105 protein-coding genes and 1 pseudogene (2 of these 106 cut by a window edge) are annotated in these 112,930 nt (G+C 71.6%); 77 read left to right on the forward strand and 29 right to left on the reverse strand.

Going from position 1 to position 112,930, the window contains the following annotated elements; all coding sequences use genetic code 11:
* Positions 1 to 936: the 5' portion of a cysteine desulfurase-like protein gene (locus ACLJN9_RS25480; RefSeq protein WP_410814116.1), read on the reverse strand. It extends 282 nt beyond the left edge of the window; the window shows 936 of its 1,218 coding nt (coding positions 1-936); it begins with the start codon at positions 934 to 936; its stop codon lies beyond the left edge, outside the window.
* Between the two features lie 97 nt (positions 937 to 1,033).
* Here ACLJN9_RS25480 and ACLJN9_RS25485 point away from each other — a divergent pair, with 97 nt between their 5' ends.
* The 7 genes and pseudogenes from ACLJN9_RS25485 to ACLJN9_RS25515 all read left to right on the forward strand — a co-directional run bounded on the left by ACLJN9_RS25485 (position 1,034) and on the right by ACLJN9_RS25515 (position 5,511).
* Positions 1,034 to 1,399, forward strand: coding sequence for a hypothetical protein (locus ACLJN9_RS25485; RefSeq protein WP_410814117.1), 366 nt, complete (start codon positions 1,034 to 1,036; stop codon positions 1,397 to 1,399).
* A 59-nt stretch (positions 1,400 to 1,458) separates the two neighbouring features.
* Positions 1,459 to 2,280 carry a DUF1206 domain-containing protein gene (locus tag ACLJN9_RS25490; RefSeq protein ID WP_410814118.1) on the forward strand — a complete coding sequence of 274 codons (822 nt, stop codon included), beginning with the start codon at positions 1,459 to 1,461 and terminating at the stop codon, positions 2,278 to 2,280.
* An 82-nt stretch (positions 2,281 to 2,362) separates the two neighbouring features.
* On the forward strand, positions 2,363 to 3,559 hold the full coding sequence (locus ACLJN9_RS25495; protein ID WP_410814119.1) for a mechanosensitive ion channel family protein: 1,197 nt from the start codon (positions 2,363 to 2,365) through the stop codon (positions 3,557 to 3,559).
* Positions 3,560 to 3,875: 316 nt separating this feature from the next.
* Positions 3,876 to 4,310 (forward strand): phage holin family protein, encoded by a 435-nt coding sequence (locus ACLJN9_RS25500; RefSeq protein ID WP_410814120.1) that lies wholly within the window; start codon positions 3,876 to 3,878, stop codon positions 4,308 to 4,310.
* A pseudogene (locus ACLJN9_RS25505) lies at positions 4,307 to 4,498 on the forward strand (DUF3618 domain-containing protein); the annotation flags it as partial. The gene ACLJN9_RS25500 and the pseudogene ACLJN9_RS25505, both read left to right, overlap by 4 nt.
* Positions 4,499 to 4,743: 245 nt before the next feature.
* A complete protein-coding gene (locus ACLJN9_RS25510) occupies positions 4,744 to 5,016 on the forward strand; it encodes a DUF4235 domain-containing protein (RefSeq protein ID WP_410814121.1) in 273 nt (90 codons plus the stop codon).
* A 291-nt stretch (positions 5,017 to 5,307) separates the two neighbouring features.
* Positions 5,308 to 5,511: a cold-shock protein gene (locus tag ACLJN9_RS25515; protein WP_067306996.1), complete on the forward strand. Its 204-nt coding sequence runs from the start codon at positions 5,308 to 5,310 to the stop codon at positions 5,509 to 5,511.
* A 147-nt stretch (positions 5,512 to 5,658) separates the two neighbouring features.
* Here the strand turns inward: ACLJN9_RS25515 and ACLJN9_RS25520 are convergent, their stop codons facing one another.
* Positions 5,659 to 5,853, reverse strand: a complete 195-nt coding sequence (locus ACLJN9_RS25520) for a hypothetical protein (protein ID WP_410814122.1) — start codon at positions 5,851 to 5,853, stop codon at positions 5,659 to 5,661.
* Between the two features lie 94 nt (positions 5,854 to 5,947).
* A complete protein-coding gene (locus ACLJN9_RS25525; protein ID WP_410814123.1) occupies positions 5,948 to 6,931 on the reverse strand; it encodes an aldo/keto reductase in 984 nt (327 codons plus the stop codon).
* Between the two features lie 83 nt (positions 6,932 to 7,014).
* On the opposite strand from ACLJN9_RS25525, the gene ACLJN9_RS25530 reads away from it, so the two are divergent.
* On the forward strand, positions 7,015 to 7,809 hold the full coding sequence (locus ACLJN9_RS25530; protein WP_410814124.1) for a trans-aconitate 2-methyltransferase: 795 nt from the start codon (positions 7,015 to 7,017) through the stop codon (positions 7,807 to 7,809).
* Entirely contained in the window at positions 7,806 to 8,831 is a 1,026-nt protein-coding gene (locus ACLJN9_RS25535) for an adenosine deaminase (RefSeq protein WP_410814125.1), read from the forward strand. The genes ACLJN9_RS25530 and ACLJN9_RS25535 overlap by 4 nt, the downstream gene beginning before the upstream one ends.
* Positions 8,832 to 9,047: 216 nt before the next feature.
* Here the strand turns inward: ACLJN9_RS25535 and ACLJN9_RS25540 are convergent, their stop codons facing one another.
* Together ACLJN9_RS25540 and ACLJN9_RS25545 are read right to left on the reverse strand one after the other, a co-directional pair.
* Positions 9,048 to 10,448 carry an ATP-binding protein gene (locus ACLJN9_RS25540; RefSeq protein ID WP_410814126.1) on the reverse strand — a complete coding sequence of 467 codons (1,401 nt, stop codon included), beginning with the start codon at positions 10,446 to 10,448 and terminating at the stop codon, positions 9,048 to 9,050.
* A gap of 29 nt (positions 10,449 to 10,477) precedes the next feature.
* A complete protein-coding gene (locus ACLJN9_RS25545) occupies positions 10,478 to 11,167 on the reverse strand; it encodes a response regulator transcription factor (protein ID WP_088990407.1) in 690 nt (229 codons plus the stop codon).
* 73 nt (positions 11,168 to 11,240) lie between these two features.
* Here ACLJN9_RS25545 and ACLJN9_RS25550 point away from each other — a divergent pair, with 73 nt between their 5' ends.
* Positions 11,241 to 12,161: an ADP-ribosylglycohydrolase family protein gene (locus ACLJN9_RS25550; RefSeq protein WP_410814127.1), complete on the forward strand. Its 921-nt coding sequence runs from the start codon at positions 11,241 to 11,243 to the stop codon at positions 12,159 to 12,161.
* Between the two features lie 241 nt (positions 12,162 to 12,402).
* Here the strand turns inward: ACLJN9_RS25550 and ACLJN9_RS25555 are convergent, their stop codons facing one another.
* On the reverse strand, positions 12,403 to 13,281 hold the full coding sequence (locus ACLJN9_RS25555; RefSeq protein WP_410814128.1) for a DUF1775 domain-containing protein: 879 nt from the start codon (positions 13,279 to 13,281) through the stop codon (positions 12,403 to 12,405).
* A 218-nt stretch (positions 13,282 to 13,499) separates the two neighbouring features.
* On the opposite strand from ACLJN9_RS25555, the gene thrS reads away from it, so the two are divergent.
* Together thrS and ACLJN9_RS25565 are read left to right on the forward strand one after the other, a co-directional pair.
* On the forward strand, positions 13,500 to 15,503 hold the full coding sequence (gene thrS / locus ACLJN9_RS25560; RefSeq protein ID WP_410814130.1) for a threonine--tRNA ligase: 2,004 nt from the start codon (positions 13,500 to 13,502) through the stop codon (positions 15,501 to 15,503).
* A gap of 100 nt (positions 15,504 to 15,603) precedes the next feature.
* Entirely contained in the window at positions 15,604 to 16,116 is a 513-nt protein-coding gene (locus ACLJN9_RS25565; protein ID WP_410814325.1) for an HIT family protein, read from the forward strand.
* A gap of 37 nt (positions 16,117 to 16,153) precedes the next feature.
* Here the strand turns inward: ACLJN9_RS25565 and ACLJN9_RS25570 are convergent, their stop codons facing one another.
* Complete coding sequence (locus ACLJN9_RS25570) at positions 16,154 to 16,636, reverse strand: hypothetical protein (RefSeq protein WP_410814132.1); 483 nt, start codon at positions 16,634 to 16,636, stop codon at positions 16,154 to 16,156.
* A gap of 98 nt (positions 16,637 to 16,734) precedes the next feature.
* Between ACLJN9_RS25570 and ACLJN9_RS25575 the strand changes: the two genes are divergently transcribed.
* Positions 16,735 to 17,793: an aldo/keto reductase gene (locus ACLJN9_RS25575; protein ID WP_410814133.1), complete on the forward strand. Its 1,059-nt coding sequence runs from the start codon at positions 16,735 to 16,737 to the stop codon at positions 17,791 to 17,793.
* A 38-nt stretch (positions 17,794 to 17,831) separates the two neighbouring features.
* Here the strand turns inward: ACLJN9_RS25575 and ACLJN9_RS25580 are convergent, their stop codons facing one another.
* Positions 17,832 to 19,988 carry an elongation factor G-like protein EF-G2 gene (locus ACLJN9_RS25580; protein ID WP_410814134.1) on the reverse strand — a complete coding sequence of 719 codons (2,157 nt, stop codon included), beginning with the start codon at positions 19,986 to 19,988 and terminating at the stop codon, positions 17,832 to 17,834.
* Positions 19,989 to 20,239: 251 nt separating this feature from the next.
* Here ACLJN9_RS25580 and pgsA point away from each other — a divergent pair, with 251 nt between their 5' ends.
* The 6 genes from pgsA to pdxT all read left to right on the forward strand — a co-directional run bounded on the left by pgsA (position 20,240) and on the right by pdxT (position 25,247).
* A complete protein-coding gene (pgsA, locus tag ACLJN9_RS25585) occupies positions 20,240 to 20,869 on the forward strand; it encodes a phosphatidylinositol phosphate synthase (RefSeq protein WP_410814136.1) in 630 nt (209 codons plus the stop codon).
* Between the two features lie 37 nt (positions 20,870 to 20,906).
* A complete protein-coding gene (locus ACLJN9_RS25590) occupies positions 20,907 to 21,836 on the forward strand; it encodes a phosphatidylinositol mannoside acyltransferase (protein WP_410814137.1) in 930 nt (309 codons plus the stop codon).
* 11 nt (positions 21,837 to 21,847) lie between these two features.
* On the forward strand, positions 21,848 to 23,008 hold the full coding sequence (locus ACLJN9_RS25595; RefSeq protein WP_410814138.1) for a glycosyltransferase family 4 protein: 1,161 nt from the start codon (positions 21,848 to 21,850) through the stop codon (positions 23,006 to 23,008).
* An 84-nt stretch (positions 23,009 to 23,092) separates the two neighbouring features.
* Complete coding sequence (locus ACLJN9_RS25600) at positions 23,093 to 23,596, forward strand: hypothetical protein (protein WP_410814139.1); 504 nt, start codon at positions 23,093 to 23,095, stop codon at positions 23,594 to 23,596.
* 137 nt (positions 23,597 to 23,733) lie between these two features.
* Positions 23,734 to 24,651 (forward strand): pyridoxal 5'-phosphate synthase lyase subunit PdxS, encoded by a 918-nt coding sequence (pdxS, locus tag ACLJN9_RS25605; RefSeq protein ID WP_410814140.1) that lies wholly within the window; start codon positions 23,734 to 23,736, stop codon positions 24,649 to 24,651.
* On the forward strand, positions 24,648 to 25,247 hold the full coding sequence (gene pdxT, locus ACLJN9_RS25610; protein ID WP_410814141.1) for a pyridoxal 5'-phosphate synthase glutaminase subunit PdxT: 600 nt from the start codon (positions 24,648 to 24,650) through the stop codon (positions 25,245 to 25,247). The genes pdxS and pdxT overlap by 4 nt, the downstream gene beginning before the upstream one ends.
* A gap of 12 nt (positions 25,248 to 25,259) precedes the next feature.
* Here pdxT and ACLJN9_RS25615 read toward each other — a convergent pair whose 3' ends face one another.
* Positions 25,260 to 25,820 carry an NADPH-dependent FMN reductase gene (locus ACLJN9_RS25615; protein ID WP_410814142.1) on the reverse strand — a complete coding sequence of 187 codons (561 nt, stop codon included), beginning with the start codon at positions 25,818 to 25,820 and terminating at the stop codon, positions 25,260 to 25,262.
* Positions 25,821 to 26,008: 188 nt separating this feature from the next.
* Between ACLJN9_RS25615 and ACLJN9_RS25620 the strand changes: the two genes are divergently transcribed.
* A complete protein-coding gene (locus ACLJN9_RS25620; RefSeq protein WP_410814143.1) occupies positions 26,009 to 26,485 on the forward strand; it encodes a MarR family winged helix-turn-helix transcriptional regulator in 477 nt (158 codons plus the stop codon).
* A 239-nt stretch (positions 26,486 to 26,724) separates the two neighbouring features.
* Positions 26,725 to 27,477 carry a YebC/PmpR family DNA-binding transcriptional regulator gene (locus ACLJN9_RS25625; protein WP_410814144.1) on the forward strand — a complete coding sequence of 251 codons (753 nt, stop codon included), beginning with the start codon at positions 26,725 to 26,727 and terminating at the stop codon, positions 27,475 to 27,477.
* Between the two features lie 38 nt (positions 27,478 to 27,515).
* Here the strand turns inward: ACLJN9_RS25625 and ACLJN9_RS25630 are convergent, their stop codons facing one another.
* Positions 27,516 to 27,746, reverse strand: coding sequence for a hypothetical protein (locus ACLJN9_RS25630; protein WP_410814145.1), 231 nt, complete (start codon positions 27,744 to 27,746; stop codon positions 27,516 to 27,518).
* Between the two features lie 504 nt (positions 27,747 to 28,250).
* Here ACLJN9_RS25630 and ACLJN9_RS25635 point away from each other — a divergent pair.
* From ACLJN9_RS25635 to ACLJN9_RS25650, 4 genes are all read left to right on the forward strand, one after another.
* Positions 28,251 to 29,129 carry a helix-turn-helix domain-containing protein gene (locus ACLJN9_RS25635; RefSeq protein WP_410814147.1) on the forward strand — a complete coding sequence of 293 codons (879 nt, stop codon included), beginning with the start codon at positions 28,251 to 28,253 and terminating at the stop codon, positions 29,127 to 29,129.
* Positions 29,122 to 29,313 carry a DUF397 domain-containing protein gene (locus ACLJN9_RS25640; protein ID WP_410814149.1) on the forward strand — a complete coding sequence of 64 codons (192 nt, stop codon included), beginning with the start codon at positions 29,122 to 29,124 and terminating at the stop codon, positions 29,311 to 29,313. The genes ACLJN9_RS25635 and ACLJN9_RS25640 overlap by 8 nt, the downstream gene beginning before the upstream one ends.
* A 24-nt stretch (positions 29,314 to 29,337) precedes the next feature.
* Positions 29,338 to 29,529 (forward strand): DUF397 domain-containing protein, encoded by a 192-nt coding sequence (locus ACLJN9_RS25645; RefSeq protein WP_410814151.1) that lies wholly within the window; start codon positions 29,338 to 29,340, stop codon positions 29,527 to 29,529.
* Between the two features lie 82 nt (positions 29,530 to 29,611).
* Complete coding sequence (locus tag ACLJN9_RS25650) at positions 29,612 to 30,235, forward strand: DUF402 domain-containing protein (protein ID WP_410814152.1); 624 nt, start codon at positions 29,612 to 29,614, stop codon at positions 30,233 to 30,235.
* Positions 30,236 to 30,266: 31 nt separating this feature from the next.
* Here ACLJN9_RS25650 and ACLJN9_RS25655 read toward each other — a convergent pair whose 3' ends face one another.
* The gene (locus ACLJN9_RS25655; RefSeq protein WP_410814153.1) at positions 30,267 to 31,286 is read right to left on the reverse strand and encodes a helix-turn-helix domain-containing protein; all 1,020 of its coding nucleotides are present in this window, start codon (positions 31,284 to 31,286) and stop codon (positions 30,267 to 30,269) included.
* Between the two features lie 244 nt (positions 31,287 to 31,530).
* Between ACLJN9_RS25655 and ACLJN9_RS25660 the strand changes: the two genes are divergently transcribed.
* The gene (locus ACLJN9_RS25660; protein ID WP_410814154.1) at positions 31,531 to 32,613 is read left to right on the forward strand and encodes a peptidoglycan-binding protein; all 1,083 of its coding nucleotides are present in this window, start codon (positions 31,531 to 31,533) and stop codon (positions 32,611 to 32,613) included.
* 151 nt (positions 32,614 to 32,764) lie between these two features.
* Here ACLJN9_RS25660 and ACLJN9_RS25665 read toward each other — a convergent pair whose 3' ends face one another.
* Both ACLJN9_RS25665 and ACLJN9_RS25670 read right to left on the reverse strand, forming a co-directional pair.
* Positions 32,765 to 33,706: a permease prefix domain 1-containing protein gene (locus tag ACLJN9_RS25665; RefSeq protein ID WP_410814155.1), complete on the reverse strand. Its 942-nt coding sequence runs from the start codon at positions 33,704 to 33,706 to the stop codon at positions 32,765 to 32,767.
* The gene (locus tag ACLJN9_RS25670) at positions 33,703 to 34,044 is read right to left on the reverse strand and encodes a PadR family transcriptional regulator (RefSeq protein WP_410814156.1); all 342 of its coding nucleotides are present in this window, start codon (positions 34,042 to 34,044) and stop codon (positions 33,703 to 33,705) included. Before ACLJN9_RS25670 ends, ACLJN9_RS25665 begins: the two co-directional genes overlap by 4 nt.
* A gap of 158 nt (positions 34,045 to 34,202) precedes the next feature.
* On the opposite strand from ACLJN9_RS25670, the gene ACLJN9_RS25675 reads away from it, so the two are divergent.
* The gene (locus tag ACLJN9_RS25675) at positions 34,203 to 35,345 is read left to right on the forward strand and encodes a low temperature requirement protein A (RefSeq protein ID WP_410814157.1); all 1,143 of its coding nucleotides are present in this window, start codon (positions 34,203 to 34,205) and stop codon (positions 35,343 to 35,345) included.
* Positions 35,346 to 35,352: 7 nt separating this feature from the next.
* Here the strand turns inward: ACLJN9_RS25675 and ACLJN9_RS25680 are convergent, their stop codons facing one another.
* Positions 35,353 to 35,973, reverse strand: a complete 621-nt coding sequence (locus tag ACLJN9_RS25680) for an L-threonylcarbamoyladenylate synthase (protein WP_410814158.1) — start codon at positions 35,971 to 35,973, stop codon at positions 35,353 to 35,355.
* 261 nt (positions 35,974 to 36,234) lie between these two features.
* Here ACLJN9_RS25680 and ACLJN9_RS25685 point away from each other — a divergent pair, with 261 nt between their 5' ends.
* A complete protein-coding gene (locus ACLJN9_RS25685; RefSeq protein WP_410814159.1) occupies positions 36,235 to 37,617 on the forward strand; it encodes a glycosyl hydrolase in 1,383 nt (460 codons plus the stop codon).
* Between the two features lie 193 nt (positions 37,618 to 37,810).
* Positions 37,811 to 41,344, forward strand: coding sequence for a DNA polymerase III subunit alpha (gene dnaE / locus ACLJN9_RS25690; RefSeq protein ID WP_410814160.1), 3,534 nt, complete (start codon positions 37,811 to 37,813; stop codon positions 41,342 to 41,344).
* Positions 41,345 to 41,367: 23 nt separating this feature from the next.
* On the opposite strand, the gene abc-f is transcribed toward dnaE, so the two are convergent.
* The 3 genes from abc-f to ACLJN9_RS25705 all read right to left on the reverse strand — a co-directional run bounded on the left by abc-f (position 41,368) and on the right by ACLJN9_RS25705 (position 45,550).
* Entirely contained in the window at positions 41,368 to 43,005 is a 1,638-nt protein-coding gene (abc-f, locus tag ACLJN9_RS25695) for a ribosomal protection-like ABC-F family protein (protein WP_410814161.1), read from the reverse strand.
* A 266-nt stretch (positions 43,006 to 43,271) separates the two neighbouring features.
* Positions 43,272 to 43,967: a response regulator gene (locus ACLJN9_RS25700; protein WP_410814162.1), complete on the reverse strand. Its 696-nt coding sequence runs from the start codon at positions 43,965 to 43,967 to the stop codon at positions 43,272 to 43,274.
* Positions 43,964 to 45,550: an ATP-binding protein gene (locus ACLJN9_RS25705; RefSeq protein ID WP_410814163.1), complete on the reverse strand. Its 1,587-nt coding sequence runs from the start codon at positions 45,548 to 45,550 to the stop codon at positions 43,964 to 43,966. The genes ACLJN9_RS25700 and ACLJN9_RS25705 overlap by 4 nt, the downstream gene beginning before the upstream one ends.
* Before the next feature lie 101 nt (positions 45,551 to 45,651).
* On the opposite strand from ACLJN9_RS25705, the gene ACLJN9_RS25710 reads away from it, so the two are divergent.
* The 7 genes from ACLJN9_RS25710 (at position 45,652) to ACLJN9_RS25740 (ending at position 53,108) form a co-directional block, all read left to right on the forward strand.
* A complete protein-coding gene (locus ACLJN9_RS25710) occupies positions 45,652 to 47,043 on the forward strand; it encodes a cation:dicarboxylate symporter family transporter (protein ID WP_410814164.1) in 1,392 nt (463 codons plus the stop codon).
* Positions 47,044 to 47,212: 169 nt separating this feature from the next.
* Positions 47,213 to 47,644, forward strand: a complete 432-nt coding sequence (locus ACLJN9_RS25715; RefSeq protein ID WP_410814165.1) for a DinB family protein — start codon at positions 47,213 to 47,215, stop codon at positions 47,642 to 47,644.
* A gap of 121 nt (positions 47,645 to 47,765) precedes the next feature.
* Positions 47,766 to 48,629 (forward strand): alpha/beta fold hydrolase, encoded by an 864-nt coding sequence (locus ACLJN9_RS25720; protein ID WP_410814166.1) that lies wholly within the window; start codon positions 47,766 to 47,768, stop codon positions 48,627 to 48,629.
* A gap of 145 nt (positions 48,630 to 48,774) precedes the next feature.
* Complete coding sequence (locus tag ACLJN9_RS25725; protein WP_410814168.1) at positions 48,775 to 49,191, forward strand: carboxymuconolactone decarboxylase family protein; 417 nt, start codon at positions 48,775 to 48,777, stop codon at positions 49,189 to 49,191.
* Between the two features lie 163 nt (positions 49,192 to 49,354).
* Positions 49,355 to 49,906 carry a phosphotransferase gene (locus tag ACLJN9_RS25730; RefSeq protein ID WP_410814169.1) on the forward strand — a complete coding sequence of 184 codons (552 nt, stop codon included), beginning with the start codon at positions 49,355 to 49,357 and terminating at the stop codon, positions 49,904 to 49,906.
* A gap of 123 nt (positions 49,907 to 50,029) precedes the next feature.
* Positions 50,030 to 50,833 carry an aminotransferase class IV family protein gene (locus ACLJN9_RS25735; RefSeq protein WP_410814170.1) on the forward strand — a complete coding sequence of 268 codons (804 nt, stop codon included), beginning with the start codon at positions 50,030 to 50,032 and terminating at the stop codon, positions 50,831 to 50,833.
* A 118-nt stretch (positions 50,834 to 50,951) separates the two neighbouring features.
* Positions 50,952 to 53,108 carry an FUSC family protein gene (locus tag ACLJN9_RS25740; RefSeq protein WP_410814172.1) on the forward strand — a complete coding sequence of 719 codons (2,157 nt, stop codon included), beginning with the start codon at positions 50,952 to 50,954 and terminating at the stop codon, positions 53,106 to 53,108.
* A 79-nt stretch (positions 53,109 to 53,187) separates the two neighbouring features.
* Here ACLJN9_RS25740 and ACLJN9_RS25745 read toward each other — a convergent pair whose 3' ends face one another.
* Positions 53,188 to 54,063 carry an alpha/beta fold hydrolase gene (locus ACLJN9_RS25745; RefSeq protein WP_410814174.1) on the reverse strand — a complete coding sequence of 292 codons (876 nt, stop codon included), beginning with the start codon at positions 54,061 to 54,063 and terminating at the stop codon, positions 53,188 to 53,190.
* 116 nt (positions 54,064 to 54,179) lie between these two features.
* On the opposite strand from ACLJN9_RS25745, the gene ACLJN9_RS25750 reads away from it, so the two are divergent.
* Complete coding sequence (locus ACLJN9_RS25750) at positions 54,180 to 55,217, forward strand: aminotransferase class V-fold PLP-dependent enzyme (protein ID WP_410814175.1); 1,038 nt, start codon at positions 54,180 to 54,182, stop codon at positions 55,215 to 55,217.
* A gap of 21 nt (positions 55,218 to 55,238) precedes the next feature.
* Here the strand turns inward: ACLJN9_RS25750 and ACLJN9_RS25755 are convergent, their stop codons facing one another.
* Complete coding sequence (locus tag ACLJN9_RS25755; protein WP_410814176.1) at positions 55,239 to 56,411, reverse strand: acyl-CoA dehydrogenase family protein; 1,173 nt, start codon at positions 56,409 to 56,411, stop codon at positions 55,239 to 55,241.
* A gap of 98 nt (positions 56,412 to 56,509) precedes the next feature.
* On the opposite strand from ACLJN9_RS25755, the gene ACLJN9_RS25760 reads away from it, so the two are divergent.
* The 3 genes from ACLJN9_RS25760 (at position 56,510) to ACLJN9_RS25770 (ending at position 59,975) form a co-directional block, all read left to right on the forward strand.
* Entirely contained in the window at positions 56,510 to 57,163 is a 654-nt protein-coding gene (locus ACLJN9_RS25760; protein ID WP_410814177.1) for a TetR/AcrR family transcriptional regulator C-terminal domain-containing protein, read from the forward strand.
* A gap of 80 nt (positions 57,164 to 57,243) precedes the next feature.
* A complete protein-coding gene (locus ACLJN9_RS25765; RefSeq protein ID WP_410814178.1) occupies positions 57,244 to 58,698 on the forward strand; it encodes an aldehyde dehydrogenase family protein in 1,455 nt (484 codons plus the stop codon).
* Positions 58,699 to 58,940: 242 nt separating this feature from the next.
* Positions 58,941 to 59,975 carry a zinc-binding dehydrogenase gene (locus tag ACLJN9_RS25770; protein ID WP_410814326.1) on the forward strand — a complete coding sequence of 345 codons (1,035 nt, stop codon included), beginning with the start codon at positions 58,941 to 58,943 and terminating at the stop codon, positions 59,973 to 59,975.
* A 293-nt stretch (positions 59,976 to 60,268) separates the two neighbouring features.
* Here ACLJN9_RS25770 and ACLJN9_RS25775 read toward each other — a convergent pair whose 3' ends face one another.
* Positions 60,269 to 61,126 carry an SPFH domain-containing protein gene (locus ACLJN9_RS25775; RefSeq protein ID WP_410814179.1) on the reverse strand — a complete coding sequence of 286 codons (858 nt, stop codon included), beginning with the start codon at positions 61,124 to 61,126 and terminating at the stop codon, positions 60,269 to 60,271.
* A 223-nt stretch (positions 61,127 to 61,349) separates the two neighbouring features.
* Between ACLJN9_RS25775 and ACLJN9_RS25780 the strand changes: the two genes are divergently transcribed.
* The 8 genes from ACLJN9_RS25780 to ACLJN9_RS25815 all read left to right on the forward strand — a co-directional run bounded on the left by ACLJN9_RS25780 (position 61,350) and on the right by ACLJN9_RS25815 (position 68,984).
* Entirely contained in the window at positions 61,350 to 62,111 is a 762-nt protein-coding gene (locus ACLJN9_RS25780) for an ABC transporter ATP-binding protein (RefSeq protein WP_410814180.1), read from the forward strand.
* On the forward strand, positions 62,098 to 62,790 hold the full coding sequence (locus ACLJN9_RS25785) for an ABC transporter ATP-binding protein (protein ID WP_410814181.1): 693 nt from the start codon (positions 62,098 to 62,100) through the stop codon (positions 62,788 to 62,790). The genes ACLJN9_RS25780 and ACLJN9_RS25785 overlap by 14 nt, the downstream gene beginning before the upstream one ends.
* A gap of 52 nt (positions 62,791 to 62,842) precedes the next feature.
* The gene (locus tag ACLJN9_RS25790) at positions 62,843 to 64,093 is read left to right on the forward strand and encodes an ABC transporter substrate-binding protein (protein ID WP_410814182.1); all 1,251 of its coding nucleotides are present in this window, start codon (positions 62,843 to 62,845) and stop codon (positions 64,091 to 64,093) included.
* Positions 64,090 to 64,971: a branched-chain amino acid ABC transporter permease gene (locus ACLJN9_RS25795; protein ID WP_410814183.1), complete on the forward strand. Its 882-nt coding sequence runs from the start codon at positions 64,090 to 64,092 to the stop codon at positions 64,969 to 64,971. Before ACLJN9_RS25790 ends, ACLJN9_RS25795 begins: the two co-directional genes overlap by 4 nt.
* The gene (locus ACLJN9_RS25800; RefSeq protein ID WP_410814184.1) at positions 64,968 to 65,981 is read left to right on the forward strand and encodes a branched-chain amino acid ABC transporter permease; all 1,014 of its coding nucleotides are present in this window, start codon (positions 64,968 to 64,970) and stop codon (positions 65,979 to 65,981) included. The genes ACLJN9_RS25795 and ACLJN9_RS25800 overlap by 4 nt, the downstream gene beginning before the upstream one ends.
* Before the next feature lie 91 nt (positions 65,982 to 66,072).
* Positions 66,073 to 66,675, forward strand: a complete 603-nt coding sequence (locus ACLJN9_RS25805) for a transcriptional regulator (protein WP_410814186.1) — start codon at positions 66,073 to 66,075, stop codon at positions 66,673 to 66,675.
* Between the two features lie 120 nt (positions 66,676 to 66,795).
* Positions 66,796 to 68,364 (forward strand): MFS transporter, encoded by a 1,569-nt coding sequence (locus ACLJN9_RS25810; RefSeq protein ID WP_410814188.1) that lies wholly within the window; start codon positions 66,796 to 66,798, stop codon positions 68,362 to 68,364.
* Between the two features lie 11 nt (positions 68,365 to 68,375).
* The gene (locus ACLJN9_RS25815; protein ID WP_410814190.1) at positions 68,376 to 68,984 is read left to right on the forward strand and encodes a TetR/AcrR family transcriptional regulator; all 609 of its coding nucleotides are present in this window, start codon (positions 68,376 to 68,378) and stop codon (positions 68,982 to 68,984) included.
* A 74-nt stretch (positions 68,985 to 69,058) separates the two neighbouring features.
* On the opposite strand, the gene ACLJN9_RS25820 is transcribed toward ACLJN9_RS25815, so the two are convergent.
* Complete coding sequence (locus tag ACLJN9_RS25820) at positions 69,059 to 71,005, reverse strand: helix-turn-helix domain-containing protein (RefSeq protein ID WP_410814191.1); 1,947 nt, start codon at positions 71,003 to 71,005, stop codon at positions 69,059 to 69,061.
* Positions 71,005 to 71,787, reverse strand: coding sequence for a 3-hydroxybutyrate dehydrogenase (locus tag ACLJN9_RS25825; RefSeq protein ID WP_410814193.1), 783 nt, complete (start codon positions 71,785 to 71,787; stop codon positions 71,005 to 71,007). The genes ACLJN9_RS25820 and ACLJN9_RS25825 overlap by 1 nt, the downstream gene beginning before the upstream one ends.
* Before the next feature lie 378 nt (positions 71,788 to 72,165).
* Here ACLJN9_RS25825 and ruvC point away from each other — a divergent pair, with 378 nt between their 5' ends.
* The 8 genes from ruvC to ACLJN9_RS25865 all read left to right on the forward strand — a co-directional run bounded on the left by ruvC (position 72,166) and on the right by ACLJN9_RS25865 (position 81,690).
* The gene (gene ruvC, locus ACLJN9_RS25830) at positions 72,166 to 72,693 is read left to right on the forward strand and encodes a crossover junction endodeoxyribonuclease RuvC (RefSeq protein WP_410814194.1); all 528 of its coding nucleotides are present in this window, start codon (positions 72,166 to 72,168) and stop codon (positions 72,691 to 72,693) included.
* A complete protein-coding gene (gene ruvA, locus ACLJN9_RS25835) occupies positions 72,690 to 73,292 on the forward strand; it encodes a Holliday junction branch migration protein RuvA (RefSeq protein ID WP_410814195.1) in 603 nt (200 codons plus the stop codon). The genes ruvC and ruvA overlap by 4 nt, the downstream gene beginning before the upstream one ends.
* Positions 73,289 to 74,353, forward strand: a complete 1,065-nt coding sequence (gene ruvB / locus ACLJN9_RS25840) for a Holliday junction branch migration DNA helicase RuvB (protein WP_410814196.1) — start codon at positions 73,289 to 73,291, stop codon at positions 74,351 to 74,353. Before ruvA ends, ruvB begins: the two co-directional genes overlap by 4 nt.
* Positions 74,354 to 74,475: 122 nt before the next feature.
* Complete coding sequence (gene yajC, locus ACLJN9_RS25845) at positions 74,476 to 74,832, forward strand: preprotein translocase subunit YajC (protein WP_410814197.1); 357 nt, start codon at positions 74,476 to 74,478, stop codon at positions 74,830 to 74,832.
* A gap of 279 nt (positions 74,833 to 75,111) precedes the next feature.
* Positions 75,112 to 77,058 carry a protein translocase subunit SecD gene (gene secD, locus ACLJN9_RS25850; protein WP_410814198.1) on the forward strand — a complete coding sequence of 649 codons (1,947 nt, stop codon included), beginning with the start codon at positions 75,112 to 75,114 and terminating at the stop codon, positions 77,056 to 77,058.
* A 1-nt stretch (position 77,059) separates the two neighbouring features.
* Positions 77,060 to 78,253, forward strand: a complete 1,194-nt coding sequence (gene secF / locus ACLJN9_RS25855) for a protein translocase subunit SecF (protein ID WP_410814200.1) — start codon at positions 77,060 to 77,062, stop codon at positions 78,251 to 78,253.
* Positions 78,254 to 78,426: 173 nt separating this feature from the next.
* Positions 78,427 to 78,993 carry an adenine phosphoribosyltransferase gene (locus ACLJN9_RS25860; RefSeq protein WP_410814201.1) on the forward strand — a complete coding sequence of 189 codons (567 nt, stop codon included), beginning with the start codon at positions 78,427 to 78,429 and terminating at the stop codon, positions 78,991 to 78,993.
* Between the two features lie 171 nt (positions 78,994 to 79,164).
* Positions 79,165 to 81,690, forward strand: a complete 2,526-nt coding sequence (locus ACLJN9_RS25865) for a RelA/SpoT family protein (protein ID WP_410814203.1) — start codon at positions 79,165 to 79,167, stop codon at positions 81,688 to 81,690.
* 54 nt (positions 81,691 to 81,744) lie between these two features.
* Here ACLJN9_RS25865 and ACLJN9_RS25870 read toward each other — a convergent pair whose 3' ends face one another.
* On the reverse strand, positions 81,745 to 82,581 hold the full coding sequence (locus ACLJN9_RS25870) for a peptidylprolyl isomerase (RefSeq protein ID WP_410814205.1): 837 nt from the start codon (positions 82,579 to 82,581) through the stop codon (positions 81,745 to 81,747).
* 63 nt (positions 82,582 to 82,644) lie between these two features.
* Positions 82,645 to 83,529, reverse strand: a complete 885-nt coding sequence (locus ACLJN9_RS25875) for a peptidylprolyl isomerase (protein ID WP_410814206.1) — start codon at positions 83,527 to 83,529, stop codon at positions 82,645 to 82,647.
* Between the two features lie 266 nt (positions 83,530 to 83,795).
* Here ACLJN9_RS25875 and ACLJN9_RS25880 point away from each other — a divergent pair, with 266 nt between their 5' ends.
* From ACLJN9_RS25880 to ACLJN9_RS25890, 3 genes are all read left to right on the forward strand, one after another.
* Positions 83,796 to 84,506, forward strand: coding sequence for an MBL fold metallo-hydrolase (locus ACLJN9_RS25880; RefSeq protein WP_410814207.1), 711 nt, complete (start codon positions 83,796 to 83,798; stop codon positions 84,504 to 84,506).
* 67 nt (positions 84,507 to 84,573) lie between these two features.
* Positions 84,574 to 85,902 (forward strand): histidine--tRNA ligase, encoded by a 1,329-nt coding sequence (gene hisS / locus ACLJN9_RS25885; RefSeq protein WP_410814208.1) that lies wholly within the window; start codon positions 84,574 to 84,576, stop codon positions 85,900 to 85,902.
* A gap of 77 nt (positions 85,903 to 85,979) precedes the next feature.
* Complete coding sequence (locus ACLJN9_RS25890) at positions 85,980 to 86,918, forward strand: acyl-ACP desaturase (protein ID WP_410814327.1); 939 nt, start codon at positions 85,980 to 85,982, stop codon at positions 86,916 to 86,918.
* A gap of 136 nt (positions 86,919 to 87,054) precedes the next feature.
* Here the strand turns inward: ACLJN9_RS25890 and ACLJN9_RS25895 are convergent, their stop codons facing one another.
* Positions 87,055 to 87,561 carry a PaaI family thioesterase gene (locus ACLJN9_RS25895; RefSeq protein ID WP_410814209.1) on the reverse strand — a complete coding sequence of 169 codons (507 nt, stop codon included), beginning with the start codon at positions 87,559 to 87,561 and terminating at the stop codon, positions 87,055 to 87,057.
* A 55-nt stretch (positions 87,562 to 87,616) separates the two neighbouring features.
* On the opposite strand from ACLJN9_RS25895, the gene ACLJN9_RS25900 reads away from it, so the two are divergent.
* Both ACLJN9_RS25900 and ACLJN9_RS25905 read left to right on the forward strand, forming a co-directional pair.
* Entirely contained in the window at positions 87,617 to 88,093 is a 477-nt protein-coding gene (locus ACLJN9_RS25900; RefSeq protein WP_410814210.1) for a winged helix-turn-helix transcriptional regulator, read from the forward strand.
* 323 nt (positions 88,094 to 88,416) lie between these two features.
* Positions 88,417 to 89,463, forward strand: a complete 1,047-nt coding sequence (locus ACLJN9_RS25905; protein ID WP_410814211.1) for a S1 family peptidase — start codon at positions 88,417 to 88,419, stop codon at positions 89,461 to 89,463.
* A 5-nt stretch (positions 89,464 to 89,468) separates the two neighbouring features.
* Here the strand turns inward: ACLJN9_RS25905 and ACLJN9_RS25910 are convergent, their stop codons facing one another.
* On the reverse strand, positions 89,469 to 90,140 hold the full coding sequence (locus ACLJN9_RS25910; protein WP_410814212.1) for a DUF998 domain-containing protein: 672 nt from the start codon (positions 90,138 to 90,140) through the stop codon (positions 89,469 to 89,471).
* A 71-nt stretch (positions 90,141 to 90,211) separates the two neighbouring features.
* On the reverse strand, positions 90,212 to 90,934 hold the full coding sequence (locus ACLJN9_RS25915; protein WP_410814213.1) for a DUF998 domain-containing protein: 723 nt from the start codon (positions 90,932 to 90,934) through the stop codon (positions 90,212 to 90,214).
* A gap of 212 nt (positions 90,935 to 91,146) precedes the next feature.
* Here ACLJN9_RS25915 and aspS point away from each other — a divergent pair, with 212 nt between their 5' ends.
* The 4 genes from aspS to ACLJN9_RS25935 all read left to right on the forward strand — a co-directional run bounded on the left by aspS (position 91,147) and on the right by ACLJN9_RS25935 (position 95,855).
* A complete protein-coding gene (aspS, locus tag ACLJN9_RS25920; RefSeq protein ID WP_410814214.1) occupies positions 91,147 to 92,952 on the forward strand; it encodes an aspartate--tRNA ligase in 1,806 nt (601 codons plus the stop codon).
* 126 nt (positions 92,953 to 93,078) lie between these two features.
* A complete protein-coding gene (locus ACLJN9_RS25925) occupies positions 93,079 to 93,894 on the forward strand; it encodes a sugar nucleotide-binding protein (protein WP_410814215.1) in 816 nt (271 codons plus the stop codon).
* A gap of 60 nt (positions 93,895 to 93,954) precedes the next feature.
* The gene (locus tag ACLJN9_RS25930) at positions 93,955 to 94,554 is read left to right on the forward strand and encodes a helix-turn-helix domain-containing protein (protein ID WP_410814216.1); all 600 of its coding nucleotides are present in this window, start codon (positions 93,955 to 93,957) and stop codon (positions 94,552 to 94,554) included.
* Positions 94,548 to 95,855 (forward strand): MFS transporter, encoded by a 1,308-nt coding sequence (locus ACLJN9_RS25935; RefSeq protein ID WP_410814217.1) that lies wholly within the window; start codon positions 94,548 to 94,550, stop codon positions 95,853 to 95,855. The genes ACLJN9_RS25930 and ACLJN9_RS25935 overlap by 7 nt, the downstream gene beginning before the upstream one ends.
* Positions 95,856 to 95,886: 31 nt before the next feature.
* Here ACLJN9_RS25935 and ACLJN9_RS25940 read toward each other — a convergent pair whose 3' ends face one another.
* Positions 95,887 to 96,627, reverse strand: coding sequence for a GNAT family N-acetyltransferase (locus ACLJN9_RS25940; protein WP_410814218.1), 741 nt, complete (start codon positions 96,625 to 96,627; stop codon positions 95,887 to 95,889).
* Between the two features lie 135 nt (positions 96,628 to 96,762).
* On the opposite strand from ACLJN9_RS25940, the gene ACLJN9_RS25945 reads away from it, so the two are divergent.
* From ACLJN9_RS25945 to mltG, 8 genes are all read left to right on the forward strand, one after another.
* Positions 96,763 to 96,984: a hypothetical protein gene (locus ACLJN9_RS25945; protein ID WP_410814219.1), complete on the forward strand. Its 222-nt coding sequence runs from the start codon at positions 96,763 to 96,765 to the stop codon at positions 96,982 to 96,984.
* A 75-nt stretch (positions 96,985 to 97,059) separates the two neighbouring features.
* Positions 97,060 to 98,586 carry a replication-associated recombination protein A gene (locus ACLJN9_RS25950; RefSeq protein WP_410814220.1) on the forward strand — a complete coding sequence of 509 codons (1,527 nt, stop codon included), beginning with the start codon at positions 97,060 to 97,062 and terminating at the stop codon, positions 98,584 to 98,586.
* Between the two features lie 2,396 nt (positions 98,587 to 100,982).
* A complete protein-coding gene (locus tag ACLJN9_RS25955) occupies positions 100,983 to 101,660 on the forward strand; it encodes a hypothetical protein (RefSeq protein ID WP_410814328.1) in 678 nt (225 codons plus the stop codon).
* A gap of 148 nt (positions 101,661 to 101,808) precedes the next feature.
* A complete protein-coding gene (locus ACLJN9_RS25960; RefSeq protein ID WP_410814221.1) occupies positions 101,809 to 102,273 on the forward strand; it encodes a DUF948 domain-containing protein in 465 nt (154 codons plus the stop codon).
* A 23-nt stretch (positions 102,274 to 102,296) separates the two neighbouring features.
* Positions 102,297 to 102,602 (forward strand): hypothetical protein, encoded by a 306-nt coding sequence (locus ACLJN9_RS25965; RefSeq protein ID WP_410814222.1) that lies wholly within the window; start codon positions 102,297 to 102,299, stop codon positions 102,600 to 102,602.
* Positions 102,599 to 105,277, forward strand: coding sequence for an alanine--tRNA ligase (alaS, locus tag ACLJN9_RS25970; RefSeq protein ID WP_410814223.1), 2,679 nt, complete (start codon positions 102,599 to 102,601; stop codon positions 105,275 to 105,277). The genes ACLJN9_RS25965 and alaS overlap by 4 nt, the downstream gene beginning before the upstream one ends.
* 70 nt (positions 105,278 to 105,347) lie before the next feature.
* Positions 105,348 to 105,806 carry a Holliday junction resolvase RuvX gene (ruvX, locus tag ACLJN9_RS25975; protein WP_410814224.1) on the forward strand — a complete coding sequence of 153 codons (459 nt, stop codon included), beginning with the start codon at positions 105,348 to 105,350 and terminating at the stop codon, positions 105,804 to 105,806.
* Entirely contained in the window at positions 105,806 to 107,002 is a 1,197-nt protein-coding gene (mltG, locus tag ACLJN9_RS25980) for an endolytic transglycosylase MltG (protein WP_410814225.1), read from the forward strand. The genes ruvX and mltG overlap by 1 nt, the downstream gene beginning before the upstream one ends.
* 108 nt (positions 107,003 to 107,110) lie before the next feature.
* On the opposite strand, the gene ACLJN9_RS25985 is transcribed toward mltG, so the two are convergent.
* Positions 107,111 to 107,602 carry a peptidoglycan-binding domain-containing protein gene (locus ACLJN9_RS25985; RefSeq protein ID WP_410814226.1) on the reverse strand — a complete coding sequence of 164 codons (492 nt, stop codon included), beginning with the start codon at positions 107,600 to 107,602 and terminating at the stop codon, positions 107,111 to 107,113.
* A gap of 214 nt (positions 107,603 to 107,816) precedes the next feature.
* On the opposite strand from ACLJN9_RS25985, the gene ACLJN9_RS25990 reads away from it, so the two are divergent.
* The 4 genes from ACLJN9_RS25990 to ACLJN9_RS26005 all read left to right on the forward strand — a co-directional run.
* Entirely contained in the window at positions 107,817 to 108,635 is an 819-nt protein-coding gene (locus tag ACLJN9_RS25990; RefSeq protein WP_410814227.1) for a shikimate dehydrogenase, read from the forward strand.
* 161 nt (positions 108,636 to 108,796) lie between these two features.
* Positions 108,797 to 110,506 carry a glycosyl hydrolase gene (locus ACLJN9_RS25995; RefSeq protein WP_410814228.1) on the forward strand — a complete coding sequence of 570 codons (1,710 nt, stop codon included), beginning with the start codon at positions 108,797 to 108,799 and terminating at the stop codon, positions 110,504 to 110,506.
* A gap of 221 nt (positions 110,507 to 110,727) precedes the next feature.
* Positions 110,728 to 111,561, forward strand: a complete 834-nt coding sequence (locus ACLJN9_RS26000) for a phosphatase PAP2 family protein (RefSeq protein ID WP_410814229.1) — start codon at positions 110,728 to 110,730, stop codon at positions 111,559 to 111,561.
* A 204-nt stretch (positions 111,562 to 111,765) separates the two neighbouring features.
* Positions 111,766 to 112,930, forward strand: the 5' portion of a protein-coding gene (locus tag ACLJN9_RS26005) for a hypothetical protein (RefSeq protein ID WP_410814329.1). The gene runs 776 nt beyond the window's last position; 1,165 of the gene's 1,941 nt are visible here — the first part of the coding sequence; it begins with the start codon at positions 111,766 to 111,768; the stop codon falls past the right edge of the window.

Genomic DNA, 112,930 nt, shown 5'->3' on the forward strand with positions numbered 1-112,930 from the left:
GGCCAGCCCGGCCAGCAGCCGGTCCAGTAGCGCCTCCTCGTGCGCCTGGGCGGCGGCCAGCCCGGCTCGCAACCGCGCGGGCCGGTCGCCGACCGCGTCCGGGTCCAGCCCGGCGAGGTGGTCCACGGCCGCGGCCACGCCGGCCAGCAGCGGGAAGCTCGGGGTGCCGTACTCGAACCGGTCGGGCACCGCGTCGGAGGACGGGATCAGCTTGGCCGGCCGCAGCTGCGCCCAGCGGGCCGGTTCGGCCACCATGGCCGCGAGGTGCGGCCCGGACCACTTGTACGCGCTGGTGACCAGCACGTCGGCGCCGAGCGAGGCCAGGTCGGTCGGGCCGTGCGGCACCGAGTGCACGCCGTCGACGCAGACCAGCGCGCCGACCGAGTGCGCGATCTTGGCGATCGCCGGCACGTCCGGCACGGTGCCGATGGCGTTGCTGCCGGCGGTCACCGCGACGAGCCGGGTGCGCTCGTTGACCAGCTCGGCGTACTGCCCGGCGGGCAGCTCGCCGGTGTGCCGGTCGACCTCGGCCCAGCGCACCGCCGCGCCGGCGGCCTCGGCCGCCTGCACCCACGGCCGCACATTGGCGTCATGGTCGAGCCGGGAGACCACCACCTCGTCGCCGGGGCGCCAGCCCGCGCCGAGCGTGCGCGCCAGGGTGTACGTCAGCGCGGTGGCGCTCGGGCCCAGCACCACCCCGGCCGGATCCGCGCCGAGCAGGTCTGCCACCGCCGACCGGGCTTCGGCCACCAGCTCCAACGACCGGCGACCCGGCGCAAAGGCCGCGCTGCGGTTGCCGACGGCGGTGCGCATGGAGTCGGTGACCGCGTCGATCACGCCGGCCGCGGTCTGGGTGCCCCCGGCGCCGTCGAAGTGGACGAAGCCCTCGGTCAGGGCGGGGTATGCGGCACGGGTGCGGGCGATGTCGAAGGGCATGTCCGGGACCCTAGCCGGTGCCCGCGCCAGCGGAGTCGGCCGGCGCGACGATCACCGTTGCGCCGGTGCCTCGCGGTCGTCTCGTACCCTTCGTGAGGTGACGAAACAACCCGCCACCATCTCATCGACCCCCATTCGCCGCACCGCCGGCCTTTTCGCCGGTCTGGCGCTCGGCCTCGCCGTGCTCGCCGGCTGCAGCTCGCAGGGCGCCTCCACGGACTGTGGGCTGGACGCCTGCACGGTCACCTTCGAGCGAGGTGTCGACGCGAGCGCCACCATCCTGGGTGTCGAGGCCAAGCTGGTCGGCGCGGAGGGTGACCAGGTGACCGTCGAGGTCGCCGGGGAGCAGTTGACGCTCACCACCGGACAGCAGGCCACCGAGGCCGGGGGCTTCGCGGTCACCGTGGACAGCGTCACCGACAAGCAGGTCAAGATCCGCGTGTCGCGTAACCCGGGCAGCTGACCTGGGCGGGCGGCGGTGGCTGACGTTTGGGGATCTCCGGAATCGGAGAAAGTGGCGCCATGCCACTCACCCGTAGCGCCGAAGCCACCGCCTCCCGTACGGCGGACAGCCGCTGGCTGGAACTCCTCGCCCGGGCCGGTTTCGTCGGCTACGGCATCGTGCACCTGCTCTTCGCCTGGCTGGCGTTGCAGATCGCGTTCGGGACGTCGACCGACGACGGCGACCAGTCCGGCGCGCTGCGGACCCTCTCCGCGCAGCCGCTGGGCAAGTTCCTGGTCATCGCCACCGCGGTGGGTCTGCTGGCCATGGCGATCTGGCAGGCGTTGGAGGCGGCGGTGGGGCACCGCGGCGAGCGGGGCAGGGATCGGGTCATGGAGCGGCTCGCCTCGGCCGGTCGGACCATCGTCTACCTCTACTTCGCCTGGACCGCGTTCAAGGTCTTCTCCGACGCCGGGTCCAAGAGCGCCGACCAGCAGGAGGCGTTGAGCGGCAAGCTGATGACCTCCACCGGTGGTCGTTGGCTGGTCGGACTGGCCGGGCTGGTGCTCGCCGCGATCGGAGTCGGCCTGGTGATCTACGGGATTCTCAAGAAGTTCGAGAAGCACCTCAAGACCGGCCAGATGAGTGCGAAGACCCGTACGCTGGCCCGCCGGCTGGGCGTCGCCGGGTACGCCGCCAAGGGCGTCGCGTACGGCATCTCCGGTCTGCTGATCATCGTGGCGGCCGTGAAGTACGACCCGGAGAAGGCCCGCGGTCTGGACGCCGCGCTGCGCACGCTGCGCGAGCAGTCCTACGGCACGATCCTGCTGACCCTGGTCGCCCTGGGCATCGCCGCCTTCGGCCTCTACTGCTTCCTCCAGTCCCGGTACCGCAAGGTCTGAACTCGCCGATCCGGGAGGCGTCGGGCACTATTGGGCTTTTGCCCGAAGCACCGTCACCCGCTCGGAGGGGAGCACCACACCCGTGCAGAGTTACCTCGGATCGGCCGTCGCCGCGCTCGTAGCGGCGGCGGCCGCCCTGTTCCTGGTCGAGGTCGTCCACCGGGTCACCCGGCGGCTCGGCCACCGGTCACTGCTGATGACCGAGCTGACCGACCACTCGCACCGCCCGTTCCAGGTGGCCGCCACCGTGCTCGCCGTGCAGTTCGCCGCCCGCTTCAGCACCACGTACGCCGCCGGTGAGAGCTGGCGTCGACTGCTGCTGCACCTGCTGCTGCTCGGTGTCATCGCCACCACGGCCTGGTTCGTCGCCTCTCTGCTGGTGGTCGTGGAGGACACCGCTCTGGCCCGGTTCCGGATCGACGTACCGGACAACCGCCACGCCCGGCGGGTGCGGACCCAGGTGGTGATGCTGCGCCGACTGACCATCGCGGTGATCGTCATCCTGAGTATCGGCGTGATGCTGATGACGTTCCCGAGTGTGCGGGGCATCGGCGCCGGGGTGCTGACCTCCGCCGGTGTGGTGGGTGTGGTCGCCGCGCTGGCCGCGCAGAGCCTGCTCGGCAACGTCTTCGCCGGCCTGCAGCTCGCCTTCAGCGACGCGGTCCGTCTCGACGACGTGGTGGTGGTGGAGGGGGAGTGGGGCCGGATCGAGGAGCTGACCCTCAGCTACGTGGTGGTGCAGATCTGGGACGACCGTCGGTTGATCCTGCCCACCTCCTACTTCACCAGCAAGCCGTTCCAGAACTGGACCCGGACCGAGGCGGCGGTGCTCGGCACCGCCGAGTTCGACGTGGACTGGGCGGTGCCGGTGCAGGCCATGCGGGAGGAGCTGCGCCGGCTGGTCGAGGGCACCGAGCTGTGGGACGGTCGGGTCTGCGTCCTGCAGCTGACCGACGCGACCGGCGGGACGGTCCGGGTGCGCGCGCTGGTCAGCGCCGCAGACGCGGGCAGCCTGTGGGACCTGCGTTGCCTGGTGCGCGAGCACCTGGTGGCCTGGATCCGGGACAACCGCCCCACCGCGATGCCCCGGGTGCGCACCGAGTTGGGCGACGCCAGCAGCAACCTGCCCTGGCAGTGGGTGCAGCCCCGCCGGCCGGCCCGCCGCCCGGCCGGCACCGAGGCCCCCGACGACGCGCGTGTCTTCGGCGGCAGCGACGACGGCGCCGCCCGCAGCGAGGCCTTCGTAGGCCCCGAAGAAATCTCCACCCCCCGCCCCTGAAACACCCCCACCCCACCCCCGCCGACCCTGTTGATCATGACGTTGGCGGCGCTCGCATCGCCGCGTCGCACCGCTGACGTCATGATCAACCAAGGGTTCGGTGTGTGTCCCGACGGGGTTGGGAGGGGGTGGGAGGTTTGGCCTGGCTTGGGTGGGGGATGTGCTGCCGGACGTCTCTCGGGCGATCGGGATGCCCGCCGCCGGTTTGGCGGCGCGGCAACCGGACAACTGGAACGGCTACCACGTCGGCGCGCTCTAGGATTGACGAGCGGCGACTCCGGGCAATAGAGCGCGGTGAGAAGGAGAGGAGGACAGCATGGCTGACGTGGCGAAAGCACGCACATCCCCGAACGGGAGCGAGCCCTCCACCGCCGAGTTGGTGCAGCGGGCCACCGAACAGGTCTCCCGCCTGGTGCGGGACGAGCTGGCTCTGGCCCGGGCGGAGTTGACCCAGAAGGGAAAGCACGCCGGCATCGGCATCGGCCTGTTCGGCGGCGGCGGGGCGATGGCCTTCTTCGGCCTGGGCGCGCTGGTCGCCGCGGCGATCCTGCTGCTCGACCTGGTGCTGCCCGCCTGGGCCGCCGCGCTGATCGTGGCGGCGGCGCTCTTCCTGGTGGCCGGCATCCTGGCGCTGGTGGGCAAGAAGCAGGTGAGCCGTGCGGTCCCGCCGGTTCCCGCGGCCACGGTTCGCAGCCTCCGGGCCGACGTGGACACTGTCACCGCTGCGGTGAAGGACAGGGGACGGGCATGACGGGCAACGGAACGGGTGACACGGAGGCACTCCGCGAGGAGATCCGTCGCACCCGTGTCGAGTTGGGCGAGACGGTGGAGGCGCTGGCCGCCAAGGCCGACGTCAAGGCGCGACTGAAGGAGTCGGCCGGGCAGGCGCGGGAACGGGTGCGCGAGCAGGCGGCGCAGACCGTGGCCCGGGTCCGCGGGCAGGCGGTGCGCGGTGCCGGGGTGGCGCGCGAGCAGGCGCAGGAGAAGGGCGAGCTCGTGCGCGCGCAGGCGCAGGAGAAGGGCAAGCTCGTGCGGGCGCAGGCGCAGGAGAAGGGCAAGCTCGTGCGCGCGCAGGCGCAGGAGAAAGGCGAGATGGTACGACGCAACCCGGTGCCGTGGGCGGCGATCGCCGCCGGTGCGGTGGCCACCGTGGTGGTGCTGATGATTGTGCGCGGGAGGCGTAGGTGAGCAAGAGCATCGGCAGGGTCGCGTACAAGCCGGTCGGGGTGCTGTTGGGTATCGCCGCCGGTACGGTCGCCGGCGCGATCTTCCGGCAGGTCTGGAAGGCCACCGCGGGTGATGGTGAGGCGCCCAACGCGACCGACGAGGATCGCGGTTGGGGCGAGATCCTGGCCGCCGCGGCGTTGCAGGGGGCCATCTTCGCGGTGGTCCGCGCCGCCGTCGACCGGGGCGGGGCGGTCAGCGTCCGCCGGATGACCGGCCAGTGGCCGGACTGACCGCGCTCAGCGACCTCGGGCCCCCTTTCCGCATCGACGGGTAGGGGGCCTTTCGCACGGCGCCGTCCGCCGGCCAGAGATCTCAGGCATCCGTCAGGTCACATGTCGGAGAAATTCGTCGGGTAGGTCGTGACAGACTTTTTGGGTACGTGATTTGCTGATCCACGCTGCTGCGAGATGGCGTGGGTTGAGAGAAGTCTCCTTCGTGGGGGGCCGCCTCAGGCGCCGCTGCTCGAAACGGCCAATCGGCCGTACGGCGTGCACGGCCACCAGTTTTAGAAGGAGAAACACATGGCGCAGGGAACCGTGAAGTGGTTCAACGCTGACAAGGGCTTCGGCTTCATCACCGTGGATGGCGGGGGTGCTGACGTGTTCGTCCACTTCTCGGCCATCCAGTCCAGCGGCTACCGGTCGCTGGAGGAGAACCAGCGGGTGGAGTTCGAGATCGCGCAGGGTCAGAAGGGCCCCCAGGCCGAGCAGGTCCGTCCCCTCTGAGTAATGTGGCCGGCCCCCGCCGGCCAGTGGGACGATCCGGCCAGGGGTCGTTGTGTGAGCCCCGCATCCCTCCCGGGATGCGGGGCCTTCACATTCCGGGGGCCGGTCGGGCCGGGACCCGGCCACTGTGGACCGGCCGGTCTCCGGTCACTGTCGACGGCGGGAGCGCAGGCCGAGCCAGAGCACCACCAGCCCGGCCAGGGCCACGAGTGGGCCGAGTACGGCCCACACCGTCTCGTCGGTCATGACGCTGCCGCCCACGTAGCCGAGACCCTGCACTGTCCACACCGCGCCGACCACGACCGCCAGCAGGCCGAGGGTGAGCGCAAGCCAACCCCTCATCGTGTCCCCTCTCCGCCCCCTCGGGCGGCGTGCCGCCCCGAGGCTCCAGCATCGCCGGCCGGGCGGCCCGATGCGAGCACCCCGGGCGCGCCGGTCACCACCGGTCGTGCACCTGCGGGCGGATCAGCTCGTCGTAGACCTCGCGTACGCCGGCCAGCTGCCCGGTCGACAGAGGCGACAGGTCGGCGGCGGCCGCGTTGCGCCGGGCCTGGTCGGCGTCACGGGCGCCCGGGATGACGACGGTGACGCCGGCCTGGTCGAGCACCCAGCGCAGCGCGAACTGCGCCATCGTGCGGTCGCTGTCGACCAGCGGCGCCAGCCGGCGCACGGCGGCGAGCCCGCGCTCGAAGTCGACCCCGGAGAACGTCTCGCCGACGTCGAACGCGGCGCCGTGCCGGTTGTAGTTGCGGTGGTCGTCGGCCGGGAACCGGGTGTGCTCGTCGTAGCGGCCGGAGAGCAGGCCGCTGGCCAGTGGCACCCGGGCGATGATGCCGACTCCGGCTGTCGCGGCGGCCGGCAGCACCCGCTCCAGCGGCTTGTGCCGTACGGCGTTCAGGATGATCTGGACGCTGGCCACCCCGGGCCGGGCGATCGCGGTGAGCGCCTGGTCGCAGGTCTCCACGCTGACCCCGTACCCGGCGATGGCCTTCTCGGCGACGAGGGTGTCCAGCGCGTCGAAGACCGCGTCGTCGGCGAAGACGGCGGTGGGCGGGCAGTGCAGCTGGACGAGGTCCAGTGTGTCCATCCCGAGGTTGGCCCGGGACCGGTCGGTCCACTGCCGGAAGTTGGCCAGGGTGTACGCCTCCGGCCGCTGCTCGACCCGGCGGCCCATCTTGGTGGCCACGGTCAGCCCGGCGTCGGGACGGGAGCGCAGGAAGCGGCCGATCAGCTGCTCGCTGCGGCCGTCGCCGTACACGTCGGCGGTGTCGAGGAAGGTGACCCCGGCGTCCACGGCGGTTCCCAGCACCGCCATCGCGTCGTCCTCGCTGACGGTGCCCCAGTCGGCGCCGAGCTGCCAGGCACCCAGGCCGACCACCCCGACGGTCCGGCCGAGCCGGTTGAAGCTGCGCTGTTCCATCCCCCGAGCCTAGTGATCGGGTTGCCGACCTGCCAGGCACGCCGTACGGTCAACAAGACGAACGTACGGTTTGGGAGGCGACCATGTGGGACCCGGCGACATACCTCCGCTACGGCGACGAGCGGTCCCGGCCGTTCCACGACCTGGTCGCCCGGATCCCGGCCGGGCGGCCCCGGACGGTGGTCGACCTCGGCTGCGGCCCCGGCCAGCTCACCGCCACCCTCGCCGAGCGCTGGCCGGCGAGCCGGGTGGTCGGCCTCGACTCCTCCCCGGAGATGATCGACCGGGCGGCCGCCCTGGACGCCCCGGTCGACTTCGCCGTCGCCGATGTGCGGGACTGGCACCCGACCGGCGACGAGGACGTGGTGGTGACCAACGCCGTGCTGCAGTGGGTCCCCGGTCACCAGGACCTGCTGCGACGCTGGGCCACCGCGCTACCCGCCGGATCCTGGCTCGCCATGCAGGTCCCCGGCAACTTCGACGCTCCCTCGCACCGGGCGCTGCGCGAGGTCGCCGACCGGCCGGCCTGGCGCGCCGACCTGGTCCCGCTGCTGCGTGCCGACCCGGTCGACGACCCGGCCGACTACGCGGCGCTGCTGACCGGTGCCGGCTGCGCGGTGGACGCCTGGGAGACTACCTACGTGCACCTGCTACCGGCTCGGCCCGCCGCCGACCACCCGGTGCTGGCCTGGATGGAGGGCACCGCGCTGCGCCCGGTCCGGGCGGCCCTGGACGCCTCCGGCTGGTCCGACTTCCGGGCCGAGCTGGGGGTACGCCTCGCCGCCGCCTATCCGCTGCGGCATGGTCAGGTGTACTTCCCGTTCCGCCGCGTCTTCGTCGTCGCCCACACCGGCGACCGTGCCGAGGAGAACCTGTGACCGACCTGTCCACCTTCATCGCCGGGCTGCCCAAGGTGGAGCTGCACGTGCACCACGTCGGCTCCGCCTCACCCCGGATCGTCGCCGAGCTGGCCGCCCGGCACGAGGGACGCACCCCGGTGCCGGCCGACCCGGCGGCCCTCGCCGACTACTTCGAGTTCCGCGACTTCGCGCACTTCATCGAGGTCTACCTGAGTGTGGTGGACCTCATCCGCGACCCGGAGGACGTCTGGATCCTCACCCACGAGGTGGCTCGGGAGCTGGCCCGCCAACAGGTCCGCTACGCGGAGCTGACCATCACCCCGTACTCGCACGTCCGCCGGGGCATCCCGGCGCCGGCGTTCTGCGAGGCAATCGAGGACGCCCGCAAGCGCGCCTCGGTCGACTTCGGCCTCGACCTGCGCTGGTGCTTCGACATCCCGGGCGAGGCGGGCCTGCCGGCGGCCGAGGAGACGCTGCGCATCGCGCTGGAGGAGCGTCCGGACGGGCTGGGCAGCTTCGGCCTGGGCGGCCCGGAGATCGGCGTACCCCGGCCGCAGTTCCGGCCCTACTTCGACCAGGCCCGGGCGGCGGGGCTGCGCTCGGTGCCGCACGCGGGAGAGACCACCGGCCCACAGACGATCTGGGACGCGCTCAACGAACTGGGCGCCGAGCGGATCGGGCACGGCATCTCCGCCGCACAGGACCCGGAGCTGCTCGCGTACCTGGCCGAGCGGCAGATCGGGATGGAGGTCTGCCCGACGTCGAACCTGCGCACCCGGGCGGTGGCCACCCTCGACGAGCACCCGCTGCCCCGGCTGGTCGAGGCCGGGCTCCTGGTCACCATCAACTCCGACGACCCGCCGATGTTCGGCACCACCCTCAACGACGAGTACGCGGTGGCGGCCCGGCTGCTCGACGCGGGCGCACCGGAGGTGGCAGGGCTGGCCCGCAACGCGGTGACGGCGTCCTTCCTCGACGCTGCCGGCAAGCAGCGGATCATCGCCGAGATCGACGCCCACCTCGCCGCCGCTGCCGGCTGAGCCGGTCGGGTAGCAGGGGCGCGCGGCGGGAGCACGGTGTGGGGGGACCTGGCTCCCGCCGCGCGCGCGGCTCCACCGGCCGTTGGGCGCACATGGGTGCGGCGGCCGGTGGAACTGGTGGGTGCGTGCTCTGATCCTGTCAGCCGGCGCCCGCCGGATCACGATCGTTAACCGCGATCTAAGGAAGACTTGCGCCGGCACACAGCCCTGGCCTGCTCAGTCGTCGGTGGGGCGCTGCCGGGGCCAGCGACGGCCCGTCTTCTGGTCCCGGCCGTCCCGGGCCATCCGGCCGACCAGGCCGAACCTGCTGACCTGTCGGGGCGTGGCCTCCGGGTCGGCGAGCAGCATCACCACACTCGCTCCGCCCAGCCGGGCGCGGTCGATGCTCACCGACCCGTTGGCCTGCAACGCCACCCGCTTGGCAATGTCCAGGCCCAGCCCCGTCGACCCCTGGTCGCTGGCACCCCGGCGCAGCGCCCGGTCCGGATTGGCGATGCCGGGGCCGGCGTCGTCGATCCGGATGGCCACATAGCCGTCCCGGCGGGACACGGCCACCTCGAACGCCGTGCCCTGCGGTGTGTACCGGAAGACGTTGCCGATGACCGCGTCCAGCGCGGCGGCCAACTCGGCGCGCGGCACCGGCGCCGGGATCCGCAACTGCGCGCCGTTCACCCGGTGCGGCCGGTTCTGGTCACCGGCGAGTGCCGCCCAGAACACCATCCGGTCCCGGACCACCTCGCTGACGTCACACATCGCCGGCCCGGCCTCGTGCGCCACCGCCTTGCGGGTGGTCTTGATCAGGACGTCGATCTCACCCTCCAGGGTGACGATCGCCTGGCGGATCCGCCGGATGCCGCGCAGCCGGTCCAGCTCAGCCGGGCTGAACGAACCCACGCTGGTGTCGTCGGACTCCAGCGCCTCCGCGTCGAGGCGCAGCACCGTCAGCGGGGTGCGCAGCCGGTGTGACAGGTCGGCCACCAACTCCCGCTCGTCGGTGCGGAAGGCGTCCAGGCGGTCGGCCATCCGGTTGAACGCGTGCCCGGCCTCGGCCAGCTCCCGTGGGCCGCTCGGCTCCACCCGGACACCCAGGTCGCCGTCGCCGATCGAGAGAGCGGCCTTGACCAGGCCCCGGGTCGAGTCCACCGCGCGCGCGGCGACCCGGTCGACCACCACCACCGCCGCACCGGCCATCGCCGCGCCGACCGCGAACAGCAGCAGCCAGGTGCCGCCGGCACCCTCACCCAGCGCCGAGTCGGGCACGAACACCTCGACCACGGCGGTCCGATCGCCGAGGACCACCGGGTCCAGTCGGATCAACCCGCCGTCGACGTCCGCGTTCAGCGAGCGCCGGTCGGCACGCGCGCGGTCCAGGTCGTCGTCGGTGGCGCGGCCGGCGGACTCGTCCAAGCCCAGCCCGTACACCACCGGCAGGGCGGGCGCGCCCTCGCCGCTGGCCGCCACGGCCCGCTCGATGACCGTCGGGTCGGTGCTGACCGCCAGCGCCCCGGTCACCAGCGCGCTGCGTCGGGCCGCGTCGGCGATCGACTCGTCCCGGGTCTGCTCGCGCAGGCTCAGCCCGAGCGGAATCAGGAAGGCGAGCGCGACGAGACTGCACATGCCGGCCGTGAGCAGGGCCAGCGCCGTCCTCAGTCCGGCGCCACCAGCCGGAACCCGACCCCCCGCACGGTGCGCAGGTAGCGGGGCTTCGCCGCGGACTCGCCCATCTTTCGGCGGAGCCAGTACAGGTGAACGTCGATGGTCTGATCCTCGCCGACCGATGGCTGCCGCCATACCTCCTCCAAGAGTTCCCGGCGGGACACTACCCGCCCGGGTCGTGCGGCGAGATACGCCAGCAGGTCGAATTCTTTGCGGGTGAGCGCCAGCGGCTCCCCGTCGAGCAGGGCACTGCGCTCGCCGACGTCCACCCGCAGCCCGCCGACGCTGTGCACCGCGGGCTGCACGGTCCGGCTGGCCCGCCCGGCCCGGCGCAGCACGGTCGTGATCCGGGCGTCCAGGTGCGCGCCAGTGAACGGCTTGACCATGTAGTCGTCGGCGCCGGCGCGCAGCAGCTTGACCACCGACTGCTCGTCGTCCCGGGCGGTGGCGATGATGATCGGTACGTCGGTGATGCCGCGCAACATCCGCAGCGCGTCCGAGCCGTCCAGGTCGGGCAGGCCGAGGTCCAGCACCACCAGGTCAGGTGTCTCCGCGGCGACCCGGCGCAGGGCGTCCAGCGCGGTGCCCACGGCATGCACGGCGTGCCCCCGGTCGGTGAGGGACCGCAGCATCGCGCCGCGTACGACGTGATCGTCTTCGACCAGGAGCACGGAGGCCACCCCAAGACCGTACTTGCCCTGGCAAGTCGACAGCGTTGCGACGTACCTGGTGAGCGGGCAAGCTGGTACGACGATGTCCTTCACTCTGTTCGCCGACGCCCGCCTGGCACTCGCCCGGGACAGCCTCGCCGGCCTCTCGACCGGCGACGCGCTCGGCGCACAGTACTTCGCGCCGGAGTCACAGCCGGCGGACCTCGCCGCGGGCTCCCTGCCACCCGGGCCGTGGGCGTGGACCGACGACACCGAGATGGCGTGCTCGGTCCTCGCCGAGTTGGCCGAGTCCGGCGGCATCGACCGGGACCGGCTGGCGCTGTCGTTCGCCGAGCGCTGCGCGCCGGGGCGGGGCTACGGCCCGGGCGCGATGCTGATCCTGCGGCTGATCCGGACCGGCACCCCGTGGCCGGTGGCGGCCGCGTCCGCGTTCGACGGCCAGGGTTCCTGCGGCAACGGCGCGGCGATGCGGGTCGGCCCGTTGGGCGCGTACTTCGCCGACTCGACCGCCCGCGCCGCCGCGCAGGCCCGCGCCTCGGCCGAGGTGACCCACGCGCATCCGGAGGGGACCACCGGTGCCGTCGCGGTGGCGGTAGCCGCCGCGCTGGCCGCTCGGGCCCGCCTCGACGGGCACCGACCGGCCCCGGAGCGGTTGCTCGCGGGGATCGCCGCCGCCATCGACCCGGGCACCGAGGTGCACCGCAGTGTGCAGCGAGCGGCCGGGCTGCTCGGGCGCCCGCTGCCCCGGGTGGTGGCGGAGCTCGGCAACGGCTCCCGGGTGACCGCCCAGGACACCGTCGGGTTCACGCTCTGGGTGGCCGCCACCCACCTGGACGACTACCCGGCGGCGATCCGGGTCTGCGTCCGGGCCGGCGGGGACGTGGACACCACCGCGGCCATCGTCGGCGCGGTGGTGGCGGCGCACACCGGCGTCGGCACACCCGGCGGGGTACCCGAGTCGTGGCTGGCCGCCCGCGAACCGCTGCCGACCTGGGCGTCCTGAGGGTCTCGGCCCTCGCCCCGAGCACCGCGTGCTCGCTGGACTGCGGAGGCCCGCACGGTTCTGCCGCCGCCTTTGCTCTGCTTCAACCCGCGCAACACTTCCGCGCCGTCGCTGTCGCCTCGGTTGAAGCAGAGCAAAGGGCCTGCATGCCACATGCCATGCCGCGCTGCGAGCGAGCCGCGGACAGGCCGACGTTCCGCTGCCGTTCGATGGGACGCGGTGTCCGGGGTGCGGCGGTGGGTCAGCCGGCGCGGACCGGGGTGCCGACCGAGGCGCCCTCCGCGTCACCGTGCTCGGGCGTGTCGTCCGCTTCGCCGGTGACGTCGGCCAGCGCCGCGCGTTCGGCCGGGTCGGGTCGGCGCCACCGGCTGACCAGCCAGCCGATCGCCGCGCCGCCGCCCAGCCCGGTCAGCAGCCCGGCGGCCAGCATCACATCCGTACCCCCCGACCCGCCGCCGCCTCCCGACCCGTCGCCAGCGCCGCTCGCATCGTCCGCCGAATCGACACCGGAGTCGGCGTCGATCGCCGGACCGGCTGCCGGACCGCCGTGCCCGCTGTGCCCTGCGGCGCCGGCCGCGCCCGCCGCCGCCGGCAGCAGGGTGAGCACCGGAGCCCGGTGTGACCCGCTGGCGTCCGCCCACCGGACCACCGTGCCGTCGGCGTACGTCTGGATCACCTCGAAGGTGAGCCGCTCGGCTTGCGGCAGCGGACCCATGGACAGCGCCAGCCGGGCCGGCCCGGGCTCGCTTCCGTCGACCCGGATCCAGGTCACCGCGGTTGTCGCCGTGCCCACCGCGCTGGAGTGGATACCGGTGACCGGTGTGTCCAGGGTGCGGGAGCTGATCCGAGGTGCCCAGCCGGTCACCGACATCGGGTAGACCTCGGCCACCGGCGCGTCGGCCGGCAGCCGGACCTCGATCTGGCGGGTCGTCGTGCCGGCCCGCTCCTCCGGCACGGTGAACTCCAGCCGCACCGCGTCGCCCTGCCGGGCCTGGGTCGGGGTGGTCGTCACGTCCGCCGCGCGTGCCGCGCCGGTCCAGCCGAACAGCAGCCCCGCGGCGGTCAGCGTGGTCGCCGCCGCGATCCGCCGTCGGCGGTCACCGCCGTGCGTGCTCGCCATCTCGTGCCCCCATCCGTGTCGACGCGACCGGCACCGGTTTCCGGCCACACCACCTAGTTCGGCTGGAAGCGGCGAAAGGTTCAACGCCGACCGCGTTGATCGCGGCTCCTCGTGCCGCGGCACGAAGAAGGTGCCCTTCCGTGGCTGGGGTGGGTGGACCGATAGCATCGGCAGGAGCCGAGCATCGGCGCCGTTTCGTACCACTTGGAGGAGTCACCGTGTCCGCACCCCGTACCCCCGCCGTGGCCGACCCTGTCGTCGTCGCCGCCGGGACGACGGCGGCCGACGCGGTGGCCGCGGCCGGACTGCCCGCGAACGGCCCCAAGGCGATCGTGGTGGTCCGTGACCCGGAGGGTCGGCTTCGTGACCTGGACTGGTCGCCGTCCGTCCAGACCGCCGTCGAGCCGGTCAGCCTGGACTCGCCCGACGGTCTCACCGTGCTGCGCCACTCCACCGCGCACGTGCTCGCCCAGGCCGTCCAGGACGTCTTTCCCGACGCCAAGCTGGGTATCGGCCCGCCGATCGAGAACGGCTTCTACTACGACTTCGACGTCGAGAAGCCGTTCCAGCCCGACGACCTCAGCAAGGTCGAGAAGCGGATGCAGGAGATCGTCAAGTCCGGGCAGCGGTTCCGCCGCCGCCGCTTCGGCAGCCTCGACGAGGCCCGCGCCGAGCTGGCCGACGAGCCGTTCAAGCTGGAGTTGATCGAGGTCAAGGGCGAGGGCCTGGACACCGACGAGGTGATGGAGGTCGGCGGCGGCGAGCTGACCATCTACGACAACCTCGACGCCAAGGAGGACAAGGTCTGCTGGTCGGACCTGTGCCGCGGCCCGCACCTGCCGAACACCCGGCTGATCGGCGCGTTCAAGCTGATGCGCTCGGCCGCCGCGTACTGGCGCGGGTCGGAGAAGAACCCCCAACTGCAGCGGGTGTACGGCACCGCGTGGCCGACCCGCGACGAGCTGAAGGCGTACCTGAAGCTGCTGGAGGAGGCCGCCCGGCGCGACCACCGCAAGCTCGGTGCGGACCTGGACCTGTTCAGCTTTCCCGACGAGATCGGCTCCGGCCTGGCGGTCTTCCACCCCAAGGGCGGCATCATCCGGCGGGAGATGGAGCACTACTCGCGGCGGCGGCACGAGGAGGCGGGGTACGAGTTCGTCAACACCCCGCACATCACCAAGGCGCAGCTGTTCCAGACCTCCGGGCACCTGCCCTACTACGCGGACACCATGTTCCCGCCCATGCAGCTGGAGGGTGCGGAGTACTACCTCAAGGCGATGAACTGCCCGATGCACAACCTGATCTTCGGGGCGCGCGGGCGGTCGTACCGGGAGCTGCCGCTGCGGTTCTTCGAGTTCGGCACCGTCTACCGGTACGAGAAGTCCGGCGTGGTGCACGGCCTCACCCGGGTTCGGGGGCTGACCCAGGACGACTCGCACATCTACTGCACCCGTGAGCAGATGGCCGGCGAGCTGTCCACGCTGCTCAGCTTCGTGCTGGACCTGCTGCGCGACTACGGGCTGGACGACTTCTACCTTGAGCTGTCCACCCGCGACGACTCACCCAAGTTCATCGGTGACGAAGCGGACTGGGCCGAGGCCACCGAGGCGCTGCGGACCGCCGCCGCGACCTCCGGGCTGGAGCTCGTTCCCGACCCGGGCGGCGCGGCGTTCTACGGGCCGAAGATCTCGGTGCAGGCGCGCGACGCCATCGGCCGGACCTGGCAGATGTCCACCATCCAGGTCGACTTCAACCAGCCGGAGCGGTTCGGGCTGGAGTACCAGGCCGCCGACGGCACCCGGCAGCGGCCCGTGATGATCCACCGTGCGCTGTTCGGCTCGATCGAGCGGTTCTTCGGCGTGCTCACCGAGCACTACGCGGGTGCGTTCCCGGCCTGGCTGGCTCCGGTGCAGGTGGTCGGCATCCCGATCCGCGAGGACCACACCGACTACCTGCACGGCTTCGTCGCGGCGCTGCGCGCCGAGGGCATCCGGGCGCAGGTGGACGCGGGTGACGACCGGATGCAGAAGAAGATCCGTACCGCCCAGCAGCAGAAGATCCCGTTCATGGTGATCGCCGGTGACGACGACGTGGCCGCCGGCACGGTCTCCTTCCGCTACCGCGACGGCTCCCAGCGCAATGGTGTGCCGATCGCCGAAGCGGTGACCCACGTCCTGGACGTGGTCAGCTCGCGGACCAACATCGGCCCGTCCGCCGCGTAGCGTGATGATCGCGCGCGGCCGGGCGGGGCGCGCGCGACCTTCCGCGGCTGAATAGGATCGGCTCGTGACAGGGGCGGAACGGCACACGGACATCGACGGCATGGCGGACGGCCTGGACCGGCTCTGGACACCGCATCGGATGACCTACATCTCCGGCGAGGACCGCCCGGCCGAGGGCTACGAGAAGCCCACCGGCTGCCCCTTCTGCCGGGCACCTGGGCTGCCGCCGCAGGAGAGCCTGGTGGTCGCCCGCGGTGAGCACGTGTTCGTGGTGCTCAACCTCTATCCCTACAACCCCGGGCACCTGCTGGTCTGCCCCTACCGGCACGTCGCCGACTACACCGACCTGGACGTGCCGGAGACCACCGAGCTGGCGTCGTACACCCAGACCGCGATGCGGGTGGTCCGCAAGGTGAGCAACGCGCACGGCTTCAACCTGGGCATGAACCAGGGCGGGGTGGCCGGCGCGGGGATCGCCGCCCACCTGCACCAGCACGTGGTGCCGCGTTGGGGCGGCGACGCGAACTTCATGCCGGTGATCGGCCGCACCAAGGTCCTGCCGCAGCTGCTCGGTGACACCCGCGACCTGCTCGCCCGCGCCTGGCCGTCCTGACCTGTCGCGCCGGCGCGCGGCCCGCGCGACGGTCCGGCTAGCCGGCGCGCAGCACGGCGGTCAGCTCCGGCCAGCTCTGCACCCGGTGTACGCCGGGCAGCAGAGCGGCGTGTGCGGCGACCTCGGCCGGGCGGGGCCGGAACAGGTAGCGGTGCGGCACCGAGTCGAGGTAGCCGAGCACCTCCAGCTTGTCGTCCACGAAGTGGGTCAGCCCGAGCTGCCGGGCGATCGGTGCCTTGGCCGGTCGGGTCCGGCAGAAGTGCACCCGCTCGACGGGGATGCCGGTGCGGGCCGGGAAGTCGTGGTGGGCCAGCCACTCCCGGGTCCGCCGCTCGATCGACTCGCCGCACTTGGAGACCAGGTGAACCTCGTCGAACGCCGGGCCGAGCGCCGCGAGCGCGTCGAACGCGCCATCCACGCTGGGCGTACGCAGGTAGCGCCGGCCGAAGAAGGACGTGTCGGCATCCTTGTCCGCCGGTTCGATGATCACGCCGCCGATGTCCACACCCAACCGCCGCATGCCGACGATCATGCCGCACCGCGGGGGCGGCCGCGCTGTGGCGTACCCGGCTCGGGAACTGCTACGCCCCGACCCCACCGAGGTGGCACGATCGGCCGATGGCAGTCACGACACGGACGTTGGGGCGCAGCGGCATCGAGGTCAGCGCTCTCGGCATGGGGTGCTGGGCGATCGGCGGCCCCTGGGCGGAGGGCACCCAGCCGCTGGGCTGGGGCGCGGTCGACGACGACGAGTCGGCGCGAGCGGTACGCCGCGCGCTCGACCTGGGAGTCACCCTCTTCGACACCGCCGACACCTACGGCGCCGGGCACGGCGAGCGGGTGCTCGGCCGGGCACTCGCCGGCCGCCGTGACGAGGCTGTGATCGCCACCAAGTGGGGCTACACCTTCGACGAGACCAGCCGGCAGGCGACCGGGGAGGACGCGTCGCCGGCGTACCTGCGGCGGGCGGTGACCGACTCGCTGCGTCGACTGGACACCGACCGGATCGACCTCTACCAACTGCACCTGGCCCACCTGCCGGTGCCCCGCGCCGAGGCGCTGATCGGCACCTGCGAGGCCCTGGTGACCGAGGGCCTCATCCGGGCGTACGGGTGGAGCACCGACCGCCCCGACCGAGCTGCCGCGCTCGGGCAGTCCGCCTCGGGCGCCACCGCCGTCCAGCACACCCTGTCGGTGCTGCGCGACGCCCCCGAGCTGCTCGCCGTCTGCGACAAGTACGACCTGGCCAGCGTCAACCGGGCACCGTTGGGGATGGGACTGCTCACCGGCAAGTACTCGGCCTCGTCGACACTGCCCCGCGACGACGTACGCGGGTTGACGCCGGGCTGGCTGGAGTGGTTCCGCGGCGGCCGACCGGCGCCGGAGTGGCTACGCAGGGTCGGGGCGGTCCGCGCCGCGCTGACCGCCGACGGGCGCACCCTGGCGCAGGGCGCGCTGGGCTGGATCTGGGCGCGCAGCGGGCGCACGATTCCGATCCCGGGCTGCCGGACCGTCGCGCAGGTCGAGGAGAACGCCGCCGCGCTGCACCAGGGGCCACTGCCCCCGGACCAGTTCGCCGAGGTGGAACGCCAGCTCGCCGCCCTGCGCACCGCCGCGCTGCGCGACGCCGACCGCCCCCACTGGGCCCGCGCCACCCATCCGAGCACCCACCCCTGACCCACCCCCCCGGCCGGGGGTGGGTCAGCGGCGGGAGGTTACCGGGTGTGTTCTTTGCGGGCCTGGTCGGCGAGGTGGCTGGGCATGGGGTCGTGGCGGACGAAGTCGCGGCGGAAGGTGCCGGCGCCGGCGGTCATCGAGCGCAGCTCGACGGCGTAGCGCAGCAGCTCGCTGGCCGGCACCTCCGCGTGGACCAGGGTTCGGCCCTCGGCGTCGGAGTCCGGCTCGGTGCCGAGCACCCGGCCGCGCCGGCCGGACAGGTCGCCCAGCACCGCGCCCACCGAGCCGTCCGGCACCCGGATGGTCACCTCGTCGATCGGCTCCAGCAGCGCCGGCTGGCCGCGCTCGGCGGCGTCGCGCAGCGCCAGGGCGCCGGCGGTCTGGAAGGCGGCGTCGGAGGAGTCGACGCTGTGCGACTTGCCGTCGACCAGGGTCACCCGCAGGTCAACCACCGGGTGACCGGCGACCAGGCCGCGTTCCAGTTGAGCGCGGACGCCCTTCTCCACGGACGGGATGTAGTTGTGCGGGACCGCGCCGCCGACCACCCGGTCCACGAACTCGAAGCCGCCGCCCCGGGGCAGCGGCTCCACCTCGATGTCGCAGACCGCGTACTGGCCGTGGCCGCCGGACTGCTTGACGTGCCGTCCGTGCCCCTTCGCCGGCACCGTCAGCGTCTCGCGCAGCGACACCTTGACCGGTTCGGTGTCCAGGTCCACGCCGCCGGCGCGCAACCGGTCCAGTACGACGTCCGCGTGCGCCTCACCCATGCACCAGAGCACCAGCTGGTGGGTCTCCGGGTTGCGCTCCAGCCGCAGCGTGGGATCGCCGGCGACCAACCGGGCCAGGTTGCGGGCCAGCGCGTCCTCGTCGGCGCGGCTGCGGGCGACGATCGCCACCGGCAGCAGTGGCTCCGGCATCTCCCACGGCGCGATCAGCAGCGGGTCCTCCTTGGCCGAGATGGTGTCGCCGGTCTCGGCGCTGCCCGACTTGGTGATCGCGCAGATGTCGCCGGCCACGCAGAGCGACACCTCACGCAGGGCGGCGCCCAGCGGGGTGTAGATGTGCCCGACCCGCTCGTCGGCGTCGTGGTCGGGGTGCCCGCGCTCGGCCATGCCGTGCCCGGAGACGTGCACGATCTGGTCGGGGCGCAGCGTGCCGGAGAAGACCCGGACCAGCGAGACCCGCCCGACGTGCCGGTCGACGGTGGTCTTGACCACCTCGGCGACCAGCGGGCCGTCCGGGTCGCAGGTCAGCGGCGGGCGCGGTGAACCGTCCACGCCGGTGACCGCCGGCAGGTCGTGTTCCGGTGGCGACGGGAACGCGGCGGTCAGCACCTCCAGCAGCGCGTCCAGCCCCACACCGGTCTCGGCGCAGACCGGCACCACCGGGTAGAAGTGACCCCGCGCGACGGCCTTCTCCAGGTCGTCGATGAGCACCTCGGTGCCGATCTCCTCGCCGTCGAGGTAGCGGTCCATGAGCGTCTCGTCCTCGCTCTCGGCGATGATCCCCTCGATCAGCTCGTTGCGGGACTCGTCGATGGCCGGCTGGTGCTCCGGGTCCGGCTCGCGGACGTCGGCGGGCAGCCCCGCTGTGTAGTCGAAGACCCGGCGGGTGATCAGACCGAGCAGGCCGACGGTGGAGACGCCGTCGTCGCCGAGCATCGGCAGGTAGAGCGGCAACACGTTGTCGCCGAAGACCCGCTGGCAGAGCGCGACGGCGTTGTCGATGTCGGCGCGGGGGTGGTCCAGTCGCGTCACCGCCACGGCCCGGGGCATGTCGACCGCCGCGCACTCCTCCCAGAGCGCCGCGGTGGCCGCGTCCATCCCGTCGACGGCGGAGACGACGAAGAGCGCCGCGTCGGCGGCCCGCAGCCCGGCGCGGAGCTCACCGACGAAGTCGGCGTACCCGGGGGTGTCCAGCAGGTTGACCTTGATGCCGTCGTGCAGGAGCGGAGCACAGGACAGGCTCACCGACCGCTGCTGGCGTACGGCCGCCGGGTCGTGATCGCCGACCGTGGTGCCGTCGGTCACGTTGCCGGCCCGGCTGATCGTGCCGGTCGCTGCGAGCAACGCCTCGACCAGGGTCGTCTTGCCCGCCCCGGAGTGCCCGACGAGCACCACGTTGCGAGCCGTGCCGGGTTCGGTCACCATCGGCGTGCCGCCGGTGGAACCCTTCTCCTGACTCTTCTGCGCCATGGGGCGCACCTCCCTCAGCCGGTGATTGGTGGCGACTGCCGCGCGAGGTGGAAGCGGCCCGGGGCGAGTGCGCGGCGATATCTTCCGGTGGTCTGCTGCACAGCGGAAACGGGACGGGCGGACGGGTGAGCTGGCTCACCTTCTGGCTCGATCTCACACCCATTGCCGGGTAGGCACAAGCTTCCCCCGGGCGGGTCGACGGGACCGGCCGTATCGCCGGAGCTGGGCGGACCGTTATCGTGGGGACCGCCATGGCGAAGATCTTCCAAGTGTCGGCCCGCGCGGGGATGACCCGCGTCGTCGAGCCGATCGCACGCGCACTGCTCCGCGCAGGCGTCACTCCCAATGCCGTCACCGTCGCGGGCACCGTCGGTGTGCTCGTCGGCGCGCTCGGCTTCGGTGCCCGCGGCCATCTGGTCGCCGGCGCGATCATCGTGACCGTGTTCGCGCTCACCGACCTGCTCGACGGGACGATGGCCCGGATGAGCGGCGGCTCCACCCGGTTCGGCGCGTTCCTCGACTCGAGCATGGACCGGGTCGCCGACAGCGCCGTCTTCGGCGCGGTCGCCTACTGGCTGGCCACCCAGAACGACCATTCCGGGGTGGCCGCCGCGCTGCTCTGCCTGGCCGCCGGCGGGCTCGTCTCCTATGTCAAGGCCCGCGCCGAGGGGCTGGGCATGACCGCCAACGTGGGCGTCGCCGAGCGCACCGAGCGGCTGCTGATCGTCGGAGTCGGCGGAATCCTCACCGGTCTCCACGTTGACCCGGCGCTGGAGATCTCGCTCTGGCTGCTCGCCGCCGTGTCGATCTTCACGGTGGGGCAGCGGGTGGCGCACGTCTACCGCCAGGCCCGACAGCTCCAGCCGGACGGCCAGAGATGAGATCGACCCGGCGCCGGACGACCGGCGGCGGGGCCCGGTGAACCTCACCGAGCTGGGCTACGTCGCGGGCTGGCGGGTGCTCCGCGCGCTGCCCCGGCCGCTGGTGGCCGCGGCCTTCCAGGCGGGCGCGGACCGCGCCCACCGCCGCGCCGGCGGGGGTACGGCTCGACTGCGCGCGAACCTGCGCCGGGTGGTCGGCCCGGAGCTGCCCGAGACCGAGCTGGACGACCTCGTCAAGCGCGGGCTGCGCTCCTACGCCCGCTACTGGATGGAGGCGTTCCGGCTGCCCACGCTGAGCCGGGCGCAGATCCTGGCCGGGTTCCGGCTCGACGGTGCCGAGATGCTCGCCGCCGACGTGGCCGCCGGCCGGGGCGCGGTGGTGGCGCTGCCGCACGCCGGCAACTGGGACGCCGCGGGCGCCTGGGTGGCGGCCACCGGCTGGCCGATCACCACGGTCGCCGAGCGGCTCCCGGAGGGCGTGTACGAGCGTTTCCTGGCCTTCCGGGAGGGTCTGGGGATGGAGATCCTGCCCACCCACGGCGGGCCGCGGCCGGCGTTCGACGTGCTGCTGGACCGGCTTCGCGCCGGCGCGGTGGTGCCGCTGCTGGCCGACCGGGACCTCTCCGCCCGTGGGGTGGAGGTCGACTTCTTCGGCGCCCGGACCCGGATGCCCGCCGGCCCGGCGCTGCTCGCGCTGCACACCGGGGCGCCGCTGTACGTGGCCTCGATGTGGTACGAACCGGACAGGGCGTGCGCTTCCCTCGCCGGCCCGTTGCCGGGGCCCGGGCCCGAGGCGGGACCACTGGACCAGCGGGTCCGGTCGCTGACCCAGCTGATCGCCGACGGTCTGGCGGCGGGTATCGCCCGGCATCCGGAAGACTGGCACATGTTGCAGCGGATGTGGCTGGACCAGCGGAGAACGGGTGGCGGCACCGCGTTGCCCCCGCCGGCCGCCGGTCAGGCCTGAGGGGGTGACGCATGCGGATCGGCATCGTCTGCCCGTACTCCTTTGACGTCCCCGGCGGCGTGCAGAACCACGTGATGGACCTCGCCGAGGCGCTGATCGCGCTCGGCCACCAGGTCAGCGTGCTCGCGCCGGCCGACGAGGATTCCCCGCTGCCGACGTACGTGGTGTCCGCCGGTCGTGCCGTCCCGCTGCCGTACAACGGCTCGGTGGCCCGGATCGCGTTCGGCCCGGTCTCCACCGCCCGGGTCCGGCGCTGGATCACAGGCGGTGACTTCGACGTGCTGCACGTGCACGAGCCGCTCACGCTGAGCCTGTCGCTGCTGGCGGTGCTGTCGGCCCGTGGCCCGGTGGTGGCGACCTTCCACACCGCGATGACCCGTTCGCGGGTGCTGGCCGCCGCGCAGGGGGTGCTCCAGATCGTGCTGGAGCGGATCACCGCCCGGATCGCGGTCAGCGCGCTGGCCCGCAAGGTGCAGGTCGAGCACATGGACGGCGGCGCGGTCGAGGTCCCCAACGGGGTGGCGGTGGCCAAGTTCGCCGACGCCGAGCCGTTGCCCGGCTGGCCGGGGGAGTGCACCCCGGGCACCGGCGGCACGCTGGGTTTCCTGGGCCGTTTCACCGAGCCCCGCAAGGGCTTCCCGGTGCTGCGTGACGCCTTCGTGGAGCTGGCCGCCACCCGCCCCGACCTGCGGCTGCTGGTCGCCGGACCGGGCGACCCCGACGACCTGTACGACCAGTTCCCGGCGGCGCTGCACGACCGGGTGACCTTCCTCGGTCTGGTGTCCGAGCCGGACAAGGCGCGGATGCTGCGCAGCGTGCACCTGTACGTGGCGCCGAACACCGGCGGCGAGTCGTTCGGCATGATCCTCACCGAGGCCCTGGCCGCGGGCACCACGGTGGTCGCCAGCGACCTGGACGCGTTCCGGCGGGTCCTCGACGGTGGCCGGGCCGGGCGTCTCTTTCCCACCGGCGACCCGGCGGCGCTGCGCGACGCGCTGGCCGGATTGCTGGACGATCCGGCCGGCCGGGCCGTGTTGAGCGCCTGCGGCGATCAGGTGGTGCGGAATTTCGACTGGCCGGTGGTTGCTCGCCGCGTTCTGGAGGTATACGCAGCGGCGATCGAGGCAACCGACGGGCGTGTCATCGACCAGGAATGGGTGGGGCTGGGCTGAGCCGGTGTGACGCAAGGTGCGGGCGCTGATCGGGTGACCGGTGCGGTCGTACCCGGACGGTGGAGAAACGGAGCAAGCACGACGATGCCGCACATGTGGTGGGTGGTGCCCGCGACCGTGGTCGTGGGGCTCGTCGCGGCGTACCTGATCTGGACCGCCGGCCGGGTCGAGCGGCTCCAGGTCCGCGCGGAGCTGGCGGCCCGGGCTCTCGACGCGCACCTGCTGCGTCGGGCGGCGGCCGCCGCCGTGCTGGCCGAGCAGCGGTTCGGCGTCGAGCTGTACGCGGCGGCCCGGATCGCCCTGGACGCCGGCCCCGACGAGCGGGAGGCGGCGGAGAACGACCTGACCCACCAGCTGCGCGGGCTGCGGCTCGACCCGGCCGATCCGGACTGCGGCGCGGTCGTCGCCGCCAGCCGGCGGCTCGCGCTGTCCCGTCAGGTGCACACCGATCTGGTACGCGACGCGCGATCGGCGCGCAGCCGGCCGCTGGTGCGTCTGTTGCGGATGGGGCGGGGTCACCAGTGGCCGCGCTACTTCGACATCGACGAGCCGACCCTGGTCGCGCCGGCGGACGTGCCCGCGAGCTGATCGACAGCTCCCCGGGGCCGGTGACGAGTGCCACTGTGCAGGCCACCGGGGGTCTGATTGGCTGTCGGTACGGCGTTCACCTCCACGTAGCATTTTTGCTGCCACCCCCCACAGCACGACCCGAGGAGCGTTGACCCGTGTCCGAAACCACCGCCCCGAACTCCGGTACCACCCCCGTCGTCGGCACCGCCCGCGTGAAGCGGGGCATGGCCGAGATGCTCAAGGGTGGCGTGATCATGGATGTGGTCAACGCCGAGCAGGCCAAGATCGCTGAGGATGCCGGCGCCGTCGCGGTGATGGCCCTGGAGCGGGTGCCCGCCGACATCCGCGCTCAGGGCGGGGTGTCCCGGATGAGCGACCCCGACATGATCGACGGGATCATCGAGGCGGTCTCCATCCCGGTGATGGCCAAGGCCCGCATCGGCCACTTCGTGGAGGCGCAGATCCTGCAGTCCCTCGGCGTGGACTACGTCGACGAGTCCGAGGTGCTGACCCCGGCCGACTACGCCAACCACATCGACAAGTGGGCCTTCACGGTCCCCTTCGTCTGTGGTGCGACCAACCTGGGTGAGGCGCTGCGCCGGATCACCGAGGGCGCCGCCATGATCCGCTCCAAGGGCGAGGCCGGCACCGGCGACGTCTCCAACGCCACCACCCACATGCGGAAGATCCGCCACGAGATCCGCCGGCTCTCCTCGCTGCCAACCGACGAGCTGTACGTCGCGGCCAAGGAGCTGCAGGCCCCGTACGAGCTGGTCAAGGAGGTCGCCGAGAGCGGGAAGCTGCCGGTGGTGCTGTTCACCGCCGGCGGGATCGCCACTCCGGCCGACGCCGCGATGATGATGCAGCTCGGCGCGGAGGGCGTCTTCGTCGGCTCTGGCATCTTCAAGGCCGGCAACCCGGCGCAGCGCGCCGCCGCGATCGTCAAGGCCACCACCTTCCACGACGACCCGGACGTGCTGGCCAAGGTGTCCCGGGGTCTCGGCGAGGCGATGGTCGGCATCAACGTCGACGAGATCCCGCAGCCGCACCGCCTGGCCGAGCGCGGCTGGTGAGCGTGATCGGTGTGCTCGCGCTGCAGGGGGACGTCCGCGAGCACATGGCGGCGCTTGCCGCCGCGGGCGCGGACGCCCGCCCGGTCCGCCGTCCGGCGGAGCTGGACGCGGTCGACGGGCTGGTCATCCCCGGGGGCGAGTCCACCACCATCAGCAAGCTGGCCGACATCTTCGGGATGCGCGAGCCGATCGACAAGCGGATCGCCGGCGGAATGCCGGTCTACGGGTCCTGTGCCGGCATGATCATGCTGGCCACCGAGGTGCTCGACGGCCGACCCGACCAGCAGGGTTTCGCCGGCATCGACATGACCGTCCGACGTAACGCCTTCGGGCGGCAGGTGGACTCCTTCGAGGCGCCCGTGGAGATCAGCGGTGTCCCGGGCGATCCCTTCCACGCGGTGTTCATCCGCGCGCCGTGGGTCGAGCGGGTCGGTGCCGGCGTCGAGGTCATCGGGCAGGTGACCGGTGGCCCGGCAGCCGACCGGATCGTGGCGGTCCGGCAGGGCAACCTGCTGGCCACCTCGTTCCACCCCGAGCTGACCGGTGACCTGCGGGTGCACGCGTACTTCGTGGAGCTGGTCCGGGCGGCCCGCTGACCCGGTGCCGGCTCAGCTGGTCGCCCGCAGCGTGCGCAGGGCACCGCCCCAGGCGACCAACTCGTCGAGCATCATCCGCAGCTTGTCCGGCTGCCGTCCGCTGGGCCGAACCTGTCCGTCGGTGATGTCCCTGCCCAGGGTGAGTGTCACCTGGCTCCGTACGTCGGCGAGTTTCAGCTCCCCGGCGATCAGCCGCAGGTGCTCCGTGGCGCGGCTGCCGCCGTCCACGCCGTAGCTGACGAACCCGGCGACTTTGTCGTTCCACTCCGCGTAGAGGTAGTCGATCGAGTTCTTCAGCACCCCGGTCGTGGAGTGGTTGTACTCGGGGGTGACGAAGATGTACCCGTCGTACGCGGCGACTGTCGCGGCCCACGCCTGGGTGTGGGGCTGTTCGTACCGGTCGAAGATCGGTGGCGTCGGCTCGTCGAAGTGCGGCAGCGGATGGTCGGCCAGGTCGACGATGTCGAACGAGGCGTCGACCCGATCGGCGGCGATCTTGCGTACCCAGTCGGCGACCAGGGGCGCGACGCGACCTGGCCGGGTGCTGCCGATGATGATGGCGATGCGGATCATGCTGACTCCCTCGTGGTCTGTCGGACGGGGACGTGGGCTGTCGGGCTGGCCGGCGTGGGGTCTCGGCTCCTGCTGCGGACGTGAATCCATCCCGCCTCCTCCGAGCGCATGTTGGTCAGACCAACATGTGCTCGGCGACGGTAGCAGCTCTACGTTGGTGTGGCCAACATGCGGTCTATGCTGGCCGCGTGGACGAGACTCCGATGCCTCCGGCGGGTACTCCCGTGCGGTTACGCAGCCTGCCGACCTGGCTGCTGAACCATCTCGCGATCGAGGCGACCCGGGTGGTCGGCGACCGGCTCGGCCACCCCAGCCTGCGGTCGGACTACGCCGTCCTGGCCACCCTGGAGGAGGGTGGCCCGGCCAGCCAGGCGACGCTGGGCCGCCGGCTCGGGAAGGATCGCAGTGACGTGGCGGGGATACTGGACCGGCTGGAGCGGGACGGGTTCGTGCTCCGGGCGCCCGATCCCGCCAACCGTCGCCGTAACGCGATCACCCTTACGCCGTCCGGTGCGCAGGAGTTGGCCCGGCTCCACGTCCAGATTGAGCAGGCGCAGGACGCTCTTCTGGCACCGCTGACCCCCGGCCAGCGCGCGGAGTTGACCACCCTGCTCCAGACGCTCACCGAGCACCACCGCGCGATCCGGCGGGCCGGCCAGGCATGACGGCTCGGACCGAGAGATTTCTCCCGGTTCGTGGGCATCCGATGGCCGTGCAGGGGCCGGGCGCAGTGCGGCGCGTGACATCCACCCGAGGGGCGTCGGTAGGATTGCGGAGATTCGGCAGGGCCATCTGCCCGCCACGGCTTCCACCAGAGCTGACCGGCACCTCCGCGTGCGCCGGCGGGAGCGGGGGCGTGTGCGGTGCGGTCGATGCAGACGGCGGGTAGCAACGGAGGTAGAAGATGTCCGGCCACTCAAAGTGGGCGACGACCAAGCACAAGAAGGCCGTCATCGACGCCAAGCGCGGCAAGATGTTCGCCAAGCTGATCAAGAATGTCGAGGTGGCCGCGCGGATCGGCGGCGGCGACCCCACCGGCAACCCGACGCTCTACGACGCCATCCAGAAGGCGAAGAAGAGTTCGGTGCCGAACGACAACATCGACCGCGCGGTCAAGCGCGGCTCCGGCCTGGAGGCCGGCGGCGCCGACTGGCAGACCATCATGTACGAGGGTTACGGCCCGAACGGCGTGGCCATGCTCATCGAGTGCCTCACGGACAACCGCAACCGGGCGGCGACCGAGGTGCGCACCGCGCTGACCCGCAACGGCGGCTCGCTCGCCGACGCCGGCTCGGTGTCGTACATGTTCACCCGCAAGGGCGTGGTGATCGTCCCCAAGACCGGCACCAGCGAGGACGACGTGATGTTGGCCGTCCTCGACGCCGGCGCCGAGGAGGTCAACGACCTCGGTGAGGCGTACGAGGTGGTCTCCGAGCCGACCGACCTGATCGCGGTCCGCACCGCTTTGCAGGACTCCGGCATCGAGTACGAGTCGGCCGAGTCCTCCCTCATCCCCAGCATGAACATCCCGCTGGACGAGGATGGCGCGCGCAAGATCTTCAAGCTGATCGACGTCCTGGAGGACTGCGACGACGTGCAGAACGTCTACGCGAACTTCGACGTCAGCGACGACGTGATGGCAGCCGTCGACGCCTGACGTGCATCGATCGGCAGGCCCGCAACGCTCCGGACACCTCACCCACCGCCGTGGGTGAGGTGTTCGTGTTTTACCTGTAGCCCGTTGAGCTGCACAAATATGGTCCGTCGGGTCACGGCGTCCATCTTCGGCCCGAGCTCGTAGCCATCGAGCCAGCACCACCCGTCGTAGGTGGGCCAGTCGAGAACCCTGATGACGCGGAAGAAGATCGGCCGCGTGAACTGGACGCTTGCGGCGCGCGTGACGTGCAGCAGGTCACCCGCCTTCACGGCCGTCTGTCTTCCTGTCCCGCCAGGCCCTCAGGTGATCGCACGCCTCCGTGAGCCGAGGGCACTCCCCGTCCGGCGAGCACTTGGAACAGACGTTGCGGTGGTGGAAGTCGACCACGTAGCCAGCCATGATCACGAGGAACGGCGGCTCGGGTCGAATCTGCTCACGCATCGTGCCGACCAGTGCGCTGGTTGCGGCGAAGCTTGGTCTCACGCTGTTGGGGAGGCTCGCTGGGGGCGTACGCACCTGTTCGGCCCGGGAAGCTCGTGCGCTCCACCACGTCGATCGGTTCGTCCGGTCGCTGAAACCACTTCCATCGGCACATCGGTCGCCTCCGAGATCATCGCGGCTACGGCATCTACCAGCCACAATCCGCGAGTCGACCACGATTCTGCAACGTCTCACTCAGAAATTGGCGCTGAGAGATTGACGCTGTGTCATCTGGCCGTGCAGGCTGTTCCAAATGAGACAGACGAACGCGCGGAGCGAGACTGGGAGGTCGGGTGAGTGAAGGTGGTTCGTCCGTCCCAAGGCGGCAACTCGGACGACTGCTGCGGCAGGCACGCGAGGAAGCAGGGATCAACTTGGAGGCTGCCGCCAAGGATCTTGAATGGTCCCGAGCCAAGATGTATCGGCTGGAAAGTGGCCAGACCTCGCTACGTACACATGATGTGGTGTTGATGTGCCAGCACTACGGCACGTCGGCCGAGTTGACGGAGGTGTTGTGCAGCCTCGCCAAGGAGAGCAAATCCCGCGGCTGGTGGCACGCCTACGGTGACGTGATCCCCGGCTGGTTCGAGTTGTACGTGGGACTGGAGGCCGCAGCCTCTCGTGTACGCCAATATGAACCGACCCTGATCCCTGGGCTGCTCCAGACCCCCGAGTACATGGCGGCGGTGTTCGAAACCAAGCCCGGTCGCACCGCGGACGAAGTGGCGCAGAAGGTCGCTCTGCGGATGGAGCGGCAGAAGCTGCTGGTGAGGCGCAGCCCGGTGGCCCCGCGCCTTGACGTCGTGATCGATGAAGCGGTGGTCCGAAGGCCCAGTGGTGACATCGAGGGCTGGCGGGCCCAGCTTGCTCATCTGGTGAACGCTGCGCAGGCTCCGAACGTCTCCGTTCGTGTCCTGCCACTGGGGATCGGGCCGCACCGAGCGTCCGTTGCCGGAGCCTTTGTGTTGCTTGATTTTCCGGCGGTCGGCACGCGGCCGGCAGAGCCCAGCACGGTCTACAGCGAGTCTCTGACGGGCAGCCTCTACCTGGACCGTCCGAGTGAGGTACAGACGTACTCTGAGGTCTGGCAAGCGCTCTGGGATCTTGCCCTGACCGAGCGTGCGTCGGAGGATCTGGTGAGCACGGTGATCAAGGAGACCTACGATGAGTGACGTGACTGGTGCCCTCTGGCGCAAGAGCACGCGTAGTGGCAATGAAGGCAACTGCGTAGAGGTTGCCGACAATCTTTCCGGGGTCGTGGGCGTCCGGGACAGCAAGGACGTCGAGGGGCCGGTACTCACCTTCACGCCGGCTGCCTGGTCGGCCTTCGTGACGCTCGCGACATCAGCCGAATAGCCCGTGAGGCCGCAGGGAGGCACCATGTTCGATCTGAGCGGCGCGGCCTGGCGCAAGAGCACCAGGAGCAGCGATTCAGGCAACTGCGTCGAGGTTGCCGACAACATCGTCGACGTCGTGGCCGTCCGGGACAGCAAGGACGCCGAGGGGCCGGCGCTCACCTTCACCCCGGCAGCGTGGTCGGCGTTTCTGGCGCTCGCACGATCAGGCGAATAGCCGGTAGGGCCTCGTTGCCTGCCCGAGGTGGCATCCGCGAGCCGGTAGGCTGCCCGGCGGCAAGCGAGGGGGTGTCGGGGCCGTGGGAGTAGAACACCGGTTCGCGTCGGGTGACGTGGTCGTCCGGCGTGAGGTTCTGCGTGACGAGGTCTGGTTCGGCTGCCCGACGATCTGCGTCGAGGACTCGCCCGACCTGCTGGCGCTCTACCTTCCGCCGGGGGCCGAGTTCGGCTTCCCCGAGGCCGGCACCTTCCCAAGTGGGCGGCACCCGTGGCAGACGGCCGGGCACCGCGTCTGGTCGGGGCACGGCAAGCTGATGCTGCAACGCCCCGGCGAGGCGCACTCGGTGGACGTGTTCTGGACCGGCCCGGAGCGCGACTTCGCCGGCTGGTACTTCAACCTCCAGGACCCGCTACGGCGTACCCCGGTGGGGGTGGACACCCTGGACCACGAGCTGGACCTGTGGTGGGGCGCGGACGCCGACCGGTACGTCTGGAAGGACGTGGAGATGTTCGCGCAGCGCCTCGTCGAGGGGCGCTACCCGGGCATGGCGGACGCGATCCGTGGCGAGGGTGACCGGATCGCCGCCCTGCTGGACGCGGGGGAGCGCTGGTGGGACCCGGCGTGGGCCTCCTGGCGGCCCGACCCGGCCTGGCCGGTGCCGCGGTTGCCGGCCGGCTGGGATGTGGTGCCGACCGCTCGCTGAGGACCGACGCCGACCGGGACCGGGTCGGCCGTCAGTCGTCGGGCAGCGCGTCGACCAGGAACACCTGATCCGCTGTGTCGGTGCACGGCTCGGCCAGCGCCTCGGCCAACACCTCGGTGTCATCGTCGCGGAGGCCGACGCACAGCTCGGTGTTGGCCGGGCGGATGCGGTAGGTGGTGGGCGCCGAGCCGGTCGGCTCGAAGCGGAACAGTTGAAGCGACCCGGGAACGAGGCAATTCGTCCACGGCTCGAGCAGGTGCCGGCCGGGCTCGTCCCTGCGGATGGTGAGACAGCCCGGTCCGTGCGCGGGATGGTTCCACTTGATGAGGTACAGACCGCCGGGCACCGGCTCGAGGTAGGTGTCCGGTGGTGTGGCCTGGGCGCAGGGGCGCTGGACCGCCACCTCGCTCTCGTACCGGCCGGTGCGGTCGCGCCCCTCGGTGAGACAGAGCTGCGGGGCACGGACGGGGCGGATCTGGCTCCGGCCGCCGCTCGGCGCGGTCGACGGGCTGGAGTCGCCTCTCGGCGTGGTCGAGCGGCTGCCCTCCGCTGAGGCGCGCTCTGCCGACGGTCGGCGCTCGCCGTCCGGTCGCAGAAACCAGGCACCCGCGCCGAGTGCGCCCAGCAGAACGCCGACGACGAGCAGCGCCAGCGGTCCGGGTCGCGGAAACCAACGAGGGCGGGTCCCGGCCGGGGGCAGCGGCTCCGGGGCCGTGGCCGGCGCGCCGACGCCGGCTGGCGGGTGGTCCGGCGCGGGCGACGTCGGGGCGAACGACCCGGCCGCGAGTCGATGTCGTGCCCGCAGCCACACCTCCACCTGATCCTCGGCGCCGCAGGCGCGGACGAACGCGGCCAGCACCTCGGGTCGCGGCAGGGTGGCCCGGCCGAGGACGTCGGCGGCGGTGCTGCGGGCCAGCACGTCGCCGGCTGAGGCCGCACGCTGCTCCAGTTGCCGGTAGGTGAGCCGGGACCGTTTCTTGAGCTGACGCAACAGATCGACGAACTCGATCGGATCGTTCGCGTCGTCCGGTCGTAGCTCCCCCGTGTGCATCGCCCGATTGTCCAGACCCGCATGGCCGTGGGGCAAGCCGGGCCCGCGCCGTCTGTCCGACATGGTCGGACAGAACCCGGACAAGGCCCGTTGAGCTGCCCGGACACGCCCGGGGGCGGGGCCTGGGCATTGTCCGCACCGACGTGCTTGTCTAGCGTCGTTTTCCACTGGCCGCGTCACTGACCGGTGTGGTGTCGGCGGGCACCGGACAGGCTCGGCCACATCGACGACACGGGGAGATTCGATGGATGGCGCTGTCCGGGATCAGGTGCCGCAGGCCGCCACGGCGGGGGAGTACGTGGCGCAGCTCCGGGTTGTACGGCGGTGTTCCGGCCTGACCTATCGGGAGGTCACCCGGCGGGCCTCGGCCGCCGGGCACTGGCTGCCGCCGAGCACCCTCGCCACGATGCTGGGCCGGACCACCCTGCCCCGCGAGCGGACCGTCGTGGCGCTGCTGGCCGCCTGCGGTACGCCGCCGGAGGAGATCGGGCAGTGGGTGGGGATGCGGCGCGACATCGAGGCGCGCGCCACCGAGCAGGAGCGCCGGCACGGCCCGGCGGCGCCCACCGACGAGGTGACCGATGACGGCCCGCACCCCGCCGACGACCCGCACACCCCTGATGACTCGCACCCCGCCGACGGCCCCGTTACGCGGGAGCGGCCACCGCCCCGGGTGCGTCGGGCGACCCGAGCGGTCCGTCGGCGGCTTCGGCTCGGAGCACTCGCGCTGCTCGTCGGGCTGTCGGTCGGGGCGTCCGGCGCGCTGCTGGCGGGCGATTCCGGCACGCAGAGCACACCGGACGGTCCGTCAGCCGACGGATGCCCGCTCGTCCTGCGGCAGGGCATGTACGGCCCGTGTGTGCTGAGCCTGCAGGAACGACTCGCGGCCGGCGGGTTGTACGTGCCGGTGGACGGCTGGTTCGGGCCGGACACCGCCAGCCGGGTGATGGCCTTCCAGGCGTTGGGCGGCCTACCGGCCAGCGGCGCCGTGGACGCCGACGTCCTCCACGGGTTGTCGGGCGAGCCGGTGGTGACCACCTGGCCGGAGGACCGGATCCGCAAGCAGCTGCGACTGGCCTTTCCGGAGGATCCGGCCGGGGCGACTCGGCTGGCGGGGTGCCTGTCGGGGCTGGACCCTTACCGGGTGGAGATCCGCGCGGACGGCTCGCGGCGCTGGGGGCTGTTCCAGTTCAGCGACATGGAGTTGGCGCGGCTGGATGTCGATCACCGGACCGCGCTGGATCCCGGCTGGAGCATCCGGGCGGCGCGGGGCGCCTGGTCGGCCACCCGGGACTTCGACAACTGGCACTGCGTGTCGTCTCCCTGACGTGCGCTTTCCGTCGTCATCCGTCCCGCTGTTCCACGGTCATCTGGGAAAGGTGCCACGGCGGCAGGCGGGGCGATCCGCGGTGGCCCTAGGCTCCGACGGGCGGAGGCCCGACGCGGGGTACGCGCCGGGCCGCCTCGTCGGGTGCTGGTCAGATCGTGCGACGTCGGGTCTTGCCGGCGGTGTCGATCAGCTCCCAGACCGCCACCACGACCGAACCCACCGCGACGACGAGCCCGAGGGTGTTGCGGTTGTCCGCGTCCGCCAGCCAGCTCAGTCGCTGTGCCAGGGCCGGGTTGAGCAGGCTGTCGGAGAGCGCCAACGACACCAGCGGCACCGTGAACGCCAGGTTGAGCAGCGCCTTCACACCGAACAGCGTCCAGGTCCACCGCCCGGTCCGGTACTTGACCACCTCGAACACCACGTTGCCCAGCAGTACCGCGATCAGCGCCGGCAGCCAGAACGACCACAGTGCCGGGTCGAGGATCGGGATGTTGTCGCCCTCCGTGGTGTGCACCCACGACTGGTAGTGCTGAAAGGGGAGGTAGCCGATGAGCAGCGCCAGCATGGCCACCGACGCGATGGTGTCGACGAGGGAGACGTGACGGTGCGCGGGAACGTCCGGCAGTTGCTCGACGGTCCAGTCGGGCAGCTGGGAGTGGGAGCGTTCGATGAGGACGAAGACCAGGGTCAGCCAGAAGGAGATCTGCACGGTCACGTGGAAGGCGACGACGACGCCCGTCCCGATGGCCCCGAAGCCCTTGCCGGTGGCCGCTTCGACGACCGCGACGATCGTGCCCACGAGCGCCGGGATGAAGCTGAGCAGCAGCTTCAGTAGCCGCAGCCAGACCAGGTAGTAGGTCGGGCCGAGGAGCTGCAGCCGGCGGTCGGCGTACCGGGCGGCCAGCAGGTCGGGGTCTCCCAGCTCGGTGAGCACCTCGCGTTCGGCGGCCGGGGTCTCCTGGCCGCCGCCGGTCCGTGCCTCGATCATGTCCTCGATCGAGGCACGCAGCTCGGAGGCGATCTCCTCCCGGCGCTGGGTGGGCACCGAGCGCAGGGTTGCGGCGAGGTAGCGGTCGGTCAAGGTGTTCATCGGTCCACTCCTTGGATCAGCCCGGTGATGGAGGTCTGCACGTCGGCGAGGTCGTTGAGGAGCCGGCTCAGCATCGACTCGCCCTCGTCGCTGGTCCGGTAGAACTTGCGCGGTCGGCTCTCCTCGGTGTTCCACTCGCTGGTCAGCAGCCCCTGGTCCTCCAGTCGGCGCAGCAGCGGATAGAGGGTGTTGGCGTCCACCGGAAAGCCGTGGTCGGTGAGCCGCTGCAGCAGTGCGTAGCCGTAGTCCGGCCGGCGGAGCGCGACCAGGCTGGCCACCACGACGGTGCCTCGACGCAACTCCTGTAGGTGCGTCCGTAGAACGTCCTCGCTAACCATGTGTCACACCATACTGTGTGCCACACAGTGTTGTCTAGACCGACACTATTGTGTCTGTCAGGGACCGGCTAAACGCGGCCGGCGGCGCGGCCTCGGATGTGAAGCTGTGACCATGGCGGGAAGTCGGTGACGCAGGAGCCGCGTGAACCGCTGACCGCATGTCCGGCGGCTCGCAGCGCGCCGATCTGCTGGAGCTGTTCTTCGACCTGGCCTTCATCGCCGGTCTGACCATGGCGTCGCAGAAGATGGCGACTCAGCAGACCTGGACCGGCATCGTCCAGGGGCTCCTTGCCCTGTCGACCCTGTGGGCGGTGTGGGTGACGACCACGCTGATCACCAACAGCTACAGCCCCCAGCGGCGGCCGATCCCGTACCTGATCCTGGTCAGTACGTTCGGCCTCATGCTGATGGCGGCCGCGCTGCCGACCGCGTTCGGCGACCACGGGCTGATCTTCGGCGGGACCTGGGTCGCGCTGTTCCTGGGGCGGGAGCTGGCGCTCATCCGGTCCCTGCGCGGCCGGCGGGAACAGGAGCGCTCCCTGCGCGCCCTGGCCTGGAACCTCTGTTCGGGGTCTCTCTGGGTGGTCGGCGGCCTGGTGTCCGACGCCGACTGGCGGCTGGCCCTCTGGCTGGGCGCGGTGGCGGCGGACTACACCGCGTACGGGTTCCGCTTCCCGATCCCCGGTCGGTCACCCCTGCCGCAGTACCAGGTGGCACCGGAGCACCTCGCCGAGCGGTACCAGCAGATCTACATCCTCAGCCTGGGTGAGCTCATCCTGGTCAGCGTGGTCAGTCTGAGCCGCGAGCCGTTCACCACGCACCGGATCGGCGCCTTCGGCACCGCGTTCCTGGTGGCCGTGGTGCTGTGGTGGAGCTACGCACGGGGAGCGGGTGCCAGCCTCCACGCCGCCATCGAGTCCTCGCCACACCGGGGCCGGCTGGTGCAGACCAACCCGTACGCCCACTGGCTCATGGTCGCCGGGGTGGTCGGCACGGCGGCCGGATTCGAACAGGTCATCTCACACCCGGGAACACCGCCGGGTGGCCCGATGACCGCGCTCATCCTGGGCGGAGCCGGGCTCTTCCTGTGTGGCCGGGCGGTGTTGGAACACGAGGTCTACCAGCGCGTGCCGATGTCGCACGTCATCGGGGTCGTCGCCGCGATCGCCCTGGGTCCAGTGGCGGCGCACCTGCCCGGTCTGGCGGTGAGCGCCGCCGCCGGCCTCGTGCTGCTGGGCGTCGCGGTCGCCGAGATCCTCCGGGCCCGGAGCCACCCGACCCGCAGCCCGGCGACGATCTGAGTGGGGGTCACTCGAAGCGGGAGAGGTCTCCCGCGCCCCGGCGCAGGATCTCCGGCTCCGGCCCGGACAGGTCGATCACCGTCGTCGGCTCCTTGCCGCAGTCGCCGGCGTCGAGCACCGCGTCGAGCTGGTGGTCGAGCCGTTCCTTGATCTCCCACCCCTGGGTCATCGGCTCCTCGTCGCCGGGCAGGGTCAGGGTGCTCGACACCAGGGGCTCGCCCAGCTCTGCCAGCAGCGCCTGGGTGACGGTGTGCCGGGGTACGCGGACGCCGACGGTGCGCTTGCGGGGGTGCAACATCCGGCGGGGCACCTCGCGGGTGGCCGGCAGGATGAACGTGTAGCTGCCCGGGGTGGACGCCTTCACCAGGCGGAAGACCGAGTTGCTGACCTGGACGAACTGGCCGAGCTGCGCGAAGTCCCGGCAGACCAGGGTGAAGTGGTGCCGATCGTCGAGGCGGCGGATCTGGCGGATCCGGTCCAGCCCGTCCCGGTCGCCCAGGTGGCAGCCGAGCGCGTAGCACGAGTCGGTCGGGTAGGCGACCAGGCCGCCGCCGCGGATCAGGTCGGCGACCTGGCGGATGACCCGGGGTTGCGGGTTCTCCGGATGGACGTCGTAGTACCTCGCCATCCTCCGAGCCTAGGCGCTGCCGGGCGCAGTGGTCGTCGCGGGCGGCACCTCGCACGTCCCGGCTGGCGGCGACCTCATTGCATCGATTCACATCGGTGATTGCGCTACCCGGTCCGGTCGGCCTAGCATCGCTTCGGGAGCAGGGCGCCGTACGCCAGCGGGACCACCGACGCGCACCGGGCGGGCGTCGATCGGCACCGCGTGGGCCGGTTCACCCGCCGGGCACCGCCACGGCGGCACTCCCACCCCGATGGAGATTCCATGCGATCATCCGTACGCCGGATGGCCCTCCTGGCCGCCGGCACCGCGACGGTACTCACCGCCGGTCTGCTCACCGCCGTCTCCGCCCAGGCCGCCGCCGGCTGCCGGGTCAGCTACCGGGTGACCAACCAGTGGCAGGGCGGCTTCGGCGCCGACCTGACCGTCACCAACCTCGGCGACGCGATCAACGGCTGGACCCTGACCTGGTCCTTCCCCGCCGGGCAGACCGTCACCCAGCTCTGGAACGGCACCCACACCCAGTCCGGCGCCCAGGTCCGCGTCACCAACGTCGGCTACAACGGGTCCATTGCCACCAACGCCAGCGTCGGTCTGGGCTTCAACGGCAGCTGGAACAACTCCAGCAACCCCGCTCCGGCCTCGTTCGCGCTCAACGGCACCACCTGCACCGGGGCGACGACGCCGACGTCACCGACGCCCAGGCCCACGCCGACGCCGACGCCGCCCGGCGGTAGCTGCACCGCCCAGCCGGTGGATCCGCAGGCCACCGCGCAGGCCCGGCGGCTGCTCTGCTACCTCTACAGCCAGTACGGCAACCACATCCTCTCGGGTCAGCAGGAGTCGACCTGGGTGGACGGGCCCGACTACGAGATGAACTACATCTACTCCCGCACCGGGAAGTACCCGGCGATCCGGGGGCTGGACATGGGTGACTCGCCGACCTTCGGCAGCCGCGCCGTCTCCTGGTGGAACGCCGGCGGCATCCCGATGGTGGGCTACCACATGGGCTCGCCCGCCCAGGGCCAGGACGGCTACGCCGGATCGCAGATGAACGCCAACATCAACGCGGCGCTCACCCCGGGCACCGCCGACCACACGCGGTTCCTCCAGCGGCTCGACGCCGCCGCGGCCCAACTCGCCCAGGCGCAGGCCGCCGGCGCGGCGGTGATCTGGCGGCCGTTCCACGAGGCCGGCGGCACCTGGTTCTGGTGGAGCAAGGAGGGCGGCAGCCAGTACGTCCGGCTGTGGCGTTTCGTGTTCGACTACTACACCAAGACGAAGGGGCTGCACAATCTCGTCTGGCTGCACCCGTTCAACGGCTCGCCCACCTCGTCGTTCTACCCGGGCAAGGCGTACGTCGACGTCGGCGGGGCGGACACCTACGCCGGTGACCACGGCCCGCTGACCTCGCTGTTCAACTCCACGCGCAGCATCGTCGGCGGCACCGTGCCGATCGCGCTGCACGAGAACGGGCGGATCCCCGACCCGGGCCAGCTCCAGTCGTCGGCCACCCGGTGGGTGCTGTTCAACACCTGGCACAGCACCTTCGTCTCCGACACGAGCGTCAACCCGGTGTCGACCTTCCAGCAGGTCTACGGCAGTTCCTACGTCGTGACCCGCGACGAGGTGCCCAACCTGCGCTGACCGACCGCGTCACCAGCGCCCCCCGGCGCGGCGCGTCCCGCCGTGGCGGGGGTCGCTGGCGTGTGCGGGACGAGACGTCCGACACCCGGTGCGAGGTCGGCCCGCGCGGCTCTCGCGGCCCCTGATCGAATCTCGGTAGGGTAGGCCGACCGACCTGAACCAACCCATGATTCGACCCGGGGGGGCGCTCTGCATGGGCGATTCGTTCGCGCATCTGCACGTGCACACCGAGTATTCGATGCTGGACGGGGCGGCCCGGCTCAAGGACCTGTTCGCCGAGGCCAACCGGCTCGGCATGTCGGCGGTGGCGATCACCGACCACGGCAACATGCACGGCGCGAACGACTTCTACAACCAGGCGATGGCCGCCGGGATCACGCCGATCCTGGGCGTCGAGGCGTACGTGGCGCCGGAGTCGCGCTATCACAAGGCCCGGGTCAAGTGGGGCCGGCCGGAGCAGAAGAGCGATGACATCTCCGGCAACGGCGCGATCACCCACAAGACCATGTGGGCGCGTAACGCGCAGGGCCTGAAGAACCTGTTCACCCTCAACTCGCGGGCCTCCATGGAGGGGCACTACGTCAAGTGGCCCCGGATGGACATGGAGCTGATCGCCGAGCACGCCGAGGGCATCATGGCCACCACCGGCTGCCCCTCCGGGGCGGTGCAGACCCGGCTTCGGCTGGGTCAGTTCGACGAGGCGCTCAAGGTCGCCGCCAGCTACCAGGACATCTTCGGTAGGGACAACTACTTCCTGGAAATCATGGACCACGGCCTGGACATCGAGAGCCGGGTCCGCGAGGGGCTCACCGAGATCGCCCGCAAGCTGGACATCCCGCCGGTGGTCACCAACGACTCGCACTACACCCACGAGGCGCAGGCCACCGCCCATGACGTGCTGCTCTGCGTGCAGACCGGCAGCAACATCGACGACCCCAACCGGTTCCGGTTCGAGGGCGGCGGCTACTTCGTCAAGAGCGCCGACCAGATGCGCGCGGTCGACTCCTCCGAGTTGTGGCAGGAGGGCTGCCGCAACACCCTGCTGGTCGCCGAGCGGGTCGACCCGACCGGGATGTTCGAGTTCCACAACCTGATGCCGCGCTTCCCGGTTCCGGAGGGGGAGACCGAGGAGTCCTGGTTCCGCAAGGAGACCTTCGTCGGCCTGGGCCGCCGCTACCCGAACGGCATCCCGGAGGGGCACGTCGTCCAGGCCGAGTACGAGCTGGGCGTCATCAACCAGATGGGCTTCCCGTCGTACTTCCTCGTGGTCGCCGACTTCATCCAGTGGGCCAAGAACCAGGGCATCGCGGTGGGTCCGGGTCGTGGTTCGGCCGCCGGCTCCCTCGTCGCGTACGCGTTGGGCATCACCGACCTGGACCCGATCCAGCACGGCCTGATCTTCGAGCGGTTCCTCAACCCCGAGCGGGTCTCGATGCCGGATGTCGACATCGACTTCGACGAGCGTCGGCGCGGTGAGGTGATCAAGTACGTCACCGACAAGTGGGGTGAGGACAAGGTTGCCCAGATCGCCACCTTCGGCACGATCAAGGCGAAGGCCGCGATCAAGGACTCGGCGCGGGTGCTCGGCTTCCCGTACGCGGTCGGCGACCGGATCACCAAGGCCATGCCGCCGGCCGTGATGGGCAAGGACATCCCGCTCACCGGCATCTTCGACGCGAAGCACCCGCGGTACTCCGAGGCTGGCGAGATCCGCGGCCTGTACGACTCCGACCCGGACGTCCGCAAGGTGATCGACACCGCCAAGGGCATCGAGGGGCTGATCCGGCAGACCGGTGTGCACGCCGCGGGCGTCATCATGTCCGCCGAGCCGATCATCGAGCACATCCCGCTGACCCGCCGGGACGCCGACGGGGCGATCATCACCCAGTTCGACTACCCGACGTGCGAGTCGCTCGGGCTGTTGAAGATGGACTTCCTCGGCCTGCGCAACCTGACGATCATCGACGACGCGGTCAAGAACATCGAGCTCAACCACGGCCTCAAGCTCGACCTGCTGGGGCTGTCGCTGGATGATCCGGCCGCGTACGAGCTGCTGGCCCGGGGTGACACCCTCGGTGTGTTCCAGCTCGACGGCGGGCCGATGCGGTCGCTGCTGCGGATGATGAAGCCGGACAACTTCGAGGACATCTCGGCCGTCCTGGCGCTGTACCGGCCCGGCCCGATGGGCGTCGACTCGCACACCAACTACGCGCTGCGCAAGAACGGCCTGCAGGAGATCACGCCGATCCACCCTGAGCTGGAGGAGCCGCTGCGGGAGATCCTGGCGCCGACCCACGGCCTGATCGTCTACCAGGAGCAGGTGCAGCGCGCCGCGCAGATCCTCGCCGGCTACACGCTCGGTCAGGCCGACCTGCTGCGCCGGGCGATGGGCAAGAAGAAGAAGGAGATCCTCGACAAGGAGTTCATCCCCTTCCGGGACGGCTGCCGCGAGCGCGGCTACTCCGACGGGGCGATCCAGGCGGTGTGGGACGTCCTGGTGCCGTTCGCCGGGTACGCCTTCAACAAGGCGCACTCCGCCGCGTACGGGCTGGTGTCCTACTGGACCGCGTACCTCAAGGCGCACTACCCGGCCGAATACATGGCGGGGCTGCTGACCAGCGTCGGCGACGACAAGGACAAGATGGCCCTCTATCTGTCCGAGTGTCGCCGGATGCGCATCCAGGTGCTTCCACCGGACGTGAACACCTCGGCCGGGCCGTTCACCCCGGTCGGCACGGACATCCGGTTCGGGCTGGCGGCGGTGCGCAACGTCGGCGCGAACGTGGTCGCCTCGATCATGCGCTGCCGCAAGGAGAAGGGCGACTACAGCGACTTCTACGACTTCCTGGCCAAGGTGGACGCGGTCGTCTGCAACAAGAAGACCGTCGAATCGCTGATCAAGGCCGGTGCCTTCGACTCGATGAAGCACAGCCGCAAGGCGTTGCTCGCCGTGCACGCCGACGCGATCGACGCGTACGCCGACGTCAAGCGCAAGGAGGCCGTCGGCCAGTACGACCTGTTCGGTGCCGGGTTCGGCGACGGCGACGTCGGGGGCAGCACGACGGTGATGCCGACCATCGGCGAGAGCGAGTGGGACAAGCGGGACAAGCTGGCCTTCGAGCGCGAGATGCTCGGCCTGTACGTCTCCGACCACCCCCTGTTCGGCCTGGAGCACATCCTCGGCGCGGCGGCCGACACCACCATCGCCGCGCTGGCCGAGGAGGGCGGGGTGCCCGACGGAGCGGTGGTCACCCTCGCCGGCATCCTCTCCGGCGTGCAGCGTCGGGTCACCAAGCAGGGCCGGGCCTGGGCCTCGGCCACCCTGGAGGACCTGGCCGGCGGTGTGGAGACGCTGTTCTTCCCCAACACCTACGAGGTGATCGGGCAGTACATCGCCGAGGACGCCATCGTGGTGGTCAAGGGTCGGGTGGACCGCCGCGACGACACCCCGCGGATCATGGCGATGGACATGTCCATGCCGGACGTCAGCACCAGCGCCACCAACAAGCCGGTCACCCTCACCATCCCGGTGCACCGGTGCACGCCACCGCTCGTGGAACGGCTCAAGGAGACCCTGGTGCTGCACCCCGGCGACACCGAGGTGCACATCAAGCTGCTCAACGGCGGGCGCACCACCACCCTGCGGCTGGGTCCGTTCCGGGTGGCGGCCACCACCGCGCTGATGGGCGACCTGAAGAGCGTCCTCGGCCCGGCCAACGTGAGCTGACCGGGCCGCGGGCGCCGCCGGGCTCAGCCCGGTTCGGGGGCCGTGATCTCCCGCAGTTGGCCGTCGGCCAACCGCAGCCACCGCTGCACGCCGATCTCGGCGAGGAACCGTTCGTCGTGGCTGACCACGACGAACGCGCCCTGGTACGCGGACAGCGCGCCCTCCAACTGCGCCACGCTGACCAGGTCCAGGTTGTTGGTCGGCTCGTCGAGCAGCAGCAGTTGCGGTGCCGGTTCGGCGCACAGCACACAGGCGAGGGTGGCACGTAGCCGCTCCCCGCCGGAGAGCACCCCGACCGGTAGGTTCACCCGGGCACCCCGGAACAGGAACCGGGCCAGCAGGTTCATCCGCCTCGCATCGGGCAGGCTCGGTGCGTACGCCGCGAAGTTCTCCGCCACCGTCCGGTCGAGGTCCAGCAGGTCCAGCCGCTGCGACAGGTACGCGATCCGGCCGTCGGCCCGACGGATCTCGCCGTCGGCCGGCTCGAGGTCACCGCCGATCAGACGCAGGAGGGTCGACTTGCCGGCACCGTTCGCGCCGGTGAGCGCGATCCGTTCCGGCCCTCGGATCACCAGGTCGGCGCCGTCGGAGGCGAACAGTTCCCGATCGTCGAAGCGGACCCGGAGCCCCTGGCCGGAGAGGACCGTGCGGCCGGCCGGGACGGTGGTGTCCGGCAGGTCCACGACGATCCGGTCCTCCTCGCGCAGCGCCCGACCGGCCTCGTCGAGCCGCGCCTTGGCCTGGCCGACCCGGTTGGAGTGCGTCTCCTGTGACCGGCCCGCCGACTCCTGTGCGCTGCGCTTGAGCCCGCCGGCCACGATCCGCGCCAGCCCCGCGTTTCCCAGGTTCCGGCTGGCGTTGCTGGCCCGCCGGTCAGCCCGTTCGCGGGCCTGCTGCATCTCCCGCTTCTCCCGCTTGACCTCCTGCTCGGCGTTGCGGATGTTGCTCTCGGCCACCTCCCGCGCCGCCTGCACCGCCTCGGTGTACGCGGTGAAGTTGCCGCCGTACCAGCGGATCTCGCCGCGGTCCAGCTCGGCGATGCGGTCCATGCGGTCGAGCAGTTCCCGGTCGTGGCTGACCAGCAGCAGGCAGCCGGACCATTCCGACAGCACGTCGTAGAGCTTGTGCCGGGCGTCGGAATCCAGGTTGTTGGTGGGCTCGTCGAGGAGCAGCACGTCGGGGCCCCGGAGCAGTTGAGCGGCCAGGCCGAGGGAGATCACCTGGCCGCCGCTGACCGTGTGCAGACGGCGGTCGAGCGACAGTTCGCCCAGGCCGAGCCGGTCCAGCTCGGCGCGGGTGCGCTCCTCGATGCCCCAGTCGTCGCCGATCGTGGCGAAGTGCTCCTCGGCGGCGTCGCCGGCTTCGATGGCGTGCAGAGCCGCGATCCGCTCGGCGACGCCCAGCACCTCGGCCACGGTCAGGTCACCAACCAACGGCAGCGTCTGCGGTAGGTAGCCGAGCACACCGTCGACGGTGACGCTGCCGCCGCTGGGGCGCAGCTGCCCGGCGATCAGCCGCAGCAGCGTGCTCTTGCCGGCGCCGTTGGGCGCGACCAGGCCGGTGCGGCCGCCCGGGACGGTGAAGGACAGACCCGTGAAGACCGGGGTGTCGTCCGGCCAGGAGAAGGACAGGTTCGAGCAGACGATGAACGCATCAGACATGCGAGTGACCTCAAGAGGGTGCGGTGGGCGCGCCGGAGCCGCCCGAAAGGGGAACGAGGACCGGTGGAAACGACGGCACGGCCACGGCGGCTACGCGGACCCGCGCGCCGATCGGTGGCCTGAGACATCCGGTATCACCCGGAGATGTCGTCGTCACCCGCCATGTCTGGTCTCCCTCGTCAACCGCTGACACCCAACGCCGCCGAGTCTAACAACGGATCTTCTCCCCGCCACCGGGTTCCCGGCGTCGGGGAGCTACGCGGCGCTCACCTCGGCCGGTACTCGACCTCGGGCCGGCCAGGGGTGCCGTAGCGGGAGCTGCGGACCACCCGGTCGATCGTGACCAGGTATTCCAGGTAGCGGCGGGCGGTCACCCGGGAGATGCCGGTCAGCCCACTCACCTCGGTCGCGGACAGCCCCGCCCGGGAGCCGGTCCCGTCGGCCAGCGCGGCGCGTACCCGGTTGAGGGTCTGCGCGTCGAGGCCCTTGGGCAGGCTGTGCCCGTCCGTGCCGCGCAGGGTGGCGAACATCCGGTCCACCTCGTGCTGGGCGGCGACCTCACCGTCGGCGAGCGCCTGGGCACGGTAGTCGGCGTACCGCTCCAGCTTGTCCCGGAACGCGGCGAACGTGAACGGTTTGAGCAGGTAGTGGGTCACCCCGAGGGAGACCGCGGTACGCACCACGGCAAGGTCCCGCGCCGAGGTCACGGCGAGCACGTCGACGCTGCTGCCGGCCGCCCGCAGCGCCCGGCAGACGTCCAGGCCGTGCAGGTCGGGCAGCCGAAAATCGAGGAGTACGAGGTCCACGTCGCCGCCGTCGTTGGCGCGCAACGCCGCCATCGCCGCCCGCGCGGTGTGCGCCACCCCGACCACCACGAAACCGGGAACCCGCCCGGTGTACGCGGCGTGCGCCTCGGCCAGCAGCGGCTCGTCCTCGACCACCAGCACCCGGATGTCGGTCACCGGCGTGCCCCGACGATCGGCAGTCGGATGGTGAACAGGCTGCCGCCGTCCGCCGAGCGACCCACCTCGGACCGGCCCCCGTGCCGGTGGACGACCTGCCCGATCAGGGCGAGGCCGAGCCCCCGCCCGGTGCTCTTGGTGGACCAGCCGCGCCGGAACGCGTCCGCCACCCGGTCCGGGGCCAGCCCGGGGCCGCTGTCGGCGACACGGACCACCAGTTCGTCGTCGACGGTGCCGAGGAACACCCGGACCCGGCGGGGCGCGGGCGTAGCGGCCACCGCCTCCAAGGCGTTGTCGACGAGGTTGCCGACGACGGTGAGCAGGTCGCCGGTCGGCAGGGGGCTGTCGTCGAGCCGGCAGTCCGGCTCGATCACCAGGTCCACGCCGCGCTCGCTGGCCTGCGCCGACTTGCCCAGCAGCAGTGCGGCCAACGCCGGCTCGGTCACGGCGCCGACCACCCGGTCGGTCAGCTGCTGCGCCAGTTCCAGGCCGCGGGTGCCGAGCCGGACGGCCTCGTCGGCGCGACCCAGCTCGACCAGCGTCAGGACGGTGTGCAGCCGGTTGGCCGACTCGTGGGTCTGCGCCTGTAACGCCTCGGTCAGGGCGCGGACGGAGTCCAGTTCACTGGCCAGGGTGCGCAACTCGGTCTGGTCGCGCAGCGTCAGCACGGTGCCGAGCACCGCACCTTCGAAGCGGGTGGTCCGCTGGTTGGCGACCAGCACCCGGTCGCCGGCGAGGATGGGCTCGTCGAGGGCGTCCCGTCCGGAGCCGAGCAGCTCGGCCACCGCGGGCGGCAGGTCGATCCCGGCCACCGGTTGGTCGACCACCGCCGCGTCCGGGCCGAGGCCCAGCAGCCGACGCCCCTCGTCGTTGACCAACGCCACCCGTCGGTCGCGGGTCAACACGACGAGGCCCTCGCGCACCGAGTGCAGGACCGCGTCGTAGTACTCGTACATCCGGGTCATCTGCGCCGGCCCGAGGCCGTGCGTCTGCCGACGCAGCCGTCGGCTGAGCAGCCAGGAGCCGCTCGCGGCGAGGGCGAGCGCCGGTGCGACGACACCCAGCAGCACCGGCAACTGGCCGAGCAGTTTGCGGTCGATCGCGCGGGTGGTGATACCCACCGACACCAGGCCGACCAGCCGCCGCTGGTCGTCGTACACCGGGACGACCGCGCGCACCGACTCGCCGAGCGTGCCGACGTTGGTGACGGTGAACGGACGCCCGGCCAGCGCGGGCCCGATCTCCCCGACGAACGGTTGGCCGATCAGCTCCCGGGTCGGGTGCGAGTAGCGGGTCCGGTCGGGGGCCATCACCACCACGAAGTCGGTGCCCGTGGCCCTCCGGGTCGACTCGGCGTACGGCTGCAGGGTGCTGGCCGGGTCGGCGGTCGTGAGGGCCGCGCGGACGTCCGGGGAGTTGGCCACGGTCTGCGCCACCGCGAGCACCTCCTCCTGGGCGGCCTGCCGGGAGTCGCTGCGGGCCAGCCAGACGGCGCCCGCCGCGCCGGCCAGCACGAGCAGCGTCACCACCACCGCCTGGAGGGCGAACAGTTGCCCCGCGATGCTCCACTGGCGTCGGGTCACCTCCACCACCTCCTCGTCGCGCCGGTGCCGTTCGTGACCTGCGCGGTGAACAGAATGACCGCAAGGCTGTCAACGGGTGAGACGCGCTTCACATTGTCGACATGGACACCACCGCATCCACCACCACACCGACACCGTCGGTCCGTCGGGACCGTACCCGTTACCTCTATCTGGCCGTCATCGTGGCCGTGCTCGCCGGCATCGTGGTCGGCCTCGTCGCCCCCGATTTCGGCAAGGAACTCAAGCCGATCGGCACCGGCTTCGTCAACCTGATCAAGATGATGATCAGCCCGGTCATCTTCTGCACCATCGTGCTGGGCGTCGGCTCCGTCCGGCAGGCCGCGAAGGTCGGCAAGGTCGGCGGCCTCGCACTGGGCTACTTCCTGACCATGTCGACCGTCGCGCTGGCGATCGGTCTGGTGGTCGGCAACCTCATCCACCCCGGCTCCGGCCTGGACCTGGGCCAGGACCTCGCGGGCGCGGGCAAGGCCGCAGCCGGCGGTGAGGCCGGCGGTACGGCGGAGTTCCTGCTCGGGATCATCCCGACCACACTGGTCTCCGCCCTCACCGAGGGGGAGGTGCTCCAGACGCTGCTGGTCGCGCTGTTGGTCGGCTTCGCCGTACAGGCCCTGGGCCGGCGCGGCGAACCGGTGCTGAGTGCCATCGGCGTTCTCCAACGGGTGGTCTTCAAGGTGCTCGCCATGATCATGTGGCTGGCGCCGCTGGGCGCGTTCGGGGCCATGGCCGCCGTGGTCGGCGCGACCGGTGTGGACGCGCTCAAGAGCCTCGCGCAGATCATGCTGGGCTTCTACGCCACCTGCCTGATCTTCGTACTGGTGATCCTCGGCGCGCTGCTCTGGTTCGTGGCCCGGATCTCGATCTTCTCGCTGCTGCGCTACCTGGGCCGGGAGTTCCTGCTGATCCTGTCGACGTCGTCGTCGGAGTCGGCACTGCCGCGGCTGATCGCGAAGATGGAGCACTTCGGCGTGAGCAAGCCGGTCGTCGGGATCACGGTGCCGACGGGGTACTCGTTCAACCTCGACGGTACGGCGATCTACCTGACCATGGCGTCGCTGTTCATCGCCGACGCGTTGGGAAAGCCGCTGTCCATCGGCGAGCAGGTGTCGCTGCTGCTCTTCATGATCATCGCCTCGAAGGGGGCGGCGGGTGTCACCGGTGCCGGGCTGGCGACGCTCGCGGGTGGACTGCAGTCGCACCGGCCGGACCTGGTCGACGGGGTCGGGCTGATCGTGGGCATCGACCGGTTCATGTCGGAGGCCCGGGCGTTGACGAACTTCGCCGGCAACGCGGTGGCGACCGTTCTGGTCGGGACCTGGACCGGGGAGTTCGACCGGGATCGGGCTGCCGAGGTGCTGCGCGGGGACGACCCGTTCGACGAGGCGACCATGCTGGACGAGCACGACGCCGACGAGGAGGTGGCGACCCGACGGCCGGCCGACGAGGCAACCACCACGGCCGGCATACCGGCCTGACGCCGCGGTCGCGCAACCCCGGGTCGCTCCGGCCGAGCGCCGGCGCGACCCGGGGATTGGGAGTGTGTTGCTCATGGGCGACCGGCCCTGAGATGGTGTTCAGATGTCCCCACTCCCGCCGACGCTCGCCGAAGACGTCATCGACCAGCCGGCCAGGATTCAGTTCGAGGTGTTTCTCGACGAGCATCGGCGTGCGCTCAATGCCTGCCTGGACGGGCTGACCGAGGAGCAGGCGCGTCGATCGTTGGTGCCCTCCCGGACCACGCTGCTCGGCCTGGTCAAGCACGCGACCTTCGTCGAGAAGGTGTGGTTCGACGAAGCCGTCACCTGCCGACCGCGCGCCGAGATCGGAATCCCCGCGACGCCCGACGAGTCGTTCATCCTCGATGAGGGCGACACCATCGCCACCGTGCAGCGAGGACACCGCGAGGCATGCGCGGCAGCGCGCACTGCCGCGTCATCGCTGGGTCTGGACGACGTGCTCCTCGGCAACCGGCGCGGCCCCCTCCCGCTGCGCTGGGTATACCTCCACATGGTGCGCGAACTCGCCCAGCACTGCGGGCACGCGGACATCCTGCGCGAGCAACTCCTGAGCGAATAGTTCGCGGTCGTCGTCCACGCCACCAGCGCGGCGTCCCAGCGACAGACGCTCAGTCGGATGTTGGTTGAAAGCCCCTCCGATAAAGGGGCGAACAATTCTATTTCTCGGGAAGGGTTCATCCGTGAGAGTCACGGCAACGGGAACGGCAGCGGAGTTCGAACCTATCGGAACCATCATGGCGGTGGAAGATTTCAAGATTCATGTCCGCATGGATGGACCGGACGAAGGCCCACCGATAGTTCTGGTTCATGGATTTCTCGGATCGATGCGATGGTTCGACAAACTCGTGCCCCTGCTCTCTGACGAATTCCGCGTGATTCGGGCGGATCTGCTGGGGCATGGCTTCTCGAGCAAGCCCGGCCACGGATACTCTCCGCAATCCCAAGCGCGGGTGCTTCGCGCCCTGTTGGTCGACCTCGATGTGGTCGATCCCGTCCTCGTTGGCCACTCCCTGGGCGCGGACGTAGCGGTGTCGCTGGTCGAACAGGGATTCGGGGTCTCGAAACTCGTCATCATCAACGAGGCACCGGACTACACCCTGGTCAACCGTCCCTTCGTCAGCAAGCTCCTTCGGCTGCCCGTTCTCGGGGAGGCCATTTTCCGAATGCTGCCGACGTCCGCGTACCGTCCGGTCCTTGCAAGCTTTCTCGCGCCGGGCCGCTCTCTGGCATCGACGTTTGACGACGTGACTCAGACGGTCGATGACGCGGACGGCGTGCCGTACGCCTGTTTCCGTGATTCGCAGGACGAGAAGGAGCGGTTCGTCGCAGACCAGCCCCTTGATCAACGACTGGCTGCCCTCGGGATCTCCACCCTGGTCATGTTCGGTGGGCAGGACCAGGTATGTCAGAGCGACGGCTCCTGCGCCCGTTACCGCAACGTTCCCGGAGTTACCGTAGAGATTCTTCCGGAGTCGGGCCACTCTCCGATGCTGGAGAACCCGACAGGCACGGCAGAAATCATACGGAAGTGCGTGGTCTCCTGAGGCCTGCCGATATGGCAGACGAGCGCGAGACGCGGTTGCGGTGGCGGCCCGGGGCGGATCAGCACCGTCCCGGGCCAGCCGCCGACGGTGTCGAGTGTGGCGAGGTTGCGCGCATGCGACCGGGGCGGCTGAGACAGTTGGCGTCATGACGACGAACGACGAGGCAGCTGCCGCACCAGACTCTCGGTACGCCGCCGCTCTGGACACCGCCGAGCAGATGTTGGGCTTCCGCCTGGAGCGGTTTCTCGGCGCCAGCCCCGGCGAGCCGGTCAACGGGGCTGACTTCAAGCGGATCGCGACGATGCACGCCTTCGGCGACGTGTGGCCGCGCGACGAGCACCTGGACACGAGGACGAGGGCCCTGGTGTCGGTGACCATCGCGGCGACACTCGGCGTCCTGGAACCGCTCCGAGGCCAGCTGCGCATCGCGCTCAACGTCGGGGCCACCAGGGAGGAGATCGCCGAGGTCTTCCTCCAGGTCGCGGTCTACGCCGGTGTGGCGCGCGCGTTCGAGGGCTACCAGGTCGCGACCCAGGTCTTCGCGGAGGGCTCGGAAGGTTAGCCGGGGTCATGGCGTACCTCGAGAAGTCGGGCTTTGCCGTGCCGAGAGTGTACGAGGCGAGCGGCCCGGATCTGGTGATGGAGCGGCTGGACGGACCGACGATGTTGCGGGCGCTGCTCGACGGGAGCCTGGCCCCACCGAGGCTGCCAGGCTCCTCGCCGCCGTGCACCACCGGTTGCCTGCCATACCGGCCAGGAACGGCAGCGCACCCGCAGCCCGGATCCTGCACATGGACCTGCATCCCGACAACGTCATCCTCGGTGCCCGGGGACCAGTCGGAATCGATTGGCGCAACGCCACCGAAGGGCCCGCCGATCTCGACGTGGCGATGACGGCGGTGATCCTGGCCCAGGTCGCCGTCGACGCTACGCACCCCCTGGCCGTACCCGCCCAGGCGATGCTGACCGCCTTCCCGGCCAGTGTCGGCGGCGATCCGATGTCCACACTGGAGCTGGCACGGTCGATACGCCGGGTTGATCCCGCGCTCACCGGCCTTGAGGTCGACCTCGTCGCCGACGCGGCGGCTTGCGTCGTCGCGACGGTCTCGGGCCTCACGCAGAGCCGTCGGCCGGGTAGGGCTCGCACGGGGACCGGTCGGCCGCTGACGGCGGGGGTGCTGGCCGCTACGGTCGTGGATGTCGACGTTTCCGACCGCGAGGAGCTACCGCATGCCTCCCTCTCCGTCCCGGCTCCTCTCCGAGGTTGCGACGGCTGAACGGCCCGCCGAGACCAGAGTGGTGATGCGGCGTGCGGTGGTGCTCGGTGGCAGCATCGCCGGCCTGATGGCGGCCCGGGGTCGTCGTGCCACAGCCTCGTCCGTCGACATCGACCAGCCGGCATGACGGCATCTCTCGTGCAGCGCAACGGGGAGGCGGTGACCGCCGAGGAGTTGACGCCCCTCGCCTTCGCCGGCTACGCCCACTTCACCGCCATGCAGGTGCGTGCCGGCACGGTCCGGGGCCTCGACCTGCATCTGGAGCGGCTGCGGGCCGCCTCGGTGGAGTTGTTCGGTCGGGCCGTGCCCGACGAGCGGGTGCGGTCGTATCTTCGGGCGGCGCTGCGGGCCGGTCCCGCGGACCTGTCGCTGACGGCCACGGTGTACTCGTCGGCCGGTGACCTCGTCGTGACCGGGGCCGACGTGGAGCCCGAGGTGCTGGTCCGCACCGGAGCGGCCACGTCCGGTCCGCGGGGCCCGCTGACACTGCAACCGGTCGAGTACGAACGATTCCTGCCCAGCATCAAGCACGTGGGCGAGGTGGCGAAGACGTACGCCCTCCGACAGGCGATCGGACAAGGCTTCGACGATGCCGCCTTTCTCGACCGCCAGGGTCGTCTCAGCGAGGCGTCGATCTGGAATCTGGCGTTCTGGGACGGCACCGCGGTCGTGTGGCCCGTGGCCGAGATGTTGGCCGGAACCACGATGGGCATCGTTCGCCGACAGCTCGTCCGCCTCGGCGTTGCCCAGCGCGACCAGGAGGTCACGATCGCCGATCTGCCGGCGATGGCTGGTTGTGCGGTCATGAACTCGTGGACACCGGGGGTGACGGTCCACCGGATCGGCTCGGTGTCCATGCCGGAAGCACCGTCCTTCCTGGCACTGCTGCACCGGGCCTACCAGGCCGATCCACCCAGCGCGCCCTGACCGGGAGCCCGACCCCGCCGATCGCGCGGGTTCGCCGCGGAAAGCCGCCGCGCGTCGGGTTGCCCGGTGGACAATGGTGGGCCGGGGAGGGTGCTGCGACGAACCCGGGGGACCAGGCGTGCTCGGAACCAGCCTGCTGGGCCGGCTCCGCCGCCGGGACCCTGGCGACGCCGTCCTGCGGCGCGCGGCCCGCCTGACACTCGTGGCGTCGACCGTCTTCTACGCTGGCCGCTACGGCGTGGGTGACCCGGTGCTCGCCACGTACGGCCTGTTCGGCACGGTCGCCGCCGGGGCGTTCGCGCAGCTGCCCGGCCCGGCCCGCGAGCGGTCGCGGATCCTGCTCGGTGCGCTGCCGGTCGGCTGGCTCCTGATCACCGCGGGCACGCTGCTCGCGGGAAGCACGGCGGCGGCGGCCGGCGGGATGCTCGTCATCGGGTTCGTCGTGGCGTTCGCCGGGGTCGGCAACCCGCGCCTGGTCGGGCTGGCCAGCGCGTTCCAGCTCTTCTACATCCTGGCCTGCTTTCCGCCGTACCAGCCGGGCACGCTGCCACAACGACTGGCCGGGGTGACGCTCGCCATCGTGTTGCTCGCCGTGGCCGAGCTGGTCCTCTGGCCCGACCCGGTGCCGGTCTCCTACCGGCACCGACTCGCCCACGCGGCGGACGGCGTCGCGGCGTTCCTCGACGACACGGCGGATGCGCTGACCAACCCGAACGGCGTGCACGTCGGTCTGTCCACGCGACGCGAGCAGGCGACCGACGCGGTCACCGCGCTCGCGCTGAGCCGGATCTCCCCGGCGGAGGCGCCGACCGCGGCCGACGCCCGGGACCGGGCACTACGGCTGTGCGCCGCGGCGTTGCGGGAGGTGCTCGCCGGGGCGGGCCGGTTGGCGGCGGAGGTCCCACCGGAGCCGAGCCAGGACCTAGCGGCGGCGCGACTGCTGCGCTCGTGCGCCGACACGACTCGTGCCGCCGGCGCAGGCCTGTCTCCGGGTGCGCCGCGGGTCGACCTCGATGCGCTGACCGACGCGATCAGACGGGCCGAGGTCGCGTACCCCGCTGGGCAGGACGGCCTTCACGACCCGCCGGACGTACCCCGGATGTGCCGGGACGCGACGGCGCTGGCCCTCGCCGACCAGATTCGGGTCCTCGCCGTCGGCAGCCGGGTGGCCAGCGGTCTGCGGCCCACCGCCGGGAACGCCTACTCGGGGCTGTTCGAGTACGCGCAGCACGGCCCATGGAGGCTGTACTGGTGGCAGTTCCGCGTCCACCTGGCACCCCGCTCCGCTCATCTGCAGAGCTCGCTGCGGCTGGCCGTGGCGCTGGCCGTCGCCCGGGTCGTCGCCGGGGCGCTGCACCTGACCCATGGGTTCTGGGTGCTCCTGGCCACCCTCACCGTCCTGCGCACCTCGGCCCCGGACACCCGCAGCGCGCTACGGCCCGCTGTGCTGGGCACGATCGCCGGTGCCGCCGTCAGCGCTCCGCTGATGCTCGTCATCAATGACCCGATCGTCTATGCCGTCGCGTTGCCGGTCGCCCTCATGATGGCCTTCGGCGTCGGCCGCCTGCTGGGTCCGGTCTGGCAGCAGGCGCTGTTCACCCTGCTGCTGACGATCGTCTTCGCCCAGCTCACCCCCGAAGGGTGGCGGCTCGCCGAGGCCCGCCTGGTCGACGTCGTGCTCGGTGCGGCGATCGGCGTGCTCGCGGGTCTGGCGATGTGGCCGCACGGCGCGAGTCGCGACCTGCGGCGCAACACCGCCCGCTACCTCGCGGCCAGCGGGAACGCGATCGAGCAGACCGTCCGTACGGTGCTCGACGGCGCTGCGCCCGAGCGTGGGTTCGACCGCGTCCGCCGCCGGACAGCCCTGGTCGACTCGTCCTACTGGCAGTACCACTCGGAGCGGCACGATCCGGTTCGCCAGCGGGTGGACTGGGAGGCCGTCCTCGACGCCGGGCACCACGTGATGCCCAGCGCCGAGTCGTTGCTGCGGCGAAACCCACCCGGCTGCCTCGCCGGCTGGCCCGCGGCGGCGGTGTTGCTGAGGAACTCAGCGGCCGAGCTGCGCTCGGCGTACGACGACCTCGCCGACCAGGTCGCCACCGGCCGGCCTGCCGGCCCGATGCCCGCCCCGACCGACTGCGTCGACGAACTCGACCGGATCCGCCCGCTGCTCGGCGAGGTCGACTCCCGATCCTCGATACGGCATCTGGTGGAGGTCGACCGGTGGCTCGCCGCTCTCGCCGACGGCCTCGCCCGAGCGCGCCCCACCTCCTGAGCCGCGTCGGCTCCATGCGCTGATGGATCGACCGTTCGGGTCAGGACCACTGAACGCCACCTGGTCGGCAGGTCGCGCGTTACCGCTTGTCGATCAACCGGTCGGCGGGATGCCCCATCAGATCGAGCATCGCGGCGGCGATCTCGCCGGCCGCGGCGTCGGGAAGAGCGGTGCCCACACCGTCGAGGACGAGCAACCGCGCCCCGGGGATCTCGGCGGCGAGCGCTTCGCCGTTGCCCACGGGGAAGAACCGGTCCGCGCGGCCGTGTACGACGAGCGTCGGTACGGCCAGATCGCCGAGCCGCTCGCGCCACCGCGGCGCACAGTCGAGCCGGGCGAACACCGTCCCGAGCTGGTTCGCCGCATGCACGGACGGGTGACTCGACGGCGTGCGATCCCAGATCCGCGCTGCCGTCGCCCGTGCCTGCTCCGGGTCGTCACCGAGCAGGACCGCACCGTCGGCGGCGTAGGCAGCGACTGCGGCTTGGTCGCTCCAGTCAGGCATCGGGCGCGAGAACAGCGCGCCCATCGCCTCCGCGTCGTGGTCGGGCAGATCGTCGTCGACCGGACCCGGCGCGACCGGGCGCGTCCCGACCAGGGTCAGCGCGGAGAACACACCGGGATGGTCGAGTGCGGCAATCTGGGCGACCATTCCACCGACCCCGATACCGCCGAGGTGGGCAGTGGCAGCACCCAACGCACCGACAAGCGCCGCCGCGTCGGCGGCGAGATCGCGGAGCGTGTAGTCGGGCGCCTCTGGATCGGCGGTCGTCGAGGCCCCGCAGTCGCGCAGATCGTAACGGACCACCCGAGCTCCGCCGGCGGCGAGCCGTTCGCAGAGAGCGTCCGGCCAGGAGAGCATCGTGGTGCCGCCGGCCAGCAGCACGAGCGGATCGGTATCGCGACCGAAGCTCTCCACACCGAGTTGGATGCCGTTTGCCGTGACCGAAGGCATGCGTCACCGTACCAGCGGGGGACCGGACCGGTCGGTCGAAGGAGCGGCTCAGCCCGGGGCCGCGAGTCGGCGATTGGCCGTGCCCATTCCCGACCGCCGGGCCTAGCGTCGATGGCATGGAGATCGAGCAGGCACAGAAGTTGTGGCAGCCGGAGCCCGGCTGGTTGAACACCGCCTCCTACGGCTTGCCACCGGAGCCGGCCTGGACGGCCATGCAGGAGGCCCTGGCCGACTGGCGGGTCGGCCGCACGTCGTGGGAGGGCTGGGGCGAGTCCGTGCACCGGGCGCGCACCGCGTTCGCCGGCCTGATCGGGGTGCCGAGCGACGACGTGGCGGTTGGCGCCACCGCCTCCCAGATGCTGGCGCCGGTCGCGGCGGCACTGCCGGCCGGGTCCACCGTTCTGGTCCCCGAGGTCGAGTTCACCTCCAACCTCTTCCCCTGGCTGGCTCAGGAGGAGCGGGGCGTTCTCGTGCGTACCGTGCCGGCGGACGGGCTGGTCGACGCGATCGACGCCGACACCGACCTGGTCGCGTTCAGCCTCGTGCAGTCGGCTGACGGGGCGGTCGCGGCGTACGACGAGATCGTGGTCGCGGCCCGCGCGCACGGTGCGCTGGTGGTGGTGGACGCGAGTCAGGCGTGCGGCTGGCTGCCGTTCGACGGGAGTCTCGCCGACGTGGTGGTGGTGAGCGGCTACAAGTGGGTGATGGGTCCGCGTGGCTGCGCGTACGCCTATCTGGCCCCGCAGTTGCGCGACCGGCTCCGCCCGGACGCCGCCGGTTGGTACGCGGGCCGCGACCCGTACGCCTCCTACTACGGGCCGCCGTTGCGGCTGGCCGACGACGCCCGCCGGTTCGACATCTCACCGGCCTGGTTCAGCTGGGTCGGCGCGGCGCCCGCCCTGGAGTTGGTCGCCCAGATCGGCGTGGAGGCGATCCGGGCGCATGACGTGGCGCTGGCCAACCGGTTCCTGACCGGGCTGGGCCGGCCGCCGGGGGAGAGCGCCATCGTCACCGTCGACGTGCCCGACGCGCAGCGGCGCCTGGCGGCGGCCGGTATCCGGGCGGCGGTACGCGCCGGACGGGTCCGGGCCTCCTTCCACGTCTACTCCACCGAGGCCGATGTGGACGCGGCCCTGACGGCGTTGGCCGGCTGAGCGGAGGTGCCCGAGACGGGCTCAGGCCAGGTGGCCGCCGATCTTCGTGTAACCGCGCAGCAGGTCCCGCGAGATGATCAGCCGCTGCATCTCGTCGGTGCCCTCGAAGATCCGGTAGAGGCGGACCTGCCGGTACCAGCGCTCGATCGGCAGCTCCCGGGTGTAGCCCATGCCGCCGTGGATCTGCAGCACCCGGTCGACCACCCGGTTGACCATGCCGGCGCCGTAGAGCTTGCCCATCGACGAGGCGTGCCGGGGGTCCAGGCCCGCATCGACCGTCCACGCCGAGCGCAGCACCAGCCAGCGGGCCGCCTCCAGCTCGGTCTCCGAGTCGGCGATCATCCACTGGATGGCCTGGTTGGTGCCGATCGTGGCGCCGAAGGTCTCCCGGGTGTTGGCGTGGTCGATCGCCATCTGCAGGACCCGCTCGGCGATGCCGATGGCGTGCGACGGGATGGTGTAGCGGCCCTTGCCGATCCACTCCATGCCGAGGGCGAAGCCCTGCCCGATCTCGCCGAGGATGTTGCGGTGCGGCACGCGTACGCCGTCGAAGATCAGCGACGCGGGCCCGCCCTCGCCCATGGTCTGGATGAACTCCGAGCGCCAGCCCATCGCCCGGTCCACCAGGAACGCGGTGGCGCCGCCGTTGCGGGCACCCTTCTCCCGGTCGGTCACCGCCACCACGATGGCGAAGTCCGCGTCGTTGCCGCCGGTGATGAAGGTCTTCTCGCCGTCGAGGATCCAGTCGTCGCCGTCCCGGCGGGCGGACAGCCGGATGTTCGCGGCGTCCGAGCCGGCGCCCGGCTCGGTGATCGCGAAGCAGGAGCGGCGCTCGCCCTCGATGGTCGGGATGAGGAACTCCCGCTTCTGCTCCTCGGTGGCGTGGAACAGGATGTTGTCGGCCTCGCCGCCGAAGCGGAACGGCACGAACGTGTGGCCAAGCTCGGTCCAGATCAGCGACTGGAGCACCGCCGGCAGGTTCATCCCGCCGTACTCTTCGGGCGTGGCCAGGCCCCAGAAGCCGAACGTGCGGGCCTTCAGTTGCAGCTCACGCACCTCGGAGTGGTCCAGGCCGGGCTGGTGCGCCCGTTCCCGCCGGAGCACCTCCGCCTCCAGCGGCATCACCTCGCGGCGGAGGAACGACCGGACGGTGTCCCGTACCGCACGCTCCTCGTCGGTCAGCGAAAAGTCCACGGTGTCCTCCTGGCGTCGGTGCTGCCGGTCACCCTTAAACTAGCGCTGTAAGTTTTGCCGCGTCCAGACCTGGCCGGCCCAGACCCGGAAGGAGCGCAGTGCCCCGACCACGCCAGCCCCGGCTGACCCGGCAGCTCATCGTCGAGACCGCCACGGCCGTTCTCGACGCCGAGGGTCTGCCGGCACTGTCCACCCGCCGGCTCGCCGCCGAGCTGGGGGTGCGTGGCCCGTCGCTCTACAACCACTTCGCCACCAAGGACGAGATACTCGACGCGGTCGCCGACACGGTCACCGGCGCCGTCGACACCAGCGGCTTCGCCGGCCGGGACTGGGTTGCCGCCCTGCGCGACTGGGCCTGGTCGTACCGGCGGGCACTCACCGCCCACCCGAACATCGTGCCGTACCTGGCCCAGGGGCCGGGCCGTCGGCCGGCCGCGCTGGCCATGGCCGACGCCGTCTACGGCGGTCTGGTCCGCGCCGGCTGGCCGCCGGCCCGGGCCACCCACATCGGCGCGGCGCTGCGCTACTTCGTGGCCGGGTCGGCGCTCGGCTCGTTCGCCCGGGGCTTCGTCGAGGACCCGGAGCTGTACGCCGCCCACTACCCGCACCTGCGTCAGGCGCACCGGCTCGCCGAGCACCAGCAGAGCGTCGACGAGGGCGCCTTCGCCCTCGGCCTGGACGCCCTGCTGCACGGCCTGTCCGCCGAGTACGTCCGCATCGACCCGGTGGAGTCGGCCCGGCCCAGCGGGTAGCGTCCGAACTCCCAGCGCTAGTTTCACCGCCCGTCGCGCCCCCGTTGCCATCGCCCATCGACCATCCCCGAAGGGACGACATGGACCTCGCCGCCCCGCCGTCGCAGCTGCCCGACGCCCTCCGCCTCCGGCGCCACCTGCACCTCGGCGGCGAATGGACGTCTCCCGCCGGCACCGATCTGATCGACGTGGAGAACCCGAGCACCGGCGAACTCATCGGGCAGGTGCCGGCCGGTACACCCGCCGACGTTGACCGGGCGGTGGCCGCGGCCCGCGCCGCCTTCGCCGGCTGGGCTGCCACGGCTCCTACCGAGCGCGCCGCCCACCTCGACCGGCTGCACACCGCACTCGCCGCACGCGCCGACGACCTCGCCCGCACCATCGCCGTCGAGCTGGGCTCGCCGCTCAAGCTCGCCACCCGGGTGCAGGTCGGCCTGCCGCTGACCGTGCTGCGCGACCACGTCACGCTCGCCGCCCGCGCGCCGGTCGACGAGACGATCGGCAACTCCCTCGTCGTCCGCGAGCCGATCGGTGTGGTCGGCGCGATCACCCCGTGGAACTACCCGCTGCACCAGGTGATGGCGAAGGTGGCGCCCGCGCTGGCCGCCGGCTGCACGGTGGTGCTCAAGCCCAGCGAGCTGACCCCGCTGACCGCGTACCTGCTCTTCGACGCGGTCAGCGAGGCCGGGCTTCCGCCGGGGGTGCTCAACCTGGTCCCCGGCGCCGGCGCGGTGGTCGGTGAGGCGCTGGCCGGGCACCCCGATGTCGACCTGGTCTCGTTCACCGGCTCGACCGCCACCGGTGCGCGGATCATGCGGCTCGCCGCCGACCGGATCGCCCGCGTCGCACTGGAGCTGGGCGGCAAGTCCGCCAACGTGATCCTCCCCGACGCCGACCTGGCCACCGCGGTCAAGGTCGGCGTCGGCAACGCCCTGCTCAACTCCGGCCAGACCTGCACCGCCTGGACCCGGATGCTGGTGCACCGAGACCGGTACGCCGAGGCGCTCGACCTGATCGCCACGGCGGTCGCCGGCTACCGGCTCGGCGACCCGTTCGACCCGGCGACCCGGCTCGGCCCGCTGGTCTCCGCCGCGCAGGCCGAGCGGGTCCGCGGCCACGTCGACCGCGCCCTCGCCGACGGCGCCCGGCTGATCGCCGGTGGCCCGGACGCCCCGGTGCCGGCCCGGGGGCACTTCGTCGCACCGACCGTCTTCGCCGACGTGCATCCCGACAGCGCACTCGCGCAGGAGGAGGTCTTCGGCCCGGTGCTTGCCGTACTCCCGTTCGACGACACCGACGAGGCGGTGGCCATCGCCAACAACTCGACCTACGGGCTGGCCGGCGCGGTGTGGTCGGCCGACACCGACGCGGCGCTCGCGGTGGCCCGGCGGCTGCGCACCGGCGCCGTCGACATCAACGGAGCGCCGTTCAATCCGCTCGCCCCGTTCGGCGGCTACAAGCAGTCGGGCCTGGGCCGGGAGCTGGGCGTGCACGGGCTCGCCGAGTTCTGCGAGCTGAAGGCGATCCAGCGTTGAGCGGCCCCGAGCCGTCGCCGGCCACGCCGACGGGTCGCGCCGCGTCGTCTCCCGCCGTGCCGGGCGGCGGCAGTACGCTGGCGGGTCGCGCGGCGTCGTCTCCGGCCGCGCCGGGCGGCGGCAGCGCGCCGGCGGGTCGCGCCGCGTCGTCTCCGGCCGCGTCGGGCGGCGGCAGCGGGCCGGCGGCCGCGCCGGTCACCGTCCGCGCGCTCGTCGCGCGCGGGGCCGGCGCCGAGCTACGAATCGAGCGGGTACGCCTGCCCGCGCCCGGCCCCGGCGAGCTGCGGGTGGCGATCACGGCCGCCGGTGTGTGTCACTCCGATCTGTCGATGGTCAACGGCACCCTCGCCGCGAGGTTCCCGTTGGTGCTCGGGCACGAGGCGACCGGCGTGGTGGCCGAGACCGGGACCGGCTGCCGGCTGGCCGTCGGCACCCCGGTGGTGCTGAACTGGGCGCCGGCCTGCCGGGCCTGCTGGTGGTGTCGGCACGACGAGCCGTGGCTCTGCGCGGCGAACGCCGCCCCGACGGTGGCGCGCGGCGAGACCGACGACGGCACCGAACTACATCTGACTCTCGGCCTCGGCGCGCTCGCCGAGGCGGTGGTCGTGCCCGAGCGCGCCGTCATCGCCGTCCCCGCCGGGCTGCCGCCCGAGCAGGCCGCGCTGCTCGGCTGCGCGGTGCTGACCGGCGTGGGTGCGGTTGGAAACACCGCCCGGGTGGCTGCCGGGGAGTCGGTCGCGGTGATCGGGCTCGGCGGGGTCGGGCTCGCCGTGCTCACCGCCGCCCGTCGGGCCGGCGCCACGACGATCCTGGCCGTCGACGTCGCCGAGGCCAAGCGAGGCCTGGCGCTCGCCGCCGGGGCCACCGACTTCCTGCTTCCCGACGACCGGCTCTCCAAGGAGGTACGCGCGCGTACCGAGGGCCGGGGCGTCGACCACGCCTTCGAGTGCGTCGGGCGTGCGACCACGATCCGGGCGGCCTGGCGGCTCACCCGCCGTGGGGGAGCGGTGACCGTGGTCGGCATGGGCGCCAAGGACGACCTGGTCAGCCTCGGCGCGCTGGACATCTTCCACTCCGCGCGTACGTTGCGCTCCTCGGTGTACGGCTCGTCCGACCCGGACCGCGAGGTGCCCGAGTTGGCCCGCGCCGCGCTGGACGGCACCCTTGAACTGTCGCCACTGGTCAGCGGCGTGGTCAGCCTGGACGAGGCGCCGGCCGCGTTCGGCCGGCTGGCCCGGGGCGAGGGCGCCCGCTGGGTAATCGGCTTCCCAAGCTGACCAAAATCCCGCCCCCCAACTGCCCAAACAACCCCAACTAACCCACCACACCTGGCAATCTTGGACAGTTACCGTTCGGGCAGAACGGCAACTGTCCAAGATCTGCTCTGCCAGGGACGTCCTGGCGCTCGCCGAAGGTGGAGCATCGACCCGAGCGCCGTCGACGACGTCACCGGAGCGGCAACCTGCGGGCTACCGCCGTCGGTTCCTACGCTTCGCACTGAGAACCGGCGGTTGCGGAACAGAACGTGGGGGCCGCCGGCCCGCCCACTTCGGGTGGCCCCAGCCGCGGGTTACTTGCCGGTGACGATGCCCGGGTTGATGCACAGCCCCGGGTTCGCGCCGTTCTTCTCGGCGATCTCCAGACAGCGGGTGACCTTGTCGACCTTCGCGTTGGTCTCGGTGATCTGCTTGGAGATCTCGGCGTTCTTGCGGTCCTGCTCCAGGTTGCGGGTCTGCGCCAGCTTGTCCTGGAACGCCTTGATGTTGCCCTCGGTCTTGTCGTCGTGGTTCACCCGCGTGATCGTCACCGACAGGATGTCCACGTCGGTGGCGAGCCTGGTCTCCCCGCTGGTCTTGATGTTCGCCGCGAACGGCTTCAGGTCGACGTTCAGGTCGCCGGTCTGGGCGTCGATCTTCTCCAACGGGTTGTACGCCGCGAAGGCGTCGTTGACCGCGCTGTCGAGTTGCACGCCCACCCGCTGGCCCCGGAAGCTGTCGAAGTCTCCCTTGTAGTCCATGAACTGCTTCGGCGCGTTCTCCGGCTTGACCTGCCACTCGATGAGCACCTCGACACAGGCGTCGGCGAGCGTGCCGGTCCGGACCCGGACGCAGTTGTTGCCGCCGATGTGGTCGTACTTCTGGCGGCCCGCGTCCCACTCGCCGACCTTCTGCCAGGGCGCCACCCACTTCAGGCCCGAGCCGGTCACCTCGCCGGTGGGCTTACCGAAGCTGGTGACGATGCCGACCGAGCGGATGGGCACCGAGTGGGCGCTGGAGGCGACACCGACCAGCAGGCTGAGGGCGAGGAACCCGAGCGCCGCGAGTGCGGCCGTGCGCTTCAGGGTGCTCAGGCGGACGACGAGAGCCAGGACGGCGCAGACCGCCAGGGCGACGGCGAAGACGATCGCCATGGTGAAGCCGACAGGCATGGGGTGGGACCTTTCACGGGGCTGTGTGGATCATCAACCTAGGAGGCCCGGTCAAGTCGACGGCACAGGGGAGTGGTGTCGGCGCACGTCCCCTGTGGGCCGAATATGGATGCCATCGACATGGCTCGACTCGCGCGGCCAGCCGTAGGTTTCCTCCACGCGACGGCCCTGTGACCACGGTCACCGAATCGACCGTCGCCGTGACCCTGCGGAGGATGAGGCGATGGCCGGCCAAGCGCTCCTGTCGGCCCGTGGGCTGACCCGAGACTTCCGGGGCTTCCGGGCGGTCGACGACGTCGACCTGGACGTCGCGTCGGACAGCGTGCACGCGCTGGTGGGCCCCAACGGTGCCGGCAAGACGACCCTGTTCAACCTGCTCACCGGCTTTCTGCGACCCAGCGGCGGGCGGATCGAGCTGGCCGGGAGGGACGTCACGGGACTGCCGCCGGAGCGGGTCGCCCGGCTCGGTGTGGCCCGCTCGTTCCAGATCACCAGCCTCTTTCCGCAGCTGTCCGCCCGGGAGCACGTCGCGCTGGCCCTGCAGTCGTCCAGCGGCCTGGGCTGGCGGTTCTGGCGCTCGGCGAAGCTGATGGACCGTTACACCGACCGGGCCGACGAGCTGCTGGCCATGGTGGGGCTGGGCGACCTGGCCGAGGCCCCCTCCGAGTCGCTGGCGTACGGCCGTAAGCGGGCCCTGGAACTGGCCATCGCCCTGGCGCTGGACCCGAAGGTGCTGCTGCTCGACGAGCCCACCGCCGGGATGGGCCTCGAAGACGTCGACCGGACCGTGGAGCTGATCGGCCGGGTCCGCCAGGGCCGGACCGTCGTGATGGTCGAGCACAACATGAGCGTGGTCGGTCGGCTCGCCGACACCGTCACCGTGCTGCAGGCCGGCAAGGTCCTGGTCGAGGGCCCGTACGAGCAGGTCCGCGCGGACGAGCGCGTGATCACCGCCTACCTGGGAGCCGCTGATGCTGCGCATTGAGAACCTCTCCGCCTTCTACGGCGAGGCGCAGGTGCTGCGGGACGTCAGCCTGGAGGTCGCCGCGGGCGAGGTGGTCACCCTCGTCGGGCGCAACGGCGCCGGCAAGTCCACTCTGCTGCGCTGCGTGATGGGCCTGCACACCCAGCAGCGCGGCACGGTGGAGCTGGACGGGCGGGACATCGGCCGGCTGCCCGCGCACCGGCGGGCCCGGCTGGGGCTGGGCTGGGTGCCCGACGACCGGGGCAGCTACGCCACCCTGACCGTCACCGAGAACCTCACGCTCCCGCCCACGGTCGGCCCCGACCCGTGGTCGCTGGAGCGGGTGTACGAGGCGTTCCCCGCCCTGCACAGCCGGCGCGACTCGGCGGCCACCATGCTCTCCGGCGGCGAGCAGCAGATGCTCGCGCTGGCCCGGGTGCTGCGGATGGGCGCCCGGCTGCTGCTCTGCGACGAACCCACCGAGGGGCTTTCCCCGCTGCTCGTGCAACAGGTCGGTGACCTGCTGCGGGAGGCCAAACAGCACGGGGTGACCGTGCTGCTGGTCGAGCAGAACCTGCACTTCGCCACCGGCGTCGCCGACCGGCACTACCTGTTGGCCGAGGGACGCGTCGCCGAGGCGATGGACAACTCCGAGGTGCGCTCACGGGAGCGGGAGCTGCTGTCGTACCTCGGGATCTGAATTCTCTTCAACGACGACCCGCGCGACGACGCGCGGAATGGATGGAGTCAGCATGCGCAGGACGGTGGGTGTGGCCGCGGCGTCGGCCGCGGTGGTGCTGGTCGCCGGTTGCGGTGGCGGTGGACCCCAGTCGGGCGGCGACCAGAAACTGACCGGCGGCAAGATCGTGCTGGGCGTGCTCAACGACCAGTCCGGGGCGTACTCGGAGTTGTCCGGAAAGAACTCGGTGACCGCGGTGCAGATGGCCATCGCCGACTTCACCGCGAAGTACGGCGACAAGGCGGTGACCAGGGACATCACCGTGGAGACCGCCGACCACCAGAACAAGCCGGACGTGGCCAACTCCAAGGCCCAGGAGATGTACGACCGCAAGGGCGTCGACCTGATCCTGGACGTGCCCACCTCGTCGGCGGCGCTGAAGGTGGCCGACGTGGCCAAGGAGAAGAAGAAGCTCTATTTCAACATCGGCGCGGCGACGACCGACCTGACCGGCAAGAGTTGCAACAGGTACACCTTCCACTACGCCTACGACACGTACATGCTGGCCAACGGCACGGGAAAGACCACCACCGAGCAGATCGGAAAGAACTGGTACATCCTGTACCCGAACTATGCCTTCGGTCAGGACATGGAGAAGAGCTTCTCCGCCGCCATCACGGCGGCCGGCGGAAAGGTCGTCGGCAAGGACGGCGCGCCGTTTCCCAACACCAGCGGTGACTTCTCGACGTTCCTGCTGAAGGCGCCGACGTTGAACCCGAAGCCGGACGTGCTGGGCACCATGCAGGCCGGCGCGGAGCTGGTCAACGTGGTGAAGCAGTACAACGAGTTCAAGCTGCGGGACAAGGGCGTCGGCCTCGCGGTGGGGCTGATGTTCCTCACCGACATCCACTCGCTCACCCCGGCCGCGCTGGCCGGCACGACCTACACCGACGCCTGGTACTGGAACTTCGACGCCAAGAACCGGGAGTTCGCCGACCGGTTCCAGCAGAAGACCGGCACCCGGCCGACCTTCGCGCACGCGGCCAACTACTCGGCGGCGACCCAGTACCTGGAGGCGGTGCAGGCCGCCGGCACCGACGACGCGGACACCGTGGTCAAGGGCCTCGAGGGCAAGACGGTCTCCGACGTCTTCCTGCGCAACGGCACGATCCGCGCCGAGGACCACCGGGTGGTGCACGACGCGTACCTGGCCCAGGTGAAGCAACAGTCCGAGGTGACCGAGCCGTGGGACTACGTGAAGGTGCTCAAGACGATCCCCGCCGCGGAGGCGTTCCGCGCGCCCTCGGCGGACTGCAAACTATGAGTGGTTTCGCGCAGACCACGTTCAACGGGTTGGTGAGCGGGGCGTTCTACGCCCTGCTCGCCCTCGGGCTCGCGGTCATCTTCGGCATGCTGCGGGTGGTCAACTTCGCCCACGGAGCCTTCTACATGCTCGGCGCGTTCGGCGCGTACGTCCTGCTCACCGAGGCGGGCGTGCCGTTCTGGGCGGCTCTGGTGATCATGCCGGTGGGGCTGGGTCTGCTCGGCATGGCGCTGGAACGGGCGGTGATCCACCGGCTGACCAGACTCGACCCGCTCTACAACTTCCTGCTCACCTTCGGCCTGACGCTGATCCTGCAGGACCTGGTGAAACTGCGGTACGGCGTGCAGTCCAGCCCGTACGCCACCCCGTCGCTGTTGAGCGGAACGGTGGACTTCGGGCTCTTCGACTTTCCGACCTACCGGGTGTTCATCCTCGGCTTCGCCGTGCTGCTCTGCGTCGCGGTGTGGTGGGTGCTCACCCGTACCCGGATCGGCATGGTGGTCCGCGCGGCCACCGAGCGGCCCGACCTGACCCGGGCGTTCGGCATCGACGTGGGACGGTGGGTGACCCCGGTCTTCGGCTTCGGCATCGGGCTGGCCGGGCTGGCCGGTGTGCTGGCCGCGCCGATGCGCGCGGTCAACCCGCTGATGGGTGCCGACCTGATCATCGTGGTCTTCGCGGTGGTGGTGATCGGCGGGCTGGGCTCGATCTTCGGCTCGGTCGCCGCCGGCTTCGGCATCGGCCTGGTCCAGGCGTGGGGCGAGGCGTACCTGTCCGCCTTCCCGATCGTGTCGCAGACCATCGTCTTCGTGGTGATGGCGGTCGTGCTGCTCTGGCGACCGGCGGGCCTGTTCGGCCGTGAGGAGGCACCGGCATGACGAGCACCGTCGACACCACGTCGGAGGCGAAGCGTCCGGTCGCGCCGTCCGGGCTGGTCACCGTCGCCCGGGCGCCCCGCTGGATCCGGTACGCGCTGCTGGCCGCCGGGCTGCTGGTGGCGTTCTGGCTGCCCAACGGCCTCTACCCGGCGGTGGCCGTGGACATCCTCTGCTGGGCGCTCTTTGCCGTCGCGGTGGACCTGCTGCTCGGCTTCACCGGGCTGATGTCCTTCGGTCACGCGGCGTTCTGGGGCACCTCGGCGTACGTCACCGGTTTGGTGGCCATCCACGCCGGCCTGCCGTTTCCCCTCGCCGTGCTGGCCGGGGCGCTCGCGGCGGCGGTCCTCGCGGTGCCCATCGGCTACCTGGCGGTGAAGCGGACCGGCATCTACTTCGCCATGGTGACCCTGGCCTTCGCGCAGATGGTCTACTACGTGGCCAACGAGTGGCGCTCGGTGACCCAGGGCGAGAACGGCCTGCAGGGGGTGCCCCGTTCGTTCTTCGGCATGGATCTGACCGACGACTACTACTTCTACTACGCGATCCTGCCGATCGTCCTGCTCGGGCTGGCCGGTGCCTGGCGGATCGTGCACTCACCGTTCGGTCGGGTGCTGGTCGGCATCCGGGACAATCCGGCCCGGGCTCGGGCACTGGGCTACCCGGTGCACCGCTACAAGCTCACCGCGTTCGTGCTCTCCGGGTTTCTCGCCGGTCTCGGCGGCGGCCTGTTCGCGGTCGGCCATCGGTTCGTCTCGCTGGACGTGCTGCACTGGACCACGTCCGGCAAGGCGGTCATCGTGGTGGTGCTCGGCGGAATCGGCACGCTCTGGGGTGGGGTGCTCGGTGCCGGCATCGTGATCCGGTTGGAGGACTGGCTGTCGTTCTCCGGGTTCGAGGCGATCGGCCTGGTGACCGGCGGCATCTTCGTCCTCGTCGTGGTGGTGTTCCGCCGCGGCATCTGGGGCAGCGCCGCCGATCTGGCCCGCCGGCTGGCGGCACGTCGCAGGTAGTTCCGCTACGGCGCATCCACCGCGCGCCCTCGCGGCGAACCCCCGGGTAGCGAACGTCTACCCGGGGGTGCGTCTGGTGTTGACTCTTTCGATGCCGTCAGGGGCTCTGGAGACCGCGCGCGAGCGGGTCTCGCTGGCAGCCGAGGATCTGGACGGCAACCGGGTGGCCGCGTTGCTGCTGGAGTTGGCCGGCGCCTGGGGTGTGGCGGCGACCTGGGAGGAGGTCTGCCGGCCGCTGCTGGCCCGGCTGCCGGGCCGGACCGCCATCGATCTGGCCACCGAGCACGCCCTCAGCGAGGGCACTCGGGTCGCCCTGGACGTGTACCGCCGAGAGCCGGGCCGGTCGCTGCCCACCGGCGGGGTGCTGCTGGCCGGCGCCGAGCGGGAGGAGCACTGCCTCGGGCTGCACGCGCTCGCCGCCGCGCTGCGCGAGCAGGGCCGAGGTTGTCTGCACCTCGGCCCCGCACTGCCCTGGGCCGCGCTGACCAACGCGGTGCACCGCGCCCGCCCGCACACCGTGGTGCTGTGGTCGCAGACGCCGGTCACCGGCCGCGCGTACCGCCTGGTGCGCTTCGCCCGGGACTTCCCGGTCCTGCGGGTGTACGGCGCCGGGCCGGGATGGATCGAGCCGCTGACCGCCCCGGCAACCCACCTGCGTACGCTTCCGGCCGCCGTCGAGGCCTGCCTGACGTGATGCCCGCCACATACGATACGGATCGGTCCCGTATCGTTAATGTCGCCCGTAGGCTGTCCCCAGTTACGAGTCTGACCCGTATCGTATTGCGTCGCGGGGAAACCGGGGGGAGAACCGGGCATGGAGCTGCACGACAACACGGGCCATCCGAGGAGGTGGGCGATCCTGGGGGTGCTGGTGATCAGCCTTCTCGTGGTCGTCCTCGACAACACGATCCTCAACGTCGCCCTGCGCACCCTGGCCGACCCGGTGCGCGGCCTCGGCGCCAGCCAGGGCGAGCTGGAGTGGGCGATCAACTCCTACACTCTCGTCTTCGCCGGGCTGCTGTTCACCTTCGGGGTGCTCGGCGACCGCGCCGGCCGCAAGCGCTTCCTGATGATCGGCCTCGCGCTCTTCGGGCTGGCGTCGCTGCTCTCCGCGTACGCCGACACACCCGCCCAGCTGATCGCGGCCCGCGCCCTGATGGGGGTCGGCGGCGCGGCCATCATGCCGGTGACGCTGTCGATCATCTCCAACGTCTTCGACCCGCGTGAGCGCGGTCGCGCGATCGGCGTCTGGGCCGGCGCGGTCGGGCTGGCCGTGGCGATCGGCCCGATCCTCGGCGGCTCGCTGCTGGAGCACTTCTGGTGGGGCTCGGTCTTCCTGATCAACGTGCCGGTGGTCGTCGCCGGCGTGATCCTCGTCGCGCTGCTGGTCCCCGAGTCGCGTGACCCGCGTCCGGGCCGGGTCGACGTGCTCGGCGTCCTGCTGTCCGTGGTCGGCCTGGTCGCCCTCTCCTACGGGATCATCGACGGCGGCGAGCACGGCTTCGGCCGGCCGGTGGCGTGGGGCTCGATCCTGGTCGGTCTGGCGGTGCTGGCCTGGTTCGTGCAGCACGAGCGGCGCAGCGAGCACCCGTCGCTGGACGTCCGCCTGTTCAAACTGCCCCGGTTCGCCGCTCCGGTGGCCATCGTCGGCCTGGTGTTCTTCGCCGCGATGGGCGTGATGTTCTTCAGCTCGTTCTACCTGCAGCTGGTCCGCAACTACAGCCCGCTGCAGACCGGCCTGCTCTTCCTGCCCTTCGCCGGTGCTCAGCTGATCTTCGCGCCGCGCAGCGCCGCGATGGTCCGCCGCTACGGCGGCCGGGCGGTCGCCACCGTCGGGCTGGGCCTGACCACGGTGGCACTGGCCGCGTTCGCCTTCATCGGCGCGTCCACCCCGATCTGGGTCGTCCTGGTCGTGTTCTTCCTCCAGGGCGTCGGCATGGCCAACATCATGCCGCCGGCCACTGAGTCGATCATGTCGGCGCTGCCCCGGGAGAAGGCCGGTGTGGGCTCCGCGGTGAGCAACACCGTCCGCCAGGTGGCTGGCGCGCTCGGCGTGGCGGTCCTCGGCTCGGTGCTCTCCGCGGTCTACCGGGCCGACGTGGGCGACGCGCTGGGCGGCCTGCCCGCACAGGCCCGCGACGCGGCCAACGAGTCGATCTCCGGGGCGTACGCGGCGGCCGGGCAGCTCGGCCCGGCGGCGCCGGCGCTGATCTCGGCGGCCAACGACGCTTTCGTCACCGCCATGCACTGGGCGGCGGCGCTCTCCGCGATCGTCGCCGCGCTCGGGATCCTGGTGGTGCTGCGCTGGATGCCGGGCCGGGAGGCCACGGCCCCCGCCGCGGCGGCGCCGGCAGCGGAGCCCGAGTTGGCCGGGACGGCCTAGGTTCGGGAACAATGTCCGACATGACGTCAACTGCCGATGCTCCGCGGTCGCCCGGGCGACCGCGGAGCATCCGCGCCGACGAGGCGATCATCGAGGCAACCCTCGACCTGCTCGCCGAGGGCAACACCATCGAGGCGCTCTCGATCGAGGCCATCGCCGCCCGCGCCGGGGTCGGCAAGGCCACGATCTACCGCCGCTGGGCCGGCAAGGACACCCTGCTGATGGACGCGTTGCGCCGACTCAAGGGTGTCCTGCCGCAGCCCGAGGGAAACTCCGTCCGGGACGATCTGATCCTGCTGGTCGGCGCGATCGGGCGAAACGTCGACCCGCGGGCGGCAAAGATCATGCCCTGCCTGGTGCCCGAGGTGAACCGCAGCCCGGACCACTTCCGCGTCTACCAGAACATCATCTCCCCGCGCCGACAACTCATGCGCGACGTGCTCCGACGGGGCGTCAGCGAGGGAGTGCTCCGACCCGACCTCGACATCGAGGTGACCATGGCGCTGCTGACCGGGCCGATGCTGATCCAGCGAGTGCTGCAGTGGAACCCGGAGCTGAACGAGCAGACCCTCCCGGAGCAGGTAGTCGACGCGGTGCTGGCGGGCATCCAGGCCCGCTGACCCGTACGCCCCCTCCCGCCGCGTCGATCCAGGGCACAGCCCTGCTCACGGAGATCGAGAAGCGCCGATCTGTCCTAGATCGAGGCGGTGCTGGCGGGGGCACGCAGCCGGTGCAGGCGCAGCGCCAACTGCACCTCCAGCGCTCGTTCGGGCTTCTGCCAGTCGGCGCCCAGCAGTTGACCCACGCGCTCCAGCCGCTGGGTCACCGTGTTGACGTGTACGTGCAGCTGCTCGGCGGCCCGGGCCAGGCTGCCGCCCACCCCGAAGTACGCCTCCAGCGTCTTCACCAGCGCCGTGCCCCGTCGAGCGTCGTAGTCGACCACCGGGCCGACCGTGGCGGTGAGGAACTGGGCCACGTCCTTCTCGCCCCGGTCACCGACCGTGCCCAGCAGCAGCCCGACGAAGCCCAGCTCCGCGGTGCTCGCCCCCTGGCCGGAGCGGCCCAGCGCGCCCAGCGCGGTGAGGCAGCGGTCCGCCTCCAGGAACGTGCCGGCCAGCGACGCCGGCCCGGTCGACGGGCCACTCGCGCCGGCCGTCACCGGCCTGCCGGTCACCCGGGACAGGTCCCGGGCCACCGCACGGGCGCTGCCACCGGCGTCCCGCCCCGGCAGCATCAGCACCACCCGGCCGTCGCGCGCCGCGGCCAGCCCACCCCGGGCCGAGGCGTACGTGGTGGCCCAGGAGAACACCCGCTGCCGGGCGGAGCCGGTGGCGGCGATCGCGTCGTCGCCCACCGCCACCAGCACGTGCGGCGCGTCCAGATCCACTCCGAGCCGCCGGGCGCGGCTGCGCAGCGCGTCGGTGTCGCGCAGCGGCCGGGCGATCAGGTCGTCCAGCAGCTCGCCGCGGACCCGACCCTCCGCCTCGGCCACCGTGCGCCGGAACAGCAGCAGGAGCGCGGTGACCAGCGCGGCCCGCTCCAGGATCCGCTGGTCGGCGTCGACCAGCTCGTCGTCCGGGCGGAGCACCAGGGCACCCAGATTCTCCGTGCCCGCCACCACCGCCGCGTACCAGAGTGGGCCCCTGCGGACGCTGCGCCCCTCGGTTCGGGACGCGGCGACCGCCTCGACGATGTCCACCCGCTCCGGCTCGTCGATCTCGCCGACCCGGGCCAGCAGCCGGCCCTCGGCGTCCAGCGCCAGCAGCGCCCCATCCAGCACCTCGGTGACCGCGGCCGCCACGTCCTCCACCCCGCCGCCGCGCAGCACCAGGCCGGTCATCCGGTCGTGTGCCGCCGCCGCCCGCTCCACCGAGCTGCTGTGCGCGCGGATGGTGGTGTTCGCCGCAGACAGCTCGGCCAGCGCCGAGCGGGTCTCGGCCAGCAGTCGCGCGGTGTCGATGGCCACCGCGGCGTGCGCGGCCAGGGACACCAGCAGCGCCACCTCCTCGCGGGCGAACGGCCGGGCCGAGCGGTTGGCGGAGTAGAGCACGCCGATCGAGGTGGAGCCGAGCCGCAGCGGCACCCCGAGGATCGCCACCAGGCCCTCCTCACCCACCCCGGCATCGATCTCTCCGGTGTGGTGGAAACGCGCGTCCTCGCCGTAGTTGGCGGTCACGTACGGGGCACCGGACTGGGCCACCAGGCCACCGAGACCGGCGCCCATCGGCAGCCGCAGCCGCTGGAAGCGGGCCGAGACCGACCCGTCGGTGACCCGCATGTACGTGTCGCCGCGCTCCTCGTCATCGAGCGTCATGTAGGCCACGTCGGCGCCGAGTAGGTTGCGGGCCCGATGCACGATCGCCCGCAGCACGTCGTCCAGGTCGCGCAGCCCGGCGAGGTCGCTGACCGTGTCGTACAGGCCGGACAGCTCGGTCTCGCGGCGGCGGCGGCGCTCCAGCAGCGCGCGGACCCGCAACGCCACCGCCTTGGCCTGCTCCAGCTCGGCGAGCCGGTCGGCGGGCAGCCCCGCGGCCCGGGCGGCCACCAGCGGCCCCTCGAACTCGACCGCTGCGGCCTCGCGGGCGAGCAGCTCCAGGAACTCCACCGGCGATGACATGGTCGACATTGTGCTCGGGCCCACTAGTTGGCCGTCCAGCCCCCGTCGAGCGCGATCGACGCGCCCGTGATGAACGCCGCCGGAGCTGAGCAGAGGTACGCCATCAGCTCGGCCACCTCCTCCGGTTCGATCAGCCTCTTGATCGCGGCCCGAGCCAGCATGATCTTCTCGATCACCTCGGCCTCCGGGAGGCCGTGGCTGGCCGCCTGGTCGGCGATCTGGCTCTCCACCAGTGCGGTGCGCACGTACGCCGGGTTGAGGCAGTTGGCGGTCACCCCGTGCGCGGCGCCCTCCAGCGCCACCACCTTCGACAGCCCTTCGAGGGCGTGTTTGGCCGCGACGTAGGCCGCCTTGTACGGCGAGGCGCGCAGCCCGTGCACCGAGGAGATGTTGATGATCCGGCCCCAGCCTCGGGCGTACATGTGCGGCAGCGCGCGGCGGATGATCAGGAACGGCGCCTCGACCATCACCCGCTGGATGTACTCGAACCGCTCGACGGGGAAGTCCTGCAACGGCGCGACGTGCTGGAGGCCGGCGTTGTTGACCACGATGTCCACGTCCACGTCGAGCCGGTCCACTGCCGCGGCGTCGGACAGGTCCACCCCCTCGGCCCGGCCCCCGGCCTCGGTGGCCACCGCCTTGGCCGCGTCCAGGTTGCGGTCCACCACGAGCACCTTGGCGCCGGCCGCGCCCAGTCGCAGGGCGCAGGCCCGCCCGATGCCGCTGCCGCCCCCGGTGACCAGGGCGGTACGACCGGCGAGGTCGACCTGTACGACGTGGGGGACCGCCACGGGTTCTGCCGTCATGGCGCAAGAAGTTACGAGCTGTGTGGCCCCCGGCACATGGGCCAACGCCACATACTCCGAGGCAAAGCTGTGTGCCATCTCGGTAGCCGCGTACACCTGCCGTCGCGCCAGGGCCACCCGCGGACTTTGGCAATCTTGGACACTTACCGTCATCGGCGAACGGAAACTGTCCAAGATTGCCAAGCGAAGCAGTGAGCGGCCTCCGGTCTGCGGCTCTGGCGTGACCCTCGTCCCGGTGACTGGTGAGCGCGGTCGCGCAGGTCCCACCTACGCCGCAGTTGCCCCACCGGAGGTGAGGGCGTGTCCCGTGGGGCCGGTGGGAGGCCGGGCAGTAGGGTGTCGAACACACGTACTGCTGACGGGTGGGAGGGGGCCGGCGTGCGGGTTCTCGGTGTCGACCCAGGGCTGACCCGGTGCGGGGTGGGCGTGGTCGAGGGCGTGCCCGGCCGGCCCTGCACCCTGATCGCCTACTACGTGGTCTACACCGACCCCGCCGACGAACTGGCGCTGCGACTGCTGCACCTGGATCGTTCGCTGGCCAAGCTGGTGGCCGAGCACCAGCCGGAGAGCGTCGCCGTCGAGCGGGTGTTCAGTCAGCACAACGTGCGTACGGTGATGGGCACCGCACAGGCCAGCGGCATCGCCGTGCTGGCCGGGGCGCGCGCCGGGCTGCCGGTGCAGACGTACACACCGAGCGAGGTGAAGGCGGCGGTGACCGGCTCCGGCCAGGCCGACAAGGCGCAGATGACCGCCATGGTGACCCGGCTGCTGAGGCTGGCCGAGCCGCCGAAGCCGGCCGACGCCGCCGATGCGCTGGCCCTGGCCATCTGTCACGTGTGGCGCGGCGGCACCCGCTCCAAACTGGCCGCGGCGGCCGACCGGGTACGACGAGGAGGAGCACGATGATCGCCAGCCTGCGCGGCACGGTGACCGCGACGGGACCGGACCAGGCTGTGATCGAGGTCGGTGGGGTCGGGCTGGCGGTGCACTGCGCTCCCGGGACACTGGCCGAGCTGCGGGTCGGTCAGACCGCCCGGCTGGCCACCAGTCTGGTGGTCCGGGAGGATTCGCTGACCCTGTACGGCTTCGCCGACGACGACGCCAAGGCGCTGTTCGAGCTGCTCCAGACCGCCAGCGGGGTCGGCCCGCGGCTGGCCCAGGCGGTGTTGGCCGTGCACACTCCCGACGCGGTCCGCAAGGCGATCGCCAACGCCGACGTCGGCGCGCTGACCCGGGTGCCCGGGATCGGCAAGAAGGGCGCCGAGCGCCTGGTGCTGGAGTTGCGCGACCGGATCGGCCCGGTGGCGATCGGCGCCGACGGCGTGGGCGGGGTGACCGGCGGCGGCTGGCCGGAGCAGGTACGCCAGGCGCTGGTCGGGCTGGGCTGGACGGCGGGGCAGGCTGACCAGGCGGTGGCTGCGGTGGCGGAGACCGTGGACGGCGAGACCCCGCCGGTGCCGGTCCTGCTCAGGCAGGCCATCCGCCTGCTGGGCCGCACCCGATGAGCGCGGACAACCTCGTCTCGGCGTACGTCAGCGACGCCGAACTCGACGCCGAGGCCACCGTCCGGCCCCGGCGGTTGGCCGAGTTCATCGCCCAGGACCGGGTCCGTGACCAGCTCGACCTGTTGTTGCAGGGCGCGATGCGCCGCGGCTCACCGCCGGACCACATCCTGCTCTCCGGCCCGCCCGGCCTCGGCAAGACCAGCCTGGCCAACATCGTCGCCGCCGAGCTGGGCGCGGGCATCCGGGTGACCAGTGGCCCGGCGATCGAGCGATCCGGTGACCTGGCGGCCATCCTGACCAGCCTCGCCGAGGGCGACGTGCTGTTCATCGACGAGATCCACCGGATCGCCCGGCCAGCCGAGGAACTGCTCTACAGCGCGATGGAGGATTTCCGGGTCGACGTGGTGGTCGGCAAGGGGCCGGGCGCGACCGCCATCCCGCTGGACGTCGAGCCGTTCACCCTGGTCGGGGCGACCACCCGGTCGGGCCTGTTGACCGGGCCGATGCGGGACCGTTTCGGCTTCGTGGCACACCTGGACTTCTACGCCCCCGCCGATCTGGAGACGCTGCTGCACCGCTCGGCGCGCATCCTCGGCGTGCCTATCACCGGTGACGGCGCGGCCGAGATCGCCGGCCGGTCCCGGGGGACGCCGCGGATCGCCAACCGGCTGCTGCGCCGGGTCCGCGACTACGCCGAGGTGCGGGCCGAGGGCGTGGTCAACCTCGCCACCGCCCGTGCCGCCCTGACGGTGTACGACGTGGACGGGCTGGGCCTGGACCGGCTCGACAAGGCGGTGCTGACCGCGCTGGTCGACTCGTTCCGAGGCGGTCCGGTGGGGTTGTCCACCCTCGCCGTGGCGGTGGGGGAGCAGCCGGACACGGTCGAGGAGGTCTGTGAGCCGTTCCTGGTCCGGGCCGGCCTGCTGGCGCGTACTCCACGGGGTCGGGTGGCCACCGAGGCCGCCTGGCGGCATCTGGGGCGCAATCCGCCGAATGGTACATTTGCGTTGGATGTCCCACCTGCGCCCGATCTGTTCTCGTTGGACGCCGATCAGCCGTGATGTGAACGTGATCTGTGCCGCATTCGGTGTTCTCAGGTGCAGGGATTAGACTTCGCCGCGGTCTGTACAGGACGTGAGAATCTGCCTCCGCTCCGGCACTCCCCGTGCCGGACGGGTGGCCAATGGGAAGGTCAGTAACCGTGCATTACTTGGCAGCGGGTAGCGGGGCCGGTAGCTTCACGCCGATCCTGATGATCGCCCTGCTCTTCGGCGTCATGTACTTCATGATGATCCGCCCCCAGCAGAAGCGTCGCCGCGAGGCGGAGTCGATGCAGTCCAACCTCGGCCCCGGCGACGAGGTCGTGACGATCGGCGGGCTCTACGGCACGGTCACCGGTATCGAGGACGACACCGTCCTGCTCGAGGTTGCCCCGGGCGTGCAGACCCGCTACGCCCGGCCGGCCATCGCCCGGGTGGTCACCCGCGCGGAGCTGCCGAGCGAGCCGGTCACCGAGGACGCGGACACCGTCAAGGATTGACGCTACCCACCCGGGGCGGCGATTCCGGCGTACGGCCGGGTCACGTCGACCGGGACACCGCGCCCGACGGGGCAGCGGATGTGACGTGAAAACTGGATAGTTGGGTCGACGCCGGGCGTCGACACGTCTCCGTGACCGTCCGCGTCCCGCGCTGGCGTGTCCGGCCGTCGTGTCGGCATCCCGCCGGCCCAGGTCAGACCCGTCGGCCGGAACCCCCGGCCCGACACCGCAGCCGCCGCCGCGCGCAGCGGCGCGACCGTACAGGGAGACAGGACAACCGTGGCACCACCTCAGGGACAGATGCGCCCCGGGCGGCAGCTCGCCGTGCTCGGGGGCATCTTCGTGGTCCTCTATCTTCTGGTGTTCTTCTCCGGTGCCAGCGGCAGCTTGAAGGATCGGCTCGAGCCCAAGCTCGGCCTGGACCTCATCGGCGGCACCCGGATGACGCTGGAGGCGACCAACACCGTCGACGGCAAGCCCCCGACCGCGGAGAACCTCGAGGAGGCCCGCCAGATCATCGAGAACCGGGTCAACGCGTTCGGCGTGGCCGAGGCCGAGGTGGTCACCGAGGGCAACCGGAACATCGTCATCTCCCTGCCCGGTGAGAACCGGAACCTGGACGACGTGGGCAGCGCTGCCGAGCTGCGCTTCCGCAAGGTGCTCAAGGCCGCCGACGGCAGCGGAACGGCGGCCGTGCCGCCGGCCGCCTCGCCGGCTCCGCCGGGCAGTGTGACGCCCACGCCGTCCGGCAGCGCGAAGCCGGCCCCGTCCGGCAGCGCCGCCCCGAAGGTGACCTCGTCTCCCAGCGGTGGGCAGGGCGGAATGGCCCCCGCCCCCAGCGCCACACCGACCCCGTCGGCCTCGGCCAAACCGACCCCGTCGGCCTCGGCCACACCGACCCCGTCGGCCTCGCCGAGCGCCGTCGCGCCGTCGCCGAGTGCCAGCGAGGAGCCGGTGCCGGCCAGCATCGAGGAGCAGCGAAAGGCCGTCGAGAAGAAGGTCGGCGCCCCTGCCTGGCAGGCCGCCACTGGGCTGCAGGCCCCGGCCGACCTGACCGCCGACCCGTCGCTGGCCGACAAGCTCAAGCCGTTCGGCACCCTGTCGCCGCAGGAGGTGGCAGTGCTGCCGGCGCAGGTGCAGTTCAACGTGCCGACGATCGGCTGCGCGCAGCTCGACAAGCGCCCGCCGGCGTCGATCTCCCCTGCAAAGCAGCAGGTCGTCTCCTGCGAGGACGGTGCGTCCAAGTACCTGCTCGACCAGGCCAAGGTGCTCGGCACCGACGTGGACGACGCCGACGCGGTGCTCGACCAGACCAACGCCTGGGTGGTCAGCCTCGACTTCACCGGCGACGGCCAGGGCAAGTGGACCGCGCTGACCCGCGAGGCGTTCACCAACGAGGGTCAGGCCTGCGACGCCACCGCGCTCGGTCAGGACGGCAAGTGCCGCGTGGCCGTCGTGCTGGACAACGAGATCGTCTCCAGCCCGGAGATCCAGGGCGTGTTGACCGGTAACTCCCAGATCACCGGCAACTTCAACCAGAAGGACGCCAGTGCGCTCGCCGGCCAGCTGCGCTTCGGTGCGCTGCCGGTGACCTTCAAGCAGCAGGAAACGCAGAACGTGACCGCCACCCTGGGTGCCAGCCACCTGCGGGCCGGTCTGCTCGCGGCGGGCATCGGCATGCTGCTGGTCATCATCTACGCGTTCTTCTACTACCGGCTGCTCGGCTCGGTGATCTTCCTGAGCCTGATCCTCTCCGCGCTGCTGGTCTTCGGCGCGCTGGTGGTGCTTGGCCGGCAGATCGGCTTCACGCTCACCCTCGCCGGCATCGCCGGCATGATCGTCTCGCTCGGTGTGGCGGCGGACTCGTTCGTCATCTACTTCGAGCGGCTCAAGGACGAGATCCGGGAGGGACGCAGTCCGCGCAGCGCGGTGCCCCGAGCCTGGGTCCGCGCCCGGCGGACGATCATCTCGGCCAACGCGATCACCCTGCTCTCCGCGGTGGTGCTCTATGTGGTCTCGGTCGGCACGGTCAAGGGCTTCGCCTTCGCCCTCGGCCTGGCCACCGTGCTGGACCTGGTCGTGGTGTTCCTCTTCCGACACCCGATCATGACGATGTTCGCCCGGACCCGGGCGTTCCTGTCCCCGCGGGTCAGCGGTCTGGGCCGAGCACTTCCGGCCCGCAACCAGCAGACCCAGCCCCGCAACCCGCGCGCCAAGGAGGCCTGAGATGGCTCAAAACGGTCTGGCGAGCCGCCTCTACAACGGCGAGGCCGGTCTCAACGTCGTCGGCCGGCGCAAGCTCTGGTTCAGCGTCGCCGGGGCGCTGATCCTGGTCGCGATCCTCAGCTTCGCGCTGCGCGGGTTCAGCCTCGGCATCGAGTTCGCCGGCGGCAACTCGTTCCAGGTGCCGGCCAGCGTCGGCACCCTCGACGGGGCCGAGAAGCAGGTCGACGCGGCCCTGGCGGCCGAGAACACCGGCGCGAAGGTGGTCAGCGCCCAGAAGGTCGGCGGCACGGGTGGTGACACCTACGAGCTGCGTACCGGCCAGCTCAGCGCCGAGCAGACCACCGCGGTGGAGAACCGGATCGCCCAGGGGTTCGGGATCAACGCCGACCAGATCAGCGGCAACCAGGTCAGTGAGGCGTGGGGCAGCCAGGTCACCGACCGGGCCCTGCTCGGCCTGGTCATCTTCATCGCGCTGGTGATGGTCTACCTGATCCTGCGCTTCGAGTGGCGGATGGCGGTCGCCGCCGTCGCGTCGCTGTTCACGAACCTGCTCCTGACCGCCGGCATCTATTCCCTGGTCGGCTTCGAGGTCACCCCGTCGACGATCATCGGCTTCCTCACCATTCTGGGCTTCGCGCTCTACGACGTGGTGGTGGTCTTCGACAAGGTCCAGGAGAACACCCGGGGCATCACGGCCAACAACAACCAGACGTACGGCGAGGCGGCCAACCTGGCCGTCAACCAGAGCCTGATGCGGTCGCTGAACACCTCGGTGGTCGCCCTGCTGCCCGTCGGTGGTCTGCTCTTCATCGGTGCCGGTCTGCTCGGTGCCGGCACGTTGAAGGACCTCGGCCTGGTGCTGTTCGTCGGTATGGCGGTGGCGTTCCTGACCTCCATCCTGGTGGCCACGCCGCTGCTGGCGCTGCTGAAGAACTACGACCCGCGGATCCAGGCGCACAACAAGCGGGTACTGGCCCGCCGTGGCGCGATCGCTCGTGGTGAGGTCATCCCGAGGGGCGCCGCGAGCCCGGTCCGGGCCGACGAGGCCGACGCCCCGCTCGACCCGGACAGCGCCGCGCTGGCCGGCGCCGCTCCCAAGGTCGGCACGCGTCCGGCCGGTAAGCGGCCGACCGGTGCCCGGGGCGGTCGCCCGGGTGGCGGCGGTAACCGGCCGGGCGGCGCCAAGCGGCGCTGACCCGTACCCGGGGCAGACCCGGGAGGAAATGCCCGGACGGCGTCCGGCATGCTGTGCGAGCAGCATCGCCGGACGCCGTCGTGCGTGCTGCGTGAGCAGCGAGCCGGATGCCGTCGTGCGTGCTGCGTGAGCATCGAGCCGGATGTCGTCGTCGTGAAGGGAACGGAACTGCCGTGACGGAGACCCACAGCACCGAGCCGCGCGGGGACAGCGGTCCGCAGGCCGCCCGACTGGTGGCCAGTCGGGTGCTGGACGTGCCCGACTTCCCGCAGCCGGGCATCCTGTTCAAGGACCTGATGCCGCTGTTCGCCGACGGCGAGGCGTTCCGTGCGGTGATCGACGAGATCGTCGCGTACCACGGGCGGAACGCCTTCGACGTCGTGGTCGGCATCGAGGCACGCGGGTTCGTCGTCGCGGCGGCCGTCGCGTACGCGGCGGGGGTGGGTGTGGTGCCGGTGCGCAAGGCCGGCAAGCTGCCCCGCCCCGCCTACTCGGCGACCTACGCCCTGGAGTACGGCGAGGCCACCCTCGAGGTGCACGAGGACGCCTTCACCGCCGGGCACCGGGTGCTGGTGGTCGACGACGTGCTGGCCACCGGCGGCACCGCCGAGGCGACACTGGACCTGGTCGAGCGGGCCGGGGGAACGGTCACCGGTTTCACCGTGTTGCTGGAGCTCGGTTTCCTGGGTGCCCGCAAGCGGCTGGCCCCGCGTCCGGTGCATGCCCTGCTGACCGTTTGAGGCCGGGCCCGTCGGGCGGGACGGGTCGCCGACCGTCCGGCGGAGCGGCAGGGGACCGCCCGTGCGGGTAGCATTGCCCTTTGCTGACGACGGCGGTACGCCGATCGGCGGCGCGAGACGAGGCTGGCCGACGTGCGGCCGGTGTGTTTCCTGCGAGCGGTGAGGAGGCCGGTGTCCCACGATGTCGTTCCTCCGGCGGAGGGCACGGTGCACCCGACGGGCGACGCCGACGGCTCGCTGACCGACCGGAACGGTGACGCGCCTGCTCGGGTGGCGGGTGCCGGAACCGGCTCCGACGGGGCTGCGGCCGAGGGCGCGGTGCTTCCGGCCGCGGCCGTGTCGGGAGCCGTCGAGGCGTCCCCCGGCGCCGACGGTGTCGTCGTTCCGTTCCCGACCGACGCTGACGTCGACCCGTCGCCGAGCGGCGGTTTCGGGCTGTCCAACGCGCCCACCGGCCGTCGGGTGCGGGCCCGGCTGGCCCGGTTCAACGCGCCGTGGCAGACCTCGCAGGTCAGCGAGGTACTGGAGCCGCTCATCTCGTCCCATCGGGTCCACCATCCGAAGGCCGACGCCCGGCTGCTCCAGCGCGCCTTCGACACGGCAGCGCGGTGGCACTCGGGGCAGTACCGCAAGTCCGGTGACCCGTACATCACGCACCCGCTCGCGGTGGCCACCATCCTGGGCAACCTCGGGATGGACACCACCACGCTGGTCGCGGCGCTGCTGCACGACACCATCGAGGACACCGAATACACGCTCGACCAGATGCGCGCCGACTTCGGCGGCGAGGTGGCACTGCTGGTCGACGGCGTGACCAAGCTCGACAAGGTCAAGCTGGGTGACGCGGCCAAGGCCGAGACCATCCGCAAGATGGTCGTGGCGATGGCCAAGGACCCGCGGGTGCTGGTGATCAAGCTGGCCGACCGGATGCACAACATGCGCACCCTGACCTTCCTGCCCCGCCCCAAGCAGGAGCAGAAGGCCAAGGAGACGCTGGAGATCCTGGCCCCGCTGGCGCACCGGCTGGGCATGAACACGATCAAGTGGGAGCTGGAGGATCTGGCCTTCGGCACGCTGTTCCCGAAGCGCTTCGAGGAGATCAACCGGCTGATCGGGGAGCACCAGCCGCAGCGTGAGGCGCTGCTGCGCCAGGTGACACAGAAGGTGCAGACCGACCTCAAGGCCGCCAAGATCAAGGCGGAGACCACCGGCCGGCCGAAGCACCTCTACTCGATTTACCAGAAAATGATCGTGCGGGGTCGCGACTTCAACGACATCTACGACCTGGTCGGGGTGCGGATCCTGGTCGACACCGTGCGCGACTGCTACGCGGCGCTGGGCGTGATCCACGCCAACTGGCAGCCGGTGCCGGGCCGGTTCAAGGACTACATCGCCATGCCCAAGTTCAACATGTACCAGTCGTTGCACACGACGGTCATCGGGCCGACCGGCAAGCCGGTGGAGATGCAGATCCGCACGTACGCGATGCACCGCACCGCGGAGTTCGGCATCGCCGCGCACTGGAAGTACAAGGAGCACAAGGGCACCCAGATCGTGGGCCCCCCGGCGCACATCGACGAGATGACCTGGCTGCGGCAACTGCTGGACTGGCAGCGCGAGGCGGCCGACCCGAGCGAGTTCCTCGACGCGCTGCGCTTCGACCTGTCCAGCCAGGAGGTGTACGTCTTCACCCCCAAGGGTGACGTCATCCCGCTGCCGACCGGCTCGACGCCTGTGGACTTCGCGTACGCGGTGCACACCGAGGTGGGGCACAAGTGCATCGGAGCGCGGGTCAACGGCAAGTTGGTGCCGTTGGAGTCGACGCTGTCCAACGGCGACGTGATCGAGATCTTCACCTCGAAGTCCGAGACCGCCGGCCCGACCCAGGACTGGCTGGGCTTCGTCAAGAGCCCACGCGCCCGTACGAAGATCCGGCAGTACTTCAACAAGGAGCGGCGCGAGGAGGCGATCGAGGCCGGCAAGGACGCGATCGTCAAGGCGATGCGCAAGCAGGGCATGCCGTTGCAGCGGATGCTCACCTCCGACGCGCTCATGTCGATCGCCCGGGACCTGCACCTGGCCGACGTGGCGTCGCTCTACGCGGCGGTCGGCGACAGCCAGGTCTCCGCGCAGTCGGTGGTGCAGAAGCTGATGGCCGCGTACGGCGGCGAGGAGGGCGCGGCGGAGGACATCGCCGAGACCGCCGTCGCCACCCGGCCGCCGCGCAGCCGGCAGAGCAGCAGCGACCCGGGCGTGGTAGTCCGGGGCGTCAGCGACGTCTGGATCAAGCTGGCCCGCTGCTGTACGCCGGTCCCGCCGGATTCGGTGTTCGGCTTCGTCACCCGTTCCGGCGGCGTGAGCGTGCACCGCGACGACTGCGCCAACGCCGAGGACCTGCGGGCGCAGGCCGAGCGGGTGGTCGAGGTCAGCTGGAAGCTCACCTCCGCCTCGACGTTCCTGGTGGCCATCCAGGTCGAGGCCCTCGACCGGCACAAGTTGCTGGCCGACGTCACCCGGGTGCTCTCCGACGAGCGGGTCAACATCCTGTCCGCCACGGTCACCACGACCCGCGACCGGGTGGCGGTGAGCCGCTTCAGCTTCGAGATGGCCGACCCGAAGCACCTGGGCCACCTGCTGGCCACCGTCCGGAAGGTCGACGGGGTCTTCGACGCGTACCGGGTCACCTCCGGCGCCTGACACGAGAAGCGCCCGCCGGCTCAGCCGGCGGGCGCTTCGTCGTCTGCTGGGGCGTCAGCCCTGCGGCGCGCTCATCGTGAGGTCCTTGATGACGACCTCCTTCTTGGGGTGGCCGCCGCCGGCCTGCGCCTTGAACGCCCCGTCGTCGCCGGCCTTGGCGACGTCCTTGACGATGTCCAGGCCACTGGTGACGGTGCCCAGCACCGTGTACGCGGCGTCCAGCGGCGAGTCGCCGTAGACGATGAAGAACTGGCTGCCGGTGCTGTTCGGGCCGGCGTTGGCCATCGCGATGACACCCTCCGGGTACGGCGGGCGCTTGTCGGTGGGCAGGTTCTCCTCGGGCAGCTTGTAGCTCGGGCCGCCCGTGCCGTCGGTCTGCCGCCAGCCGGCGCCGGTGGCACTCGGGTCACCGCACTGCAGCACCTTGATGCCCTCGGTCACCAGCCGGTGGCACTTGGTGTTGTCGAAGAAGTTCTTCTCCGCGAGGAGGGTGAAGCTACCGGCGGTGCACGGCACCAGCGACCGGTCGACCTTGGCGGTGATCGGGCCCAGGTTGGTGTCGATCGTCATGGTCTGCACACCCTTGCCGGACTGCTGGTTGCTCGGCAGCCCGACGTCCTTGATCTGCGGGCTCCGCTGGTCGGCGGGCAGCTGGTTGTACACACACTCGGCCGCGCCGGCCGCCGGAGCGGCGCTGTCGGTCTTGTCGTCGTCGCCGCCGAGGCTCATGGCCAACCAGACGGTGCCGGCGACCACGAGGACCAGCGCCGCGCCCGCGCCGATGATCGCCTGCGTCTGCCGGCGCTTGCGGGCCTTGGCCGCGCGCTCGGCCATCTCCTTCTCGAGCCGGGCGCGTGCCGCCGCGCGCTGCCGCTCTCTGGTGGACGTCACGCCTGGATCCTCCTGGCTGTCTGCTGCTGGGTGCCGCTGGGGTGGGGTGGTGGGGGCGACCGGTCAGCCGGCGCTCGGGCTGCTGGCCGGGGCGCCCGAGGCCGGCGGCGACGCTGCCGCGGCGGTGACCGGCTCACCAACGGTGAGGCTCTGGATCACCACGTCGGTTCCGGGCTTGACCTTGGCCCCAGTCCCATTGTCCACGGTCGGCAGGGCACCGATCTTCTCCGCCACGTCCAGCCCGCCGGTCACCCGCCCGATGATCGGGAACTTCGGGTCGGCGGTGGTGAAGTCCTTGAAGAAGATCAGGAACTGGCTGCCGTTGCTGCCGGGCGGGTTGGAGATCATCGCCACGGTCCCCTTCGGGTACGTGGGTGGCTGGCCGGGCGCCGGGCTGGCCGACGGCGACGCCGACGGCACGGTCGGGAGGTCCTCGTCGTAGAACGAGTAGGTCGGCCCGCCGAGGCCGGTGCCGCTGGGGTCGCCGCAGCGCAGCGCGCCGTCGGCGGTGATCTCGTGGCACTTGGTGTTGTCGTAGAACGATCGGCTCGCCAGGTGACTGATGCTCGCCGCGGCACACGGGGAGCTGGTCAGGTTCAGCTCGGCGGTGATCGGAGCGCCCTGGTTGGTGGTCACGGTCATCGCCCGGGTGCCGGCCGTGGGCAGGCCCTTGGTGTCCGGAGTGCCGACGTCCTTGAGGTTGGTGTTGGCCGTCGCGTCCTGCGGCGTCCAGAGGCAGGTGTCCGCCGCGGCCGTGTTCTTCTTCGGGTCGGAGTCGAACGCGCCGAGCGCCCAGGCCGAGCCGGCCACGATCAGCACGAGGACCAGGGCGGCGCCGACACCGGCCTGGATCTGCCGGCGGCGCCGCGTGACGGCTGCTCGACGGGCCAACTGCCGGTCGAGCTTCTCCCGCGCCAGTTTGCGCTGCCGGTCCCTGCTGGAAGCCACCCGTGCTCCCCTTCCTCTGCCTGGTCGTCGCCGGTGGCCGGGCGTCCCGGCCGTTCGGGCGTTTCGTGTGCCGCGCCACACGCCCGCCAGAGTGTACGGCTAGTGACTGGGAATGTGGTGTACGAGGTCCACCCCGCCGCCAGCAGCCCATATCGTGCGATGTCACTGTGCCGGCCGGGACGCAGGGAAACGGACGCGGCGAACCCGGTCGCCCTGCCGGTTAGGCTGCTGGGCAGGACGACAGCTCGACGGAGAGGACAGCACCCGTGCTCGTGGCCGGCTTTCCCGCGGACGCCTTCGGCACCAACTGCTATGTGGTGGCCACCGCGCCGGGGGAGCAGTGCGTGGTGGTCGACCCCGGCATCGGGGTGCTCGACCAGCTCGACGCGTTGCTCGCCGAGCACCACCTGCATCCGGCCGCCGTCCTGCTCACCCACGGCCACCTCGACCACACCTTCTCGGTCGCGCCGGTCTGCGGCGCCCGCGGCATCCCCGCGTACGTCCATCCCGGCGACCGGGAGATGCTGGCCGACCCGACCAAGGGCCTCTCCGCCGACCTGACCTCGCTCTTCGGCGGGCGGCTGACCTACACCGAGCCCGAGGACGTGGCCGAGCTGACCGACGGAGCCAGCGTGGCGCTCGCCGGCTTGGAGATCACCGTCGACCATGCCCCGGGCCATACCGGCGGGTCGGTGCTGTTCCGGCTGCCCGGCGCGGGGTCGGGCTGGGAGGCCGACGAGCTGTGCCTGTCCGGCGACGTGCTCTTCGCCGGGTCGATCGGTCGCACCGACCTGCCGGGCGGCAGCATGCCGGCGATGCTCACCAGCCTTCGCGACAAGATACTTCCGCTGGCCGACGACACCGTCGTGCTACCCGGCCACGGCCCCAGCACCACCATCGGCCGCGAGCGTGCCAGCAACCCGTACCTCATCGAGGTGGTCGGCGCGCCGCCGGCCGCGCCCACCCGGGGTCTCTGAACCGTCGTCTGCGCCGTGCGGACCCACGGCGTCACCGCGCATCTCGCGCAACCGCAAGGAGTACGTGATGAACAAGCCCACGCCCATCTCCGGCTTCCCGGAGTGGACCCCCGGCCAGCGGATGGTCGAGCAGTTCGTGCTCGACAAGATCCGGGCCACCTTCGAGCTGTACGGCTTCGCCCCGCTGGAGACCCGCGCGGTGGAGCCGCTGGACCAGTTGCTGCGCAAGGGCGAGACCTCGAAGGAGGTCTACGTCATCCGCCGGCTGCACGCCGACGCCGAGGGTACGGGCGGCGATGACCAGCTCGGCCTGCACTTCGACCTCACCGTGCCGTTCGCGCGGTACGTGCTGGAGAACGCCGGCAAGCTCGCCTTCCCGTTCCGCCGTTACCAGATCCAGAAGGTGTGGCGGGGAGAGCGGCCACAGGAGGGGCGTTACCGGGAGTTCGTCCAGGCCGACATCGACATCATCGATCGGGACACCCTCGCCCCGCACCACGAGGCGGAGATGCCCCTCGTCATCGGTGACGCGTTCCGTGCGCTGCCGATTCCGCCGGTGACGATCCAGGTCAACAACCGCAAGATCAATGAGGGCTTCTACCGGGGCATCGGGCTGACCGACCCGGAGGCCGCCCTGCGCGCGGTCGACAAGCTCGACAAGATCGGCCCGGCGAAGGTGGCCGACCTGCTGGCCCAGACCGCCGGTGCCAGCGAGGCGCAGGCCAAGGCGTGCCTGGCCCTGGCCGAGATCTCCGCACCGGACGCCTCGTTCGCCGACTCCGTGCGCGCGCTGGGCGTCGACAACCCGCTGCTCGACGAGGGCATCGAGGAGTTGGTACGGGTGGTGGAGACCGCCGCCGAGCACTCGCCCGGCCTGTGCGTGGCGGACCTGCGCATCGCGCGTGGGCTGGACTACTACACCGGCACCGTCTACGAGACCCAGCTGCGCGGGTACGAGCGGTTCGGCTCGATCTGCTCCGGCGGCCGGTACGACAACCTGGCCAGCGCCGGCGCCACCTCGTACCCGGGGGTGGGGATCTCGATCGGGGTGACCCGGCTGCTCGGCCTGCTCTTCGGCGCGGGCCAACTGCCGATCTCCCGTGAGGTGCCGACGGCCGTGTTGGTGGCGGTGACCAGCGACGAGCGGCGTACGGCCAGCAACCGGGTGGCCGAGGCGCTGCGGCGGCGCGGGGTGCCGACCGAGGTGTCGCCGAGCGCCGCGAAGTTCGGCAAGCAGATCCGTTACGCCGAGCGGCGGGGCATCCCGTTCGTCTGGTTCCCGGGAGCCGACGGCGCGCCGGACGAGGTGAAGGACATCCGCTCCGGTGAGCAGGTCACGGCCGTGGCGGGGGAGTGGGTGCCGCCTCGGGAGGACCTCAAACCACAGGTCGGCTGAGTCTCACGACTGGCGCGCGCGGCCACGGGGACCTACGGTAGCGTAAGTTACGCCACCGTAGGGAGCTTCTCGTGACCATGAGCACCACACTGAGTCAGACCGCACTCCTCGTCGAGCTGGAGCCGGTGGTTGCGCGCAACCTCGACCGGCACCTCTCGCTGGCCAAGGAGTGGTTCCCGCACGAGTACGTGCCGTGGAGCGAGGGGCGGACCTTCGACGGGCCGCTCGGCGGCGAGGCGTGGTCGCCGACCGACTCCACCATCCCGGACGTGGCGCGCACCGCGCTGATCGTCAACCTGCTGACCGAGGACAACCTGCCCTCGTACCACCACGAGATCGCGACCCTCTTCGGTCGGGACGGCGCGTGGGGCACCTGGGTGCACCGGTGGACCGCGGAGGAGGGCCGCCACGGCATCGCGATCCGCGACTACCTGACCGTCAGCCGTGCCGTCGACCCGGTGGAGCTGGAGCGGACCCGGATGACGCACATGTCCGAGGGCTACAAGAACGTGCACGACGACGAGGTCCTGCACTCCCTGGCGTACGTCTCGTTCCAGGAGCTGGCCACCCGGATCTCGCACCGTAACACCGGCAAGGCCACCGGCGACCCCGCCTGCGAGGCGCTGCTGGCCCGGGTGGCGGCCGACGAGAACCTGCACATGGTCTTCTACCGCAACCTGCTCGCCGCCGCGTTCGAGCTGGCCCCGAGCCAGGCCATGCGGGCCGTCGCCGACGTGGTGGACAACTTCCAGATGCCGGGCAGCGGCATCGACGGCTTCGCCCGCAAGTCGGTGGCGATCGCCCTCGCCGGCATCTACGACCTGCGCCAGCACCGCGACGAGGTGCTGCTGCCGGTGCTGCGTCAGTGGGACGTGTTCAACGTGACCGGCCTGAACGCCGACGGCGAGGCCGCCCGCGAGCAGTTGGCCGGCCAACTGGACGAGCTTGACCGCGCCGCGTCCCGCTTCGAGGACAAGCGCGCCGCCCGTGCCGCCCGCCTGGCCTCGGTGCGCTGACCCTCCGCCCCGCCCCGCCGCCGTCCCCCGCGCCCGTCCCCCCGCGTCGATCTAGGGAAGTTCATCGCTGGCTGATCTCTAGCCACAGCGATTCACCCCGGATCGACGCGCCGGGGACGGCGGGGCGCGGGGAGGGTCAGGGGAGGGGGTAGAGGAGGCAGGTGCTGGTGGCGTGGGCTATCAGGCGGGCGCTCGCGTCGGTCAGGCGGGCCTCGGCCAGAGCGGTGCGGCGGCCACGTTGGAGCACCGTGCCCTCGCAGCGCAGGATGCCGCTGGCCACGGTGACCGGCCGGAGGAACTTCACGTTCAGGTCCAGCGAGGTGTAGCCGACGCCGGCGGGCAGCGTGGTGTGCACGGCGCAGGCGGCGGCGGTGTCCAGCAGGGTGGAGATGACGCCACCGTGGACGGTGCCGAGCGGGTTGTAGTGGAACTCCTGCGGGACCAACTCGACGGCCACCCGCCCCTCGTCGGCCTCCATCCGGGCCATGTCGATGAGGTGCATCACCGGAGGTGCCGCCAGTTCGCCGGCGATCATCGCCCGGAGCAGGTCGAGGCCGCTGCGCCGACCGAGCTGCGCGGCGTTGGTCGCCGGATCCGACCAGGTGAAGGTACGGCTGCGCGCCGGCTCCTGCGTCTGTGTCATGGACGCAGCCTGGCAGCACGTTGCTGAGTCTGTCAATGAGACCTAGCCTGGTCGGATGAGATCCGCGGCACTGGACTGGTCAGTGGAGAACTGCACCATCTCCCGAGCGATGGAGGTCCTCGGCGAGCGGTGGACCCTGGTCGTGCTCCGGGAGGTGTTCAGCGGCGTACGCCGTTTCGACGACATGCGGGTGCGCACCGGGATCCCGCGTCAGGTGCTGACCAGCCGGCTGACCACCCTGGTCGAGCAGGGCGTGCTGCGCCGCGAGCCGTACCGGGAGCCGGGCAGTCGTCTGCGCCACGAGTACCGGTTGACGGACAAGGGTTCGGACCTCTGGCCGGTGCTGGTCGCCGTGCTCGGGTGGGGCGACCGGTATCTGGCCGACCCGGAGGGCTCGGCGCTGAGCGTGGGCCATCGCGACTGCGGCGCGGAGGTACGCGTCGAGCTGCGCTGCGCGGACGGGCACGAGGTCGGCCAACCTCGCGACGTGGTGCCCCGCCCGGGCCCGGGCGCCCGCCGCCGTACCGCCTGACGCAGGTCTGCGGTCGGACGCCGACCGCCGTGCCGCCCGGGGTTATACATCCGCACTGGTCGATGCGCGGCGCTATGGCCCGGGGCTCCGGAAAGAACTGGCGGTAGTGCGGTGTGACGGTGGGCGTTCACCAGTGCGTCAGAGGTGTTGCGGCCATGTAACCGAGGAAGATCGGCAAATCCGGGCGAAACCAAGTCTTGTCAATGATCTTAAGTATGTGAATACTTCATTGCACTTGGCCGGTTTCCCCAGATCGGCTGGGTTGCCCCCTCGGGTTCGTCGTCCCCGGCGAGACCCGTTCCCCCGCCCAGGAGGTTTGTTACATGCGACCCACGAGGTCCTCACTCCGCGTCGCGGCCACCGTCGCCGTAGCCGGAACCCTGGTCGTCGGCTCACTCGTCGGCGCGCCCGCCCAGGCCGCCCCCGCCGCCTCGCCGGACGCCGCCGCCGCCCTCTCCGCTCAGCTCGGCGACCGCTCCGCCGGCTCGTACATCGACGCCAGCGGCAAGTCCGTCGTCACCGTGACCGACGCGGCTGCCGCCCGCAAGGTGAGCAACTCGGGCGCCACCGTCCGGTACGTCGCGCGCGGCGCCGCCGAGCTCAACCGGGCCACCGCGGAGCTGGAGCGTTCCGCCAAGATCCCTGGCACCGCCTGGTGGAGCGACCCGGTCACCAACCAGGTCGTCGTCTCCGTGGACTCCACCGTCACCGGGGCCAAGCTGGAGCGGGTCAAGGCCGCCGCGGCGCGGGCCAACGGCGCCGTCCGGGTCGAGGCCGAGGCCGGCGTGCTGAGCACCCGGATCTCCGGTGGCCAGGCGATCTACGCCGGCGGTGGCGGACGCTGCTCGCTCGGGTTCAACGTGCGCAGCGGCAGCACCTACTACTTCCTGACCGCCGGGCACTGCACCAACATCTCGGCGAACTGGTACTCGAACTCCGCCCAGACGGCGCTGATCGGCACCCGTACCGGCACCAGCTTCCCGGGCAACGACTACGGCATCGTGCGCCACAACAACTCGGCCAACGCCGCCGGCAACGTCTACCTCTACAACGGCAGCTACCAGGACATCACCGGCGCCGGCAACGCGTCCGTCGGCCAGTCGGTGCAGCGCTCCGGCAGCACCACCGGCGTACGTGGCGGCACCGTCAACGCGACGAACGCCACGGTGAACTACGCCGAGGGTTCGGTCTCCGGCCTGATCCGCACCAACGTCTGCGCCGAGCCGGGCGACAGTGGCGGCTCGCTGTTCGCCGGTGGCACCGCGCTGGGCCTGACCTCCGGCGGCAGCGGTAACTGCCGCACCGGTGGCACGACGTTCTTCCAGCCCGTCACCGAGGCGCTGAACGTCTACGGCGTCAGCGTCTTCTGATCGCGCTACCGCGCTTCGGGCCGTCGGGATTCCCCGGCGGCCCGTTCGCCGTGCCGCGCGGAAACCATCGCGGCGAGCACGGCGGCCAGCGGTACGACAGCTTCGGCGCCTGCCGCCAGCCGCTCCGCCAACCCGATCCGGGTTCCACCGGAGAAGAGTTCGACGGCGAACCACCCGACCAGTCCGAGCAGGACGGCCGCCCCGGCGAGCGCCGCCCCGCGAGCGCGCCCACTCGGTCGTGACCCGTCCGGCGGGTGGCGGTGGCCCCGGCGGTCGAACGGCGACAAGCCGTGCGACACGGCCAGGGCAGGCCAGAGCGCCAGCGCGACGAACGCCACGCCGGCGGCGACGGCGTGCGTCGTCGAGCCGCCCGCCGGACGCTGCGGAAAGGCGGCAACCACCAGGGTGGCCAGCCCGCCCAACGCGAGCAGCCCCCGGCCCGCCGTCGCGGCCGTCACCAGGCCGAGCGCGGTGATCAGGTGACAGAGCCCCAGGCCGGCCAGCCCCAGCGTCATGATCCACCGGTGGTCCGCGTCGGTGGCGGCGAGCGCGCTGATCGTCTGCCGCACCGGGTCGAACCCGTCGGGGCGGGCGGCCTGGGCCAACGTCCAGCCGCCGATGAGAAACAGTGGTGCGGCACCGGCCGACAACAGGGTCCAGCGGGGGACGGCGGACATCGGCACATGGTAGCGACGCGGCGGGAGCCGCGGGCCACCGGACGATCGCGAGGCCGACTCAGGGCAACGATTCAGGCCGGCGGGGAGGCGGGCCCGCGGGCGGGCCGCAGAGGATCAGGGGGTACGACGCCAGTCGCCGGCTGATCGCCGCCGGCGGACACGACACCACCGGCGGCCCAGACCAGGTGGGCCCGGCGGGCGGAGAGCAGCGCCAGCAGCGGCCAGAGCGAGACGGCCAGCGCGGCCACCCGCTCGGCCAGCCCGGTGCGCGACCCGCTGGTCACCTCGTACGCGAACCACCCGAACAGGGCCAGCAGCAGCGCGGTGACGCTCAGCGCCACCGACCGGCGGAACGCCCAGGGCCGTTGTGGTCGGGTCGGATGCCCGGCGTCCGGGCCGCGCGGCAGCCACAGCGCCGAACCGGCCGGCCAGAGCGCCAGAGCGAGGACGGCCACCGTCGCCACCGTGCCGTGCCCGAGGGAACCGCCCACCTGTGGCCGTGGAAAGGCGATCAGCGCGATGGTCGCCATCCCGCCGACGCCGAGCAGGAAACGACTGGGCAGTCCGGCGGCGTGCAGGACGGCGGCTGTCGCCAGGTAGCAGCAGCCGAGCAGCACGAAGCACCCGACCATGATCCAGGAGTCGGTGGCGCCGTGGCCCGCCAACTCGCTGATGGTGTCCCGGATCGGGTCGTAGCCGGCGGGCTGCCGGGCCTGCGCAACCGTCCAACCCGCCACCAGCAGCAGCGGTGCGGCCGCCGCCGTGGCGACGGCCCAGTTCGGTACGGCGCGCATTTCGCCACGTTAACCGGCCTGTCCGCCCGCCGAGCCGGGTTCGCTCCGCTGCCTCCGGTGCGCGTCTCGGCAGAGCGGGGTGAGCGCGTCGACGGTGCGGACAACCGGCCCGCCCGGAACGTCCGGCCGGGTCGACGGGTGGCGCGGATCGATTCCGGCACTCCTGACAGAATGCGGAGGCAGACCGCACCGCAGATGAGGAGACGCACGTCGTGATCCGTACCCATGATGCCGGCAGCTTGCGCGCGACGGACGCCGGCTCGTCGGTGACGCTCGCCGGGTGGGTGGCCCGCCGGCGCGACCACGGCGGCGTCATCTTCGTCGACCTGCGCGACGGCTCCGGCGTGGTCCAGGTGGTGTTCCGCGAGGAGGACGCGCACGCGCTGCGCAACGAGTTCTGCGTGAAGGTCGTCGGCGAGGTGACCCGCCGGCCGGCCGGTAACGAGAACCCGGAGCTGCCCACCGGTGAGGTCGAGGTGACCGTCGTCGAGCTGGAGGTGCTCTCCGAGGCGGCGCCGCTGCCGCTGCCGGTGGACGACCAGGTCGAGGCCGGTGACGACATCCGGCTCAAGTACCGCTACCTGGACCTGCGTCGCAGCGGCCCGGCGAACGCGCTGCGGCTGCGCTCGCGGGCCAGCCACCTCGCCCGGGGTGTGCTGCACGAGCGGAACTTCCTGGAGATCGAGACCCCGACGCTGACCCGGTCGACGCCCGAGGGCGCTCGCGACTTCCTGGTGCCGGTGCGGCTGCAGCCCGGCAGCTGGTACGCGCTGCCGCAGTCGCCGCAGTTGTTCAAGCAGCTGCTGATGGTCGGCGGTATGGAGCGGTACTACCAGATCGCCCGCTGCTACCGCGACGAGGACTTCCGCGCCGACCGGCAGCCGGAGTTCACCCAGCTCGACATCGAGATGTCCTTCGTCACCGAGGACGACGTGATCGACCTCGGTGAGGCGATCGTCTCGACGCTCTGGAAGGACCTCGCGGGGCACGAGATCAGCCAGCCGATCCCGCGGATCACCTGGCACGACGCGATGGCACGGTACGGCTCCGACAAGCCGGACCTGCGCTACGGCGTGGAGCTGACCGACCTGACCGACTACCTGCGCGGCACCGAGTTCCGGGTCTTCGCCGGGGCGATCGACGCGGGCGGGTACGTCGGCGCGGTGGTGATGCCGGGTGGCGCGGCGCAGAGCCGCAAGGAGCTGGACGGCTGGCAGGACTGGGCGAAGGCGCGCGGCGCGCGTGGTCTGGCGTACGTGGTGCTGGACGCCGAGACCGGCGAGGCGCGCGGGCCGGTGGCCAAGAACCTCTCCGCCGAGCACCTGGGCGGGCTCGCCGACGCGGTGGGCGCCAAGCCGGGCGACGCGGTCTTCTTCGCCGCCAGCGCCACCACGCGGGAGGCGCAGGAGCTGCTCGGCGCTGCCCGCGTCGAGATCGCCAAGCGGGCCGCCCTGGTCGACGAGAGCGCCTGGGCGTTCTGCTGGGTGGTCGACGCGCCGATGTTCGAACGCACGGACGACGGCGGCTGGACGGCCGTGCACCACCCGTTCACCTCGCCGAACTCCGAGTGGGTGGACCGGTTCGAGGAGGCACCGGACCGGGCCCTCGCCTACGCGTACGACATCGTCTGCAACGGCAACGAGATCGGTGGCGGCTCGATCCGTATCCACCGGGGTGACGTGCAGAAGCGGGTCTTCGACCTGCTCGGCATCACGCCGGAGGAGGCGCAGGACAAGTTCGGCTTCCTGCTGGAGGCGTTCAAGTACGGCGCCCCGCCGCACGGCGGCATCGCCTTCGGCTGGGACCGGGTCTGCATGCTGCTCGCCGGCGCGGACTCGATCCGCGAGGTCATCGCGTTCCCGAAGACCCGTGGCGGCTTCGACCCGCTGACCGGCGCGCCCACGCCGATCACCGCCCAGCAGCGCACCGAGGCCGGCATCGACGCCAAGCCGAAGCCCGCCGCGACGGCCCACACCGGCACTGCCGGCCCGGCCGCCCCCGTGGCAGACCCGGTCTGACCCGCGCCCCTGCCCCCCGCGCACTCCCCTGCCGCGCCTTGTCGATCATGAGGGTGACGGGCCCACGCTCAGCGTGTGGCTCGTTAACCTCATGATCGACGTGAGTGGCGGCGGGGGAGTGGTGGCATGCGGGTGCTCGTGGTGGGGGCCAGTGGGTTTCTGGGCGGCGAGGTGTGCCGGCGAGCGGGAAGCGCCGGCTGGTCGGTGGTGGGGACGTGCCACTGCGGCGAGATCACCGTGGCGGGTGTCGCGGCGCGCCGGCTGGACGTGACCGACCGGTCCGCCGTGCGCGCGCTGGTCGCCGAGGTGCGGCCGGACGCCGTGGTCAGCACCCCCTACCGGTACGACGACTGGACGGTCACCGCCGACGGGGCCGCGTACGTGGCGGTCGCGGCAGCCGAGGTGGGCGCCCGTCTGGTGCACGTGTCCAGCGACGCGCTGCACGCCGGCCGGCCCGACCCGTACGCCGACGACGATCCACCCACCCCGGTGAACGCATACGGCGCCGCGAAGGCCGCGGCCGAGACCGCCGTACGGGCCGTCGATCCGGGCGCCGCGCTGGTGCGTACCTCGTTGATCCTGGGGGAGGGCAGCAAGCAGATCCAGCTCTCCCGGGACGCGCTCGCCGGTCGGGCCACCCTGTTCACCGACCACGTCCGCTGTCCGGTCGACGTCACGGACCTGGCCGACGCCGTGCTGGAGCTGGTCGAGAACGCGTACGCGGGCCCGCTCAACGTGGCCGGCCCGGACGCGGTCAGCCGCGCCGAGCTGGGCCTGCTGGTCGCCGAGCGGTTCGACCTGGACGCGGCGGGGTTGACGACCACCACGAGCGCCGCCGCCGGCCAGGCCGGCCCCGGTGAGGTACGCCTGGACTGCACCCGCGCCGCCGGCCTGCTGCGGACCCGGCTGCGTGGCGTACGCGAACTCCTGACGCCGAGTTAGACGCACACTTCCTGTGCACACCTATTGTGCATAGGAAGTGTGCAGAGATACTGTGCAGTCATGGAGAGTTCCTCGCCCGATGACCGCGCCGCACCGCGCCGTGTCCATCTGGACAACCGACAGGTCCGCACGTTGGCTCACCCACTGCGGATGCGGCTGCTCGGCTCGCTGCGCATCGACGGCCCGGCGACCGCGACCGCCCTGGCCGAGAAGCTGGCCACCAACACCGGGGCAACCAGCTACCACCTGCGGCAGCTCGCCGAGGTGGGGTTGGTGAGCGAGGACCCCGACCGGGGCACCGGCCGGCAGCGCTGGTGGCAGGCGGAGCACGACGTCAGCGAGTTCGAGTCCACCGGTTTCGACGACGACGACGACGCCCGGGCCGCCGTGCAGTGGATTCAGGCCAACCAGGTGCGGATTATGGCTGACCTGGCCGAACGCTGGATGGCCGTCGAACACCACCAGTCCCCGGCCTGGCGCGACGCCGCCGGCATGAGTGACCTGGCGCTGCCGCTCGACCCGGCCCGGCTGCGGGCCCTCACCGGTGAGCTGTGGGCGGTGCTGATGCGCTACCGCGACGAGGCCGTCGCCGTCGGCGCCGACGTCAAGCCCGTGCACGTGTTCGTGGCCGGGTTCCCCCGGACGGAGGAGCGGTGGTGAGCGCGCTGACCGTACGCCAGGTCCGGCGTCGTTACCTCACGCTCTACGGCCTGCGGTGGCTGCCCACGGGTCTGATGATCCCGGTGATGATCCTGCTCATGCAGGAGCGCGGTCTGTCCCTGCCGCAGATCGGTCTGGTGGGCACCGCGCAGGGGCTGCTGGTGCTGGCGCTGGAGCTGCCCACCGGTGGGCTCGCCGACGCCCTGGGCCGCCGACCGGTGCTGCTCGCCGCCGGAGCGATCAACCTCGTCTCGCTGTCGCTGTTCGCGGTGGCCGACACGTTCACGCTGTTCTTCCTGGTCTGGGCATTGCAGGGGGTCTACCGGGCGTTGGACAGCGGCCCGTTGGAGTCCTGGTACGTCGATGCCACCCTCGCCGCCGACCCGGACGCCCCGTACGAGCAGGGCCTCGGGTACGCCGGCACCGTCATCGGCGGGGCCATCGGCGCTGGCGCGCTCCTCAGCGGTGGCCTGGTCGCACTCGGCCCGATCGGGCCAATCAGCGCGCTCACGCTGCCCGTGCTGGTCGCCATCGGAGCCCAGGCGGTCGCGCTGGTCGCGCTGCTCGTCCTGCTGGTCGAGCACCGGCCGGCCACCGGCTTCGCGGCCGTGCGGGCCTCGGTGGCCCAGGCACCCCGGATGATCGGCGAGGCGGTCGGGCTGCTGCGCCGCTCCCGGGTGCTGCTGGCGTTGGTGGCCGTGGAGCTGTTCTGGGGTTTCGGCATGGTCACCTTCGAGTCGCTGCTGCCGGTGCGACTCGCCGAGGTCATCGGCAATCCGGAACGCGCCGCCGCGCTGCTCGGACCGGCCAACTCGGCCGCGTGGATCGCCTCGGCCGCCGGTGCGGCACTGACCCCGCTGCTGCTGCGGTGGCTGGGTGCCGCGCCGGGCGCGGCCCTGCTGCGCATCCTGCAGGGCGTCACGGTGGTCGGGATGGGGCTCTTCGCCGGGCCGGTCGGAGTGCTCGTGGCCTACCTGGCCTGCTACGCGGTGCACGGCGCGTCCAACCCGCTGCACCAGGGGTTGTTGCACCGGCAGGTCGACGGCCCGTACCGGACGAGCGTGCTCTCGCTCAACTCGATGATGGCGCAGCCGGCCGGCGCGCTCGGTGGGGTGGTGCTGACCGCGCTCGCCGCCACCACCAGCGTCGGCGCCGCCATGGTCGTCGGAGCGGTCGTGCTGGCCGTCGCCGCTCCGCTCTACCTGCCCGCCTGGCGGGCAGCTCGGCAGCCGGCGGTCGTCCCCACCACCGGGGCGGCGGACAGCCGGCTACCCGTCGGGCGCCAGGCCGCCGACCATTGAGAAGAGCCTCTCCATTGGACGCCCCTGCGCGTCAGGCCAGTCGTAGCGAGCTGAGCGGGAGGGTATCGGTGAAGCCGAGCCGCCGGTAGAGCCGCGTCGCGACGGTGTTGTCCGGATAGACACCGAGCCCGACCGTGTCGTAGCGCGCCAGCAACGCCCGGGTCATCCCAGCGGTCAGCGCCGCGCCCAACCCCCGCCCCCGCTGGTCGGGAGCGACGGTCAGGCCGGCGAGGAAGCCGATGTCGCCCTTGCTGCAGTCCGCGCCGCACGCCACCAGCCGGTCGCCGGCCCGGATGCCGTACCAGTCCATCACCCATCGGCCGCCCGGGCGGGTGGTGGTGCTCGGGAACGCCTCGTCGATCAGCGCCACCAACGCCGGGTGGTCGGCGTCGGGAAGTCGTACCACCCGCTGCTCGTCCGGCTGGGCCGGAGGTTGCGTGCTGGTCCAGTGGAAGTCCCAGTCGGCGTGGCCGGTCACGGCCAGACGGCCCGACAACAGGCCGGGATCGTGCCGGGGCAGGTGCAGCCGCTGCCCCGCACGCAACACCCCGTCGGCGGCCAGCGCGGCACAGACCTCGAGTGCGGGCTCGGCCGGGCCGACCGCGCAACCGTCGGGCCCCTGCCCGTTCGGCGTCACCCAGAGCACCGCTCCGCCGCGTCGGTAGCCGCGCGCCGGTGCGCCGGGCGCGAGCGCGTGTCGGGCGAACGGATGATGGCCGGCGGCAGACAGGATGGCGGCCCGGTCGTCGAGCAGCTGGTCACTGATGATCACGTGACAAGCCTACGAGCCGAGGTTCGAGGGGCCGGGCGGGGTCGGATTGACCCGGATCCACCATGGAGATTGGGAAGTCGACCGATTGGGTACATCCGGGGCCGACCTACTGGGAACCCCCACCGGAGGACCGCCATGCTCGCCGTTCTGGCCGCCATCGTCTTTGGCTTCGCCCTGCTGCTCGACCTGCTCAACACCGACTTCGGAGCGCCCGACCTGTTCAACTGGAACACCCTCGTGCTCATCGGGTTGCTCCTGCTCTCGCTCTACCTGGCGGGCGTGGGCAGCGGCCCGCGCGCCGGTGGCGGCGGCGGTGGTGGCCGTTGGTACCGGGGCCGTCGCCCCGGTCGCGGCTGACCGGAACCGATCACCAGTGGCCCGGCCCGCGGCGCGATTCCGGCGTCGCGGGTCCGGCCCGGTACTGTTCCCGTGATGGAGTCCGACGCCCTCTTCTCCCTCGGTGCACCCGCCGGGACGCGCAGCGCGCCCGACGGTCCCGCCGGTGTCGACGGCTTCACTCCGGTAGCAGACGATTCGCCCCTGCCCGTCCGGATGCGCCCGGCGACCCTCGACGAACTGATCGGACAGGACCACCTGCTCGCCCCCGGCGCGCCGCTGCGGCAGCTGGTCTCCGGCGGCGCACCGCTGTCGGTCATCCTCTGGGGCCCGCCGGGCAGCGGCAAGACCACCATCGCGCATCTGGTGGCGGGGGCCACCGACCGACGGTTCGTCGCCATGTCGGCGCTCTCGGCCGGGGTCAAGGACGTCCGGGCGGTGATCGAGACGGCCCGCCGGCAGCGCCGCTCGGGCGGCCCGCAGACCGTGCTCTTCATCGACGAGGTGCACCGGTTCAGCAAGACCCAGCAGGATTCGCTGCTCGCCGCCGTCGAGGACCGTACGGTCACTCTGCTGGCGGCGACCACCGAGAACCCGTACTTCTCGGTCATCTCCCCGCTGCTGTCGCGGTGCGTGCTGCTCACGCTGCAACCGCTGGACGACGATGCGGTGCGAGGGCTGCTGCGCCGCGCGGTCGCCGACGAGCGGGGTCTGGGTGGCACGCTCGCCCTGACCGCCGAGGCCGAGGACCATCTGGTACGCCTCGCGTCGGGCGACGTCCGTAAGGCACTGACCGCGTTGGAGGCGGCTGCGGCCTCCGCCACGGCGCTGGACGCCGATCGGATCGACCTCGCCACCGCCGAGCAGGCGGTCGACGTGGCAGCGGTGCGCTACGACCGCGACGGCGATGCCCACTACGACGTGGTGAGCGCGTTCATCAAGAGCCTGCGCGGTTCGGACGTGGACGCCGCGGTGCACTGGCTGGCCCGGATGCTGGTCGCCGGGGAGGACGCCCGGTTCATCGCCCGCCGGCTGGTGATCTTCGCCAGCGAGGACGTGGGCATGGCCGACCCCGGCGCGTTGGGCGTGGCCACCGCCGCCGCGCACGCGGTCGAGTACGTGGGGCTGCCCGAGGCGCAGCTCAACCTCGCCCAGGCGGTCATCCACCTGGCCACCGCGCCGAAGTCGAACTCGGCCACCACCGCCATCGGCGCGGCGATGGCCGACGTGCGGGCCGGCCGGGGTGGCGGGGTGCCGCGCGGGCTGCGCGACGCGCACTACGCCGGCGCCCGGGGGTTGGGCCACGGCACCGGCTACCGATACCCGCACGACGACCAGCGCGGCGTCGTCACCCAGCAGTACGTCCCGGACGACCTGGTGGGAACCGACTACTACCGGCCCAGCCCGCACGGGGCGGAGCGCGCGGTGGCCACCCGGCTGCCGTTGCTACGCCGGATCGTGCGCGGGCTGCCGGCCCCGCCCGCCCGTCCGGACGCCCCGCCCGTAACGGCGCAGGCCGTGCCGACGCCTGCCGACGGGGACGGTCACTCGACGGCGGGCACGGACGGTCCCGGCACGATGCAGGACAGCGGCACGAACGCCGCAGGAGAGGGTCAACAGTGAAGTCGCGTGGTGCGGACCGCCCGGACGAAGGCCCGGACGAGCGGCGCGAAACCCGCGCCAAGGGCCGCCGCTGGGGTCGAGGCCGGGCCGAGGCCGAGCCGGAGGAGCCGGTAGCCGGGGAGGAGTTCGGCTGGATCGACGACCTGCGGTCGGCCAAGCAGCAGCGCTCCGAACTTGGCCCGGACGGGGCCCCGGCAGATCCCCCGGAGCCGCGCGGGGCTGCCCCGGCGTCGCCGGACGCGCCGGCGCCACCGGCCCCGCGTCGCGGTGACCCGGACGGTCCCGCCGTGCGCCGGCCCGTCGACGGACCCTGGCCGGGTGAGGCACCGCCGACTGGCCGGCGCCCGGACGAGCGGCCACCCGCCGACCAGACCCGGACCGCCGGCGCGGGAACTCCCGCGCCGGGCCAACCGACCCGCCGTGGGGCACCGCCCGCGCCCGGCAGCGGACCTCGCGCCGCCGGGCCGCCACCCCCGCCTCCCACTGCTGCCCGGCCCGGCAGCGGTGAGCCGACAGGCCCATCCGCGCCCCCGACCTCCAGCGTCCCTGCCGGCCCGGCCGTGCCCCGGCCGGGCGCCGGCCCGCCCGTCGGCCCGCCGAGCGCCGGTGCCCCGACCGGTCGCCGCCCGGGTGTCGGCGTACCAGCCGGTCGGGCGGACGCGATGCCACCGCTGCGCCGACCCGACGCCGCGCCGCCGGGTCCCAGACCTGGCCCGGAGCCCACCGAGCGCGGCCGTCCGCTGCCCGCCGAGGGCGGGCACGCCGGGCGGCGTACGACCGATCCGGCGCGCTCTCCCGGGTCACCCGCCGCCCCCGGCGGTGTTCCCTTCGACGCGCCGCCGACCGGTGCCGCACCGGCGGTCTCCGGCGGACTCCGGCCCGATCCCGCCGTCGACCGTGACCCACGGACCGCCCGGCGTCGACCGGGCCCGGTCGACCCCGGCGCAGCGGAGGCGCCCGGCCGTGGGCCTGCCGACCGCGACCGCCCGGCGACCGCCGGCCGCCGCCGCGCTGCCGACCCCACCGGGCCGGTGGTGCCCCGCTCGGGCAACGCCCCGCCGGTGCCGGACGCGACAACCGGCCATACCGGCGCCGCGCCGACCGTCGGCCCGGCCGACGGCAGCGGGCGTCGACGGGCGGTACCGGACGAGCAGGAGCGTCGCGCCCCGGCCGGTGGCGAGCCCCGGACCGACCGACCCGAGCGACCCGCCGACTGGTTGCGTCAGGCAGGCCGCCTGCCGCACACCGACCCCGCCCTGCCGGTGGTCAACCGCCGGGGTGGCAACCCGCCGGCCTCGCCCGAGGGACGGACCGCCGGCCGCCGTACCGCGCCGCCCGGCGGCCTCGGCGACCTCACGGACCGCTCGCCCGGCCGGCTCGCCGTGCCCGACCCGGCCGTTCAGGACGCGCCCGGCCGCCGGGCCGCCGGCCCGCCGGCCGACCCGGGCGCCGACGCACCCACCGGGCGCCGCGTCGCCCGGCCCGGCACCTCCGAGCCCACCGGCGAGCAGTCGAGCGGTGGTCTGGCCTATCCGCCGACCACCGGCGAGCGCCCGACCGGCCGACGGGGCGCCGCGGGGCCCGCATCGGACCCGACCAGCAGACGCCGCCGCCCTCCGGCGGAGCCCGGTCACGAGGGACCCGCCGGCCCGAACCGCCCCGGCGCGGCGGGTGACCGTGGGAACGACGACCCTTCCGCCGGCTCCTCAGGTGGCGGGCGACCCGCGCCCGGTGGCGGTCCCGCCGGCCCGGGCGCACCGGTTCGCGGCGCTGCCCGCTCCACCCCGCCAGGTCGTGCCCGACCCGTCCCTGGCGACGCGCCGGTCTCCGGTGCCGGACGCCGTGGGCCCGGCCCGGCCCGGCCCGGCCCGGGTGCGGAGGCCGCCGCCCGTGGCGCCACCCGCCCGGACGGCCCGGCCCGCGCCGCCGTCCCAGCGGGCGTCGGCCCGGATGGCCCGCCCCGAACCCGCCCGGACGGTCCGCCTCGTGGTGCCGTGCCACCGGGTGTTCGCCCGGAGGGTCCGCCTCGTGGTGCCGTGCCACCGGGTGCTCGCCCGGAGGGTCCGCCTCGTGGTGCCGTCCGGCCCGCTGGTGCCGGACACCCGCCGGCGAGCGGTGAGCCCGGCACCGGTCCCGGAGGTCCCGCCGCACGTGGCGGTGCGCCGGCCGCCCGACCCGCGCCGGCCGACCGCGCCGCCGACCGCGCCGCCGGCCGTGCCCTGCCGCCGCACCGTGATCCGAGCCGTCCCGAGCCGTCCGGTGTCGCCCCGGTGCCGCCGCCCGATCGCCCCGGTGAGCCCGTCGGCGTGGCCCGTGCCGCTGCCGCGGTGCCCGCGCCGGGCAGACCGGTGGACGCGCCGGCCGACGGGCCCGCGCTCCGCCCGGCCGGGCAGGCCGTGCCCGACGACGACGGCACCACCCCGGGTGCCCGGTCCGAGCTGCGCCGGCAGTCGCGCGAGCGGCGCCGGTTGCGGGCGGCGGTGCTGGCGCTGGTCAGCGTCGTGCTGCTCGGCGCGGTGCCGCTCTTCTTCGGCATCCGTACGCTGAGCCGGGACCCGGTCTTCGACAACCTGGACCAGCTGGGTGTGCCCGGCTGGGCCACCACGAAGACCGTCGACGAGGTCAGTGGCAGCCGCTGGTGCCTGCTCGACTGTCGCCTGCGCGAACGCACTATCACCTCGGAGAAGTCGCCGAAGGAGACGGCAAAGGTCTACGAGGACGCGTTGCGACAGGACGGCTGGCGACCGTGGAAGGTGTCCCGCTGCCCGGAGCAGGAGACGAAGGGCAGCTACACCTGCTGGCGCCGCGACGAGCTGACCCTCGACCTGTGGGTGCGCGAGCCGACCTGCGTGCCGCCGCCGGTCAACGGCGAGCCGGCGATCGTGCCGTCCGGGGACCCGTCGGCCGCTGCTGCGGCGTGCACCGGCTCGTTGGTGTCGGTGAAGGTGCGCAATGCGATCGACGACGAGCGGACCAAACCACAGCCGAGCACCGATCCCTCACTGACCGGAGAGGATCCGTTCCCGACAGTCAGCGCGGATCCATTGGATGAGCTGACACCCTCACCGTCCTGAGCCGGTTTCCATCACGGACGGTAGGGTCTGGGGCTGGTGGGCCCGCCTGCCGCCGTCGCTCGGTGATGGCGCGGGGTTCGATACGGGTGCCACGGTGGTGCGTTCCGGGGACGTAGGGTCCCCGGAACTCTGCTTGAGGAGGACAGGCGTGAGCGACATTGGAGAGGTCGCGGCGCTGATCGCGGCGTGTGCGTTCGCGGTGCTGGTGCTCATCTTGACGCTGCCGATCCTGCGGCTGCGGCACACGGTTGACGCCACCACTCGGATGATCAACGACCTCAACGATCGGACCGCGCCGCTGCTCGGCGACGTGAACACCACGGTAAAGAACGTCAACACCGCTCTGGAGCAGGTGCAGACCTCGCTCGATGGCGTGAACCTCCAGCTGGCGAAGGTCGACACCATGACCAGCCACGCGCAGAACGTCACCGCCAACATCGCCAACCTCGCCACCGTGGTCTCCGCCGCGGCAGCCAACCCGCTGGTCAAGGTGGCCGCGTTCGGCTACGGCGTGCGCAAGGCCGCCGCCGGCCGCCGGCACGCCGAGACCGAGCGCGAGGTGCGCGACACCATCAAGCAGCAGCGGCGGGCCGCCCGGCGCGGCGACCGCTGACCGGCACCAGGAGGTAGCGAGACATGAGGCGGTTGTTCTGGCTCGGCATCGGGGTCGCCGTCGGCGTGGTGGTGGTCCGCAGGGTGACCCGGACCGCGCAGGCGTACACGCCGGCCGGTATCGCGAGCACGTTGTCGGAATCCGCTGGCGGCCTGGTCGAGTCGCTGCGTAGCTTCGTGGAGGACGTCCGCGTCGGGATGGCGGAGCGCGAACAGGAGATCCACCAGGCGTTCGCCCAGGGCGAGGCGTTCGACGACCAGTTCGCCGACCTGCGGGAGGACCCGCGGATCGGCGATCGAGAAATCTTTCCGGAGGAACACCAGCGATGAAGACGGCGGAGATCAAGCGGCGGTACCTCGCGCACTTCGAGGCGAACGGCCACGCCGTGGTGCCGTCCGCTCCGCTGCCCGCCATCAGCGACCCGAACCTGCTGTTCGTCAACGCCGGCATGGTGCAGTTCGTCCCCTACTTCCTGGGTCAGCAGGCCCCGCCGTACCAGCGGGCGGTCAGCGTGCAGAAGTGCATCCGCACCCCGGACATCGACGAGGTCGGCAAGACCAGCCGGCACGGCACGTTCTTCCAGATGAACGGCAACTTCTCCTTCGGCGACTACTTCAAGGACGGCGCGATCCCGCTCGCCTGGGACCTGGTCACCAAGTCGCAGGACCAGGGCGGGTACGGCCTCGACCCGGAGCGGATCTGGCCGTCGATCTACCTCGACGACGACGAGGCGTTCGAGATCTGGCGCTCCATCGGCGTGCCGGCCGACCGGATCGTCCGTCGGGGCAAGGCCGACAACTTCTGGTCGATGGGGATCCCCGGGCCGTGCGGCCCGTCGTCGGAGCTGTTCTACGACCGGGGCCCGGAGTACGGCTCCGAGGGTGGCCCGGCGGTCGACGAGGACCGCTACATGGAGTTCTGGAACCTCGTCTTCATGCAGTTCGAGCGGGGCCCGGGCACCACCAAGGACGACTACCCGATCCTGGGTGATCTGCCGGCGAAGAACATCGACACCGGCATGGGCCTGGAGCGGATGGCCTCGATCCTGCAGGGTGTCGACAACCTCTACGAGATCGACGAGGTCCGGCCGATTCTGGCGCGGGCGGCCGAGTTGACCGGCAAGCGTTACGGCGTGCACTCGGGGCACGTGGCCAGCGAGTCGCACCCGGACGACGTCCGGCTGCGGGTGATCGCCGACCACGTGCGGACCGCGCTGATGCTGATCGGCGACGGCGTCACCCCGAGCAACGAGGGGCGCGGCTACGTGCTGCGCCGGATCATGCGCCGGGCGATCCGCTCGATCCGGCTGCTGGGCTGGCAGGATCGGGCGCTGCCCGAACTGCTGCCGGTGGCACGGGACTGCATGGCGCCGTCGTACCCGGAGCTGGCGACCGACTTCGACCGGATCGCGCAGTACGCGTACGCCGAGGAGGAAGCCTTCCTGTCCACGCTGCGCGCCGGGACCACGATCCTGGACACGGCGATCGCCGAGACCCGCACGGCGGGCGGTGCGGCGCTGTCCGGGGCGAAGGCGTTCCAGCTGCACGACACCTACGGCTTTCCGATCGACCTGACCCTGGAGATCGCGGCCGAGCAGGGCCTCAAGGTCGACGACGAGGGCTTCCGTCGGCTGATGGCCGACCAGCGGACCCGGGCGAAGGCGGACGCGCAGGCCCGCAAGACGGGGCACACCGACGTGTCGGCGTACCGGTCGGTGCTCGACTCGGGTGGGCCGGTGACGTTCACCGGGTACAGCGAGGTGGCCCGCGAGTCGCGGGTACGGGCGTTGCTCGGCGAGGGTGGCCCGCGCGAGGCGGCGACCGAGGGCGACACCATCGAGCTGGTGCTCGACACGACCCCGTTCTACGCCGAGGGCGGTGGTCAGCAGCCCGACCAGGGCATGATCACCGTGGGCGGTGGTCAGGTCGAGGTGCTCGACGTACAGCAGCCGGTGCCCGGCCTGATCGTGCACCGGGCCCGGGTGATCTCCGGTGAGGTGCGCGTCGGCGAGACCGGATACGCCGAGATCGACGCCACGCGACGCAGGGCGATCTCCCGGTCGCACACCGCCACCCACCTGGTGCACCAGACCATGCGGAACTTCCTCGGCGACTCGGCCACCCAGGCGGGCTCGTTGAACGCGCCCGGCCGGCTGCGGTTCGACTTCAACACCCCGACGGGGGTGTCGCCAAGCGTTCTGCGGGACGTGGAGCAGCAGGTCAACGAGGTGCTGCTGGCCGACCTGGAGGTGCACGCCTTCATCACCTCGTTGGACGAGGCGCGGCGGATCGGGGCGATGGCGCTCTTCGGCGAGAAGTACGGCGACCAGGTGCGGGTCGTCGAGGTGGGCGACTACGCCCGGGAGCTGTGCGGCGGCACGCACGTGGCCCGCTCGGCCCAGCTCGGCCTCGTGAAGATCCTCTCCGAGTCGTCGATCGGCTCCGGCGTCCGCCGGGTCGAGGCGCTGGTCGGCATGGACGCCTTCGGGTTCCTGGCCCGCGAGCACCTGCTGGTCTCGCGGCTGGCCGAGCTGTACCGGGTGCCCAACGAGCAGGTCGCCGACCGGGTGGAGCAGACCGTCACCCAGCTCCGGGACGCCGAGAAGGAGTTGGAGAAGCTGCGCGCCCAACTGGTGCTGGGTGGGGCGGCGGCGCTCGCCGCGCAGGCCAGGGACGTGCGCGGGGTGGCGTACGTCGGCACCGAGGCGCCGGAGGGCGCGGCCGGTAACGATGTGCGGACCCTCGCCCAGGAGATCCGCGGCAAGATCGACCCGGCTCGGCCGGCGGTGGTGGCGGTGGCGGCGCGCTCGAACGGCAAGGCGTCCCTGGTGGTGGCGGTCAACCAGGCCGCCCGCAGCCGCGGTCTGGCCGCGTCGGACCTGGTGAAGGCGGCGTTCTCCGGGCGCGGCGGAGGCAGCCCCGACCTGGCCCAGGGTGGCGGCCTGCCCGCGGCGGAGGCGCCGAACCTGCTGCACACCGTCGAGAAGGCGATCTCCGAAGCGTGAACGAATTCTTCGTCGACCAGGGCGGGCCGATCGGTCCGCCCTGGTTCGTCAGGCCCGGCGGTGACCGCCGGTGACCGAACAGACGCGTGGGGTGCGGATCGGCGTGGACGTCGGTCAGGTCCGGGTGGGGGTGTCCCGTTCGGATCCGGACGGCGTGCTGGCCACGCCGCTGGTCACCCTGGCCCGCGACCTCACCACGGCACCGGATCTGGTGCCCAGTGACCTCGCCGAGCTGGCCGCGCTGGTGACCGAACACGAGGCCGTCGGGGTTGTCGTCGGCCTTCCGGTCAATCTCGCCGGCAAACACGGCCCGGCGGCCATCCACGTGAAGGCGTACGCTGACCGACTGGTCGATGTGATAGCACCCGTCCCGGTAACGCTCATTGACGAGAGGATGTCGACCGTGGTCGCCTCTCGTAGGCTTGCCGAGCGCGGCGTTCGGGGCAAGCGTCAACGTGCGGTTGTCGATCAGGCGGCCGCGGTGGAGATCCTGCAGAGCTGGCTGGATGCGCAGCGGAGGCGGACGTAATGATCGACGATCTGGACCTTGGGTTCGACGAGCCGGAACGGGGGGAGAAGGGCCGGCACCGGCGCGGCTTCGTCCAGAAGCGCAAGGGCGGCGGCTCGGGCGGTCGGGGCAAGACGTTTCTGGCCCTGCTACTGGCCCTGGCCCTCCTGGGCGGCATCGGCGGCGGCGCGTTCTACGGCTTCGACCGGATCCAGAACTACTTCGTGACCCCGGACTACGACGGGGCTGGTGCCGGTGAGATCACCGTCGAGATCAAGAACGGCGCGCTGCTCGCCGACATGGCCGACGCGTTGGTCACCGCCGACGTGGTGAAGAGCCAGAAGGCGTTCATCGAGGCCGCCGAGGCGAACTCCCGCAGCACGAACATCCAGCCGGGGACGTACAAGCTGCGGAAGCAGATGAGCGGTGCGAATGCCGTCACCGCGATGCTGGATCTGAAGAATCGGATCGTCAACGGGATCACCATCCCCGAGGGCCGCACCAGCATGAACATCTACAAGCTGCTCTCCGACAAGACGAAGATCCCGGTTAAGGACTTCCAGACCGCCGCGAAGGACCCGAAGGCGCTCGGTGTGCCGGACTGGTGGTTCAAGCGCGACGACGGCAAGAAGGTCACCAAGTCCATCGAGGGCTTCCTCTACCCGGACACGTACGAGATCCCGCCCAAGGCCACCGCGGAGAGCATCCTCAAACTGATGGTGGAGAACTTCCTCTCCGTGACCGGGGAGATGAACTTCGCCGACCGGGTGCAGAAGGAACGCAAGGTCAGCCCGTACGAGGCGCTGATCGTGGCGTCGCTGGCCCAGGCCGAGGCCGGCAACAAGGACGACCTCGGCAAGGTCGCCCGGGTGGCCTACAACCGGGCGTACGGCGAGTTCCCCTGCAACTGCCTGGAGATGGACGTCACGGTCAACTACTACCTGGAGTCGATCGGCAAACCGACCAAGTCGTCCAAGCAGATGACGGAGTCCGAGTTGAACGACCCGAAGAACCCGTACAACCGCAAGCTGCCGGGCTTGACACCCACGCCGATCGACAACCCGGGTAAGCAGGCTCTGGAGGGCGCCATGAACCCGCCGACGGGTAAGTGGCTCTTCTTCGTGGCCATCGACAAGCAGGGCCACTCGGAGTTTGCCGAGACGCCCGAGCAGCACGAGCGAAACAAGGACAAGGCCCGGGAGGCCGGGATCATCTGACGGTTCGTTCGACGACCCGAAGGCTCCCTTCCCGGGGCAGCGATATTGCTGCCGCACCGGGAGGGGAGCCTTCGGCTCAGCCCTGACGCACCACTGATGGTGACAGTGTCAGTGGCTTGTTCCGGTCCACGTATTGGTGCGCGGGTTCAGGAACGTCCACACGCCATTGCTGTTCTGCTTTCGCAGGGGGAATGTGTGGTTGTAGCCGTAGTAGAAATACCCGGTCTGGGTGCTCGTGTCATACCCGGTGTTCCGGTTGACCGCGCCGTAGGCCTTGGACCAGCTCTGCGGCCCGACCGAACCGTCGACGCCGACGTTCATCACGTCCTGCCAGGTCCTGGTCTTGGCGGCGGTGTTGGAGCCGAACTCCCCGTCGATGAAGCTGGTGCCGATGTTGCCGGTCAGGTCGTCGGCCCAGACGATGGACTGCCAGAGCCGCACGATGTTGCCACCGCGCACGCAGGAGCTGGACTGGCACAGCTCGTGGTTGTCTGACCAACTGCCCGCCGCGCTGTCCGCACGCGCGGGCGCGGCGACCATCAGCGAAAGACTGAAGACTGCGGCAATCGCGATGAGGGCACGGAGAATGCGCTTATTCAAGTTTTCCCCTTTTTCGATCGGCTATCCCAACACGGGAATGCTTTCACTCATATCGACGACCGTCAAGCAAACGTCGCGCAACTCAATCATCGCCGCAGCCCGATTCGGTGGTGCCGCAGGCGGCGTGCTGGGTAGGGTCTCTTCCGACACTGAGGAAGGGCGGGGGACGTGGTAAGGATCGTGGCAGGACCTGCCGACGTGCCCGGCGGTGCTCGTGTCGCTCCGTAGGGTGGCGGTGCTGGGTAAGCCGGTCGCGCACTCCCTCTCTCCGGTGCTCCACACCGCCGGCTACGCCGCCGCCGGGCTGACCGGGTGGTCGTACACCCGGATCGAGTGCGCGGCGGCGGAGCTGCCGGATCTGGTCGCCGGCCTGGGTCCGGAGTGGGCCGGGTTGTCGGTGACCATGCCGGGCAAGGAGGCGGCGCTCGCGGTGGCCGATGCCGCCTCGCCGATCGCCGCCGCCGTCGGCGCGGCCAACACGTTGGTACGCCGCCCGGACGGCTCCTGGTGCGCCGACAACACCGACGTCGGCGGCATGGTCGACGTGCTGACCGGTGCGGGGGTGGGGCCCGGGGCGACGATGACGGTCCTCGGCGCGGGCGGGACCGCCCGGGCGGCGCTGGCTGCCGCGGCCCGGCTGGCGGTGGTCTCGGTGGCGGTGGTGGCCCGCCGACCGGCGGCGGTCGACGAGTTGCGGCCGGTGGCGGACGCGGTGGGGGTGACGCTGACCGCCGGGGCCTGGGCCGACGCACCCGAGCACCTGGGCGCCAAGGTGGTCGTCTCGACCGTGCCGAAGGGGGTCGCCGATCCGCTGACCGACGCGGTGGCCTGGTCGCCGGGTGCTGTCTTCTTCGACGCGCTCTACGACCCCTGGCCGACGCCGCTGGCCACCTCCGCCCTGGCGGCCGGCCTGCGGGTGGTGTCCGGACTGGATCTGTTGCTCGCCCAGGCCGTCGGCCAGTTCGAGCTGTTCACGGGCGTCGCCGCGCCGGTCGATGCGATGCGGCAAGCCCTGGCGGCGGCCCGCCGATGATCGCCTGCCGCCTCCAGGGTCTCGACGGGGTGGTAAGGGCTCTCACCTGGCATTCTTAGCGCAGAGTTAAGACGCGCTTACGGGAAACTGTCCTCCGCGCGACGTGCTGTGGTCGTCGATACGCTGCCGAGCGTAACCGCAGCAGACACAGGGAGTTTCCCTTGAGCAGGCACGGACTGCACCGCATTCCCCGGTCTCGCATCGACCCTCGGCGTCGGGCCATCGCCGTCGGCGTGGTCGGCGGCACGGTGGTGGCCGGCATCGTGGCGACCATGGTGCCGCTGCTGGCCAGCGACGACCTGTCGATCCGCGCGGCCGCGGACACCACCGCGACGACGGTGTCGCAGGACGGCGACAACGCGGCGAAGTCGACTCTCGCCACCTGTCCGGCTCGCTGCGACGGCAACCCGCGCGGTGGCCGGGAGGCGGTCATCGAGTTCGTGGTGACCACCGTCCCCGCCGCCGCGGTCAACCTGCGGGCGACGCTGCGGGTGCACGCGTGGCAGCGGGTCACCGCCACGGTCACCGCGCACGCCTCGCCGCTCGACGCCCGGGAGTCGCGTCCGGCTCCGGTGCCGGCCGGTGCCGCACTGGACACCGTGCGCGAGGTGTCCAAGGGCTTCAACGAGTGGGACGTCTCCGGCCTGGTCAACGGCAACGGCACCTGGACCGTCTCGCTGGCCCAGGCTGGCCTGGGCACCCGCATCTACTGGGCGTCGGCCGACAACCGCGACCCGGAACTGCGGCCCGGCCTGGTGATCACCTACGACATCGGCGCCCGGCCGTCGCCGCCGAACACCACCCGGCCGACACCGCCCCCGGTGCCGAGCACGTCGCCGACCAGTGCGTCCCCGAAGCCGTCGCCGACGGTCGATCCGACCCGGACGGCGCCCGCCCCGACCGCGAGCCCGACATCCGGGTCCGGCCGCTGCGGCGAGGTGTCGGACAAGCTGGTTCCCTCCTGCGGCGCCTGGTGGGGCATGTACTCGCCGACGAGTGCCGCCGACGGCTGGAACCACGGAAGGGCGATCACCGACGTCGAGGCCCAGGTCGGGCGGAAGTTCGACATCGTGCACCGCTACCACGACTTCTCCAACGCCGGCAGCAACGGCGCCTTCCCGGACGCGTACGAGTCCCAGCAGATGCGCGAGGGCCGCCTCGTGTTCTTCGCCTGGGAGTCTCGCAACTTCGCCGCTGGCACCAGCCTGACCTGGGCCGACGTCTACGGTGGCCGACAGGACGCGACCATCGACGCGGTCGCCGGCCGAATCCGGGACGCCAGGGTGCCGGTCTTCCTGGGCTTCGACCACGAGCCGGAGGACGAGCCGGCCAAGGGCAGTGACGCCGACTTCGTGCGGGCCTGGCGGTACGTCCACGAGCGGTTCACCAGGGCGGGCGCGGACAACGCGGTGTGGGTCTGGACGATGATGGGCTGGTCCGGCCACTATCCCCGCTACGCCGGTCTGTACCCCGGTGACCACTACGTCGACTGGGTGGCCTACGACCCGTACAACTTCCACGTCTGCAACGGCAGCACGGTGTGGAAGAGCCCGAGCACCACCGTGGCCGGCTTCTACCGCTGGCTGGACGACAACGGCGTCGGCGCCGGCAAGCCGCGGATGCTCGCCGAGTTCGGCACCAACGTCAACGTCGCCGACCCGGGCGCCAAGGAGCGCTGGTTCGAGGAGTTCCCGGCCGCCCTGAAGGCGCACCCGAAGATCAGGGCCGCCATCTACTTCAACTCACCGGGTATGACCAGCCGTACGGCGACCTGCGACATGACGATGAACCACGAGGCGTCGGCGCTGTCCGGCTTCGCCCAGGCTGGTCAGGACGCGTACCTGCGCCAGCCCACCGGGGAGAGCCGCTGACGAAGGGCCGATGTCGTCAATCCGACTTGCCGTCAATCGTGCGGTTTGGACTGGTGCGGCGGCTGTCGCCGAGCGTCGACATTCCTTACCGTGTCCCCACTCGATCGGCAAGTGGTGGTGCCGACTGCTCGGCGGCCCGGCAGAGGAGGACCGATGACTCCGGTGGACATGACGTGGTCAGGTGCCATGGAGATGGCGCGACCGGTTGACGGTGACCAGCGATGACCCTGATCTACCTGCTTGGTGCGCTGTCGGTGCTGGTGCCGGCCGTTCTGATCCCCGTGGTCGTCACCCGTTGGGTGCCCGCCGTGCAGGAGAGCCGGGCGGCGGGCCGCCTACGCGCCGCGGTGGCCGGGCTCACCGACGCTCTCGGCCGGATCGGGGCGGCCCTCGTCGTCCTGCTCGCCGGGTGCGCGGCCGTGGTGGCGGTCTGCTGGCCGCTCGGCGAGGCGCTGTCCCGGCTGGAACCATCCGTCGATCATTCGGTCTTCGACCATGTCCATGCCCACCGTGTCGAGACGTGGGGCGACATCAACTCGTTCGTCACGGCGATCGGCGACCGGTACCCGCTCAAGTGGGTCACCGTGGTCGCGGCAATTGCCTTCGCCGTCGCGTGGCGACGCCGCCGGTGGTGGATTCCGCTGGTGGCCATGCCGTTGCAGTTCGTCGTCGAGCAGTACACCCAGCAGATCCTGGCGCTCACCGTGAAGCGGGGTCACCCGCCCACCGACGTCGGCACCTATCCCTCCGGCGGCTGCGCACGGGTCATGCTCACCTTCGGCATCATCGCGGTGCTGGCCGGACTGACCTGGAACATTCCTCGGCGCGGCCGGATCGCCATCGCAGCCGCGCTGGCCGTGCTGGTGTCCGTGGAGGGTTACACCCGGATCTATGCCGAGAAGCACTGGCTCACGGATGTGCTCGGTGGCTGGATCTTCGGGACTCTGCTGCTCGGCGTGTTGGCGCTGACGGTTCTCGTGGCCGAGGGTCGGGTCCCTGCACCGATCCGACCCGGAAGCGCGGTGCCCGTCGACGTCCCGGCCACCACCGGCTGACCAGACGCCGACATGAGCACGCGACGGCGGAGGGCCGTCGGACATTTGACAGACAGTGCTCGTCTCGTCGAGCTGGGTAACTGAACGCCCGATCGGCGGATGTCGCCGGCCAGTATCGGCGAGGCACGCTACCCGCGATCCCGTCCATCTTGGAGGCGTAACGTGCCCGAAGTTCCGCTCTCTCACCGATCTGCCGGCTTCCGGATCCGCGCGGCCGTGGTCGTCCTGGTGACCGCCGCCGCCGTGCTCACCGTGCCGTCGACGGCCCCGGCGGCCGTCGTGCCCGCACCCGAGACGGCAACCCTGGTGTCGACCAACCCCGCCGACAACACGCCGCACGGCCGCGACGGCGAGAGCCGCGCCTTCGCCGAGGTCGGCTCACAGGTGTACGTGGGGGGCAGCTTCACCCAGATCCGGCAGAACGCCAGCGCGGCGTGGATCACCCAGAGCTATCTGTTCGCGTACGACCGGGCCAGCGGAACCATCTCGACCACATTCCTGCCGGCGCTCGACGGCCCGGTCAACACCCTGCTCGCCGGCCCGAACGGCTCACTTCTGGTGGGTGGCGGATTCAAGACCGTCAACGGCGTCTCCCGGTTGAACCTCGTGGCGTTGAATCCGACGACCGGGGCGACCATCGGCAGCTGGGTCGGTCGCTCCGACGGCGGCATGATCCGGAAGATGGTGCTGCGCGGCAACTGGCTCTACGTCGCCGGAGCGTTCAACTGGTTGAACGGTACGGCCCACTCCGGACTGGGCCGGCTGAACGCCACCACCGGTGCGATCGACCCGACCTTCGCCATCAACGCCACCGTCGGGCGGCACGGCACCGGGTCGTACGGCTGGACGATCGACGTCACCCCGGACGGCCGGACCATGATCGCGGGCGGCAACTTCACCCTGGTGAACGGGCTGTCGCGGAACCAGATGGCGATGATCGACCTTTCCGGCACCCCGACGGTGCTGGACTGGAGCACCGAGAAGTTCGTCCCGCCGTGTGCGGCACCCACGACCTTCGTGCACTACGTACAGAACCTGAAGTTCAGTGCGGACGGCACGTGGTTCGTGGTCGGCACCAATGGCGGTGCCGGCTGGCCGGCCGCGTACTGCGACGTGCTGATCCGCTTCGAGACCGCGAACCGGGGTGGCGGCCAGCTCGGCACGTGGGTCGACTACACCGGCAACGACACCATCACCTCGGTGGAGGTGGCCGACAACGTCATCTACCTGGGCGGGCACTTCCGCTGGCTGAACAACCCGAACGCCACCGACGCGGCCGGTGACGGTGCGATCGACCGGCTCGGGATCGCCGCCGTCACCCCGGCGACCGGCCTGCCGGTGGCCTGGAACCCGGGCCGCCGGGGCAGCG

This window comes from Micromonospora sp. 067-2 (assembly GCF_046549295.1).
Lineage (GTDB): Bacteria > Actinomycetota > Actinomycetes > Mycobacteriales > Micromonosporaceae > Micromonospora.

Excerpts from the sequence above, each read along its gene's own strand:
- ACLJN9_RS25490 (WP_410814118.1), top strand. The coding sequence starts at position 1,459 with ATGCCACTCACCCGTAGCGCCGAAGCCACCGCCTCCCGTACGGCGGAC.
- ACLJN9_RS25500 (WP_410814120.1), top strand. The coding sequence starts at position 3,876 with ATGGCTGACGTGGCGAAAGCACGCACATCCCCGAACGGGAGCGAGCCC.
- ACLJN9_RS25515 (WP_067306996.1), top strand. The coding sequence starts at position 5,308 with ATGGCGCAGGGAACCGTGAAGTGGTTCAACGCTGACAAGGGCTTCGGC.
- ACLJN9_RS25520 (WP_410814122.1), bottom strand. The coding sequence starts at position 5,853 with ATGAGGGGTTGGCTTGCGCTCACCCTCGGCCTGCTGGCGGTCGTGGTC.
- ACLJN9_RS25525 (WP_410814123.1), bottom strand. The coding sequence starts at position 6,931 with ATGGAACAGCGCAGCTTCAACCGGCTCGGCCGGACCGTCGGGGTGGTC.
- ACLJN9_RS25530 (WP_410814124.1), top strand. The coding sequence starts at position 7,015 with ATGTGGGACCCGGCGACATACCTCCGCTACGGCGACGAGCGGTCCCGG.
- ACLJN9_RS25540 (WP_410814126.1), bottom strand. The coding sequence starts at position 10,448 with ATGTGCAGTCTCGTCGCGCTCGCCTTCCTGATTCCGCTCGGGCTGAGC.
- ACLJN9_RS25550 (WP_410814127.1), top strand. The coding sequence starts at position 11,241 with ATGTCCTTCACTCTGTTCGCCGACGCCCGCCTGGCACTCGCCCGGGAC.
- ACLJN9_RS25555 (WP_410814128.1), bottom strand. The coding sequence starts at position 13,281 with ATGGCGAGCACGCACGGCGGTGACCGCCGACGGCGGATCGCGGCGGCG.
- ACLJN9_RS25565 (WP_410814325.1), top strand. The coding sequence starts at position 15,604 with ATGGCGGACGGCCTGGACCGGCTCTGGACACCGCATCGGATGACCTAC.
- ACLJN9_RS25570 (WP_410814132.1), bottom strand. The coding sequence starts at position 16,636 with ATGCGGCGGTTGGGTGTGGACATCGGCGGCGTGATCATCGAACCGGCG.
- ACLJN9_RS25575 (WP_410814133.1), top strand. The coding sequence starts at position 16,735 with ATGGCAGTCACGACACGGACGTTGGGGCGCAGCGGCATCGAGGTCAGC.
- ACLJN9_RS25580 (WP_410814134.1), bottom strand. The coding sequence starts at position 19,988 with ATGGCGCAGAAGAGTCAGGAGAAGGGTTCCACCGGCGGCACGCCGATG.
- pgsA (WP_410814136.1), top strand. The coding sequence starts at position 20,240 with ATGGCGAAGATCTTCCAAGTGTCGGCCCGCGCGGGGATGACCCGCGTC.
- ACLJN9_RS25595 (WP_410814138.1), top strand. The coding sequence starts at position 21,848 with ATGCGGATCGGCATCGTCTGCCCGTACTCCTTTGACGTCCCCGGCGGC.
- ACLJN9_RS25600 (WP_410814139.1), top strand. The coding sequence starts at position 23,093 with ATGCCGCACATGTGGTGGGTGGTGCCCGCGACCGTGGTCGTGGGGCTC.
- ACLJN9_RS25615 (WP_410814142.1), bottom strand. The coding sequence starts at position 25,820 with ATGATCCGCATCGCCATCATCATCGGCAGCACCCGGCCAGGTCGCGTC.
- ACLJN9_RS25625 (WP_410814144.1), top strand. The coding sequence starts at position 26,725 with ATGTCCGGCCACTCAAAGTGGGCGACGACCAAGCACAAGAAGGCCGTC.
- ACLJN9_RS25640 (WP_410814149.1), top strand. The coding sequence starts at position 29,122 with ATGAGTGACGTGACTGGTGCCCTCTGGCGCAAGAGCACGCGTAGTGGC.
- ACLJN9_RS25645 (WP_410814151.1), top strand. The coding sequence starts at position 29,338 with ATGTTCGATCTGAGCGGCGCGGCCTGGCGCAAGAGCACCAGGAGCAGC.
- ACLJN9_RS25655 (WP_410814153.1), bottom strand. The coding sequence starts at position 31,286 with ATGCACACGGGGGAGCTACGACCGGACGACGCGAACGATCCGATCGAG.
- ACLJN9_RS25660 (WP_410814154.1), top strand. The coding sequence starts at position 31,531 with ATGGATGGCGCTGTCCGGGATCAGGTGCCGCAGGCCGCCACGGCGGGG.
- ACLJN9_RS25665 (WP_410814155.1), bottom strand. The coding sequence starts at position 33,706 with ATGAACACCTTGACCGACCGCTACCTCGCCGCAACCCTGCGCTCGGTG.
- ACLJN9_RS25670 (WP_410814156.1), bottom strand. The coding sequence starts at position 34,044 with ATGGTTAGCGAGGACGTTCTACGGACGCACCTACAGGAGTTGCGTCGA.
- ACLJN9_RS25675 (WP_410814157.1), top strand. The coding sequence starts at position 34,203 with ATGTCCGGCGGCTCGCAGCGCGCCGATCTGCTGGAGCTGTTCTTCGAC.
- ACLJN9_RS25680 (WP_410814158.1), bottom strand. The coding sequence starts at position 35,973 with ATGGCGAGGTACTACGACGTCCATCCGGAGAACCCGCAACCCCGGGTC.
- ACLJN9_RS25685 (WP_410814159.1), top strand. The coding sequence starts at position 36,235 with ATGCGATCATCCGTACGCCGGATGGCCCTCCTGGCCGCCGGCACCGCG.
- dnaE (WP_410814160.1), top strand. The coding sequence starts at position 37,811 with ATGGGCGATTCGTTCGCGCATCTGCACGTGCACACCGAGTATTCGATG.
- abc-f (WP_410814161.1), bottom strand. The coding sequence starts at position 43,005 with ATGTCTGATGCGTTCATCGTCTGCTCGAACCTGTCCTTCTCCTGGCCG.
- ACLJN9_RS25710 (WP_410814164.1), top strand. The coding sequence starts at position 45,652 with ATGGACACCACCGCATCCACCACCACACCGACACCGTCGGTCCGTCGG.
- ACLJN9_RS25725 (WP_410814168.1), top strand. The coding sequence starts at position 48,775 with ATGACGACGAACGACGAGGCAGCTGCCGCACCAGACTCTCGGTACGCC.
- ACLJN9_RS25735 (WP_410814170.1), top strand. The coding sequence starts at position 50,030 with ATGACGGCATCTCTCGTGCAGCGCAACGGGGAGGCGGTGACCGCCGAG.
- ACLJN9_RS25745 (WP_410814174.1), bottom strand. The coding sequence starts at position 54,063 with ATGCCTTCGGTCACGGCAAACGGCATCCAACTCGGTGTGGAGAGCTTC.
- ACLJN9_RS25750 (WP_410814175.1), top strand. The coding sequence starts at position 54,180 with ATGGAGATCGAGCAGGCACAGAAGTTGTGGCAGCCGGAGCCCGGCTGG.
- ACLJN9_RS25765 (WP_410814178.1), top strand. The coding sequence starts at position 57,244 with ATGGACCTCGCCGCCCCGCCGTCGCAGCTGCCCGACGCCCTCCGCCTC.
- ACLJN9_RS25775 (WP_410814179.1), bottom strand. The coding sequence starts at position 61,126 with ATGCCTGTCGGCTTCACCATGGCGATCGTCTTCGCCGTCGCCCTGGCG.
- ACLJN9_RS25780 (WP_410814180.1), top strand. The coding sequence starts at position 61,350 with ATGGCCGGCCAAGCGCTCCTGTCGGCCCGTGGGCTGACCCGAGACTTC.
- ACLJN9_RS25785 (WP_410814181.1), top strand. The coding sequence starts at position 62,098 with ATGCTGCGCATTGAGAACCTCTCCGCCTTCTACGGCGAGGCGCAGGTG.
- ACLJN9_RS25790 (WP_410814182.1), top strand. The coding sequence starts at position 62,843 with ATGCGCAGGACGGTGGGTGTGGCCGCGGCGTCGGCCGCGGTGGTGCTG.
- ACLJN9_RS25795 (WP_410814183.1), top strand. The coding sequence starts at position 64,090 with ATGAGTGGTTTCGCGCAGACCACGTTCAACGGGTTGGTGAGCGGGGCG.
- ACLJN9_RS25800 (WP_410814184.1), top strand. The coding sequence starts at position 64,968 with ATGACGAGCACCGTCGACACCACGTCGGAGGCGAAGCGTCCGGTCGCG.
- ACLJN9_RS25805 (WP_410814186.1), top strand. The coding sequence starts at position 66,073 with ATGCCGTCAGGGGCTCTGGAGACCGCGCGCGAGCGGGTCTCGCTGGCA.
- ACLJN9_RS25810 (WP_410814188.1), top strand. The coding sequence starts at position 66,796 with ATGGAGCTGCACGACAACACGGGCCATCCGAGGAGGTGGGCGATCCTG.
- ACLJN9_RS25815 (WP_410814190.1), top strand. The coding sequence starts at position 68,376 with ATGTCCGACATGACGTCAACTGCCGATGCTCCGCGGTCGCCCGGGCGA.
- ACLJN9_RS25825 (WP_410814193.1), bottom strand. The coding sequence starts at position 71,787 with ATGACGGCAGAACCCGTGGCGGTCCCCCACGTCGTACAGGTCGACCTC.
- ruvA (WP_410814195.1), top strand. The coding sequence starts at position 72,690 with ATGATCGCCAGCCTGCGCGGCACGGTGACCGCGACGGGACCGGACCAG.
- ruvB (WP_410814196.1), top strand. The coding sequence starts at position 73,289 with ATGAGCGCGGACAACCTCGTCTCGGCGTACGTCAGCGACGCCGAACTC.
- yajC (WP_410814197.1), top strand. The coding sequence starts at position 74,476 with ATGGGAAGGTCAGTAACCGTGCATTACTTGGCAGCGGGTAGCGGGGCC.
- secF (WP_410814200.1), top strand. The coding sequence starts at position 77,060 with ATGGCTCAAAACGGTCTGGCGAGCCGCCTCTACAACGGCGAGGCCGGT.
- hisS (WP_410814208.1), top strand. The coding sequence starts at position 84,574 with ATGAACAAGCCCACGCCCATCTCCGGCTTCCCGGAGTGGACCCCCGGC.
- ACLJN9_RS25890 (WP_410814327.1), top strand. The coding sequence starts at position 85,980 with ATGAGCACCACACTGAGTCAGACCGCACTCCTCGTCGAGCTGGAGCCG.
- ACLJN9_RS25895 (WP_410814209.1), bottom strand. The coding sequence starts at position 87,561 with ATGACACAGACGCAGGAGCCGGCGCGCAGCCGTACCTTCACCTGGTCG.
- ACLJN9_RS25900 (WP_410814210.1), top strand. The coding sequence starts at position 87,617 with ATGAGATCCGCGGCACTGGACTGGTCAGTGGAGAACTGCACCATCTCC.
- ACLJN9_RS25905 (WP_410814211.1), top strand. The coding sequence starts at position 88,417 with ATGCGACCCACGAGGTCCTCACTCCGCGTCGCGGCCACCGTCGCCGTA.
- ACLJN9_RS25910 (WP_410814212.1), bottom strand. The coding sequence starts at position 90,140 with ATGTCCGCCGTCCCCCGCTGGACCCTGTTGTCGGCCGGTGCCGCACCA.
- ACLJN9_RS25915 (WP_410814213.1), bottom strand. The coding sequence starts at position 90,934 with ATGCGCGCCGTACCGAACTGGGCCGTCGCCACGGCGGCGGCCGCACCG.
- ACLJN9_RS25925 (WP_410814215.1), top strand. The coding sequence starts at position 93,079 with ATGCGGGTGCTCGTGGTGGGGGCCAGTGGGTTTCTGGGCGGCGAGGTG.
- ACLJN9_RS25930 (WP_410814216.1), top strand. The coding sequence starts at position 93,955 with ATGGAGAGTTCCTCGCCCGATGACCGCGCCGCACCGCGCCGTGTCCAT.
- ACLJN9_RS25945 (WP_410814219.1), top strand. The coding sequence starts at position 96,763 with ATGCTCGCCGTTCTGGCCGCCATCGTCTTTGGCTTCGCCCTGCTGCTC.
- ACLJN9_RS25950 (WP_410814220.1), top strand. The coding sequence starts at position 97,060 with ATGGAGTCCGACGCCCTCTTCTCCCTCGGTGCACCCGCCGGGACGCGC.
- ACLJN9_RS25965 (WP_410814222.1), top strand. The coding sequence starts at position 102,297 with ATGAGGCGGTTGTTCTGGCTCGGCATCGGGGTCGCCGTCGGCGTGGTG.
- alaS (WP_410814223.1), top strand. The coding sequence starts at position 102,599 with ATGAAGACGGCGGAGATCAAGCGGCGGTACCTCGCGCACTTCGAGGCG.
- mltG (WP_410814225.1), top strand. The coding sequence starts at position 105,806 with ATGATCGACGATCTGGACCTTGGGTTCGACGAGCCGGAACGGGGGGAG.
- ACLJN9_RS26000 (WP_410814229.1), top strand. The coding sequence starts at position 110,728 with ATGACCCTGATCTACCTGCTTGGTGCGCTGTCGGTGCTGGTGCCGGCC.